Genomic DNA, 81367 nt, shown 5'->3' with positions numbered 1-81367 from the left:
ATGCGATTCCTGCCGTTCCTGGTTTGCCAGGGCGGCCCAGGCAAAAGCCTTACAAGCTGCATGCAGACAAAGGCTATGACTACCGCCGTTGCCGTGAACACCTGAACCGACGCGGAATCTTGGTGCGAATCGCGCGTCGCGGGGTGGAAAGCAGCGAGAGACTAGGTCGCCACCGCTGGGTGGTAGAACGAACCCATTCTTGGCTAGCTGGCTTCGGGAAATTGCGCATCCGCTTCGAACGGCGGCTGGATACGCATTACGCCTTACTCAAGCTGGCTTTCTCATTGATCTGTCTGCGATTTATCGACAGGTTTTGTTAGCGGGTCTAAGCGCATGTACGACTATGCGATAGCCCGGCAACTAGCGGAGACCAACCCTGCCGCAGCTCTGGTGGCCCGCTTTATCGCTGTGGAAGAAAGCCGCGACCGGGTGCTGTCAGGCGAGGAAATCGGCCAAGTACTACGGGCCGTGTACCAATCAGACGTCCGCCGATCTCTACGCCTAGCACTGCACTTGTTAGCAATCACTATGGTTAGAAAGAGCGAGCTGATTCAAGCGACTTGGTCTGAGTTTGATTTTGATGCTGGGATATGGGACATCCCCGCTGAGCGTATGAAGAAAAACAAGCCCCATCGGGTGTACCTATCCCGCCAAGCATTGGAAATGCTGCAAGAACTAAAGATTTTGGCAGGACATTCCAAGTTTCTTTTCCCGAGCAGTCGTAGCCGTGAAGATAGGCCGATTGGCCGGAGCACGCTCAATCAAGCAGTTAACTCACTATCGCTGGATGTGCAGCATTTCGTCCTACATGACTTCCGCCGCACGGCATCCACTCATTTACATGAGATGGGCTATCCGTCCGACGCCATTGAAAAGGCACTAGCTCACAAAATCGTCGGAATTAAAGGGGTTTACAACCGTGCCGAGTATGCTGAGCAGCGGAAAACAGTCTTGCAAGCATGGTCTGATTTTGTCCAGGCGCAGATTGATGCGGCTAAATTAATTACAAACGATAAGAAAAAGTAATATAGCAACACACGTCTGATTAGCTTTTATGCAATAGTTGGCTCGCTCTGGTTGGCCTGCGGTCAATACAACCCATTTGACCCCTCGTAAATCCATTCTTTACCAGTGCCACCCAGCGCGCGCTATCGAAGCCCCGCCTCGCCCCCACGCTTCATGGGCCGCTAATCATGCAGCTGCATGAACCCGTGCCAGGCCCTTGCCGTATGGCCTGGCGCGCCCTTGTCCCCCCGCCCGGATTCATGCGTTTTCATGCACGCTATGCATGCAGTCGCCCTGTTCGCTGACCGTCCCCGTTTCGCGTTGTCCTGCCGTCCCCAGTTTCCTGGCCGCTGAGTGCGTCCTAGCCCGTCCACCGCCGTCCACCGCCGTCCGATGCCGTTCCGTGGCGGGCCATGTTGCGCCTGCGTTCCTGTTTTCCCACCCGTCGTCAAGAGCAAATTCCGCGTTTTTTTGGCATTTCAAATTTTTTTGTTGTGTGGGAGGGCGGCACAACCCAACCCCCAAACCCGGTTTGTCATTTCTGAAATACTGCGTTCGCTGATTGGCGTATCCGATGCCATCCACCGATATCCACCTCCACCAACAAGGACGCTTCATGACCGCTGTTGCCGCTTCGCCCTCTTCTCAACCGCTGCGCTTTCTGCGCTTGCCGGAAGTCATCGCCACCTGCGGCCTGTCCCGCTCGTCGGTGTACGACGCCATCAAGCAGGGCCGTTTCCCGGCTCCGGTGCCGCTGGGCGGCAAGAGCGTGGCCTGGCTGTCCTCTGAAATCGAGAGCTGGATGGCGGCACGCATCGCGGCCCGCCGCGCTTAACCCCACAACTTCCCGGACTCAGACCATGCATATCCAGAACCCCACCACCCAAGAAACCGTCGCTGTCGCCATCGCCGGCCTGACCGAACGCCTGGCCGCTTTCGAACAAGACCTCAACGCCTGGCAGACCCTGGCCGACAACGCCGCGCGCCGCGTCCAAACCGCCGAGGCGCTGCGCAGCGAAGCCGAGCAGGCGCGCAAGGATTGCCGCCAGACGATGCGCTCGACCTTGGGCATTCCCACCAAGGCGGTGCGCGAGTTGAAGCATAAAGAGATGGCCAACCTGGAATTGGCCGAGGAAACCCTCAAGATCGCCGAGGAAGAGAAGATTCAAGCCGAGATCCAGCAGGAGACGCTGTTCGAGCAGCGCGAAGCGCTGGTGCAGGAGCGCCACGCGCTGCGTCGTCAGTATTGGGACGCGGTGCTGGACGACCAGATCACGCAATGGGGGCAACAGCTGCCGGTGCTGGCGCTGCTGCTAGAGCAAGCGCCCAAGGCCTGCATCGAGCGGCTGTTCGGCCGCGCCGAACTGCGCAGAAATCAGGACGAACTCTATGCCGCGCTGCAGCCGGGCGAGCTGCAACAGGCACTGCAATCTGCGCCGCAAGCGGAACCGGACGACTTGCTGGCCTTGCTCAACCGCCCGCTGCCCGCGCTGGCCGCCCCGGCCTCGATGACGCACAGCCCGTTGGCCCGCATGCGCTATCAAGCCCAGCGCGACGCGCAGTACCAAACCCTGATCAACCGCTAACCGAGACGACAATATGCAGAACCCCACCCGCCACGCGCTGAACCAGTTCATCGACCGCTATTTCCACGCGCTGGAGCAGTTCCGCGCCCAGGACAGCCTGTACGCCACCCCCACGCCCCAAGCGGCGCAAGCCCGCTTCAACGCGCTGAAGGCGCGCAGCCGGCTGCTGTCCGCCATCAACCTGCTCGGCGTCTCCGAGATCCGCGGGCAGGCCAAGCACTTCGAACTCGCCGGCACCTTGGCCGCCACCGTCGACACCCAGCGCCATGAACGCCAGCCGGCCGGCAAGACCTGGCGGCCGGCGCAATACCACTGCCAGCAAACCAACTTCGACGCCGCCTTCAGTTACGACACGCTGGACGCCTGGTGGAGCGAGAGCCAGACGCCGGCCGGCTTTGAAGCCCGCGCACGGCAGGCGTTGGAACGCCGCATTCTGCTGGACCGCATCATGATCGGCTTCCACGGTCTGCAGCGCGCGCCGAACTCGAACCGAGAGACCCATCCGCAGTTGGAAGACGTCAATCTCGGCTGGCTGCAGCAGATCCGTGAGCAAGCGCCGCAACACTGGATCGAGGGCGCCCGCATCGGCGAGAGCGAACGCTTCCGCTCGCTGCATCGCCTGGTGCGCTACGCGCTCAAGCAGCGGTTAGCCCCGGCGTGGCGCGATGATCCCGGCCTGGTGGTGCTGGTGGGCGCGGACTTGCTGCCGGATGCGGTCTGCGACGCGAATCCCCAGGACGACCTGGTGTTTCACAAACAGCGCCTGGGCGGGCTGCAAGCGGCGACGGCCGCCTTCTTCCCCGGCGACAGCATCTTGATTACCCGGCTGGACAACCTGTCGCTGTACTTCAATCCACACGCCAGCCGCTACCACTACCATGAGGAGCCATCGCTGAATCGGGTGGAGTTCTATCATTCCAGCCACGACGCCTACGTCGTCGAAAACCTCGCCGCCTGCGTGCTGATTGACGCCGTTGAAATCGTTGACTGAGGAGACTGCATCATGGCCTTCCCTTGCCCCTTGTGCGGCGCGGTGTCGCGGGTGCGGACCAGCCGCATGCTCAGCGCCGCGACCAAGGAGATTTACTACAACTGCAGCAACGATGACTGCTGCCACCAGTACAAGACGCTGGAGGGCGAGCCGATAACCTTGGCCCAGCCCATCCACGGCGGCGCGCGGATTCCGCCGGAGCGGCTGCGCCCCTTGCCGGGCCTGTCGCCCTCGCCTCGGCAAGCGCTGATGGTGACGCCCGGCCGCGTGCGGCATCGCGTCCTGGACTAAGCGCCATGGCTCGCCGGCCGGCGGGCCATGTAGCCCCCTGAAATTGACCTTGAATAGCGTCGGCTGAAATAGATTTAATTCACTTATTTAATATTGATTGGCGGCTTTATTAATATGCCTGGTAAAACCCGCCCCCATTCCCGATGACCCCGCTCCACGCTTTAGAAATATCCACCCCGATGAACTGCGCGAACCCGATTTCCCAAGCTCGAAAGCGAATTGACAAGCTCGCCCGATTGCTGCACCATCTTTACGTCGCATTCAAAACAGCGACCGGGATTGGCGTCCCGATTACGAAGGCGGATGGCCGCCTATTGCGGCATTTTTTACGTCCGTCACACACCCTTGGTGCGTCTTCTTCTATGGCGGGCCTCGGTGGGAGCGTGCATGCACGCGCCGGTTCCTTCGTATCGGTACGCCAATCCCGCCCTGTGCCTGCCACCCCCGATTGGCGTCGGGATGGCAAGCGTAACGCTTACGAAGGAGGCCTCCATGCCTGGCATCACCCTACGCGCTTTCCGCGCCCTATTTCCACGCACCACCCGTCCCGTTTCCACGCTGCCCAACGAAGCCGAAGCCCGCGCGCTCGCCGCCTTGCTGGTCGCCCAGGGCCAGCGCGCCTTGATTCATCGCACCGCCACCGGTTTCGCCGTGGAGGTGCTGGCATGAATGCCCTGATCCTGTCCGCCGTCCATCACCAACTGGCCCAGCTGCAGCAGCTGGCCGACACCCCCGAACATGCCGAGCTGCGCGAGCCGCTGAGCCAACTGGCCAGCCTGTGCCACCGCATCGAACACACCGTCAGCGCCGGCGTCTCGCGCCTGACACGCACCGGCGACGGCCTGCAGGGCTTGGTCGAGCTGCTGGACCACGCCGAGAACCAGCCATTGCCGGCACAACGCCTGGCCGGGCTGCTGGCGCCGCTGCAGCAACAAGTCATCGACGCCAGCGCCGACATCGGCCAACTGCTCTAAGGACAAGACCATGACCGCACGAATCCCTCTCCCGCGTACCGGGCGAGACGCCCCCGGCTTGTCTGGCGTCATCGATGAGGAGGCCCAATCATGAGGCTCGATCTCGCGCAATTGCGCCAGCAGGCCCGCGACCGCTGGCCGGACATCCTGATGGCCTTGGGCATTCCGGCCGAGGTCTTTACCAAGCGCCGCAATCAGCCTTGCCCAGCCTGCGGCGGCAGCGACCGTTTTGAGTGGATCGACAAGGGTAGCGGCCGTTTTGTCTGCCGCGCCCTGGACAGCCTGGGCGGCGACGGCTTCGTGTTGGCGCAACATTGGCTAGGCGGTGACTTCTTCCACGCGGCGCAGGCCGTCGCCCAGGTCTTAAACGGGGCGAAGGGGAAGCTGGCGCGCGTAGCGGCCGCCCCTGCGGCCACGCAGCCGCAACGAGACCAACGCGAGCGCCTGGCGCAGCTGTGGCGCGCGGCGCGGCCAGTGAAGGCTGATGACCCGGTGGGCCGCTATCTGATGCGCCGAGGCTTGAGCCTGACCACTTACCCTAGCGCCCTGCGCTATCACCCGGCCTTGGCCTACTGGATCACACTGCACGGCCGGCCGCAGCGGCTGGGCCACTTCCCGGCGATGCTGGCGCTGGTGACATCGCCGCAGGGCATCAACGTGGGCTTGCATCGCACCTGGCTGACCTTTGACGGCCACAAAGCCGCCTTGCTCCACCCCGTCAGCGGCGAAGCGCTGCCGGCCAAGAAACTGGCCTTGGGCCGTTCCGGCGATCTGTCCGGCGCGGCGGTCCGCTTGTATCCGCCCTCAGACGGCCAGCTGGCGCTGGCCGAGGGCATCGAAACGGCGCTGGCGGTGTGCGAGGGCAGCGGACTGCCGTGCTGGGCGGCGCTGTCGGCCTGGGGGCTGTCGCATGCGGTGTTGCCGGATGAAGTCACCGATTTGTTTGTGATGGCCGACAACGACGCCAACCAGGCCGGCCAGAACGCCGCTCGGCGCTTGGCGCGGCGGATGCAGGACGATGGCCGACAAGTCCATCTGCTGATACCCGAGCAGCCGGACAGCGATTGGCTGGATGTGTTGAACGAACAAGGAGAATCCCATGGGCAGCGCTGACAAGCAGGCTTTGGCGATGGCCGCGAAGGCCCCGGCGCTGGCCATCGGCCCGCGTTATGACGTGAACCGCGACGGCGTGCATTACATCGCCGTCAAACGCGACCGCGATACCGGCGAGCTGTTGGAGCAGCCGCCGGAATGGCTCAGCGACAAGATGGAACTGCTGGGCTGCGGGACGGATGCGGACGGCAACCATCACCGCATCGTCAAATGGCAGCGCCAGGGCAATGGCGAGGTGATGACCACCGCCTTGCCCAGCGCCGACATTGGCGAGCGCGCCGGCTGGGCGTTGCTGCGCAAAGGCGGTCTGACGCTGACCACCGACCGCGGCGGCCAGGCGCGGCTGGCCCACTGGCTGCAGCGCGAAGGCTCCACCGAGTGGCACGACATCATCAATATGTCCGGCTGGCAACATGGCGCGTTTGTGCTGCCGAACGGTGACATCATCGGCCGGCCCAACCGCAAGATGCATTTCAACGGCCGCCCCAAGGACGCCAGCGCCTACCATCCGGCCGGCAGCCTGACAGACTGGCAAGGCACCGTCGGTGCGCTGGCGCTGGGCAACCCCTTGGCGATGACGACCATTGCGTGCGCGCTGGCCGGCCCGCTGCTGGCCTTGTGCGGGGCACGGGACGGCATCGGCCTGCACCTGTACACCAATTCCTCATCGGGCAAGAGTACCTGCGCCGATACCGCCGCCAGCATCTGGGGCGACCCGCAGCGCACCTTGCACACCTGGTCCGGCACCGCGCTAGGGCTGACCAATGAGGCCGAAGCCAGCAACGACATGATGATCTATCTGGATGAAGTCGGTTCCGGCGACGCGCGCAAGATTGGCCCGGCCATCTACAGCATGCTGAACGGCGTGTCCAAGCTGCAAGGCGCGAAGGAAGGCGGCAACCGCGCCGCCCGTTCGTGGAAACTGACCATGATTTCAACTGGCGAAGTGGCGATGAGCCAGTATCTGACCGAAGGCGGCCAGACGCCGCGCGGCGGGCAGGAAATCCGCCTGCTCGATATCCCGGCCGATACGGGCCCCTATCGCGCATTCGACCACATCCACGGCCGCAGCAATGGCGAAGTCTTCGCCGACGAGCTAACCCGCCATGCGCGCAGCCATTACGGCACTGTCGGTCGCGCCTTCGTCGCTTGGCTGCAGGACAACCGGGCGGCGGCGGTGCAGTGGGTGGAAAAATCGCAACAGCGCATGCTGGCGGCCGTACCCGAAGGAGCCGCCCCTACCGTGCGCCGCGCCACGCGCAAATTCGCCATCTTATCGGCGGCGGCCGAAATGGCCAGCCATGCCGGCCTGACTGGCTGGACGGTGGAACAGGCGATTCAAGGCGTGGAAACCACGTGGCAGCGCTGGATGCAGGCTTTCGGCATCGAAGACCGCGACGACGCACGCCTGATCGACCAGGCCGCCGCCGTATTGCAGGCCAGCCAGTACGCCCGCTTCGTGCTGCTGCCGATGAATGACAGCGACCCACTGGTGCCCAATTTGATGGGCTACAAGCGCTACACGCTAGACGGCGAAGCGGTGTTTCTGGTGACGCCGGGCGCGTTCAAGGGTGAAGTCATCGCCGGCTATGAAGTGCGGCATGCCTGCGAAGTTCTGTACCGGGCGGGGATGTTGCAACGGCCAAAAGGTCGCGCCGGCTGGACTGTGCATGGCGGCAAAGGCGTGGGCCAGGTCTACCGCATGCAGTTGCATCCGCACGGCGGCGAAGCGGAAGAGTAAGCGCAAAATCTCTCACGTGAGGCCAAACCCACTGCCAACACTGCCAACTCTGCCAACACCTCTCCAATAGACTGACTTATATAGCTTTTTCTGTTGGCAGTGAGTTGGCAGTGTTGGCAGTCAATTGGCAGTTCCTCCGCCCCATCCCGCCCAGTTGGCAGTTTGCCCCGGCCAGTTGGCAGTGCTTTAGTCGCCACTGCCAACAACTAACATCATACCAATCAGCAACTTACAGACGAGTTGGCAGTGTTGGCAGCGTTGGCAGCGGTTTTTGCTACATATGTGAGAAAAAGTTAAGCAGTTGGAACAGCCATACATCGACATCCTGACTTTCTGGACTTCATCGCTGAGTACAGAGCCGAAAGCTAAACCAGCAACTTTAAGAGTCACAAGAGGTCCTCCTCTCGTTGCAGTAAGTAAAATTTCTGATTGCGTTGTATACTGATCTGTATACAGATTGCTAAGAATTTAAGACTTTCGCCACTAAATCAAATTACTCAACTTACATTGCAAGCACAAATTTATATTAAGCAAATTCAAGATTAGGTTATGAGAAAAACAAAAATAGATAGCAGCACTGCAGACATGGAAATACGTTCGGCATTGCACAAAAAAATAATAAAAAATCATCAAAAAGGAAATGACACCCTAATCATAAACGAATTAGGCCTTGCTCATGGCAGAAACAGAATAGATGTAGCTGTGTTAGATAAACACATACATGGATATGAAATAAAAAGTTCAAAAGATACACTAGCAAGGCTCTCCGGGCAATTAAATGAGTATAAAAAAAGCTTGCAAAAATTAACAATTGTTACGGCGGAAAACCATCTGGCCGAGATATTAAATAACACACCAGTTTGGTGTGGAGTTACTCTAGCTATAAAAGGCCCGCGAGGAGGAATAACATTCAAAACCATCCGCAGGGCATTGTTAAACCCATCTGCAGATGCGTTTTCTATCGCACACTTACTCTGGCGAAACGAAACACTTCAAATTTTAAAAAATAACGGAATAAATGGGCATGACCTTTCTGGAGCAAGAAAGTCACTGTATTTAAAGTTAGTAGATTTACTTACAATTAATGAATTAGTCTCAAATATAAAGTTATATTTTAGAGCACGTGAAGATTGGCGAGTTGATCTACAACCTTTCGAAAATGATGACTAATTCCAACTTGCTTCCAAGTACCAAGGTTTCCATTGTTATCTAAACCGGCTGCGGTTTTATATATTCTGGAGTCACCGTCCGAATACTCATGGCCGGAATAATGACCAGACTTAACAATTTTTTCACAATGCCCCTTCATTTGCGTCTCCCCTCCACGAAACGCCCCACCTTTTGGAATAAGCCAAGAGTCATCTGTAGAATAGATTATTTTTCCTGCTGGATTCAAAAGTCTCATGTCTTGTTCAATAAATTCGGGATACTCAATAGTATAATCGCTATAAGTTGGAATTCTTATTGTAGACATGTACTCTATAAGTTTTTTATAAAAAATCCATTCATGCCTAATTACAAACCCACCAGGCTTTTTAATTGAACTCATATCAAGTGACAAACTTGATACAACAAAGGATCGAAAATCTTTAATGGCAACAACGCGCCGAATGGCTGATACTAGTGCTTTGCAAAATACATCATATGGTTCAAATTTTTCTGGGCGCCTCAGATCTAGTATAAAGTCAACGTTTTTGGGAGTGACATCTAAAAATTTAAGTATTGCATTTATTCTATCGTTAATATTGGCCTGCATAAGATCGTCAAGCTTAATTCTTAGAGCCAGCCCTCTTCGATCCATTTTGATTATTTCACTTATGTCTTCAACAAAATCATAACCGCGATCAAGACTTGCCACGGGAATAATTTCACACTCCTTACTTCTTAAGTCCTGAAATAAATATCCAATGACACTTTGCCCGCTCGCCATCCGTAAATTTTCCAAACTGCTATCAATATCAAGAAGAGCCTTTCTTTTTCCCCATTTTGTAAAAATACGGTTTCCAATAGGCTCTATATGCTCATTTATGTTTTTTTTAGCTCGCTTTTCTTCAAAATCGTAGCCAATAGGAGGGATTACAAATAATGGGAATAGCACATTCTTTACATCAGGCTTCGATCTCATTAGTGCCTGATACTCAGCTTGTTGCCATTTCAAAATAGGAACGTATTGATCTAACTTAATCATCGCTTTTTCTCAAATATTTTCTAACCATGCCATGCCCAACCAGGTTGGATAAAATTATATAATTTGAAGACTCATTTCTAATTCGCCCAGCGATAATGCTTGGGTGGATTTTGAGATTTTCAGCATCTATAACAACAGACTCCTCCGTCATTAAGAACCTAGACAAGCATAAGTCCCACTCCGGCTCAGGGATTAAATGATTTAAAGCAAATTTATCTGCACCCATTTCTAAATCATCACAGCCCCCATCTCCTTCTTCATCAAAGAAATCCATCTGAAGAGAATTATGTAAATGCAAGAAAACATGGCCAAGCTCATGCATTAAAACAAACCAAAAATTATCTAGCCTATCATGTCTAAGTGTAAGAGCTACAATAGGATTGCCACTTTCCAGCAACATGGCAGCCCCATCTAAATATGTTCCGCTCAAATGTTCTTCAATTACAAGAACAATTCCATGCTTTGCTAGGAAGCATTTTACTAGCTCAGGCGCATTTTCTTTAATAGAGAGTCGGACTAAATCATTAATCCATGAGTCATTCAATTCAAACTCGTTGATACCTCCAGCACTTACAAGCGTTCTTGCTTTTTCTAAAACACGGGCCTGCCAAGCCAAAAGCGCATACTCATTTGGTAAACTATTACCATGAAATTTTTTCCTATGTAGAACTGAAGCATATCCAAATCCAGCTGCATGAGAAAAGTAATCCCTCGCAGCATCCGAGAGTGATTGCTTATTTTTTAATTTCAGCCACCCTTTCTTTATCATTTCCCTAATAGGAAACAATTCCCACTTTATATTTCCTTCTTCGGACCATGTATATATTGAATTTCGATGATTATCGTCAACACCAGACCAGTCCTCATTAAATTTAATTTTTAATGCACTGGCAATTTCAACTATTTTCTTTAGACTAACACCCTTGTAATAAGAGCTTTCATATTTCTTAATAGTATTAAGAGGTAGGGAAACTACATTGGCTAGCTCCAGCTGAGATAAGCCAAGAGAGATTCTTGCCTGTATCAATATTCGAGGCAAATCATTTAGATCAGAGCAAGTTGAAATATGCAGCGCACCTTCTTTAAGTTTTATATACTCAGCCATTTGCAGTTCTAGGTCGGATACCTGAGAACTTAGTGCGTCACGTTGAGCGGTGGATATCCAGTTTGCACTATCTACTTCACCCAGTGCCGCAAGTGCATCACATAATTTTTTATACTCAGCGAGTGTTGTAGCATATTCAAGATCGGTGCATATCATTTACCACCTCCCTCGCCTCAGAGAAACTGTTCATTTTGCAAATCGACCGTCAAAATACCCTTTTGTTTTCCGGAATGCTTTTCTCTTTGAAAGAATGTAGAAAATGGCAACCCAGACTGCCCTTCAATTCCCTCAATAAACAGCTCACCTAAGTATTTAGATTTTTGATTTTTACGCCCACACCCGAAATCAAGTAATACAGGATCTAATTTATTTGGGTCAACCCCATCGGGCACCCAACAGCCATCAAAGTCTCCTGGTATTGGTTTCCCTGTTACATAACTACCATCTATGTATAGCTTCTGACATCCTGCATCGGCCAATGCTTTTGCTGCAGCATATAAACCATTAAAAATAGCTCTTCTTTCATTATTAATTGCAAAGAAATTCTCTATTTCTTGTAAGGTCGCTGTGTGGATGCCTGGTGGTAGTACCTTCCATGGTGCATCACTTACCTCAATCAACTGGGGTATCATTTCGCAAGTAATTTTTTACCCAAATGGTATAATTTTGCCACAATTTTGATGGGACACTGGGAAAATTTTCTTAAATAGAAACAACAACCATTATCATACGCAGAAATCAAACAAATCAATCTATAATGGAAATACATAGCAAAAATCTATCAAAAAACATCATTTAACCTATGTATTAGCTAGCTAGACTTGATAGCTTTATCAAGTTAAAACAACATAACCAAGTATGAAGCCGAGTATGTTTTCAATAAATTTCTCATTAGTCGTAAATTTTACAGGCAACTAATAATGATGATTTTAACGTCTCATCGATAAAGAATTTAGAATGGTCTGTAACCCGGCATCACATTCTTGGTAACTATCTCGGGGGCGGAGCCAAAAAGTCACCAGCATTGACAGAGCGGGGGCACTAGCGGGGGCATCTTGAAAAATTGATTTTCAAATTTCATTTGAAAACAAATATTTATGATACATATTATATTCCTGTCGGAGCGATGGATAAGCGACGAAATAAAAAAGCAAATAAATTCAATTCATTAAACCACCAATTCGATTCCGTAAAAAGCTACCTACATTCCAGCCTCCTTGAGTTCAATCAGACTGAGCCTTGTCCAAAAATGTAATGACTAAACTGTCCCTGGACCAATTATTAAGATTGCACTTTTCGGATCATCGGCAGTACATCATCGGGTCGCTTCCGATTGATATGGCATCGTAGTCGCTACGGAAAATGCCGATCATTGGCAGGCACATTAATTTTTAGGTACACGGATAGGTACACGATTTCAGAATTTCAACAGATAATTCATTTATTTTCAATGTGTTAAGTCAATTTAAAACATTCTGTATTGAAACCAGCGCCAACAGCCACCGCTACGCCGCCAATGTCACTCCGGGATGAAAGTCGATAGCCGGCAGTGTTTCATCCAGCACCTGCAAAAAGGTGAAAGCGGCCGGCGATAGCGGCACGCCGCGGCGGGTGAACACGTGGACATCCCGCCGCAACTCGGCCGCCTCAAACAAGCGGTAAGGCAGATCCCGCGCCGACGGGTGGGAGGCCGCCAGCGCCGACAGCACGCAAGCGCCCACCCCGGCGCGGATCAGGCAAAACTGCATGTCCAGATTGGTGACGGTGATCTTGCTGGACACCTGTTGCCAAAACTCAGGCTGGCTGCGCTCCAACGCGGACATGATGCTGGTGTCGCTCTCGTCCTGCAGCAAGGGCCATTGTCGCAAGGATTGGCAGTTGAGCGGTCCCGCCGGGGGCTCGAAGCCCGGCGGAAACATCACCCCCAGCCGGGCGGACAGCAGCTTGCGCTTATCCAGCTTGTCTCCGGCCGCGCCCACATAAGAGCCGATGCCGATGTCCACTTCCCCGGATTCGATGCGGCGCACCACGCCACCGCTGGTATCGTCCAACAAGCGCACATGGATGCACGGGTAGTCTCTTCTCAGCCGTTTGAGCACCTACGGCAGCACGCTGGACGCAAAGGCCATGCCGCTGGCCACGTAGACGCTGCCGCTGCTGCCAGCGGATTTTTCGCGCAGATCGGACAGCAGCAGTTCAAAGTCGTTCAGCAGCCGGCGGGCCACCGGCAGAAAGGCGTTGCCCTGAGTGGTGAGCGCCACTTTGCGGGTGGTGCGCTCAAACAGCGTCAGCCCAATCTCCTGCTCCAGCTCGCGTATGGTCTTGGTCAGCGTGGATTGCGTCAGAAACAACTGGCGGGCGGCGGCGGTGAAGCTTTCGGCTTCGGCAACGGCCGAGAAGGCGCGCAGGTGGCGGAGAGAGATATTCATGAAGGACTGGAATTGATTGTATTTATTAATTCATTTTACACCAATAACTTTCAATGCTTGCGTGCTTAACATCCACGCTCTTCATCATGGGACGGCGGCTACGGCTTTGCCGATAAAACTTGAGCGCAAGCCGCTGACGCAGCATGCCGTTTGGATTACGATGCCGGGTTTTGGCCGCCATCGACTCCCTCATGACCGTCTCCCATCGCAACCCGCTGCATGATCCCGACGCCGTGCTGCAACGGCTGCACGGTCTGCGCCCGATAAGCGCCAAGCAGAAGCAAAGCTCCTTCGAACGCGGCTGCGAGCGCTACGCGCGGCTGGCCTTGATGATATCCGGCGGCTTGTTCGCCGCGCTGCTCGTTCTGGCCCTATGGCACCTTGCTGCGCCCTTGCCCCGCTTTGGCGTCTGGACCGCGCAAATCCTGGCGCTGCTGTGCATGGCGCTATCCTTGCTCTCCATCATCGTCAACAGCCTGCCCGGCCTAGCCTTGATACTCTGTTTTCGCCGCCAGGCTCAGCGCGATTTGTTAAAGGAACTGGAGCATGACTGGCTCCAGGCGGCGCTATTGCGGCCTTACCGGCAGTCCGCGCTGGAACAGGCGGCGCAGGCGCTGCAAGACAAGCAGGAGCAGGCCGGCAGCCGCATTGGCGCCCTTATCGGCAGTCATGAGCAGCTCGCTCTGTTTTCCATCGCCGGCTTCGCCTTGGCTGTGTGGGAAAAACTATCCGATCAAGGCTCGGCCTTGAACCGGCTGTTCCAGTTCTCCATACCGTACAGCCATTGGAATGGGCATGATCTATTGATGCTGGCGTTGGCCGGCGTCGCCGGCTTTCTGCTGGGTGGGGTCCTGCTCAAGGCGGTGCTACACCGGCGCGCTTATCAGTTGGCCTTGCTGCGGCAGGCCATCGCCGACAAAACCCGCCGCCGGGACGCGCGGCGGCGGCGTTTCGGGCCACGTGCCTGAACTGTCGGCCTCAGGCGGCAACCGCCGCCGCCTCCTGCCGGCTCAACTCATGCAGACGATTAGCCAAGGGACAGCTCAGCGCCAGTTCCTGCTGACCGTGTCCGCGCAATAGCAGCGCTTGCCAGCTACCATCCGGACCGGGTACCAGGCCTCCGCAGACGAAGCCCGCCTGTTGCAAGGCAAGCGCCGCGCGCGGAGCGTCCGGCCCCAGCGCCAGCCTGACGTAGACCAAGCGCCCGGCCGGCAGCGCCGCCACTTCCCGCAGCCGGCCGCCGCTGATGTCCTCCAGCACCACTTCCAGCCGCCGGCCGTGGCTGGCGATGCTGAGGCCGCCGGCCGGTGCCTGCGCCGGCGGCGGCGCGCTGCCGAAGGCGCGGCTTAGCGGCGTCAGCCATTCCCGCCACGCCACCGGCCAGTTCAGCGCCGGAATTGGCCGGCTTTGCAGCGGCAGGCAGCCCAACACGATGCTTTCCGGCTGCGGCTGGCCAAACGGCGAGGCCACGTAGTCCAGCAGCAGGCCGGTGGTGTGGAAGCCCAGGGTCTTGGCCAGGCGCTGGCTCTGGCCGTGGGACGACACTTGCTTGATGGTGAGCATGCTCAGGCCCAGGGCCACGCCTTGGGCGCTGAGGAGGCGGCCCAGCGCGGTGGCCAGGCCCTGGCCGCGCGCGTCCGGGTGCACCACGTTGAGCGCTAGCTCGGCGCTGCCCGGGCAATGCGGATCGCGCCACAGCGCGGCGTGGCCCAGCACCCGGCCATCGCGCACGGCCACGGCGGAATGCCAGCGGCCGGCGGCGTTGTGGCGGCGGATCATCGACGGCAGATAGACGTCCGGGTAGACGTAGTGTTCGCCGTAGATGGCGCGGAACAAGGCGCTGACGCCGGCGGCGTCGTCCGCCTGGAAAGCGCGAATGTCTATGCTCATGCCGCCACCTCGTCGTAGCGGCGCTGGTCCACCACCCGCATCAGCTTGCCGGAGCGCGGATGGGTGAGCATGGCCTCCGGCGCGCAATAGGCGGCGTCCAGGCGCAGCAGGCCTTGGCTGCAGAGTTCGGCCAGGGCCGGCTGCGCCGCCAGCAGCCGTTGGCGCAGCGGCTCCGCCGCCGGGGCCGGCGCGTATTCGCTGGCCACCCGCAGGCTGAGGGTGTCGACGCCGTCGCGGCGGCCCACCAGCAACTGCCAGGCCAGCACGCCATCCTGCTCCCGCAGCAGCGGGTCCAGCTCGTCCGGGAACAAGGACAGCGTGCAGACGCGCACGCGGTGGCCGCGGCTGGCGCGCCCTTGCAACGCGAACTTGCGTTCTGGCCGCCCGGCCGGTTCGCGCCAGCAGGCCAGGTCGCCTGTGGGGTAGCGGATCACCGGCATCAGCAGCCGTTGCAGATTGCTGACCACCAGCAGGCCCTTGCGGTCCGGCTCCGTGATCGGCAGGCCGCTGGCTTCGTCGATGATTTCAACCAGGGTGTCCGCGTCGAACACGCGGTGTTCGCCCTGGGCGCAATCCGGCCCGGCGGCGCCGATCAGGCCGGCGTCCACGCTGGCGCAGCCTATGGAGCCGATGCGTGCCTTGGGGAAGACCCGGCTCAGCAGGGCCAGCTGTTCAGCGAACAGGCTTTCGCCGCCGTAGAGCAGGCAGCGCACGCCGGGCAGCGTGCGGCCGGCTTGTTGCAGCCAGTTGGCGAAGCGCACCAGTTGCACCGGCACGCCGGCCAGCACATTGATATCCAGCGCGGCGATGGCGTCGGCCAGCGCGGCGTCCTCGACATTGCAGGTAAAGGGAAACTCCACCACCGGCACCGGCGAGTGCGACAGCGCGCCGTGGATGAACAGCAGGCTGGTGTAGAGATCCCCGGCGAAGAACAGGTTGGCGACGCGGTCGCCGGGCTGCAGTTGCCGGCCCAGGCCCTGGCCGAAGGCGCGCACGAAGGCCTGCCATTCATCGCGGCGGAACACCGACAGCTTGCCCTCGCTGGTGGAGCCGCCGGTCTTGAACACATGGCCGTCCGCCAGCGGGCCGCTCAGCACCGGCCAGTCCGCCAGCGGCTGGCATCGGCTCCAGTAGTCCGCCGGCTCGATCAGCGGCAGATCGCTCAGCGTCCAATCCTCCGGCAGAGCGCGGTACAGCTCAGCGAAAAATGGCGAGTGGGCGCGGGCGTGTTCCACCAGCCGGCGGAGCCTGGCATCGATGGCGGCCTTCATTGCGCCGGCTCCGTGTTGCGGCGCTGGTCCAACACCAGCGGGGTCTTGCCGCTTTGCGGATGACGCTGGAACTGGCTGGCCGGGGCGGCGATGACTTCCAGTTGCAGCAGGCCGCCGCTGACGACCTCGTTCAGCATCGGGTGTTGCAGCAGGCGGGCGCGCACCTGCTCGGCGTCTCCGTCGGCCAGCACCCGAATGCGGTCGCAGCCGTTGGCGGCATGGTCCACCAACCATTGCAAAGCCAGGCCCAGCGGCGCGGACAGCTCGATTGGATTGACGAAGATGGTGCCCGCGCGCAGCAACGCGCCGTGGCGGCCGGTGAGCTGGAAGCGCGGCGACGGCAGGCCGCAGCCGCAGCGGCCGGGCAGCCAGCGGCCCAGATCGCCCAGGTCGTAGCGCCGCACCGGCTGGCCTTCGCGCGCCAGCGAGGTGAAGGCCAGCCGGCCGACGGCGCCGGGCTCGGCCGGGCGGTCGCTGTCCTGTTCCAGGATTTCCAGCCACTGGATGTCGGCCAGAAGGTGGAATTCGCCGTCGCGGCCGTGGCCGCAGGCATGGCCCAGCGGGCCGGCGTCCACCGATCCGTACATCGCGGAGCGGATCAGCTCCACGCCGAAGCCAGTCAGGAACCGGCGTTGGCCTTCGCTGATGTGTTCGCCCCCGCAGAACAGCTTGCGCACGCCGCCGTAGGCGCGCAGCGCGGCTTCCTCGCACTCGAACAAGCGCTGCAAGGTGCCCGGCATCCCCACCAGGGTGTTGACGCCGCGGGACACAATGAAGTGGGCGATCTGGCTGAAGTCGTCGTCCACCGGGCCGCCCATCGGGTATTGCGGCACGCCCAACTTGTCCAGGATGGTAAAGAAACTGAGCATGCCGCCGTAAAGGTTGCCGCCGTAGAGCAGATTCATCACCCGGTCTTGCGCCGGATCCAGACCCGCGGCGAGCAGGCCGTCCGCCGCCGCTTGCATCTGGCGGTGATAGTCGCGGTAGCTGAAGCCGGCCAGCTTGGGCTCGCCGCTGCTGCCGCCGCTGCGGAAGAACAGCTGGGCGGCCGGCCCCATCTCGGCTTGTTGGAAGGCCGCCTTGTCCATCACAGGCAGCGCGTCCAGGCCGGCCGGCGGCGGGGGCAAGGCGTCCAGTGTCGCATGGCCGGGCAGTTGGCCGTCGCTCAGGCTCACGGACACCCGCCGCGTCAGCCGGCTCAGCGCGTAAACGCCATCGTGCGGCTCGCCGGCGTAGCCGTCGTGCATCGCTCCCACCGGGCACAGCCGGCTGACGCCGGCGTCCAGCAGCAGGCGGCTGAGCGCCGGCACTTGCTCCGGCGCGGCGATCAGGCCGCAGCTTTGCAAATGGGTGCGCCAGGGCAGCAGCAGTTCCACTAGTCGCGCGCGCGGCGCCGGCCGCAGTTGCAGGGTGCGGAACAGCGGCGAGGCCGCCAGCTCTTGGCGCTGCGCCCAGGCCACGCGCCAGCCCTCGCCCTGCTCCACCGCGCCGGTCACGCCGGCGAAAGACTGGTCCAGCCGCAGCATGGCCAGCTGGCTGGAGATTTCCGCGGCTTCCTGCACGTCCGGCTGCAGGGCCGGCCAGGCCGGCGCGCGCCGCGTCAACGCGGCGGCCATGGCCTGGGCCGCGCCGCGCAACGCGGCTTCGTCCTCGCTGTCCACCAGCAGGCATTGCGGGCTGGAACAGGCTTGCTGATCAAAACGGCAGACGTCGTCGGCCAGCGCGTCGTAATCGGCCTCCGTCGCCGCGGCCGGGTCCAGGTAGGCGAAGCTGATGCGGTGGCCCCAGGGTATCCAGCGGCAGCCGGCCGGCGCCTGGCGGCGGATCGCCTCCAGCGCGGCGTCGCCGCCCCAGGCGGACACCGCGTCGGCGCGGGCCAGCAGCCCAGCCAGTTGATCAGTGGCCAGCGGCAGCACCGCCACGTGGGCGGACAGAACGCCGGCGGCGTCGTGGCTCAGGAAATCAGCCAGCAGCCGCGCGCTGCGGCCTTGGTCGCTGCCGCTGGGGCGCAGCCAGTTGACGTTGCCGGCCAGCAGGCTTTCCAGCACCGCCATGAAGGGCAGCAGCGGCGCGTTGGCCGGGGTGATGTGGGCCACCAGGCCCAGCGGCCGCCAGCTTTCAAAACGCGGCTGGCGGTAGTCGAAGCGGCGCAGCGAGAAGGCTTGTTCGCCCAGCTCGCGGCGGACCTTGGCTTGCAGCGCCTCGCGCCGGCAAAAGCCTTGCAGCGCGTCGACGGCGGCGGCGTCCAGGCCCAGAGCCTCCGCCCGTTGCGGCAGGGCCGCGGCGAAGCGTTCGGCGCAATCCAGCACCGCGTCCAAGGCCGGGGGCCGGGCCAGCGCTGCGGGCAGCCCCGCTTGCAACTGCGCCAGCGCGGCGGCGGCGTCCACGGCGGCGTTCAGTGTTCCGTTCAATAGATACATATCAGGATTCCTTGATCAATTCGGAGGCGGCCACCGCGCAGCTGCGGCTCTTGCTGGTGCCGGCGCGGCCCAGCAGTTCGAACCAGTCGGTGGCCAGGCCGCAGCCGCAGCTCTCGGCCGGATGCAGCACGGCCAGATCGCCCATCACAATGCTGTGCGCCGGGCTGGAGGTGATGTAGGGCGACAGCAGGTTGAGGAAGCCGGCGGCGCCGTAGGGTTGCGGCCGCAGGCTGGCGGTGTCGCGGATCACGGCGCGGGCGTAGCTGGGCAGGTGGAAGCGGTGGCGTTCGCACTCCACGTAAGGCACCGGGTGCTCCACCGCGCCGTAGCCGTCGCGGCAACGCGCGTCCGGAATGCCCAGTTGCTCGCCCAGCCGCCGGTACAGCTCGGCCTTGGGAATGGCGCGGTCCGCGTGGGTTTTCCAGCCGCCGCCCAGGAACACCAGCGATTCCGGGTGCAGTTGCAACGGCGGCAGGCCCAGTTCCCGCATGCGTTCCAGCGCGAACCACAGGAAGGCGGGGAAGCCCAGCATGCGCACCGGCAGGCCTTGTTCGGCGAAGTCCTGCAAGGCGCGGATCACGCCGAAGGGGTCGAACTCGTTGCCGTGGCCGTTGTGGCGCAAGGCGTAACAGGCCTGGTTCACCGGCGCGTACTTGCACAGGAATTGGTCGGTGTAGGCGGTGCCCAGGGTGATGGCGCCGGCCGGCTCATAGCTGAGCAGCAGGTAGTTGCACGGCTGTTGCGGCGTGTCCCAGCCGTAATGGCGGAAGATGCGGTCCACCATGCTTTGCGCCGCGCCCAGGCTGCGTTCGTCGTAGCGCATGCGGCTTTTCTGGCCGGTGGTGCCGGAGGACGTCAGCTCCAGCGCGTCCTGACCGGTGGCGCTCACCACCAGTTGGCGTTTGAAATAGTTGGCGAACAGCGGCGGCAGCCGCGACCAATCGTCCAGCGTGTCCAGCGCCGCGGCGTCCAGACCGTTGGCCTGCAGCCAATGGCGATAGCCGGGCGTGTGTTCGCAGTGGTAATGGCTGAGTTGGCGCATGGCGGCGTCGAACAGCCGGCCGCAGTCGGCATCGGCGCGATAAGGGTGTTCCAGCGCGCACAGCGCGTCGACGTGGTTCAGCATGGAGGAGCTCCGGGAGTGAGAATGGGGATTCAAGCCGCTTGCAGCGCGTAAGCGCGCTGCTTGAGCAAGCGCCACAGCGGCCAAGCCGCCAGGCCGGCGCCCAAGGCGGCCCAGCCGGCGAAGGCTTGCAGGCCGGCGCCGGCGCCCAGCCAGGCCAGCGCGCTGCAACCCAGGCCGAGCAAGGCGGTGGAAATCATGCCCAGCATCGCCGCCACCGCGCCCTTGCCGCTGTCGCTGGCGTAGAGGGTGAAGCGGTATAGGGTGGCGTGGCCCAGGCCCAGGCCGAAGGCGTACAGCGTCAGGCCCGCCGCCAGAGCCGGCAGCGCGCCGCTGGACCAGGTCAGCGCCAGCATCGCCGCCAGGCCGCCGAACAAGGGCCACAGCGCCAGCCGCAGCACCCGTTCCAGTTCCAGGCTGACCGCCAGCCGGTTCAGGGTCAGGTTGCCGGCAATCAGCCCGCCGAACACCGGCAGCTGCCACAGGCCGTACTCAATGCCGGACAGACCCAGCCCGCGCATCAGCAGCAGCGGCGACAGGCCGATCCACCCCACCAGCGGGATGGACAGCAGGCCCAACGCCACGCTGCCGTGCATGAAGGGGGCGTTGCGCAGCAACGCCCCGTACTGACGCGCGCTGCGGCCCAGGCGCAGCGGGCTCGCCGCCAGCCGGCTGCCGTCGCGCCGCTCCACGCCCAGGGTTTCCGGCATCCAGCGCCACAGGCCAACGGCCACCAAGGCCGCCAGCGCGCCGATCAGCGCGAACAAGCCGCGCCACGGCAACAGGCCCAGCAACAAGCTGCCCAACAAGGGGCCGACCAGCGGCGACAGCAACGCGATATTGGCCAGCAGGGCCATCAGCCGCACCGCGTCTTTTTCCGGAAACGCTTCTTGCAGCGCCGGGTAGCTGACCACCATCACGAAGCCCAGAGACAGGCCCTGGATGAAACGCAGCAGATTGAACAGCTCGATATCGCGGCTGCCGACCGCGGCCAGGCAGGCCAGGGCGAAGCCGACGGCGCCGGCCACCAGCAGCGGCTTGCGGCCGTAACGGTCGGACAATGGACCAATCAGCCATTGCAAGGCCACCCCGCCCAGCAGGTAGGCGTTGAGCGCCGTGGGCACGTGGCGGGCGTCGGCGTTCAAGTCGGCGACGACTTGCAGCATGGCCGGCATCACCATATCGCTGCCGATATAAGTCAGTAGTTCGAAAGCGGCCAGCAATAGGCAAAAGCCCAGCGCGCGGCCTCGGGAAATAGGCAGCAAGGATTGAATTGAGTTTTGACTCATAAAATATCAAGGTAATTGAATGGCAGCCCTATAAAAACCATGGGCAATTTAAAACCGACAATGAAAAGCAACGCGGAGAGATGGACGGCGCGGCATTTGTTTCGGCAACTGAAGAGGTCCGAATCATGACATCGGGCTACTCAGAAGGGGCGAGATTATAGACAGGCTTTTTGTTTGAATTGACTGCCCTATTGGACAGTTATTCTAGAGTAAATATATTAATATCCAAATTTGGCGACGGATATTTATATAAATAAACCACACCATAAAATAATATGCAAATGGCAACACCATTAATGCAAAACAAAACGGTCACAATTAAAACCATTAATTGATTGGGAGATGACTTTTCCATCTAGCACCTAAATTAGCCAGGGGAATAGTAGGCCTAAACTTAAAATGGATTTGTTTTATTGCGCAGCGGCAGGCATGACAATGGATTTTCAAGGTTAGAATGTCATCTTCATCGACATTCCCTCTTCAGGAGTCCATCCCCATGAGATCCATCCTGTCCTTTGCCGCCCTCCTGTCTTTGTTCTGCGCCGCGTCTTCCTGGGCCGGCACGCCCCCGGCCCTGATCGTCACCGGTCAGATCAAGGTATCCAACCAGGCCCGCGCCGGCGAATACCACTTCAGCAAGGCTGAGCTGGAACGCCTGCAACAACGCACCATCCAGACTAAAACCACCTGGACGCCCAAGTCCTCCTTTACCGGCCCCACACTCTCCGCCATCCTGCGCGCCGTGGGCGCGGCCGGGCGGCCGGTGGAAGTGGTGACCGAAGACCAGTACAAGGTGGTGATTCCAGCTGGAGACCAAAGCCGCTATCAACCCATCCTGGCGCTGCGCATCAACGGCCGGCCGCTGGAGGAGATGGGCTTCAGCCAATGGATGATGTATCCGCTCAACGACTTCCGCGAACTGCAAACCGCCGACATCGACGTCAAGCTGGCCTGGCGGGTGAAAGCGCTGGTGGTGCGCTGAGCGCGGCGCGGCGCTGAAAGCCGATTCAAAGCCCGCTGCGCTTCCCGGGGGGCAACGCCTTGTCTCGCCCTTGCTCGCGAGACTTTGAACAGGCTCTAAAAGCCGCTAACAAAACTCTGTTTTACGGCTGAGGCAAGGCGCGCCGACGCAGTCAGTACAATGAGTACGACAAGTCGGCGCAACGCAGCATCAGGGGTTTGTTAGCGGGTCTAAAAATGTCTATGTTCTGAACAAAATCAATCAGTCCAAAGTAAATATTTACCTAAATAAAATAAGAACTTTGGAATAAGAAGCGGACTCCAGTGGGTAGGTCCCCCCACCAAGCCAACGGGGACCAGGGCGCAACCCGCAACTGGACAGACCGTGCCCAGCGCCCACAGCAGTCCGGCATGGTCTGATGGAATAAGAGAAATATGCACGCATCTAAGCTCAGTTCCTGTCTGTGGCTAGGCGCCGCGATGGTCGCCAGTCTGTCCTCTCTGCCCGCCTTCGCGGACGCGCCTCGCCAGTTGACGCTGGAACAACGCGGCGATCCCAGCGAGTGGCTGCTGGCTCACCGCCGCGGTTTTCTCACCCATCCCACCCAGTCCACCGGCTACTGGGCGCGCAAAGGCGAAGCGCTGAGCGTCAATATCGCCTACCAGGGCACGCCGCCCAACCTCCCCCCGGAGCTTTGGCTAGTGCCTATCGCCGGCGCCAACAGCCCGATGCCGTCCAATCAGGTGGTCCCGTTGCGTCCCGGCCTCAACCTGATCACCGCGCAGAACGACGGCGTGATCTATTTCGCGCCGCGCAGCCAGCCCGGCAGCGGCAAGATCGTGGCGACGCTGCAAAGCGGCGGCCGCGAAATACCGCGCTTCGTCCTGGGACAGCACAGCAAGGCGGACTGGAGCGCCATGCTGAGCCGCCTGGCGGCCGAGCCTTACGCGGAGCTGGTGGGCAAACGCATGATCGTGACCATGCCGTTACCTGTTCTGCGCCAGCAGGTGGACGACCCAAGCGCCACCATGACGCTGTGGGACCGCATCGTCACCCTCGCAGAGGAACAATACGGCCTGGCCGCCGGCAACCCTTATCCGCACGCGGCAACGCCGTTCCAGTACCAATTCGTCACCAAGCCGGACAGCAGCGGCGGCTATATGTCGGCCAGCAATTACTGGCTGGGCACCAATGTCAGCGGCGCCGGCTCGGTGGCCAATTCCAAATTGCTGCAGCAAGACGGTTGGGGCCCCTGGCATGAGCTGGGCCATCACTACCAGATGCCGGCGATGACCTGGAACGACCAGACCGAGGTGACGGTGAACCTGACCTCGCTCTATGTGCAACGGGCCTTGGGCCAGCGCTCGCGGCTGGAAACCGACCGAAAATGGGACTTGGTGCGCCAGCACCTGAACCAGGCGCAGCCGTCTTACGACGCGCAAGCGGACTTGTTCGTGCGCGCGGCGATGTTCTGGCAGCTGGACCTGGCCTTTGGCAAGGATTTCTACAGCCGGCTGGGGCAGCGCTACCGCAGCATGCCCTTTGCCGAACTGCCAGCCGGTGACGAGGAAAAACGCCAGCGCTTCATCATCGAAACCAGCCGCGTCGCCGGTCACAACCTGACCCCGTTTTTCGACAAATGGGGCTTGAAGGCCAGCGCGGCCACCCGGCAGACCCTGAGCGGCCTGTCCCTGCCCGCCCTGTCCCAGCCGATCTGGCTGAACCGCGACGAAAGCCTGCTCTATCGCTACCCGCTTGAACAGCAGGGCTTGGCCGGCCGCGTGTCGCTGCCGGCCGCCGTCGACGCCGGCCGCGCCTTCAGCGTGGAAGCGCGGGTCAGCAACGCCGGCGGCAAGACGCTGCGTTACCAGTGGCAGTTGCCGCCGGGTTTCGGCGGCTCCCCCGGCAACAGCGCGACGGCGACGCTGACCGCGCCCGCTCAGGCGCTGCAAGGCGCGTACGCGCCGATTCGCGTCACCGTCAGCGACGGCGTCACCCAGATGACGCTGGGCAGCGCCATCCAGCTGCGCCGCCCCGGCGCGCAAAGCTACGATGCGATGATTCTGGCCGCCTACAACAAGGGATCGCTGCAAAAATGGAGCGAGAGCCGCACGGGCGCGCCGGGAGACGTTTACGTCTACGACAACCCCTACCGCAACACCCGCGACTACTTCCAGCTGAAAACCGCGCGCTACGGCTACTTCCCGACCGACGGCGGCAGCAACGCCGGCTGGCAGTTCCTGGACAGCTACAACGGCGCCCCGCTGTCCGCCACCCAGTCCTACGACCTGGCGATGCTGACCTCGCAACGCAAGAGCCGTTTGAACAGCTGGAGCGAAAGCCGAACCGGCACGGTGGGGGACGTCTATGTCTACGACAATCCCTATCGCTCAACCCGCGACTACTTCGTGCTGAAGAACGCGAACTACGGCTACTTTCCCACCACCGGCGTCAGCAACAGCAATTGGACCTTCATCGGCGCTTATGACGGCAGCCAGTACCTGACCCCGTAAGCCCGGGTTCCGCAACCGGCGCCGGCCTCCTTCGACGAGGCCGGCCCGGTCGCCCTGGTGACGGCATTGGTCGCTCCCGTGCGCTAACATTCGGCGCCGCCCGCCTAGATTGGTTCTTGCGCTCCGGCTCCCTGCAAGTCCGCGGCGTCAACATGGTCACGGCCATGCCTTCCAACCCCGCGGCCCGGCGCTGCCCGTCGGCAACGGAACCGCTTGCGGGAGAAGCTGACATGAAACTCTCCACCCCCTGGCTGGCGCTGCTGTGCGGCGCGCTGGCCGCCCAGGCCTGGGCCGCGGAACCGGAAAGCTGTCGCAAGATCCGCTTCGCCGACATCGGCTGGACCGATATCGCGGCCACCACCGGCCTAGCCTCCGCCGTGCTGCAAGGCTTGGGCTACCAGCCCAGCACCCAGCTCGCCTCGGAGCCCATCGCCTTCACCGGGCTCAAGAACCAGCAGATCGACGTGTATCTGGGCTACTGGGTGCCGTCGCAAACGACGGCCATCACGCCCTTTCTACAGGCCAAGGCGCTGCAAGTATTGCCCGAACCCAATCTGAGCGGCGCCAAATACACGCTGGCGGTGCCCAGCCAGCTTGCGGAGCAGGGCCTGCGCACCTTCGCCGACATCGCGCGCTTTCGCAAACAGCTGGACGCCAAGATCTACGGCATAGAATCCGGCAGCCAGGGCAACGCCATCATCAAGTGAATGATCGCCAACAACGATTTCGGTCTGAAAGGCTTCACCCTGGTGGAGTCCAGCGAAAGCGGCATGCTGGCCGCGGTATCCCGCGCCATCCGGCAAAAACGCATGGTGGTGTTCCTCGCCTGGGAGCCGCATCCGATGAACTACCTGATGCGGCTAAGCTATCTGGCCGGCGGCGACCAGGCCTTCGGCGCCGAATACGGCGGCTCCAAGGTCTATACCGTGGTGGCCAACGGCTTCATGCAACGCTGTCCCAACGCCGGGAAGCTGATCAGCCAGCTGCGCTTCAGCCTGGACATGGAAAACCAGGTGATGAACGCCATCCTCAAGCGGGTTCCGCCCGCGCGCGCCGCGCGCCAATGGCTGCAAGCCAACCCTCAGCCGCTGGAACGCTGGCTGGACGGCGTCTCCTCCTTTGACGGCAAACCCGGCCTGCCCTTGGTCCAGGCCTATCTGCGCCAAGGCGAAGGGAACGGGCCATGAACCGGGACATCGTGCTGAGCTGCGCCGTCACCGGCGCCGGCGACACCGTGGGCAAGCATCCGGCGATACCGGTCACGCCCAAGCAGATTGCCGCCGCCGCGGTGGAGGCGGCCCGCGCCGGCGCCACCGTGGTGCACTGCCATGTGCGCGACCCGCTCACCGGCAAGGGCAGCCGCGAGCCGGCGCTGTACCGGGAGCTGGTGGACCGCATCCGCGCGTCCGGCGTGGACATGATTCTGAACCTGACCGCCGGCATGGGCGGCGACGTGGAGATCGGCCCCGGCGAGCGGCCGCTGCCGCTGGGGCCGGGCACCGATCTGGTCGGCGGCCTGGAGCGCCTGCTGCACGTGGAGGAATTGCGCCCGGAAATCTGCACCCTGGACTGCGGCACGCTCAACTTCGGCGACGGCGACTTCATCTACGTGGCCACCCCCGGGCAGTTGCGCGACGGCGCGCGGCGCATTCAGCAACTCGGCGTCAAGCCGGAGCTGGAAGTGTTCGACACCGGCCACCTGCGCTTCGCCAAACAATTATTGAGCGAGGGTCTGCTGGACGCGCCGCCGCTGTTCCAACTCTGCCTGGGCATCCCCTGGGGCGCGCCGGCCGACACCACCACGATGAAGGCTATGGTGGACAGCCTGCCGCCGGGCGCGCAGTGGGCGGCCTTCGGCATCGGCCGGCTACAAATGCCCATGGTGGCGCAAGCGGCCTTGCTGGGCGGCCATGTCCGGGTGGGGCTGGAAGACAATCTGTATCTGGCCAAAGGGGTGTACGCCAGCAACGGCGCGCTGGTGGAACAGGCGCGGCGATTGCTGGACCTGATGGGCGCACGCGTGCTGACGCCGGTGGAAGGCCGGATCCACCTGGGCCTGCCCCCGCGCCGCGGAAAAGGAGATTGAGATGTACCGTACCGACATCGCCACCTTCGGCGTGCTGGGCGCCGGCGTCATCGGCGGCGGCTGGGCCTGCCGCGCGCTGGCGGCTGGCCGCGACGTGCTGGCCTGGGACCCCGCGCCGCAGGCCGAAGCACGTCTGCGCGCCCAAGTGGAGCGCGCCTGGCCGGCGCTGGAACGCCGCGGCCTGGCCGCCGGCGCCGCGCCCGAGCGGCTGCGCTTCGTTTCCCGGCTGGAAGACTGCGCCGCCGCCGCCGACTTCATCCAGGAAAGCGCGCCGGAAACGCTGGCGCTGAAACAGGAGCTGCATCGCCGCGCCGATGCGGCCGCGCCGGAGACGGTCATCATCGCCTCCTCCACCTCCGGCCTGCTGCCTTCCGAGTTTTACCAGGACGTCCGCCGACCGGCGCGCTGCGTGGTGGGCCACCCCTTCAATCCGGTCTATCTGCTGCCACTGGTCGAGGTGCTGGGCGGACGCGACACCGCGCCGCAGGCGCTGGATGCCGCCGAGCGCGTCTATACGGCGCTGGGCATGCGGCCGCTGCGCGTGCGCCACGAGGTGCCCGGCTTCATCGCCGACCGGCTGCTGGAGGCCCTGTGGCGGGAAGCGCTGCACCTGGTCAACGACGGCGTGGCCACCACCGGCGAAATCGACGACGCCATCCGCTTCGGCGCCGGCCTGCGCTGGGCCTTCATGGGCACCTTCCAGACTTACGCCCTAGCCGGCGGCGAAGCCGGCATGCGCCACTTTCTGAGCCAGTTCGGCCCGGCGCTGCAACTGCCCTGGACCCGGCTACCGGCGCCGGACTTGAGCGAAGCGCTGATAGATCGGGTGGTGGACGGTTGCGCGCGCCAGTTGGGTCAGCGCTCCATCGCCGATCTGGAGCGCTATCGCGACGACTGCCTGATTGGAATCATGGAAGCGGTGGCGGCCGCCAAGCGCAAGCATGGACTGGCCGCGCATGAATAAGCGCCTCGTCCTGCTCCACGCGCAAACGCGGCCGGAATGGCTGGACTACAACGGTCACGTCCGCGACGCCTATTACCTGCTGGTGTTCAGCCACGCGGTGGACGCGCTGATGAAGCGCATCGGCATGGACGCCACGGCGCGTGAGCGCGGCGGCCACACCCTATACACGGCGGAGCTGCATCTGCGCTATCTACGCGAAATCCGCCAACAAGCCGAGCTGCGGGTGGAGGGCCGGCTGCTGGACCACGATGCCAAGCGGCTGCGGCTCTATCTGAGCCTGCATCGCGACGAGGAGGCCGACGCCGCGGCCGGCTGCGAGCTGATGCTGCTCAATGTGGACCCCGAGCGGGGCCGGAGCGCGCCGTTCTCAGCGCCGGTGCAGCACAGCTTGGACGCGCTGGCGCGTCGACAAGCCGGCCTGCCCTGGCCCGAGGACTGCGGCCGCCGCATCGAGATGCGCTGAGAACCTGTTACGTGCCCGCCGCGCTATTGAACAAGCGCTGGAAAGCGGCTCACGCCTCGCGCCGCTCCGTTCCCGGCGCGCAGCCGAAGCGGCGGCGATAGGCGCGCGCGAAGTAACTAGCGGACTCGAAGCCGCACGCCGCGCTGACCTGGGTGACGTTAAGCCCGCTCTGGCGCAGCAAGCGCTGCCCGTGTTCCAGGCGCAGGCCCAGGTAAAAGACATTGGGCGCCGCGCCCAACTGGGCGCGGAACAAGCGTTGCAGCTGACGCGCCGTCACGCCCACCCCGGCCGCCAAGGCCGCGCTGTCCAACGGCGCGTCCATATGTTTTTCCATCAGGGCCAGGGCCTGGATCAATTTGCGGCTGTGCACACCGTAACGCGCGCCCAGCTCCAGCCGTTGATGATCGCTCTGGGCGCGGATGCGCCCCAGCACGAATTGCTCCGAAACCTGCACCGCCAGATCATGGCCATGGCTGCGCGCCATCAAGGCCAGCATCATGTCGATGGAGGCGGTGCCGCCGGCGGAACTGATGCGCCGCGGCCCCAGTTCGTAAAGCTCCTGCGTGGCATTGAGCAAGGGATAGCGCTCGCGGAACGCCGGCAGCGCCTCCCAGTGCAGGGTCAGCCGCTGCTGCCGGAACAGTCCGGCCTCGGCCAGGATGAAACAGCCGGTATCGATGCCGCCCAGCACCCGACCGGCGGCGTCCTGACCGCGCAGCCAGGCCAGCAGGCCGGCGCCGCCGTGGCGCAGCGGATGAAAACCGGCCACCACCAACACCGCGTCGGCCGCTTCCGCCTCGCCCCAGGCGCCGTGCGCCGCCAAGGACATGCCGTTGCTGGCGACCACCGGCCGGCCATCGGCGCTCAACAGCCGCCAGCGATAGGCGCCGCCGTGAAAGCGGTTGGCCACGCGCAAGGGCTCGGTGGCCGCCAGCAAACCCAGCATGGAAAACTCGGGCAGCAGCACAAAGCTGAAATCCCGCATGCTCAGCCCTCCTCCGCGGCGATGATGAAACCCATGGCGCGCCTTCGTTAAACATGTTTACAATCAACAGCCTACCGTTCTTCGATTGAAAACGGCAAGCCGACGCGCGGCGCTCCACGCCGATCCGCGCCGCGCCAGCCAATGGGACAGGTTGCCAATGCGGACATTTCCAATACCATACTGTTTTCATGGTTTTTTTCGGAACGGTGAATTTTCCCGCCCGTGCCGCGCCCAGCCGTCCGATAATGGCTCTCTGGCTACAGTCGGCTGCGTGGGGCCGCCGACGCCCGTTCGCATCTGTGCATCATTGTGAAACTCAAGTCCCTTTTGGCTCTGGCCTGCCTGATGGCAGGCATGCAGTGCGCGGCGGCGGAGCCGGCACTGGTCTTCGCCTACAATCTGTTCCCGCCCTGGAAGACCATGGACGCGCACGGCGCGCCTCAAGGCCCGTACACCGAGCTGATGCGCGAGATGGCCAGGCGCGCCAAGCTGAGGCTGGTCTTCCTCCCCTGCCCGCTGACCCGCTGTCTTCAATACCTGCGCCAGGGCAAGGCGGATGTGGTGATCGGGGTGAAAAGCACCCCGGCCCGCCGCGAATTCATCGACTTCATCGACCCCGCCTTCGCCTCCGGTAGCCGTCTAGCCTTGTATCAGCGCGCCGACGACCCGCGGCCGCTGCGCAGTTATCGTCAGCTCTACCCCTTTCTGATCGGCGTGGAGGAGGGCGTACGCTACCAGGACGAATTCGATAGCGACCTGCGCGTGCGGCGCGAGCCGGCCCCGTCGCTGGACTCCAACTTCCGCAAGCTCAAGGCCGGCCGCATCGACGCCTTGATCGCCGATGAACGCCAAACCGCCGAGCTGGCCGCCAGCTCCGAATTCCGCCAATACGTAAAGCGCGCGCCGCTGCTGCTGTATTCCCCGGAACCGCGCCGCATCGGCCTGTCCCCGCGCTCTCCGCACAAGCGCCGCATCGCCAGGGCGATGCGCTCCATGTTGCAGGACGGCACCGTGGAGCGGTTATTGGCGGAAGCGTCGCGGCCGGCTTTCTAGCCGGCCCTCCGTCGCGCGCGCGCAACAGCCAACGCCGGCCGCCGCGGGCGCTCGCCCTGGCTGGCAACTGGCGCATGGCGCAGCTTTACAAGCCGCGCCATCAACGCTAGTGTCCTGCATAAGCCTTGCCGGCAGCATATGCGCGTCGACCGGCCGTACTTGCCTCCGCGCCTTGTTCCGCCTGCCCGCCCGTGGCTGCTTCGCCGTCTTTCTTCCGCATTTCCGCTCCAACAGCCGTTGACTGGCCTCTGTCTGATTCACGTCACATCGCTGCTGTAGGGTTTTGCTAGCATCCGGCCCTTTATCCGTCGAAATTGTCCGACGGTATACGGTCGGCAATATAAGTGTTGCGCGGAAAAATCCCGCATGCCTTTAATTGAATTCAAACGCTCGTTCTATTTTCGCCGCACGGGCGTTCGCTATCTGGAATCTTTGTTATCTAATCGCAGGAAAGGAAGACCATGCATATCGCTATTCCAGCCGAGAGGCTGGCCGGTGAACACCGCGTGGCCGCAACGCCGGACACGGTGAAGAAACTCGTGGCCGGCGGCCACGCCGTCACGGTGGAAAGCGGCGCAGGCCTCGCGGCCGCGCAGCCGGACGCGGCCTATCAGGACGCCGGAGCCGCCATCGCGGCGGACCGAGCCGCGGCGCTGGCCCAGGCCGACATCGTGCTGACGGTGCGCCCGCTGGACGAGGACGGCATTGCCGCGCTGAAGGACGGCGCGGTGCTGATCGGCCAGCTCAACCCCTATCACAACCACAATCTGCCGGCGCTGGCCGCCAAACGCGTCTCCGCCTTCGCGCTGGAATTGCTGCCGCGCAGCACCCGCGCGCAGAGCATGGATGTGCTCTCCAGCCAGAACAATATCGCCGGCTACCGCGCGGTGCTGCTGGCCACCCAGCACTATCCGCGCTTCATGCCCATGCTGATGACCGCGGCCGGCACGGTGAAGCCGGCCCGGCTGCTGATTCTGGGCGTGGGCGTGGCCGGCCTGCAGGCCATTGCCACCGGCAAGCGCCTGGGCGCGGTGGTGGAGGCCTTCGACGTGCGTCCGGCCACCAAGGAACAGGTGGAGTCGCTGGGCGCCAAGTTCATCGAAGTGCCGATGAGCGAAGAAGAAAAAATGGCCAATAGCGGCGTTTACGCCAAGGAAATGTCCGAGAGCTATCGCCAGCGCCAGGGCGAACTGGTGGCCAAACACGCCAAGGCGGCGGACATCGTGATCACCACCGCGCTGATCCCGGGAAAACCGGCGCCCAAGCTGCTGTCGGCCGAGGTGGTGGAGGCGATGAAGCCGGGTTCGGTCATCGTGGACCTGGCGGCGGAAACCGGCGGAAACTGCGCGCTGACCCGCCCCGGCGAAACCGTGCGCCTGGACAACGGCGTCACCGTGGTCGGCCAGACCAATCTGCCCGGCCTGCTGGCGGCGGACGCCTCCAGCCTGTACGCCAAGAACCTGCTGACCTTCCTCGGCCTGCTGCTGACGCCGGAAGGCCTGAACCTCAATCTGGAAGACGAGCTCCTGTCCGCCACGCTGGTGACCCACGCCGGCCAGGTCCGCTTCCCCGCCGCCGATTAAGGAGAACAAGATGGTAGATCCCTTCATCACCAGCCTCACCGTCTTCGTGCTGGCCGTCTTCGTCGGCTACCACGTGGTCTGGAACGTCACCCCCGCGCTGCACACCCCGCTGATGGCGGTGACCAACGCCATTTCCGGCATCATCATCGTCGGCGCCATGCTGCAGGTGGTGGACATCAACGGTTCCGAAATCACCCTCACGTCAGTGTTGGGCACCATCGGCATCTTCCTCGCCAGCATCAACATCTTCGGGGGCTTCCTGGTCACCCAGAGGATGCTGGACATGTTCAAGAAAAAGAAGAAATAAGGGACCAAGATGGAAAACCTGTCCGCAATTCTTTATCTCATCGCCGCGGTGTTGTTCATCCTGGCGCTCAAGGGGCTGTCCAGTCCGGCCTCCGCCTTGCGCGGCAACCTCTACGGCATGATAGGGATGCTCATCGCCGTGGCCACCACCTTGCTGATCATGGACAAACCGGTGCTGGCGCTGATCGCGTCCGCCATTGTCGCCGGCGGCGCCATCGGCGCGTGGAAGGCCAAGACCGTGCAGATGACCGGCATGCCGGAACTGGTGGCGGCGATGCATTCGCTGGTGGGCCTGTCCGCGGTGCTGATCGCGGTGGCGGCCATCTTCCACAGCGGCGTGGAGCACACCCAGGTGCAAAAGGTGGAGCTGTTCATCGGCGCCTTCATCGGCGCGATCACCTTCACCGCCTCGGTGATCGCCTACGGCAAGCTGTCCGGGCGCTTCGGCTCCAAGGCCGTGAACTTCAAAGGCCAACACCTGCTTAATCTGCTGCTGGCCGTCGCCATGGTTGGCTTTGGCGTGGTGTATTTCCTCAGCGACAGCCAGGCCGCCTTCCTGACCATGCTGGCCATCGCGCTGGCGCTGGGCGTGACACTGATCATTCCGATCGGCGGCGCCGACATGCCGGTAGTGGTGTCCATGCTCAACTCCTACTCCGGCTGGGCGGCCGCCGGCATCGGCTTCACGCTGAACAACCCGGTGCTGATCATCGCCGGCGCTTGCGTCGGCGCTTCCGGCGCTATTCTGTCCTACATCATGTGCAAGGCCATGAACCGCTCCATCATCGCGGTGCTGCTGGGCGGCTTCGGCGCCGAGGCGGCCACGGGGGGCGGTGCCGGCGACAGCGGGCCCAAGAACCACAAATCCGGCTCCCCAGAGGACGCCGCCTTCCTGATGGCCAACGCCGACAGCGTGATCATCGTCCCCGGCTACGGCCTGGCAGTGTCGCGCGCTCAGCACGCCTTGCAGGAGTTTGCCGAAATCCTGCACCAGAAGGGCGTCAACGTGCGCTACGCCATCCACCCTGTGGCGGGCCGGATGCCGGGCCATATGAACGTGCTGCTGGCCGAGGCCGAGGTGCCCTACGAGCAGGTGCAGGAGATGGAGGAGATCAACTCCGATTTCTCCAACACCGACGTGGTGCTGGTGATAGGCGCCAACGATGTGGTCAACCCGGCCGCGCAGAAGGACAAAACCAGCCCGATCTACGGCATGCCCATCCTGGACGCGCACAAATCGCGCAGCGTGATCGTGGTCAAACGCTCGATGAACGCCGGCTACGCCGGTCTGGACAACGAGTTGTTCTATATGGACAAGACCATGATGGTGTTCGGCGACGCCAAGAAAGTGGTGGAGGAGTTGCTCAGGGGAGTGGAGCAGCTATAGCGCATCAACCATGCCCATGGCATTTCAAAACCGTCCAATGTTTTAAGCTTGGGCGGTTTTTTGTTTCCGTCTATTTCGAGCCCCGCTTTTCCGCGCCGCCCTGCTTCACAAGCGGCGGTTATCAGGTGTATTGTAAACAAATATTAGTTTTTGTTTATACATGGAGTATGGCAATGCAAAATACTGGCTTCTCCGCCCGGCGCCTGGCTGCGCTCTGGCTGGGCGCGCTGGCCTTGCCGCTGCCGGCGCTGGCCATGCCCAATCTGCAGGGAACCGAATGGCAGATGGTGGAACCCGCGCCCGCGGGCCAGCCGCCCACCGTGGCCTTCCAACCGGGCAAGATGACCGGCTTCGCCGGCTGCAACCGCTTCATCCGCACCGTTGACGCTCAGGGCAAGGCGCAGGTGGCCACCACCCGCATGGCCTGCCGGCCGCCGCTGATGGAGATGGAGCAACACTTCATCGCCTTCCTCTCCAGCCCCTTCCGCGTGCTGCCGGACGGCCGCGCGCAGAAGCTGGTGCTGAAATCGGAACGCGCCGAGTACCGCTTCGTGCGCTTGACGCCTAACCCCGACCCGACGGCCCAGCCGGCCAAGCTGCAATACCTGTACGTGGCGCCTGAACGCCAGGCCTGCCACAACGGCGAAGCCACGCGCGACTGCCTTCAGGTGCGCGAACGCGCCGAGCAAAACTGGCGGCCGTTGCAAGGCGAAATCGCCGGCTTCCACCCCAAGCCCGGCGTCAGCTACTACATTAAGCTGAAACCGGCGGCGCAGGCCGACGCCGGCTCGCGCTGGACGCTGGAACGCATCGTCTACAGCGAGGAAGTCAGCAAGCTACGCTGAACTCTAGAGAACGGCGGGCGCTCCAAGAGCATCCCGTCCCTGCCCTTAACCACGGAACATCGATAATGAAAAAATCTCTTTTGCTCGCCGCACTGACCGCAGCCGCCCTGAGCGCCTGTGCCACCCCGCAAACCGGAGCCAAAATGGACGCTCAAGCGGATATCAAACTGGACGCGCTGGCCGGCCAATGGAAACAGGCCGCCACCGAGCACCCGATCACCCTGAGCTTCAAGGACGGCAGCGTGTCCGCCCGCGCCGGCTGCAACGGCATGTTCGGCCCGGTGTCGCTGGAAAGCGGCAAGCTGGTCAGCGGCCAACTGGGCAGCACGCTGATGATGTGTCCGCCGGAAGCGATGGAGCGGGACCGCGCGCTGGCCGCCTTCCTGGGCGCCAAGCCCGCGGTGAAGCTGGACGGTGACAAGCTGACGCTGCAAGCCGGCGACAAGACGCTGAGCTTTGACCGCCAGCCCTCGCTGGAAGGCGGCCTCACCCGCTTCGTCTATGTGGCGGCCGAACGCAAGCCCTGCACCGGCGTGGCTCCAATGCAATGCCTGCAGGTCCGCGAAAGCAAGGACCAACCGTGGCAGTTGCACTACGGCGAGATCGAGGGTTTCAAACCGGAGCCGGGCATCGCCTACCGCCTGCGCCTGAAGGAATTCAAAGTGGCGAATCCGCCGGCCGACGCCTCGTCCATCCGCTGGGTGCTGGACATGGTGGTGGAGCAGGAAATCGTCAAGAAATAAAGCCTATTCACGATCTCGCGAGCTAAGGCGGGACAAGGCGAAAACGGCCGAGAAAGCGGAGGGCACACAGGGTGCCTGGGCATTTCGAGGCTGTTTTCAACGCGGTATTGCCGCCCACAACGGATCGTGCGCAGCGGCGAGATCCAAACAAAACGCGAGGCCGAGGCCTCGCGTTTTGTTTGGGCCGGCGTCCGGCTCAGCACTTGCAGTCGTCGGCGTTGACCTGACGGTACAGCTCGATCAACCGCCGGGTGGAGCTGTCGTGTTCGGCGTGCTGGAGCTTGCCGGTCAGCTCGGCGTGTATGGTCTTGGCCAGCTGTTTGCCCAGCTCCACGCCCCACTGGTCGAAGCTGTTGATGTGCCAGATCACGCCCTGCACGAAGATCTTGTGCTCGTACAGCGCAATCAAGGAGCCCAGATTGCGCGGGTTCAAGCGGCTCATCAGCAAGGTGTTGGTGGGCCGGTTGCCGCCGAACACCTTGTGCGGCACCAGCGCTTCCAGCGCCTCGCCCTTGAGGCCCTGCTCCTTCAGCTCTGCGCGCACCTCGTCCGCGGTCTTGCCGCGCATGAAGGCCTCGGCCTGGGCAAACACGTTGGCCAGCAGGATTTCATGGTGACCGGGCAGGCTGGAACAGTTTTGCACCGAGGCAATCAGGTCGATCGGCGAAATATGGGTGCCTTGATGCAAGAGCTGGAAGAAGGCGTGCTGGCCGTTGATGCCGGTCTCGCCCCAGATAATGGGAGCGGTTTCGAAGTTCACCGGCTGGCCGTCCAGCATCACCTGCTTGCCGTTGGACTCCATGTCCAGTTGCTGGATGAAGGCCGGCAGGCGGTGCAGGTATTGATCGTAAGGCGCGATCACATGGCTGCCGCCGCCGTAGAAATTGATGTACCAGACCCCAATCATGGCCAGCAGCACCGGCATGTTCTGTTCGAACGGCGCGTTTCTGAAATGCTGGTCCATGATGTGGGCGCCGTTGAGGAGTTCGGTGAAGTTCTCCTCGCCCAGGTAGAGCATGATGGGCAGGCCGATGGCCGACCACAGGCTGTAGCGGCCGCCCACCCAGTCCCAGAATTCGAACATGTTCGACGGGTCGATGCCGAAATCCGCCACCGCCTTCTGGTTGGTGGACACCGCCACGAAGTGCTTGGCCACCGCGCTTTCATCGCGCGAGCGCTGCAAGAACCAGTCGCGCGCGGTCAGCGCGTTGGTCAGCGTCTCTTGAGTGGTGAAGGTCTTGGACTCCACCACGAACAGCGTGGTCTCGGAATGGACCTTTTTCAGGGTTTCCTTGAGCTGGGCGCCGTCCACATTGGAGACGAAGTGCATGTTCAGCCGCGGATGACCGAAAGGCTTGAGCGCGCTACAGACCATCAACGGGCCCAGATCCGAGCCGCCGATGCCGATGTTGACGATGTCGGTGATGGGCTGGTTGGTATAGCCCAGCCATTCGCCGGAACGCACCGCGTGAGCAAACTTGCCCATGCGCTCCAGCACCGAGTTGACCTTGGGCATCACGTCCTCGCCATCCACATGGATGGGCGAGTTGGTGCGGTTGCGCAGCGCCACGTGCAGCACTGCGCGGTTTTCGGTGCTGTTGAGCTTCTCGCCCTTGAACATGGCCTTGATCTTGGCCGGCAGCCCGGACTCGCGCGCCAGCTGCATCAAGCCCTTCAGGGTCTCATCGGTGATGCGGTTCTTGGAATAATCGAGGAACAGGCCGCCCACCTCCAGCGCATAGCGCTCCGCCCGCTCCGGATCGGCGGCGAACAAATCGCGCATGTGCTGGTGCTTGGCCTCGGCAAAATGGTCCCATAGTGCCTGCCAGGCCGGCAGTTCGGTCAGTTCGCTCATGATGGTCAATCCTCTTCGGTTTTGTTGTCCAGCCTTCGGTTCTTCAGGCTGTGCTTGGTTTTTTCCAGCTGGCTGATCAGGCCCGGCCCGCGCTTGAGCGCCACGCTCACCGCCAGGATGTCGATCTGCACCAGATGCACGATGCGCGAAATCATCGGGCTGTAGGTTTCATTGTCTTCCAATGTGTCGGCGATCAAGGCCACAGTGGCGCGGCGCGCCAGCGGCGAACCGCTGGTGGTCAGCGCCACCACGCTGGCGCCGGCGGACAAGGCCACGTCCACGGCTTCCAGCAACTCCAGCGTGCGGCCGGAGCTGGAAATCGCCACCAGCACATCGCCCGGCCCCAGCACCGACGCCGCCATCATCTGAATGTGGGTGTCGGAATAGGCGACGGTGGGAATGCCGAAGCGGAAGAATTTATGCTGGGCGTCCGCGGCGATGATGCCGGAGTTGCCCAGGCCGTAGAACTCGATGCGGCGCGCGTCGGTCAGCAACCTCACCGCGGATTCTATCGACTGCGGATTGACGTCGTTGCGGCACTTGAGCAGCGCGGACACGGTGTTGTCGAATACCTTGGCGACGATTTCCGAGGTTGGATCTTCAGGGCGCACGCTGGAGTGCACATAGGGCACGCCGGTGACCAGGCTGCCGGCCAGCTTCAGTTTGAAGTCCGGCAGGCCGGAACAGCCCACGGTGCGGCAAAAGCGGATCACGGTGGGCTGGCTGACGCCGGCGTTCTTGGCGATGTCGGCCACCGCCGCCTGGATCACGGTGTAAGGCTGCTCCAGCACCAGCTCGGCCACTTTGCGCTCGGCCGAGGACAGGATCTCCAATTGGCTCCTGATACGTTCAAGCATGTATTTACTCTCCTGCCGCGCCGTCGTCAGGATGCGCCCGGGGTCGGGCGCGGGCGCTCGCCAGTTCGGCCGCCAGATGGGCGGCCACGCCCGGCAAAGCCGGGTAGGAGCTGACGATCAGATAGACCGGAATCGCGGCCAGATAGCCGGACATCCGTCCCTTATCCTCGAAGCGGCGGCGGAATGGTGATTGTTCAAAAAAACCGCGTAGACGCGGCACGATACCACCACCTAGATACACGCCGCCACGGGCGCCGAGATTCAGGGCCAGATTTGCCGCCGCGCCGCCCAGCATGCCGCAGAACACTTCCAGGGTTTCGCGACAGCGCGGACAAGCTCCGGACAGGCCGCGCGCGGTGACCTCGGCCGGGTCCAACACCGCGGCCGTTTCGCCTGCGCGTTCGCACAAGGCTTGGTAAATCAACGGGATACCGGATCCAGACAGCAGCCGTTCGGCGGATACGTGGCCAAAGCGCCGCATCGCGTGCCGCCAGATATCGGCCTCCCGCTCGTCAAACGGAGCGAAACCGACGTGACCGCCCTCGCCGGACAAGGGCGCGTAGCCGCCCGGGTAGGGAATCAGCGCCGACACGCCCAGGCCGGTGCCGGGACCGATCAGCGCCAGCGGCGCGCCGGCCTCCGCCTCGCCGCCGCCGATGCGCAGCAGTTCGCTCGCCGGCAAATGCGGCAAGGCCAGCGCCAGCGCGGTGAAATCGTTGATCACCCGCAGCGTGGTCAGGCCCAGCGCCCGGCGCGTAGCCTCAATGGAAAACGCCCAGTGATGATTGGTCATCTGCACCCAGTCGCCCAACACCGGGTTGGCGATGCCGAAAGCGGCATGGGCGACCGCTCGCGCGCCGGCCAGGTCCAGATAAGCGCGGATCGCGTCCAACAGCGTGGGGTAGCCGGCGCAGGGCAGCACCTCGATGTCCTCGATCACGCCGGGCGCGGTTTCCAGCGCAAAGCGGGCGTTGCTGCCGCCGATATCGGCCAGCAGCCGCGGCCATTGCTCAGGCAGACCAGTAGACATCCAGCTCCACCTTGTTCTGGGCCAGGAAATGGCTGATGGGCAACGCGTCGCTGACGCCCTTGGCGGCGGCGTCCAGCACCTGGCGCTTCTTGTCGCCCTGGATGGACAGAATCAGACAACCGGCGCGCAGCAACGCGGCGTAGCTCATCGAGATCCGGCGGTGCGGCGCGGTCTTGGGCGTCACCGCCAGGAAGGCCGCGGCGGAGGCCGGGTCCAACCCGGCCGCCAGCTCGTCAGCGCCGGGGAATAGCGAGGCGGTGTGGCCGTCCTCGCCCATGCCCAGGATGGCGACGGTGGGCGGCGCAAATCCGGCGTTGGCGCGCGCCACCTCGGCGTCGATGTCCGCGGCATCTTCCACCAGGGGGAGGAAACGCGCCTCCACGGCGCGGTCGCGCAGCAAGTGGGCGCGCACCAGCGCGGCGTTGCTGTCCGGATGGCTGTCCGGCACAAAACGCTCGTCCACCAGGGTGACAGTCACCTTGGACCAGTCTATCGCCATGGTGCTGAGCATGTGGAAAAAGGGAATCGGCGATTTGCCACCGGACACCGCCAACACGGCGGCGCCCTGACTGGCGATGGCGGCGCCCAGCCTGGCGGCCACGCTATTGGCCAGCGCGGTGGACTGTTGCTCGCTATCGGAAAATTCTACGCAGTTCATCAGCGGCGCTCCGCGGGTAAAAAATTAAAATCAAACATCGCAGCGTTCGAGTTCGAAACGCGCTGCAAAACAGTCAGCATGGCGCAGCCATCGTCCATCGTCGCGAGCGCCTCAAGGTCGAAGCGAGTAGTACAGCCGTACAAGTAGTACGGCGAGCACCGCAGCATTCGAGATCGAGACGCGTAGCAGATGGATGCCTCCATGCGGCTTAGCATTCCTCGTGCCAGCCTATCCCATCGCGCGATAACAAAGCACTAGACGCCGCCGGACCCCAGGTGCCGGCGGTGTACTGCTTGGGCGGCAGGTTGCTGCTGCGGCTCCAGGCGTCCATGATGGGCTCCACCCAGCGCCAGGCCTCGATCAGCTCGTCACGGCGCATGAAGAGGGCCAACTTGCCGCGGATCACGTCCAGCAGCAGGCGCTCGTAGGCGTCGGCGCGGCGCACCTTGAAGGCTTTGTAGAAGTCCAGGTCGAGGTAGGCCGGTTGCAGGCGCATGGTGTCGCCGGGTTCCTTGGCAAGGAAGTACAGGCGGATGCTTTCTTCCGGTTGCAAGCGGATCACCAGCCGGTTGGCGGTGTGGCTGCCGCTCATCGGGCCATTGAACAGCTGGTGCGGCACGTCGCGGAAGTTGATGACGATTTCGGCCAGCCGCTCCTGCATCCGTTTGCCGGTGCGCAGGAAGAAGGGCACGCCGGCCCAGCGCCAGTTGTCGATCTCGGCCTTGAGCGCGACGAAGGTTTCGGTCTGGCTGTCTGCGGGGATGCCCTGCTCGCTCAAATAGCCCACCACTGGCTGGCCGCCCACGGCGCCGGCCTTGTACTGGCCGCGCACGGTCTTGGCCGCCACGTCCTGCTCGCTGAACGGGCGCAATGCCTTCAGCACCTTGAGCTTCTCGTCGCGCACCGCGTCGGCTTCCATATTGGCCGGCGGCTCCATAGCCACAATACACAGCAGTTGCAGCAGGTGGTTCTGCACCATGTCGCGCAGCGCGCCGGTGCCGTCGTAGAAGTCGCCGCGGCTGCCCACGCCCAGGTCTTCGGAGATGGTGATCTGCACGTCGTGTATCCATTCGCGCCGCCACAGCGGTTCGAACAGCGCGTTGGCGAAGCGGATCGCCATCAGGTTTTGCACCGATTCCTTGCCCAGGTAATGGTCGATCCGGTACAGCTGCTCTTCCTTGAAGAAGCGCGCCACGTCGTCGTTGATCTCGTTGGAGGAGTCCAGATCCGTGCCCAGCGGCTTTTCCAACACCACGCGCACGTTGCCGCTATTGAGGCCCACCGCCGCCAGGTTCTCGCAGATGCCGGCGAACAGATTGGGCGCGGTGGCCAGATAACAGACCACCACGCGGCCGTCGTCGCCCTTGAGCTTGTCCGCCAGCGCCGGGAAGTCCCGCGGCTGGGAGGCGTCCACTTTCAGGTATTCAATCCGCGCACAGAAGCTGTCCCAGGCGGCGGCGTCGAAATGGGCTTTGACGTGCTGGCGCGAGTTCTTCTCGACAAAGGCCAGGTAGTCGTCGCGGCTCAGTTCCTTGCGGCCCAGCGCCAGGATGCGGCCCTGCTGATTGAGCAGGCCGGCCGCGTGCGCCTGATACAAGGAGGGCAGCAGCTTGCGCATCACTAGATCGCCGGCGCCGCCGAACAACACCATATCGAAGGCCGGGGTTGGCGTAGTACGGGTATCCATCCTGATCTTCCATCTCGAGATGTTTGTAGATGTAGTTATATTACCACCAGCATTTACCTTGTCCATGTCATCCCGCTGACGCAGGCCGCTTTTGCAACACCTTTTGCCTCAAAGCAAACAATTCGCTCAATCGCTGCAACGGCGGGTGTTGCCCAGCGCCGCCGGGCGTATCATGGCGAGACGGCGCTGGAGCGCGTCTTGCATTTTGAGTGTAGTAAAACTACTATCAACCCACTTCAACACGGAACGTCATCATGGCCTTGCATTCCACCCTGTCCGCCGTTACCGAGCGCATCGTCAATCGGAGCCAGGCAACGCGCGCCGCCTACCTGGACCGCTTGCGCGCCGCAGCCCATCAGGGAAGGGTGGAGCGCTCGCAATTATCGTGCACCAACTTGGCCCACGCCTTTGCCGCCATGCCCGACGGCATCAAGATACATCTTAAGGAAGAACACCGCCCCAATCTGGCCATCGTCTCTTCCTACAATGACATGCTGTCCGCCCACCAGCCGCTGGAAACCTATCCGGCGCAGCTGAAGGAAGCGGCGCTGGCGGCTGGCGCCACCGCTCAGTTCGCAGGCGGCGTGCCGGCGATGTGCGACGGCGTAACCCAGGGCCAGCCGGGCATGGAGCTGTCCCTGTTCTCCCGCGACATCATCGCGATGAGCACCGCGGTGGCGCTGTCCCACCAGATGTTCGACGCCGCGCTTTACTTGGGCGTGTGCGACAAGATCGTGCCCGGCCTGTTGATAGGCGCGCTCTCCTTTGGCCACCTGCCCGCGGTATTCGTTCCCGCCGGCCCGATGACCACCGGCATCGCCAACGATGAAAAAGCCAAGGTGCGCCAGCTGTACGCCGAAGGCAAGGTGGGCCGCGACGCGCTGCTGGAATCCGAGTGCCAGTCCTACCACGGCCCCGGCACCTGTACCTTCTACGGCACCGCCAACTCCAATCAGATGCTGATGGAGATCATGGGCCTGCACCTGCCCGGCGCCGCCTTCGTCAATCCGGGCACCCCGCTGCGCGAGGCGCTGACCCGCGCCGCCGCTCAGCAAGCGGCCCGTATCGCCGCCCAAGGCAAGGCCTTCACCCCGGTGGGCGAGATGATAGACGAGAAGTCCATCGTCAACGCCATCGTAGGGCTGCTGGCCACCGGCGGCTCCACCAACCACACCATGCACATCGTCGCCATTGCCCGCGCCGCCGGCATTGCCGTGAACTGGGACGATTTCGACGAACTCTCCGCCGTGGTGCCGCTCTTGGTCCGCGCCTACCCCAACGGCAAGGCCGACGTGAACCACTTCCACGCCGCCGGCGGCATGGGCTTTGTGATCCGCGAGCTGCTGTCCGCCGGCCTGCTGCACGAGGACGTGGGCACCGTGGTGGGCCGCGGCCTGTCGCGCTACGCGCAGGAGCCGTGGCTGGACAACGGCGAGCTCAAATGGCGCGACGCGCCTACCGACAGCGGGGACGATAGCGTGCTGCGCACCGCCGCCGACCCGTTCTCCGCCGACGGCGGCCTCAAGCTGCTGTCCGGCAAACTGGGCCGCGCGGTGATCAAGGTGTCCGCGGTCAAACCGGAACACCGGGTAGTGGAAGCGCCGGCGGTGATTTTCCACGACCAAAACGATATGCTGGCCGCGTTCAAGCGCGGCGAGCTGGAAAAAGACTTCATCGCGGTGATCCGCTTCCAGGGCCCGCGCGCCAACGGCATGCCGGAACTGCACAAGCTGACCCCGGCGCTGAGCATTTTGCAGGAACGCGGCTTCAAGGTGGCCCTGGTCACCGACGGCCGCATGTCCGGCGCTTCCGGCAAAGTGCCGGCCGCCATCCACGTCTCGCCGGAAGCCTTGTCCGGCGGGCCGATCGGCAAAGTGCGCGACGGCGACCTGATACGGCTGGACGCCAATAGCGGCGCGCTGACCGTGCTGGTGGACGACGCCGAATGGGCCGCGCGCGAACAGGCGCAGGCCGACCTGACGCATAATGATTTTGGCATGGGCCGGGACTTGTTCGCGGTGTTCCGCTCGGTGGCAGACCACGCCGAAGCCGGCGCCACCAGCTTCCGCCATCCCGACTTCCACCCCGCTTCTTGGAGAAAATGAATATGGACGCATTGACCCTGCTGCGCCAAGGCCCGGTTGTTCCGGTGATCATCGTCAACGACGCGGCCGTGGCCGTGGAGCTGGCCCAGGCGCTGGTGGCCGGCGGCGTGCGCGTGCTGGAAGTGACGCTGCGCACCAAGGCCGCGCTGGCGGCGATGCGCCGCATGCGCGACGAAGTGCCGGGCGCCATCGTGGGCGCCGGCACGCTGCGCACCCGCGCTCATGTAGAAGCCGCCATCGACGCCGGCGCGCAGTTCGGCGTCAGCCCCGGCTTCACCCCGGAGCTGGGCGCCGCCGCGCGCGCCGCCAATCTGACCCTGATTCCCGGCGTGGCCACCCCGTCCGAGGCCATGCGCGCCCAAGACGAAGGCTTCACCATCCAGAAGCTGTTCCCGGCCGAGGCCGTGGGCGGCATCAAGCTGCTTAAATCGCTGGCCAGCCCGTTCTCCGATCTGCGCTTCTGCCCCACCGGCGGCATCGACATCAAGAAAGCGCCGGAATACCTGGCGCTGCCCAATGTGTTGGCCGTGGGCGGCAGCTGGCTGACGCCGGACGACGCCATCGCGAACCGCGACTGGGACCGCATCACCCAGTTGGCGCTGGAAGCCAGCCAGCTGCACAGGAATTAAACGACGTTGCTTCTTTACAGGGCCTCCCGGCCCTGTTTTTTTTTGGGGCCGCCCCGCCGCTGGCGCGCCTCTGTCCGGTTTTGTCCTTCCTTTCCCCCGCCAATTGCCTAAGCTCAAGGAGCAGGACTTCATCGCCGCCGGCCCACGCCCGCGCCGGCGACGGCACCGTTGGGTTTGTTGACGCCTGTTTTGCCGCTGGAAAACAGACGTCAGCAAACCCTCATATTGGAGACCCATATGCAAGTGGCGGAAATATTTGAAAAAGCGTCGGGCAAGCTGCCCATGGTGCCCAAAGTGGTTCAGGAGCTGGTGGCCAGTTTTCACCGCACCGACGTGAACATCGATGAAATTACCGACAAGGTGGGACATGACCAGGTGTTGACCGCGCGCGTGCTGCGCTTGGCCAATACCGCGCGCTTCGGCGGCAGCCGGCGCGTGGGCTCTCTGGACGACGCCATCATTCTGCTCGGCTTCGACAATCTCAGGGTGCTGGTGATCGCCTCCGGCGTCACCGGCGCCACGCTGGGCATTCAGGGCTTCGACATGAAAGCGTTCTGGCAGCGCAGCTTCGCAATGGCCAACGCCGCCAAACGGCTGGCCAGGCTGGCCAAGCTGGACCCGCAGTTGGGCTATACCTGCGGCCTGCTGTCCAATATCGGCGAACTGGTGCTCTACGTGGCGGTGCCGGAACAGGCGCTGCAGATAGACCGCATCGTTGCCGGCGGCGCCGACCGGGTGGCCACCGAGCGCATGCTCCTGGGCATGGATTTGACCGAGGTGGGCGCCGAGCTGGCGCGGCGCTGGAATTTTCCAGACGAAATCCAGGAGGCCATCTTCAATCAGCACGATCTGCTGAACGAGGAAGTGTCTCCGTTCGCGCTGCTGATTGGTCTGGCGTCCTTCATGACCTCCGGCTTCAATCACGATATGAGCGAGGAAGACATGCTGGCCACCTTGCCGGTCAGCGTGATGGAGCGCGCCGGCCTGCACCGCGAGGCGCTGGCGGAAGCGCTGCCGGAGTTGCGCGAGGCTTGCACCGCGCTGGACGAGATGTTCTAAGAACGTGTTTACGATCTCGCGAGCAAGAACGAGACAAGGCGAAAACGAGCGAAAAAGCGGAATGTACACGTGGTACATGAGCATTTTGAGCTTGTTTTTAACGCCGTATCGCCGCAGCGCAGCAGATCGTGAACAGGTTCTAAGAGCGGCTAACAAAACCCCTGATGCCGCGTTGCGCCAACTTGCCGTACTCAATGTACTGTCTGAGTCGGCGCGCCTTGCCTCAGCCGTAAAACTGAGTTTTGCCAGCCACTCAAAGCACCATCCAGCCGGACGCAAAAAAGGCGGCCTGGGCCGCCTTTTCTCACGTCTCGCATGGCGGACTCAGCCGGCCTGGCCGCCCACCTCGCCGGTTGTCTCCGCTTCGGTCTCTTCATCCTCGGCGGCATCCACATGGCCGAGCACTCCGACGCAGCGCAGCTCGATCTCCTGCATCAACTCGTCGATGCGAATCACGGCCAGCTGGATGCGGTCGCCGCGCGCCAGTTCCGGCAGGCCCGGGATACGCACCCGCATCGGCAAGCCGTCGATGCGCACCAAGTCCTCCTTGATGAAGGTGGCGGTGGGGTCGGACACCCCTTCCTGGCTGAACCAGCGCAGGCACCAGAAATGCTCCATCCGGTCCTGGAAGCCCAGGTAGGCGGAGTAAGTGGTGTCGAAATCGCGCAGGATGGCGAACAACATCGCGTCGCCCTGCTCGAACTGCGGCTTCTCCTCGCGGATCATCGACATCAGCTGGCGCTGGTTGATGAAGTCGGTGGCGCGGCGCAACGGCGACGTGGCCCACGCGTACTGGGCCACGCCCAAGCCGGTGTGCGGCTCCGGCCGCGTGGTCATCCTCACCTTGCCCATGCTCTGCGCGCGGTACATGCCGGGGATGTCGGCCTCGGCCAGCATCCGGCCCCACTCGCTGTTGGCCAGGATCATCAGCTCGGACACCAGCTTGTCCATCGGCGCGCCGCGTTTGCGCAGGGTGATCAACACCTTGCCGTCGACTACGTCGAAGTTGTAGTCCATCTGCACCGGCCGGGTCGGATCGTATTTGCCGCGGCGCTTCTCCAAGGCCTCGGCGAACTGCCAGAACCAGATCAGCTCCTGCTTGAACGGATAGTCCACGCCCGGATCGCAAGCCAGCGTCTCTTCGTTGAAGAACTGCTCCAGCGCGGCGTGGCGCAGGTTGGCGGCGATATGCACCTTTTCGATGCGGTTTTCGTAGGCGACCGGCTCGAACTCCGGCGTCACCTCCACATAGAGGCTCAGCGCCGGGCAATCGTGTCCTTCCTTCAGGGTGAACATCTCCACCAGATCGTCCGGCAACATGGTGATCTTGTCGCCGGGGAAATACACGGTGGACAGGCGGGACAGCACCAGCTTCTCCAGCGGAGAGCCGATCTCTATCCCCAGCGACGGCGCGGCGATGTGGATGCCCACGCGCTTATTGCCGTTAGGCAAGTCCTGCACCGACAGCGCATCGTCGATCTCGGTGGTGTTGGCGTCGTCGATGGAGAAGGCGCGCACCGGCGACAAGGGCAAGTCCTCCGGCAACGCCGGCAGCTCGTACTTGCCGAAACCGCGGCCCTTGGGGAAGAACTCCAGCATGAAACCGGCCATCAGGTAGTCCGGCACCGAAGAGATGCCGCCCACCTTGTCCGCCAGCCGCAGCGGCGGCAGGCTCAGTTCGCGCGCGGCCTGGTCAAAGGCTTTGAACTCCAGCGTGTTCTTGTCGGGTTTCCACAACAACGTCATCAACTGGCTGCGGATCGCCTCCGGCAGTTGGCCGGCTTTCAGCTCCGCCACCCACAGGTCGATCTGCTCCTGTTCGCGCTTTTTGCGTTCCAGCCCGGCCAGCGCTGCCTTCAGCGCGTCTTCCGGCGCCTTCTTGTAGCGGCCCTTGCCCTTTTTGTAGAAATACATCGGCGCGCCGTACAGACGCGACACGATGGCGGCGGCCTCCGCCGCCGACGGCGCGCGGCCCCAGTAATCGGCCGCCAACGCCTCATAGCCGAACTCGTCGTCCGGGCAGCATTCCCACAGGAAATCCAGGTCAATATCCGCGGCAAGTTGCTCTACCATGGGCAGAAAATCGCCCAATGCGGAGCTAAACTCCAGAAAAACATTCGCAGCCTTGATCTTGGCGCGCTTGCCATGCTGGGTATCCACTTGCAGACTAGCGTCATTGCGCGAAACGATGCTGCCGACCTTAAAGCCGCCGCTCTCTTCGTAAAAAACGTTCATTAAAAATTTTTGCCAGGCCGTTGCAATCCAACGGCGAATTATAACAGCGCGCCCAAGGCGCGGCTTCAGAACTTGAATATCGGACAACCGGGTCCACCGGGGAACACTTGACCATGTCGCAACATCAGGCTTTCAAACAACGCGTGCATCTGGCACAGGAAATCGATCGCATCGGCCACCTGCTGGTCACTCGCTGGGAACGACCGCTGGCCGCTCACCTGCTGTCGCTGATCCTGCGGCTGGAAGATATGGTGCGCGAGCAGGACCTCAACGAAATCACGGGAGAAATCCAGACCCTGTCGCGCTTGCTGCAGGGCTGGATCCAGCAACCGCAGACCGCGCCGTCGGAAAGCGAGCGCTACAACCGCCTGCGTCACCACCTGGGCCTGGTCAGCCAACTGGGCATGATGGAACGCAAGGACGGCCTGCCGGAGATCGACTACGACAAGCTGCTGGGCGGCGACTTGGTCACCCTTTATCTATGGCTGCCGCAGGATGTGGACGCCACGCCGTTGATCCAGCAGTTGTCCTGCTACGGCATTCACGCCAAAGTGATCCAGCAGGCGGCCAAACTGGCCCAAGCCTTGCAGGACATGGCGCCGGAAGCCGTGGTGGCCTTCACCGAATTCGCCGCCAACGACCCCATCCTCTTGCTGGCGCCCACCATCAGCAGCATCTGTCCGCTGATCCTGACCTCGCCGCGGCACGATTTCCAGGCGAGGCTGGCGGCGGTGCGGGCCGGCGCCGGCAGCCTGCTGGACTGGCCGCTGCAGGCGCATCAGCTGATAGACCAGCTGAGCTTTGGAGATTTGGGCGAGAAGCGCGAGCCCCTGCGCGTGCTGATCGTGGAAGACATGGAGTCGCTGGCCGGGCTCTACTCCAGCGTGCTCAACGCCCAGGGGGTGGAAACCCGCGAGGAGACGCAGCCGGAACGGGTGCTGGACATGATAGAGCAGTTCCGCCCGGACCTGATCCTGATGGACATGTACATGCCGCAATGCAGCGGCATGGAGCTGGCCAAGGTGATCCGTCAGCAACGGCTGCTGGACGGCATCCCCGTGGTGTTCCTGTCGGTGGAAAAGCGCCAGGCGGTGCAGCTGGACGCGCTGACCCTGGGCATAGACGGCTTCCTGACCAAGCCTGTGGCGCCGGAGGAGCTGATCGTCACCGTGATCAACCGCGCGCGCCGTTACCGCAAGCTGCGCTCCTACATCATCAACGACAGCCTCACCGGCCTGCTCAATCACTCCCATCTGCACGGTCAGCTGGAGTACAGCATCCAGCGCGCGCGCCGCGATCAACGGCCGTTATCGCTGGCCATGCTGGATCTGGACTTCTTCAAAACCATCAACGACAGCCACGGTCACCCGGCCGGCGACGAGCTGCTGATCAATCTGGCGCGCTTTCTCAAGGAGCGGCTGCGCAGCAGCGACCTGGTGGGCCGCTACGGCGGAGAGGAGTTCGCCATCGTGCTGCCAAGCACGAATCAGACGCAGGCGCGTGAACTGATGGACCAATTGCGTCAGGACTTCAGCCAGATCCAGCAACGCGCGCCGGACGGCGATTTCCGTCAAACCTTCAGCGTGGGCATCAGCTCGCTGGATACCGCCGGCAGCAGCACGGAGCTGGTGCAGCAGGCCGACGAAATGCTGTACCGGGCCAAGGCCAACGGCCGCAACCGGGTGGAAACCATGCCGGGCTGAGCCTGGCTCGGGCAATGAAAAAGCCGGGGCGTCAAGGACGCTCCGGCTTTTTTCGCGCACGCTCAGAGCCTGTTCAAGGTCTCGCGAGCAAGAGCGAGATCGTAAACAGGCTCTTACACGCGGGTCATCAGGCCTCGGTCAACACCAGGCGCACGCCCTGCTCTTCCAGCAGCTTGGTTACCGGCTCCGGCGGCAGCGAGTCGGTGAACACGGTGTGGAATTCGCTGATGTGGCCCATGCGCACCAAGGCGTTGCGGCCAAACTTGCTGTGATCCGCAGCCAGATAGCGGTGACGGGCGTTGGACATCATCGCCTGCGCCACCCGCACTTCGCGGTAATCGAAGTCCAGCAACGAGCCGTCCGGTTCAATGCCGGATACGCCGATGATGGCGTAATCCACCTTGAACTGATTGATGAAGTCCAGCGTGGCCACGCCGGTGATGCCGCCGTCGGACGCGCGCACCGTGCCGGAGGTGATCATCACCGTGAAATCCGGATTGGTGGACATGATGGAGGCAACGTGAATGTTGTTGGTGATCACCCGCAAGCCTTTGTGCGTGCTGGTCAGCGCCTGGGCCACCGCCTCTATGGTGGTGCCTATGCTCATGAACAGCGAGGCATGATCGGGAATGCTGCTGGCGATCATGTCCGCGATATGCGCTTTTTCGCTCTGGAATTTTCCTTTGCGCGCGAAATAGTCCTCATTCTCCACACTGCTGCCCAAGGCGGCGCCGCCGTGGTAACGGCGCAACAAATTGGCCTCGCACAGCTGGTTGATATCGCGGCGAATGGTTTGCGGGGTGACATCGAGCAGTCTGGCCAGCTCTTCGATCGGCATGAAGCCGTTTTCGCGGACCAGCTGCAGAATCTTGTCGTGACGGGGTGAGCGGCTCATAACTATTCGGAATCGAAAATCACGTCACTTTAGTAACATATTTTGCGGGTCAGCGGCAAACAGAACCACTATTCCGGCTTGATATCGGCCAATAGTGTTCGTTTATTGCGCATTTTTTACTCAGGGAGCCGCCTGGCCCTCCGCCAAGGACGCACGCCGTCCCCACAGAAAATCGCGCAACTGCTCCAGCGGCATCGGCCGCGCCAGCAGATAGCCCTGCAGGTAATGCACGCCGCTTTGCTGTAGATAGGCGCGTTGTTGTTCGGTTTCCACCCCCTCTGCCACCATGGAGATGCGCAGTTGCTTGGCCAGGTCGATGATCATTTCCAGAATGCGGTTGGCGATGGAGTCACTGCCTATCGCCGCCACGAACACGCGGTCTATCTTCAGATGGTCGGCGTGAATGCGGTTGAGTTCCGCCAAGCTGCTGTGGCCGGTGCCGAAGTCGTCGATGGCGATCTGCACCCGCATCCGCCGCAGCTCGGCCATCACCTGCTGGCTTTGCGGCGTCACCCGGATAGGCTCGCGCTCGGTCACTTCCAGCACCAAGCGCGGCGGCGTCTTCGAGAAGTGTTGCAAAAACGCCTGGCAATCCTCCACCAGCTGCGCATGTTGCAAATGGCTGGGCGACAGATTGAGCGCGACAAAGAAACAGTCGGGCAAGGATAGCGACTCCATGTCCGCGGCCACCCGCCGCATCAGGTAGCGGGTAATCTGGATGATCATGCCGGAAGCTTCCGCCACCGGGATGAACAGATCCGGCGGCGCCAGGCCCTGGCGCGGATGCTGCCAGCGCAGCAACACTTCCACCCCCATGCAGCGATGGCCGCAAGCGTCGAACACCGGCTGGTAGTAAGGCAGGAACTCCTGATTGCGCAAAGCCAGCAGTATCTCCCCGCTGACCGAGCCGCGCTTGCGCAAATAGCCCAGCAGCAGGGCCGCCCCCACCACGCCCACCGGCAGCAACAGCAGCAAGGCGCGCAGCAGGCGCGCCGACGCGCCGCGCCACAGGTACTCGGAGTCCACCCAGCTGTGCACCGCCAGCGGATAGTGCCGAGACGCCGCGATCACGCGCAGCACCGCGCTGCCCGGCACCTCGGCGACGCCCGGCAAGGTGGATTGCACCGCTTCCTTATGGTTCAACACCAGCAGCGAGCCGCTGTGGCCGTCGTCGGCCTGCCAGGGCAGCAAGGGGCTGAAATAGGCCAGCTCCACGCTGGCGACAATGCCCTGCCCCCGCTCCCCCAGCAAAGAACGCATCAGGAAGGGGCGCTTGGGATACAAGGGGCCGGAACCCTGGCGATGGATCAGCTGTTGCGGCGCCGATGGAGTGAAGGGCAGCACCGTGTCCTGCGCGCCCAGCACCGAAGTGCAATACAGGCGGCGCCCGTCCAGCAGCCCCAGCGAGCGGATATAGGGGTCGAAAGCCGCCAGCGACACCAGTTTCCCGCGCGCCTGCGCGCAGGGCAGGCCAGCCAGCGGCGCGGCTTCGCGCAGCGAGCGATCCACCTGACCAAACACCCGGTCCACAGAATTGACCGCGCGCCCCGCGGCGCTTTGCAGCTGCGCCTGCACATCCAGCTGGTAGCGGTTCCAGGTCAAGGGCAGGCCTATTGCCGCCGGCAACACGGCCACCAGCAAGACCAAGGCCCATTCCGCGGCGTTGAGGCTGCCGCGGAACTGATTGCCTCGGCTGATCAGGTGACGGAAGCGATGGCGACAAAACACATTGTTCCCCGGCGTGACTGAGTGACTGAATGACAAGAAGCAGCCCGGCGCCCGGCCATGACGACGCGCGCCAATCCGCGACACGGCTGGCGCTGGCGAGAACAGCATGGATGGACGGGGACTGCCAGGATGAGGGATGAGCGGGCATTGCCGCGCGGCGCGTGCTCGGCCGCCATCGCGATTTTTCGAAGCTCCCGCAAGTCTGGCGCTAAAGATAACGGTTTAGCCGAAGACAGAAAAGCTAATTAGAAAGATTTATTTAATAAAATGTCTTTGATTGACTTATGTTTGATATAAATTGCCACAATCGGGCCGCGTGCCGCCAGGGTGGGCGGGCGCGGCCCGACAGCCATGCGTGGTGTTTAGAAATCTGCTGCGCTTCGTGGAGCGTTGCACGGTGAGTACAAGCTCAAAATGCTCATGCGCCCCTCGCACATTCCGCTTTTTCGCTCGTTTTCGCCTTGTCTCGCCCTTGCTCGCGAGACTTTGAACAGGCTCTATAGAGCCGCTAACAAAACCGCGCAGAGAACCTGAGCCAAGGCGCGCCAACGCAGGCAGTACACGTAAGGCGCGCAGGATCAGGGGTTGTGTTAGCGGGTATTAACGCGGCTGCAAGCGTTGACGATGGCGCTCGATCTGCAAGCGCACCTGGCGCGGCGCGGTGCCGCCCACGTGATCGCGCTGCGCCAGGCTGCCTTCCGGGCTCAGCACGGCGAACACGTCGTCTTCGATCAGCGGCGAGAACTCGCGCAGCTTGGCCAGAGATAGGTCGGCGATGTCAACGCCCTGCTGCTCGGCGTGACGCACCGTCAGCGCCACGACCTCGTGGCTATCGCGGAAGGGCACGCCCTTCTTCACCAGATAGTCGGCCAGATCCGTGGCGGTGGCGAAGCCTTGCAGCACCGCCGCGCGCATCGCCTCCGGCTTGACGGTGACGCCGCGCATCATGTCGGCGTAAATGCGCAAGGTGTCGATCAAGGTGTCCGCGGTGTCGAACAGCGGTTCCTTGTCCTCCTGGTTGTCCTTGTTGTAAGCCAGCGGCTGCGCCTTCATCAGCGTCACCAGCGCAATCAGGTGACCCACCACGCGGCCGGACTTGCCGCGCACCAGCTCCGGCACGTCCGGGTTTTTCTTCTGCGGCATGATGGAGCTGCCGGTGCAGAAGCGGTCGGCGATGTCGATGAAGCCGACGCGCGGGCTCATCCACAGGATCAGCTCCTCGGACAGCCGCGACAGATGCACCATCACCAGGCTGGCGGCGGCGGTGAATTCAATCGCGAAATCGCGGTCGGACACCGCGTCCAGCGAATTGTGGCAAACATCGTCGAAACCCAGCAGTTGGGCGGTGTAATGACGGTCTATCGGGAAAGTGGTGCCGGCCAACGCCGCCGCGCCCAGCGGCAGGCGGTTGACGCGCTTGCGGCAATCGCTCATCCGCTCGGCGTCGCGCGCCAGCATTTCCGCGTAGGCCAGCATGTGGTGGCCAAAGGTCACCGGCTGCGCCACCTGCAAATGGGTGAAGCCCGGCAACACGGTTTCGGCGTGCTGCTCGGCCAGGTCCAGCAGGCTGTGCTGCAGCTCGCCGATCAGGCCGACGATGGCGTCGATCTGCGCACGCAGCCACAGGCGGATATCGGTGGCCACTTGGTCGTTGCGGCTGCGGCCGGTATGCAAGCGCTTGCCGGCGTCGCCGATCTTGTCGGTGAGCCGGCGTTCCACGTTCATGTGCACGTCTTCCAGATCCACGCTCCACTCAAAGCGGCCTGCGCGGATATCGTCCAGCACTTCGCCCATGCCTCGTCGGATCGCTTCCAGGTCTTCGGCGGACAGGACGCCGGCGCGCTGCAACATGGCGGCGTGGGCCAGCGAGCCCTCAATGTCGAATTCGGCCAGTCGTCGGTCGAAATCCACCGAGGCGGTGTATTTCTTGACGAGTTCGGATACCGGCTCCGAGAAACGGCCGGACCAGGCGTGTTGATCTTGCATGGCAATGCTTTCTACGATGGCTGCGGACGAAAAACTTGGCGAAACCCCGGACACGCGCAATGCCGCCGGGAACCTCTTACTATGCCAGCGGCGAGCGCCTTCGGCCAGTGCGGGTTTTCCTTGCTATAAGAGCGGCTAACAAAAGTCAGTTTCACGTCTGAGGCAAGGCGCGCCGACGCAGGCAGTACTTGAGTACGGCAAGTCGGCGCAACGCAGCATCAGGAGTTTTGTTAGCCGCTCTAATGCGGCTATCCTATTTCGCTCCTCCCCGCGCCGCCATGCCGCTACCGTCCCCGCCCGACCTGCCCGACTACCGCAACCTGGGCGTGCTGCTGCGCGCGCTGCTGCTGCTGGGCTTGTTCCTGCTGGGCGGCCTGTTGCTGGACGACGGCGGAGAGCCGCTGCCCTGGCGCTTGCTGCGCCTGTCCAGCCTGCTGGTGCCCGGCGCCTTGCTTAGCCTGGGCCTGCTGGCCCTGCTGGGCCGCCGCCTCCACCACGGACGCCGCGCCGCGCTGGCCGCCGCCGCCATCTGTCTGCTCTCCTTCGCCTTCTGCGGCCGCCTGCTCAACCCGCTGGCGCCCATGCCCTGGGGCCAGGTGCTGCTGGCCGGCGCGGTGGGCGGGCTGATGCAGCACTACCTCAATCTGCGCGCGCGCGCGCTGTCCCCGGCCTTGTCCGAGGCCCGGCTGATCGCGTTGCAGGCCCGCATCCGTCCTCATTTCCTGTTCAACAGCCTCAACGCCGCCATCGCCCTGATCGGCAAACAGCCGGACAAGGCGGAAATGGTGCTGGAAAACCTGGCCGACCTGTTCCGCGCCCAACTGGGCGACCCGGCGCGACAATCCACGCTGGGCCGCGAAATCGAATTGGCGGCCATGTATCTGGCGATCGAGGCCGAGCGGCTGGGCGCGCGCCTGCAAGTGAGCTGGGACGTGCAAGCGCCGCTGGACGCCGCGCTGCCGCCGCTGATCCTGCAACCGCTAGTGGAAAACGCGGTGTTCCACGGTATAGAACGGCTGGCCGACGGCGGCGAGATCCGCATCCAGGCGCGCCGGCATGAACAACTGCTGGAGCTGACGCTGAGCAACCCGGTCAACCCGGAACCCGCCGCGGACACACCCGGACACCATATGGCGCTGGACAACCTGGCCGAACGGCTGGAGCTATATTTCGACGCCGAGGCCTCGCTCAGCGCCCGGCTGGACGGTGATCGTTTCATCACCCGCATCCGCCTGCCTTACCGCCCGGCGCCAACCCAGCAGCCAGGCTGAGAACCTATTTACGATCTGTAAAGCCGTCTATACTCCTCCTATCATCCGATTGAAACAGCTAATAGGGATATAATGGGAAAGAACCGGCTAGAAGCGTTCAGCGACGGCGTGCTCGCCATCATCATCACCATCATGGTGCTGGAGCTGAAAGTGCCGCACGACACCAGTTGGGCGGCGCTGCAAGACCGCTGGCCGGTCTTCCTCAGCTACGTGCTGAGCTTCATCTATGTGGGCCTGTACTGGAACAACCACCACCATTTCTATCACGCCATCCAGCGCGTGGACGGCCGCGTGCTGTGGGCCAATCTGCACCTGCTGTTCTGGCTGTCCCTCATTCCCTTTGTCACGGGCTGGATGGGAGAAAACCACTTCGCCCCGCTGCCGCTGGCCCTGTACGGCGTGGTGCTGCTGATGTGCGCGCTGGCCTGGTGGCTGATGCAACAATCCCTGCTGTGCCTGCCCGGCAACCGCACCCGGCTGTCCGAGGCGCTGGGCAAGGACATCAAGGGCAAGATATCCCCGCTGTGCTACCTGATCGGCATCGCCGCCGCCTTTTACTGGGAATGGCTGTCCGCGGCGATGTACGTGCTGATGGCCCTGATCTGGCTCGTGCCGGACCGGCGCATTGAGCGGCTGTTGGCGGAAAAGTAACGCCGTCGCCGCCCATTAATAAACACTATCAAACAAATTGTAATTTAAGATTTAACAAAACTATTGCCAGTTCCGATAATGGCCACTCCCTTAGTAAATGTTCTAATAATTTATGGGAGTGCCAATGTCTGCTCTGACCTTTTCCGTGAACCGCAAGCTTTTCACCGTGGCGCTAGCTTGTAGCGCCGCTCTGACCCAAGCCGCAGCCCTGACTCAGGACAACGGCGCGCCGGTGGGCGACAACCAGAACAGCCAAACCGCCGGCCCCAACGGCCCCACCCTGCTGCAAGACATTCAACTGCTGCAAAAGCTGCAGCGCTTTGACCGCGAGCGCATCCCGGAACGCGTGGTGCATGCGCGCGGCGTGGGCACCGGCGGCGTTTTTGTCGCCAGCGAGGGACTGCAAGACGTCAGCCGCGCCCAGGTGTTCCGCAAGGGCGAACAAACCCCGGTGTTCGTGCGTTTCTCCACCGTGATAGGCAGCCGCGGCGCGCCGGAAACCGACCGCGACCCGCGCGGCTTCGCTACCAAGTTCTACACCGCGCAAGGCAACTGGGACCTGGTGGGCAACAACCTGCCGGTGTTCTTCATCCGCGACGCGATCAAGTTTCCGGACATGGTGCACTCGCTGAAGCCGGACCCGGTGAGCAATGAGCAAGACCCCAACCGTATCTTCGACTTCTTCTCCCACCAGCCGGAATCCACCCACATGCTGACCCGGGTGTACTCCAACTACGGCACCCCGGCCAATTACCGTGAAATGAACGGCAGCAGCGTGCACGCGCTGAAACTGGTGGCCGCCGACGGCCGCTACCAATACGCCAAGTTCACCTGGAAATCGCGCCAGGGCGAGCGCAATCTGCGCCCGGACGAACTGCCCAAGGTGCAGGGCCAATCGGTTGGCCACGCCACCGCGGACCTGCTGCAAAGCATCGAACAGAAACGCTACCCGTCCTGGGATTTGTACGTGCAGCTGATCCAGCCAGAGGACATGAACCGCTTCGCCTTCAACCCGCTGGACCCCACCAAGGTGTGGACCGGCGTGGCGGAACGCAAGGTGGGCACCATGACGCTGAACCGGATTCCGGCCAACTTCTTCGAAGCCACCGAGCAAGTGGCGATGTCGCCGGCCAACTTGGTGCCGGGCATCGAGGCCTCGGAAGACCGACTGCTGCAAGGCCGGCTGTTCTCCTATCTGGACACCCAGATGCACCGCGTGGGCACCAATTTCCAGGCATTGCCGGTAAACCGCCCGCGGGTTGAGGTGGTGAACAACAATCAGGACGGCGCGCAAAACGCCTCCGGCCGCCAGGGCAGCGTCAATTACGAACCCAGCCGGCTTGCTCCCAAGCCGCAAGACCCGCAGTTCAAGCACAGCCGCCTGCCCTTGCAGGGCAACACCCAACAAGAGGCCATCGCCAAAACGCTAAACTTCCAGCAGGCCGGCGAGTTCTACCGTTCGCTGAGCGCGCAGGACCAGGCGGACCTGATCCGCAATCTGTCCGGCGACCTGGCCAAGGTACGCAATGCCGAGACCCGCGATGTGATGTTGTCGCACTTCTACAAGGCGGACCGCCAGTACGGCGAGCGTCTGGCCAAGGCCTTGAAGGTGGAGGTGAAGGGGATTGAGCGCAGGGCGGCGCTGTTGCAGGAATAAGCGTAGCCGCTTGAATGAAGCGGGGCGGCCCATGGCCACCCCGTTTTTTTTTGCGCCCGCGCCGCGCAGTGGCAAGCGGCGGCAGCGGGGTTTGGTGGGTATCGCCTACGGCTCCACCCACCTGCTTAGGTCAGCGATTGCGCAGGCGGATGCGACGGAAACGCGCCTCCAGCTTGAGCCGTTGTCCCAGCGCCAGATAGAACTGATGTTGGCTATCGACATGGCGGTAGACCCTGACCCGGTCGGCTCCCAGCAGCATCATGATTTCCAGATAGTTGAAGAAACCCATCCACTGGCCGCGTCCGTCGCGGTCGTCAAAATCGATGTCGCGCGCCACGCGGCTGAGCAGGCCTTTGCCGACGTATTCGCGGTTGTCCTTCATCCATTGCAGCAAATGCGCCGCGCATTCGCGGCCGTAGGCGCTGTCGGCGGGGTAATCCTTACGGGGCGTGGGCATTTGCCAGTAATGCGCATAGGTGCGGCCGGGGCAGAAACGAACAAAGGGAAGCAAGACTTCCTGCTGCTCCAGCGAGTGCAGTTTGTAGCGGCGACGACGAGGGAAGTTTTGAGGATGTTGCATGGTGTTTCTCCTGCTGTGACACAAGATAAACCACCTGCCGGGGAAGGCTGAGGTATTAGGCAGGCGCGTGGCAGGATTGGCGTACCGGGTGTGTACCAGACCGGTGAGTGCATGGCACTCTCCCACCACGCGCCTGCCAAACGGCACAGCCATGGTGAAACAGCCCGCGCAGTATGCTGCGTAGGCTGGTGGTACACACGAACGGGACGCCAATCCCGTGTGCCGCATGTGGGCGGCAACGTGGGAATTGTTGCCGAGGGGGCGGTTGGGGTCAAGGTGGGGTGGTTGGTGTGGCTAGGTGTGTGGGTTTTGTATCCGCTGCGCGTATGATGATTTTCATTGCCGGGGCTACCCGGCGAGCAGGGAGAGGATATTTGCTAACGTCAAATCGCTCAAACAGGGTAGCCGCTTAAGACCTCGGACCTGCCACCCAACGACAGGCTTGAAGGGACCCAGGGCGCGTCGGATACGTGGTTTCTTTTGGGAAACAAAACTTACCCACAGGAAAGAATGATGAAGCAAAGTTACCCACAGAACGGCCCAGGCAGCGAATCAACCTCCTCTATCTAGAAAATTGACCACCTCATGTAGCGCCCAGGTGTCCCCTCGGGGCGCGCCGGAGAAAAAGGGGTTTGCAAGGTTTTAAGCGGCTGCTTTGTTTGAGCGATTTGACGCTAGCAAATCGCGAGTTCAGCCGCGCCTTGCAGGCCCCTTTTTCTTCGGGGTTTCGCGTCCTGGGGGACGAGGGGGGATGGAAGGGGGCGGCGGCCCGCCCTCTCCCCGTTCGCCGCGCGGAAAGCGGCACCAAAAACATCATCCGCGCAGCGGATACAACAGAACAGTCTCCACTCAACACAACGTGATCATAAGAGGAAAGGCACCCCGCAAAGCCAATCCCAAATCATCATCCACCCAACAGACTCCCCATAAAAAAGCCCACGCGGGGCTTTCGCCCTACTCCATCACCCCATGCGCCCCGTACGCCAGCCGCGTCTCCACCTCCCCAAACATATGATCCATGATGATGTCCCGCACCGCCGTCGCCGGCACCGCCCCCGACGGCAAACTGTCCGGCAAAGAACTAATCATCAATGGACCATGCTCCGGATTCAGCGTGGGACGTCCATGCGCCCCCCTCACCAAAGACGGATCCAGCGGAATCACCTCCAACAAACTCCGCATCCCCAACTTGCGCTTCAACAACGTCCAGGCAATGTCCAACTTCGGCCAACTTAAAGCCGGGTCCAAAAACAACTCCACCGGGTCATAGCCCGGCTTACGGTGAATATCCACCGTGCGAGCGAAATCCGGCGCGTGCGCATCGTCCAGCCAATAGTAATAACTGAACCAGCGATCCGGCCGGCTCACCGCCACCAGCTCGCCGGAACGCGGATGATCCAGCCCCAGCAAGCGCTTGCCGGCCTGGTCCAACACCATTTCCACCCCCTCCAGCTCCAGCAACAAAGCCTTCACCTCCGGCACCAACGCCGGCTGGCGCACATAGACATGAGCGATCTGATGATCCGCCAGCGCGAAAGCCGCCGACGCGCCGCAGTCCAGCTTGTCCTCGCCCTGCTCCTCCCGCACCTTGAGCCAACCGGCCATGCGCAGAACGCGGTTGATGGCGATGTCGTTGCTGACCGGCGTGACGCCGTACTCGGACAAGACGATCACGCGGCTGCCGTCCCGGTCAGCCTCCTCGATCAACTCCCCGCACAACTGATCCACCGCCGCCACCTCCGCCGCCACGTCCGGATGATCCGGCCCCAAGCGCTGCAGGCAGTAATCCAGATGCGGCAGGTAGACTAGGGTCAGCGTGGGCTGGCGCGAGCGGTACAGATGCAGCGCGCAGTCGGCGATCCAGCGGCTGGAGCGGATATCCGCCGCCGGCCCCCAAAAGTGAAACAAGGGAAAATCGCCCAGCTTTTGACGCAACTCCGCGTGCAGTTCCGGCGGGTTGCAGTAGAAGTCGGGAATCTTGCGGCCGTCGGCCTTGTAGATCGGGCGCGGCGTCACGCTCCAGTCCACGTCGGCATACATGTTGTACCACCAGAACAACTGCGCGCAGCTGAAGCCGGCGTGCAGGCGCCGGGCTTCGTGCCAGAGTTTCTCGCCCTGAATCAAGGCGTTGTTCTGTCTCCAGAACAAGGGCTCGGCCAGCTCTCGCGAATACCAGCCGTTGGCGACGCAACCGTGCGCCTGCGGCAGCTGGCCGGTCAGATAGGTGGCTTGCGCCGGGCAGGTCAGCGCCGGCGTCACCGCCATGAGCGGGCGCTGCGCGCCGCGTTCCGCCAACCGGATCAAGTGCGGCGCGTACCGCAGCAGCTGCGGCGTCAGGCCCACCACGTTCAGAACGAGTGTGCGTTGCATGATGTCACTCCACGATGTCCACCTGCGGATTTTGACCACGCAGCACGGAATTGCCCTGATACAGCCGGCGCTGGTCCACCGCCAGCGGGCTGTTGGCTTCTTCTATGTCCAAGCGGCCGCTCTGGGCGAAGAAGTCCAGCGGATTGCGCCAGACGATGGTTTCGATGTCGCGCTCGGCGATGCCGGCGGCGCGCATCGCCTCTACGGTTTTGGGTACTTTAAGCGGATCGCTGACGCCCCAGTCGGCGGCGCTGTTGATGATGATGCGCTCGCTGCCGTACTGGCGCACCAGCGCCACCATCCGCGGTTCGTCCATCTTGGTGTTGGGGTAGATGGAGTGGCCGGCCCAGCAGCCGGAGTCCAGTACCAGCGGCAGGGTTTCTTCGGTGTTGTGGTCGATCAGCACCCGCTCCGGCGCAATGCCGCTGTCGCGCACCAGCGCCAGGCTGCGCAGAGTGCCGGCCTTTTTGTCTCGATGCGGCGTGTGGACCAGCGCCGGCAGGTCGAACGCTATCGCCAGTTCCAGCTGACGGGCGAAGTAGCGCTCCTCGGCCGGGGTTTCGTCGTCGAAGCCGATTTCCCCCACCGCCACCACGCCGTCCTTGTCCAAGTAGCGCTCCAGCAGCGCCATCACGCCGTCAGCCACGTCCGGGTTGTTGGTTTCCTTGGGGTTGAGGCCCAAGGTACAAAAGTGGCGGATGCCGAATTGCGCGGCGCGGAAGCGCTCCCAGCCCAGCAGCGACAGGAAGTAGTCGTCGAAGCTGCCGACGTGCCGCCGCGGCTGGCCCATCCAGAACGCCGGCTCCACCACCACGCTGATGCCGGCCCGGCTCATCGCCTGGTAGTCGTCGGTGGTGCGGGAAGTCATGTGGATGTGCGGATCAAACATTTTCATGATGCAGTCCTTGCAGTAGGAAAACGACGTCGTCGGACACGCTGCGGCCGGCGGCGCGTCGCTCGCTGGCGTAGGCGGCCACCATGTGTTCCAGCTCTGGGCTCCAGCGCCGTTCCAGGCCGGCGATACGCCGCGCCGGCGCGCCGGTGAACAAGGCCTTGAGCACCAGCTGGTTGAAATTGAGATCGGGAAACTGTTGCGCCGGGTAGGCGTTGTCGCAAGCCAGCGCCTGGAACACGCCGGCCACGTGGCTGCGGCTGGCGTCGGTGGCCAGCGCCAGCCAGTCTTCCGGCTTGGGCAGCAGGATCAGCGCCTTGACCACCGCCTGCTGTTCCAGGCTGTCGCCGCCGCGATACAGATCGAACGCCAGCGCCGGATCCGCGCCGGCGGCCAAGGCCCGCAACAGCAGCAGGGCGCGGCCGGCGTCGCCGGGCGACCAGGCCTCCGCCGCCAGCACGCGTTGGGCTTGCAAGGCCTTGATCGCGGCCTTGGGCAGCAGGGTCAGCGCCGCCAGTTGCCGGTTGGCCACGCTAAACAAGCGGCGACAGGCGGCGGGATCCGGCGCATCGGCGGTCAGCCGACGACAGGCATCCAACCACACCAGCGCCTGGGCGGCGTTGTGGCGGTCCGCCGCGTCCAGCAGGCTGGCGTGCAATTGATCCGCCAGCATGGTTTGCGTTTCCATCGCGCAGATTCTCCGTTCAAGTGCCCGGCACCCGGCGTTGCCATGTCCGGGTCAGCCAGGCGGCCAAAACCGCCAACGCTGCCCACTGCGGCTGGCCCGCGGCGGCGATGAACAAAGCGTCCGCCAGCGCGATGCCGGCGATCAGGCCGCCGACGGCGCGCGGCATGTCGCGGCCGGGTCCGGGCCAGGCCAGCCGCAGGCAATGCGCGCTCCACCCCAGGCTGAGCAGCAAAAAGGGCAGCGCCCAGGGCTGGAACGGTTGGCTGAGCAGGTAGAGCGGCGGCGCGGCCAGGCCCAGCAGCGGCGCCAGCCGCCCCAGCCCGGCGCGGCCTTCCTGCTTGGCCACGTAAGTCAGTGCGATCAGATAAGCCAGCAGCGCCAGCGCCGCCAGCAACAGCGGGCCGGATAAAGCTCCAGCGCCCAGCGCCAGGCCGCTGATCAGATAAACCTGCATCCGGCACAAACCCATCAGCAGCGGGCTGAGCGGATTGTGCTTGTGCCAGAGGTCGTAGAGCACCACGGTGGCGGCCAGGCACAGGCCGGCCAACAAGGCGGAGAGGCCCAGCGCCGCCAACAGGGCGACGCCGACCGCGAGCTGGGCGGCGCCGGCCAGCAACACCAGCCGCGCCGACGCCAGCCCGGCGGGAATCGGCCGTTCCGGCCGTTCGCGCGCGTCGATGTGGCGGTCGCAGACATCGTTCAGATACATGCCGGCCACGTAGATCAAGGACAGCGACAGCAGCAGCAAGGCCAGCGGCCCGCCGGCCACGGCGTGGCCGGACAATACCGCGCCGGCGAGGACGTTGCTCCACACCGTGGGCAGGTTGGATACCCGACCCAGCCGCAGCGCCAGCGACCAGACCCCGGCCACGCGCCGGCGGGTCTGGCGCGCATGCCGCCGCGACAGCCTCCGCCGGGCGCTGGTCTTGGGAATGGGCAGGGCGCGCTGGCCGCTCATCGCAGCTGGCCCTCCGCCCATTGCAGCTCCCGGCAGATGGCTTCGCCCAGGTCGCCCTGACGGTGGGCCGGGGGCAGCACGCCCCAGCTATAGGTTTCCACTTCCAGGTGGCCGCTCAGCGGCCGCTGGCGTTGCAGAGCCAGCAACCGCGACAGAAAGTCCTGGGTGCTGGCGAACGGCGCCAGCGCGGCGTGGCAGATGGGCACGTGGAAGTGGATGCGCCATTCGTCGGCCGGCTGTCGCGGCAGAGCCGCCAGCGCCGCCGGCAGGTCCGGGTAGCGCCACAGATCGTCGCCGCGCCGCGCCACCACTTGGTGCAGATAGGTGTCTTCGGCGAAGGCGCGCAGTGCTTCCGCCGCCATCCGGTCCGGCCGAGTCACGCGCAGGCCGGCGCTGAGCTGCAGCTTGGCGATGGCGATGCCGGCCTGATCCAGCCGCGCCACCGCGTCTTCCGGCTGTTCGTACTCCACCGCGGCGTGGCAGGCGTCCAGGCACACGCCCAGGTGCCGCCGCACGATGGCTTCGGCTTCTTCGCGTTTGACATTGCACCATTTGGCCACTTGGTTGAGCGCGGCCCGGCTCAATAGATGCAGCTCGAAGAAGGCGACCGCGTCTTCGCTGGTGGCCAGCAGGCAATCCGGCTCCGGTTCCAGCGCCAGCACGATGCGGCGGCCGCTGTCCTGCCGCAGCCGATGCAGGAAGGCGGCGTGCTCCAGCAGATGGGTGGCGATCCACAGCGCGCCGCTGCCGTCGCCGCTCAGATGTTGGCGATAGCCGCCGGGCACGGTGCTGACGCTGCCGTATTCCAGTTCCGGCGGCAGCAGCGCGGCCAGCAGCTGAGCCAGCCGGTTGCTGTAGTTCAGCCGCTGCGGGTCCCGCCAGTCCGGCAGGTAAACCGCTTCCTTCACCGCTTGCCGATGGAAGGCGCCAAAGGGGAAGCCGTTGAGGGTGAACACATAGCATTGGTGTTCCGCCAGAAAATCGCGGAATTCCGCCTGCGCCGGCTCCTCCTCCAATTGGCGCGCGGCCAGCGCGGACAACCGCAGCCCAATGCCGAACGGCCGGTCCGGCGCCACGCGCGCCTTGATCCGCGGCAGGTGGAAGCCCAGTTGAGCGCGCATTTCCTGCCAGCTTTCGCCGGGGTGGATATTGGTGCAGTAGCTCATGTGGACCGCGGGCAGAGTGGCGGCGGGCAGACTGTCCGGCCGTTGTTGAGGGTCAAGCAGCAACATGGTCTTCGCTCCTGTCGCGCAGCCAGTCTATGGCCGCGTTCATTCGATCCGCATCGATGGCGTGCACTTCCACCCCCTGCCCCAAACGCTGCAGCAGGGTGATGGTCAGTTCGCCGCCTAGGTGTTCGCGGAACTCATCCAGCCCGGCCAGCACCTGGCGACGCTCGCCGTCGCGCCAGTCCAACGCCGGGTGCCATAACGAAAAGCCCAGCCGCAGCAGTAGCCGGTGCAAACTCAGTTGCGCCGGTTCGCGCAGCAGGCCTGCCAACACCGCGTAGCGGCAGTCCAGCGCCAGCCCTATCGCCACCGCCTCGCCGTGGCGCAAGGCGTAAGCGCTCAGCGCTTCCAGCTTGTGCGCGGCCCAGTGGCCGAAGTCCAACGGACGGGCGCTGCCGAACTCGAAGGGGTCGCCCCCCTGGCCGATGTGGTTCAGATGCAGTTCGGCGCAACGCCGTATCATCCATTGCATCGCTTCGTCGTCTCCGTCGGTGAGCGCTTCGGCGTTGGCGTCCAGCCAGTCGAAGAAGGCGCGGTCGCGTATCGCCGCCACTTTCACCGCCTCGGCGATGCCGGCGATGCGGTCTCGGCGCGGCAGGCTGGCGATGAAGTCGTAGTCGTTGAGCACGGCGAACGGCGGCGCGAAGGCGCCGAGGAAGTTCTTGGCCCCGAAGGCGTTAATCGCGGTTTTGACACCCACGCCGGAATCGTTCTGCGCCAGCACGGTGGTGGGCATGCGCACCACGCGCACGCCGCGGTGGGTAGTGGCCGCGGCGAAGCCGGCCATGTCCAGCAGGGCGCCGCCGCCGACGATGACCAGGCAGCTGTGACGGTCCACATGGCATTGCTGCAACCAGCTTTGCAGCGCGAACAGCTGCTCCGGATCGTTCTTGCAAGCTTCGCCGCCCATGGTCAGCCGCGGCGGCGCGGCCAGCTCCAGCACGTCGCTGTGACGCCGGGCGTAACGCTCGAAGGCGGCGGGCAGCCGCGGGTGGGCGGCGGCCACGTCCTGGTCAATCAGAACCACGAACCGATGACGCCGTTCCGGCTCGCGCCGGCAAATGGCTTGCCGCAACAGCGGGTTGCCAGGGTCGCTCAGCAGGCCGCGGCCGAAATACACCGGGTATTCGAACGGCACGCTGAAGCGCTGCATGGTCATGGCCCCCGCGCTGCGGCCGCTTGCGGCGTCGCCGAGGTCTGGCTTGCTGACTGGCAGTGGCATGGCTCTGCTCCTAAAAAAACCGGCTCTTTCGACCCGCTAACAAAACCCCTGATCCCGCGTTGCGCCTCCTTGTCGTACCACTTTGTACTGCCTGCGTCGGCACGCCTTGGCTCAGGTTCTCTGCGAGGTTTTGTTAGCGGTTCTTAAATCTGCTGCGCGTCGACGGTCCGGCGCTGCGGCCCGCCTAAGCTTGGCTCCGTATCCCGCGGCCAGTGCGCTTGCTCCGATGAGATGGCAAACGCGGTCCGGCATCCGCCGGACCGCTTTGGCCTTGCGCAATGGCGAGCGGCGCTTAATCGCTGGTATCCATCCCCCCCTGCGTGTTGACGTAGCGATAGCTGGGCCCGGCGGTTTTCTCGCTGCCCGGCGCCACCGGCGTTTCCATCAGGCTCACCGCTTGCACTTTGAGGTCGTACATCAGGCCGATGGCGGTATCGATACGCTTGGGCTCGCCGTTAAAGGCCTGGTGCAAGGCGTTGAGCAGGCTGCTGTAGCTGTAGGCGAAGGCCTCCACCCTCACCTTGGCCTGGGTGTTGTCCTGGTAGTCGTAGTCCTGCGGATTGGACACCATCGGATAGACCCCGGCCGGGTCGTAGGGCACTTCGGCGCCGGCATAGGCGTAGCCGCCGTCCGGGGTGCTGACGATGCGGCGGCCATAATAGATTTCACCGAACTTGTAGTAGTGCGCCGGGTTGCCCGGAGATTGGTTCGGGTTGGTGCTGGTGCCCTCGCCTTCAACGATGATGATGTTGATGGCGTGCAGGGCGCTGGCCACGTCGGTGATGGGGAACAAGCGCTCCGGCGAGAACCAGCCCAGCACCTGCTTGGGCACGGTGGCTGGAATGAAGATGCCGTCGCCCAGTTCCTTGATCTTCTTTTTGATCGCGTCGTAGAACTCGCCGATGGTGGCGTAGTCCGGCTCTTCCTCGGCGGCGAGCTTGGGGGTTTCCACCGGCACTGGGTCTTCCGGTTCCTCGATCACCATGAAGGTGTTGAACACCAGCTCCTTGGAGAACGGTTCGATGCCGACGATGAAGTCGTCGCCGCCGATGGACATTGGCAGCGGCCCCGGATATTTGGGGATGAACGGCGGCTTGTTGATCTGCGGATGGCCGCCGATGGCGATCAGGATGTTGCCGGCGATGCACATGTGCAGCATTTCCTGCATCACGATGCTGTGGATCAGCTGGCGGATTTCCACGTTGTAGCCCGGCTTCAGCGAAAACATCGCGGTCAGATAGGGGGGAATGGTGGCGTGCTCCAGCTCCACCGCGTTTTGCAGATAGTAGTGCAGTTCCGCCGCGGTCTTGGCGGCGCGGATGCCGTGGATGATGCTGCGTTGCAAGCGAATCATGGCCTGTTCTCCCTCAATCCTTGGACGACGCGGCTTTGCGTCGCGCCTGGAGTTGCAACACCACCGCGCTCTTGCCGGCGATTTGCAGATCGTCCAATGCCACCGCCACCGCATCGGTGTCCACCTCCCGCGGCGCGGGCACGACGGCGGCCTTGAGCGGCGGCGCTCCCTTGAGCGGTTTGCCCTGGGCATCCGTCTGCTTCAACCATTTGAGGATGATGGCGCGCTTGTCGTCGGACAGGTCGCGAGTCACCGGCATGTGGTTGGGGTCGCTCATCGGCAGGGCGAACGCCAGTTTGAGGATGTCCACATGGCGCACCACGGAGTCGTAATCGCCCAGGTCCACCACGTATTTGCTCATGATGGGATAGAGGTTGCCGTACTGGACGAAGATGGGCCGGATATCGTCGTACCAGGTGGGATGTTCCGGCACCGGCACGCGGTCGAAGGCCAGCACGCTGACGAAATTCCAAGGGTTGTCGATGTAGTCTTGCGGCTGCAGCCGCAACTGGTAGCCAATGCCGTAGAGCTGGCCGTCGATATAGCCGCGCGGATTGCCCGGCCCGGCCGGAATCGCGCTGATCACCGCCCGGCCATGACCGCTGTCGTTGGTGTGGATGGAAGCCGGATACTGCACCGCGTCCACCGGCACGCTGATCCTGGGCGGCAACACCGGTTTGTTGTTGGGCGGCGACGGCGGCAAAGCATTGCCGCCGCCCATTGGGTTCTTGTCCTTGGGCAGCAAGCCTACGTCGACTTCGGCGGACAGCGGCTGGCCGTAGCGGCTGGCGAAGAAGCTGACCGGAAGCTGCTGACCGGCGTTCAGCCGCAGCACATGCTCGTCGGAACGCACGTAGAGACCGTCTATGGATTCTTGCACCAGCACCTGATAGCCGTCGTCGGCCGGGCTCAGCAACAACAGCGGACAGGCTTCCAGCGCCTGCCGGGCGCCGGGGATGGCGGCATAGTCGAAGTCCTGGATCGCCGCGGTCTGGCGAAACCACTCGGACGGCTCGTCGCTGGGCGCCGCGCCCGGCTGCGGCGGGTCGTAGGCCAGTTGGCCCAGCACGATGACCTGGTCCTTAGCCAGCGTGCCGCTGATTGGCGCATGCGCGGGCTGTTTCAACACCGCCATGGTCAACGGCCCCAGATCAACGAAGGCGCCGCTGGCGTCAATGATGGGCAGCGCGTTGCCAAAGTCCGCGGTCAGGGTTTGACGGTCCGGATGATTCTTGCACTGGAAGCTGTAAACCCCTTCAGTCGGCTTCATCATATTGTTGCTGTCCACCTGCGCCGTCATTTGCCGGCCCAAGATGAAATGCTTGGGCTCGCGCTCATGGTAAGGACCGATGGTGCCGACGATGTGGCCCTGGGTGTAGCGTGGAATAGAGGGGTCCCGGCCGTAGCCGAACAGATTGAATTCGATGGCCAGCAGGCCGTGCTGGGTGGCTTTGCGCATTGCCTCCAGCACCGGCGAGTGGCTGTGCCCCTGCCATTGCACGTTTTCCAGGATGGACTGGTAGTTGGCGGCCAGCGTTTGATCGTTGAATGCCTGGGTTTGCTGACGCTTCCATAAATTCATGAAGCCCACCGGCAGCATGTCGCCGATGAACAGCGCGCGCTCGACATTATCGGTCAGCCGCACTTGCAGCGCCCATATCTGGGACACCATTTGCTGTTGCGGGTCCAGGTCCGCCATCTTGCCCGGCGCGCGGCAGTCCGCATTTTCCATCGCCATGCCGATGATGGGGTCCTGCGCGCTGCTGGTGACCGGCTTGCCGTTGAGGCTGGCGCCGGTGACGCTGCAACTGACGAAGCGGAAAATGGCGGTGCCCTGCGGGTTCCAGCCCCCGTCGCCGTACTGCTGATATTGCTCCTTGAAGGCGTCGGAATCGTAATAACAGACATTGTTGTTGACGGTGGATACGTCCGACTGGAAGTAGCCGGAAAAGTGAATGCGGGGAGAGTCGAGATAACTCATGGCGGTTCCTTTACGGCTGCAAAGTGGCCCAGCTCGGGTCGGGTTGGGCGTTGGCCTTGTCGGCCGCCGGCGCGTCCGCCTTGCCCTTGTCCGGGCAATCGGTGGCGAACAGGCAGCACCATTCCGGCTTGGCCGGGCACATCTCGGCCACCTTCATCCAGGTCTGTTTCGGGTCCGGTTTCTGCGCACGGAAGTGGCTGTAGTTCTGGCTGACCATGGGCGCGTCCGGCGGCGAGCCTGGATCGCCGGAGAAGAAGAAGGACTGCGGGTGCCGGTACGGCGCGCCCTTGCCGCCGTCGCGCGTTGGCTGTTTGTAGAAGGCGTAGCCAAACAGGATGCTGCCCGGCTGCACCACGCGCGAGTACGCTTGGACGCTGCCGTTCAAGTGGGTGCTCTGCGCGGCGTTGTACGGCAGATGCTTGATGAAATCTCGACGCGGCGGGTGGTTGTCCAAGGAGAACTGACAGCACTGCGGCGTGCCCTTGGGTCGGTCCGCGTAGCGCAGGAAATAAGCCTTGTTGCCCAGCGATACAAAGGAGCAGCTGTAATGATTGCTGCCGGGGAAGATGGGCAGGCAGCGTTTTTCATAATGCTCCATCATCGCGCCGCGGCCATCGCCGTCCGCCGGCACATAACTGGAGTCGTAATAGCTGGCGCCGTAGGACGTTTCGTAATCCTGGCCCTCGCTCATCCCGGCAGGCGGCGAGGCGTACGGCGGCGGGTATTCCTTGATCGCCGCCTGATTGAAGATGCGATACATGGTCCAGTCGCTGACCCACCATTCAGGAAACAGCGGATCGCTGGGTTCGCCGGGCTTGCGCGGATAGACGCAGCTGCCCGGCAACAGACAGCCGACGGTGTTGTGCACCCCGCCGGTGTAATAGCTGTGACGCCCCGCCGGCGTGCTCTTCAAAACCTTGAGCGCGGCGGCGGCGGAAGCCTCCGGCATGTCCGCGGCCTGGACGCCGGCGGCGGCGCAAGCCAGAACCAGCCACCCCCAGCGCGAGCTGACGGAGACAGACTGTTGCAATGACATCGATTGTGCTCCTTCGTATTGGAACCCCGGTGCCATCCGCCCCCTTGGCGGCCGTTCCCTTCCCGGCTGACTGCGGACGGCGCCGCTTCACAGGCGGCGAACCCGCCCTCTCTGATGCAGCGCACTACGTATAGTCACTTAGTATTAATTCGCACCAACAATCATGCTTTTATCATTACATGCAAGTGTGGTTATAGCTGGCGGCCAGATCAGCCGCAAAGGAAAATGTGAGATGCGAACTAAGCGCGGATTCAAAGGCTCGGGAGCCAGAGCGAGACAAGGCGAAAACGAGCGAAAAAGCGGAATGTACACGTGGTACATGAGCATTTTGAGCTTGTTTTTAACGCCGTATCGCCGCAGCGCAGCAGATCGTGAACAGGTTCTAAGCGGTTTGGGCGCGGCGGCTTTCTCCGGCCTTGACCCCAAGCGCGGCGCTGGACGACAATTCACGACGTGCCGGAGTTCCCCGGCGCCGGGAACGCGGCCCACGCAGGCCGGCAGGCCACCCCGCCATGGACTTGCCCGCTTCCGATCGGTACCGGACAGGCTGCGCCGACATCAATTGGAAATTTTCATCATGGCCCTCCCCCCCACCTCCTCTGCCGCCGAAGGCAAACCCACTCATCAGTTGGGACAGGCCATTGCCCAATTACAGGCGCTACGCCAGCAACACGCGGAGCTGGGCATGCTGGATGCGGTGATAGACGAATTGAGCCGCTGTCATCAATCCATCCGCCAGATCGCCAGCCGCCACCTGATGGAGCTGGATACCGCCAACAACAGCCTCAGCGCGGCCCTGCAGTTGCTGTGGCAAGGCGAGGACGCAGGGGCTTACGGCAGCCATCTCGCCTTCATGCTGGAGCCGCTGCACGCGATGCAGGTGAACGCGGCCAGCGAGTTGAACCGCTTGCTGTAAGAACGTGTTCACGGTCTCATGACCAAGAACGAGGCAAGGCGGAAACGACCGAGAAATCAGCATGCGCGAGCGGCGCACGAGCAAAGTCATAGCAATGCCCGCGGTACTGCGGCTCCCCCGGCGCAGCAGACTGTGCGCCGGTGCGGATTCTCTTGCCCATGAAACAACCCAGCCCCGACGGCTCTCGCCATCGGGGCTGGGCGCTTGACGCTGCGGTTAGACTAAACGCGACGCCTACACTGGTCCGCCGGTCATGCCGCCCGGCGCCGGATGCACGTGGCCGGCCAGGCTCTTGCCGCTGGCCACCACGTCGCCGCCGGCGTTGTTGAAGCTGCCGCCGCTCTGGCTGATATTGCCGGAGAAGCTGGCGCCGCTGCCGCCGGAACCGCTCAAGCCGCCCTGGTAGGTGAGCAGGCCCTTGACCAGCAGGGTGCCGCTGATCTCCGTCGCCGGCGCGTCTATGCTGACCTTGGCACCGGCCTTGAGGACAATTTCCGCCCCCGCTTCCACCACCACTTTTTGCACCCCGCCGCTGACGGTGAGCTGATGGGCCGCGCGATCGTACTCCAGCGTCGCGCCGTCGGCGAAGCGCCGATGCCATTTATCGACACTGGCCACCGGCACCGCATCGGCGGCGGAGAAGATGGCGCCCAACACCACGCCGTCCTCGCCGCGAGCGTCCAACAACACCGCCACTTGTTCGCCAATGTCCGGCAGCCAGTAGTCCTTGTCGCGGCCGCTCTTGCGGCTGAGCACCGGCAGCCAGGCAGTACGCAGCCGCCCCAGTTCCGGCAGCCGCACGCGCACGCGCTGGGTATTGGCATCCACGGCGGAGACGCTGCCGAACTTGAGGGTGGCCAGCGCTTCCGGCAGGGGTACGTCCATCATGGCTTGTTCCTCTCGTTTGCTGTGTTTTGGGCGGCGCCGGCGCTCACCCGTTTCAGTTCCAGTTCGCAGACATAGCCGTCCTGACGGCTGATGCGGTGGCTGGCGCGCTGGATCTGGTAACGGCCGGACAATTTGCCGAACCCGTCCAGATCAATGTTGCTGCCGGCGGCCAACTGCGGCGAGCCGTCCACGGTGATGGACATGCGGGTGCGCTCCAACTGGCGCCGTTCCAGTTCCGCCGCCGCCATCTGCTCCGCCTGGCGCTTGCCGGCCGCCTTGCGGGTGAGCTTGACGATATCCGCGCTGCTGGCCTTGCCGCCCGGCGCCTTGGCGTCGGCGCGCACGCTGGCGGTGCGCAGCGCGCGCTTGGCCGGATCGTGATAGCTGACGTCCACCTGGGCCGGCACCTTGCTAAGCTGGTCCTGCGCCTGCCAGGCCATCAGCTGTGCCGGGGTGTAGCGACGCACGCTGGGGCTCTGCATCAGATCGCTGCGTTTCCAAAACACCAGCTTGCGGTTGTTGTCCATCACCTTGCAGACATAGCCGTGCTGGTCCGCCACCCGCTGCAGGAATTGCAGATCGGTTTCGTGGTACTGGGTCAGCCGGTCGATGTTCACCGTCTCGATCTTGCCCTGCAGCTTCATCCGGTGGCGCTTGGCGACGCGCTGGGCCAGCGCTTGCAAGGTGATCTGTTCATAGGCGCGGCCGTTCTTGGTGCGCAGCGGATGCTGCACGCCGGTGGCCAGCGCACGGATGCGCACGGTGGACGGCGGCGAGCGGTATTCCACTTCGTCGATGTCGAAGCTGCCCGCCGCCACCAGCACCGCGCCGCGATAGCCCAGTTTGAGCGCCAGCGTGGCGCCTTTGTCCGGATACCAGCCGTCCAGCCAGCGCCCGTCCACGTCCTCCAACTCCACGTCCAGTTCGTCGGACTCGCCGCTCAGGTGGTCGGTATAGCTGACGCTGAGCGCGTGGCGGGCGATGTCCGCGGTGATGGATTTGCCGTTGTAGCTGAGTTCGAAGGCCGGAGTCGGCACCTCCTGCGCGCGGCTGTCGCTCATGAGCGTCTCCACGGCGGCAATTGCTCCAGCGCCTCGCTGTCCGCGGCCTCCAGCACCGGGATGGCCAGGGTCAGGCCGGCGGGCAGGGTTTCGCCTATGGGGATGTGGGCGTTGTTGGCGATCAGCTGCGCCATTTGGCCGACATCGCCGTAATAGCGCCAGGCGATCTGGTCCCAGCGTTCGTTTTCTTGGGTCACATGGTTCAGGAACATGGCGTCACCTCAGGATGCGCCGCACCGCGGCCTTGGCGGCCAAGCCGGCCAGCGGCTCGGCCAGTTCGCGCAAGGCCACTTCGGAGCGGCCGTTGATTTCTTCGCAGGCGGCCAGCTTGTCCAGCACCTGGCCGGCCGGGGTGCCTGTCAGCAGCCGGCCCATCGCCGTCATGTTGAGCTTGGCCTGCTGCAGGCTCTGGCCCACGCGCACCGCGTCGCCGGCCAGCTTGCTGTATTGCTCGAACTTGGCCATCTGCTCGACGCTGACTTGCAATCCGGGCGCCGCCGCCTGCACCTCCTTGAGCAGGCCGGGCAGCTTTTCCAAAGCCGCAGCCGGGTCGCGGCCAGCCAGCTGACGCAGCTCTCGCGCGGTGTTGATCACGGTCTTGACCTTGCCCACCACGCTTTTCACTTGAGCCACGGTCTTGGCCAGGCCGGCGATATCGGCCTTGAAGCGCTCCAGCCCGGCTGGCAATTTGAGCTTGCCCGCGGGCAGGCTGGCCGCGGCCTTGGCCAACGCCGGCTTGGGCTTGGGCGGGGCATCCCCACCGTACTCGCGCAGGCTGAGCTGGGCCTCCACCGCCAGCAGGCTGCCGCTGCGGTCGGTCTGACGGCCGGTGCTTTGCAGTTCGGCGATGACGAAGCGGCCTTTGTAGTCGCCGTTGCCCAGCACAAACGCCAAGGCCTGGTGCTGCAGCCTCGCCGCCTGCAGCTTTTGCAACTCCTCGTCCGGCTGGCAGTAGGCGGCGTGCAGCACCAGGTCGATGCGGATTTCGTCCAGCTTGTCGCCGACGAATTGCAGCACCGGCTTGCCGCCGATGCGGCCGTGTTCGGCGAAGTCGCTGCCGCTGCGCTGTTCCAGGCCGTCGAAATAACTGATCAGATCAAACTCGATATTGCCCAGTACCGCGTACATGGGTTGCCCTCCGAATGGGTGGAAAGAGGACCCGGCGCGCGAGCGCGCCAGGCTCCGCGGCTCAAGCGCGGGCGCTATAGCTACGCCGTTGCCTATCCGCCTCGTAGCGCCGCATCAGGCGTTCAAACTCGGCGTAGGACAACTGCACCGCTTGCTGCACCTGCTGCTTCACCGTGGCAGCCGCGCTGGCAGTAACGGTGATGTGCGGCGCAAAGGTGACGTTCATCCCGCCGCCGGCGTTCTTGGCGGGCGCCTTGGCCGCCGCGACGCCTTGTTGCAGGCGTTGCAGCTGCCGTGCGCGCACTTCCGCCTGGGCGGACACCGAGACGCTGGCCGTCACTTCCGCGTTGCCCCCGCCGCGCATGCCGGTCGGCTTGTTGAAGTCCACCTTGGGCGGCCGCGACGGCGGCTGGGTAGCCGCGGGCGGAGGCGCGGCGGGCGGCTGCTTGGCCTTGCCGGGCATGGGCGCGCCGTGGATGGCGTTGCCCACCTTGCCGCCGGCCCATTCCCCAGCGTATTTGCCGGCGAAGTGGCCGATAACCCCCCCCACCAGAGTGCCGACGCCGGGCAGGATCATGCTGCCGATGGCCGCGCCCATCGCCGCGCCGCCTATGGAGCCGCCAGCCTTGCCGCCTATCTTCCAGTACTCCTTGTTCTTCTCTGTCTGGCTGCGGTTGGACTTGCTGACGTTCCAGGCTTCCTGGCCGGCCTCCATCACCGTGATCACCGAGCCGGCGATGCCGGCCTTGAGCAGGCCTCCGGTGCGCTTGAACACTTCCTTGCCGATGCCGAGGCCGGCCTTGGCCACGCCAACCCCCGCCTTCAACAACGGAGCCGCCCGCTGGGCCGCCGCCCTGGCCAGCTTCGCCGCGCCGCTGACACCGCCGCGCGCCAATCCAGGCAGGCGCTTCATCCCGGCGCCGATGCGGCTCGCCGCCGAACCCGCCGCCTTGGCCGCGCTCTGCGCGCCGGCCTTGGCCTTGCCCGGCAAGCTCTTGAGCCAGTCTCCCGTCTTCTGCACGCCGCCGCGCAACATGCCCGGCACTTGCTTCAGCGCATTGCCCAGGCCTTTGACGCCGGCTTTGGCCAAGGCCGCGCCGCGGCGGAACAGGTCGCCGATGCCGCCAGGCAGGCCACGTCCCTTAGGTAAACGCCGCGGACGCGGACTCCTTCTGGGATTCGGCTTCGGACTGGGCTTAGGTCTCGGACTGGGCCTCCGTTTCGGGCTGGGCTTGGGACGCGGCTTGGGTCTGGGTCGCCGCTCCTTGCGGCCCCGCTCCCGCCGATCGTTCTTTTTCTCCTTATCGCGCTTGTCTTCCTTTTTGCGCTCGTCCCGGTCCGGGTCCATGCTGTCGCCGGGCTTGTCGATGTCGCGCGTGACCGGCTGGCAGCAACAGCAGCAGTTCTCGGGCTTGGCCTCCATGCAGTCGCCCGGCTTGTCGGCCTGGCTCTGGGTGGCGCCCGGTTTGTCTTCCTTGAACCATTCGGTGCCGGCGGCCCACAGTTTGCTCAGCAAGCCGCCCTTGGTGTCCTGATAGCGGCGCAGCGATTTGCCCACCTTGTCGCTGATCTCGCCGGCCTTGGTTGCGCCCTCTTCCAGCGCTTTCACCGAACCGAGTATGCTTTCCACGCTGGGCAGCTTGCCGCCCAGCAGCGGATTGAGCTTGCCGTGCACATAGCGCAGCGCCTTGTTGCCCATGCCTTGCGACAAGGTCTTGTGTACCGTGCCGGCCGCCTTCGCCACATCGCGGCTGATGCTGCCCAGCTTATCGTTGAATTCGATCAAGGGCGCGGCGTCCGGCGCCGGCAGGCCTTGCAATAGCCGAATGGCGGAGCGGATCTTGCCGCCGCCGGCCTTGCCCTTGGCGGCCGCGCCGCCCGTCTTGCCCGACGCGGCAGACTTGGCGCCGTCTTCTTTCAACAGCGCCTCGCTGGCTGCGGCGATCTTGGCCAACACACTGCCCGGAGCATCGGCGTAACGACGCAGCGCCCGGCCCACCCTGGCCGCGCCCTTGGCGATGGTGTCGCCGGCGTCGCGGGTGCTTTCCAGCGCCCCGAGCATGCTGTCCACGCTGGGCAGCTTGCCGCCCAGCAGCGGGTTGAGCTTGCCGTGCACATAGCGCAGCGCTTTATTGCCCAGGCCTTTGGATAGGACTTCGTGGGTTTTGCCGGCGGCGTCGGACAGCCAGCGCGAGGACAGCTGAACAGCGTCGGCCACGCCTATCCATCGCTGGATGCCGGGCGTGCGCAGACGCTTGAGAGTGGATTCGAGATCGGGGGGCGCGTCTTTGGCTTTGTCGTCGCCGTCGCCGCGGGGTGTCGGCCGTTTTGGGCAGGTTGGCGGGCGAGGATTGCAGGTGGCGTCTTTTTGCCGCTCCTGGCTTTCCAGCACCCGCTGTTCCACTTCGATCACCGCCTTGACCTTCACCGAGGCCTGCAACTCGACGCGGCACTTGGCCACCAGTTCGCTGACCTGGGACACGCCGGGCAGGGCGAGCTTGACGCCCTGGCCGCGTTTGACGCTGTCCAGCCAGGCGTCGTGCCGCTGACGCAAACGGTCCAGCGTCAGCTCCAGCTTGTGATGGTCGCGCTCCAGCTGCGGCAGATCCAGCGCGGCGAAAGCCTTGCGGGAACGCTCCACGCTGTCGCTCAGCTCTCGCTGGCGGTCACGCAGGCGCAAGCTGGTCTTGCCCAGTTCGTCCAAGGAGGCGCGCGCGGAGCGGAAGGCGTTGTCGAAGACCCCGGACAGCGTCGCTCCCACCTTAAGGCCGATGAAAAACTCGCTTACCATGGTGTTAGCCTGTGAGTATGTGGGGAGGGCCGCCAAACCAGCTCCGGCGGCTCTGGGTGGGGCCGGCGGACGTCCTGACGGATGGGCCGGCCCCGGGCCGCGCGGACGCGCGGCGCAGGAAAAATCAGTCTCGATCCAGCCACTGTTGTTCGCGCTCGTGGCGGCGCTGGACCTCTCGCTCCGCCACCTCGCACCAAAACCAGTAGTCGTCCATCGCCAGCGCGTCGATTTCCGACGGCGGCAGGCCGAGCACGGTCAGCAGCGCTTCGTCGAAATCTTTAAGCGTCGTCGGAGACGCCCACCATGTCGCGAAAGCAGTCCGCCAGCGCGCGGCTGTCGGCGATGTCGAGCTGGTCGATGTCTTCCAGGGTCAGGCCGGTCATGCGCGCGAACAGAAAATCTTCCTGGTCGGCGTCGTCCTGGCTGTGATGGCTGGCGGCCTTGAGGTCTGCGCGCTTCAGGCGGCTGATTTCCAGGCTGTCCAGGCGTTCGCCGGCGGCGTCGGTGAACGGGTATTTGAGTTTGATCTTCATGGGAGCTCCTTGTCGCGGACTGCGTGGTTGATGAGCTTCATTGTCCGGTTTACGGCCCTGCGGGTCTGTTAAAGCCCTTTAGGGAAAGGCTTGAAAGCGCCAGCCGGCTTGCCTGCAAACTGAATCGCCGTGGCTCCGGTGGACCCGGCCAAGCCGGGCCCACCTTCATGGAAACTGGAGCGTGCCGACAAGCCGGCCGGCGGCCGGCCCTTCATCAGCCGCCGATATTGCGGCGGTACAGTTCCAGCATGTCGTTGCCGCCCACCCGGAAGATATTGGCCAGGTAGTCCAGCTCCAGCACATCCTCGCCGTCCACTACCTGCTTGATGTAGGTGGCGGAGAAGGAGGAGCTGAAATCGGCGTTTTCATGCTGTTTGTAAGTGCCCAACGGGTTCTTCTTGAACATCACGGTCAGGAAGGTCACCAGGCTGACCTGCTGCAGGCGACCCTGCGCGCCGTAGGTCTCGATGCTGGAACGGGCCTGCAGCTGCACCGCCTGGAACGGATTGGCGATGATCTTGGCCACGTCCTTGTACAGCGAGTTCCACTTGATCTCGCCCTCCAGCTTGTCAAAACCGGCCGGCAGCTCGATCTTGCCCACCATGCCCAGCGCCTTATGCTCCTGCATGATGGCGGACACGTCCGGCAGCTTGATCTCCTCGGCGCGACCCAGCAGCGAGTTGCCGTTGATATAGATGTTGGCGTTGGTGATGCGGTTGATTTCAATCTTGCCTGCCATGATCAATTGCCTCCCTTCAGGCTCAACAGGTATTCCGAGGTGATCTCGGTTTCAAAGGTCAGACGTTCCAGCGGCGGCGGCACCGTGTACTTGTAGCTGATCAGCAGGTGGCCGGCCGCCAGCTCGGTTTCCGGATTGCGCGCCGTGTCGAACCAGGCTTTGAAGCCCAGCAGCGCGCCGTCGCCAATCAGCTTGCGGCCGTAGCCGTTCACCGATTCCACCAGCGCGTCGATGGTGGCCTGGTTCAGCGGCATATCGATGAACTGCTGGCTGAAATAGCGAATCGACTCATTGATCACGTCGCCGGTGCGGCGCACGTTCTCGAAGTTGCGCATATGGCTGACGGTGGGCCAGGCGGCGGTGCGGTTGCCCCACAGACGGAAGCCGGAGCCAAAGCTGGAGAACACCGTGGTGATGCCCTGCTCGTTCAACAGGTTCACCTCGGACTGAGGATCGTCGATCATCGCGGTCAGCTGACGCTCCACGCCGATGACGCCGGCCAGTTCCTGATTGGAACTGGACCACCAGAAGCCCTTGTCGTTGTCCACCTTGGCGCGCAGGCCGGCGGCGCGGGCCGACAGCGGCTCCAGGCGAGTGTCGTTGGTGGCCGGGTCATATACCTTGACGTGCGGATAGCACAGGCGCACGCGGTCGCTGGACGTGTTGAAGTTGATGCCGCCCGCCGGACCGCGGCCGGCTTGCGCCTGGGCGAAGCTGGTGCCAATCGGCGCGTCAACATAGGCGATGGCGTCCAGCTTGTCTGCCATGGCGGCCATGGCGCTGGCCACCGAGTTCTGGGTGCAGAAGCCCGGAGCGATCAGCAGCTTGGCGAAGAAGCCAAAGCGGTTGTAAGTGTCCTGCAAGGCCTTCAGACCGGTACGGTTGCCGGCGGCGTTGACCGCGCCGATGATGTCGGCGGCGGTGATCTTGCTCGGGTCGGCGTAATCGTAGCTGACCTTCAGCACCGCGCCCGCGGCGATGGCGCCGTCTTTCACACGCGTGATCTTGCCGTTGACAGCATCCAGCAGGTAGTCGGTCCCAAGCGCGTAAGCGGTGGCACCGTCGGCGCTCTTCACCGCCACGTTCAACAGCGCCGCCTTGGCGGTTTTGCCCTGGCCGGTGGCCGCGTCCAGCGTCACCGCCTCGCCGGCCACCGCGGTTTTATGCACGGCCGGGTCCAGCACGTTGATCACCACCACGGTGCCGGCGCCGTGATCGTAGATCGCATTCAACGCTTGCGGAATGGTAAAGCCGGCCAGTTGCGGGCCAAAAGCCGCCGCGTCTTTTTCCGACAGGCACAACACCGGGGTATGGGCTGCCTCCGGCGCCGTCGGCGCGGTGCCGATCAGGCCGATCACCGCCGATTTGACGGTGCGCACCGGGCGCGCGCCGCGTTCGACTTCAATGGTTTCCACGCCATGCAGATAATTGGCTGCCATGCTCAAGCTCCTTGTTCAGCGCTAGGGGACGTCGATGCCGTCGCCGCTTGCGGCAACGGGCTCAGATGCTGCAAGGCCAACAGCATGCGGGTGTAATCGTGCTGTTCCGGCATCTCCACCTCAGCGCCGGGAAACAACATGATTTCCTGGCCGTCGGCCAGAGTGACGCCGCTGATCGGCCCGGAATACAAGTACTTCATGACTGCTCCTCCTTAGTGACTGCGGTTAACACAGGCTCATGCCCCGGGGCCGCCTCCGCCACCTGCAAGGTGTCGGCGGCCAGCGAAATGGCGTAACGGGCGATACCGTCGCTGAAGCCCAAAAAGGTTTCGCTCGATAAGCAGGCGGGTCGGCAATCCGGCGCGGGGAATCCCAGGCAGGCGCTCCGCGCCGCGTCCAGCGCTTCCGTATCGTTGAGTTGCGCGCTGGCGCGCCGCAGCAGCAGCGTCAGCTCCAGCTGCAGCGTGCGCTGCTGGCAAACTCCGGCTACATCGCGCGGCAAGGCGAATTGGCTGCCGCGGTAGCTCAACAAGAGCGCGCCTTGCGGATGTTCAAGCCGGTAATCGGCCGGCGCGGCGCAATGCTCGACGCTCAATGACGGCAAAGCGCCGCGCAAACGCGCCAACAGCGCGTCAACAATTTGGGAAGTGCTGGCCACGGGCGGGCTCCTGGACATCGTGGGAAGAAAGGCGAGATCACTCGCAATGACGGTTGCCGACGGCGCCTGGCCATCGAACGAGGGCAAGGATGCGCCACCAGGGTCCTGGCGGTCTTTTAACGCGCTTTACAGAAAAGCGGCCGCCAACGCGCCCCGGTCGGCGCTGACACGCGTCATCCGGGCCGCGCGCGCGAAGATGACGATAATGTCCTTCATCGACACCGTCGCCAAAGGACAACGCCATGCAAGCGCGCTTTCGCAGCAAAGGACCGGAACTGCTCGTAGATCTGGCACAACACGTGGCCATGACGCTGAGGCAGCTCGCCAACACCGAGCAGCAGCAAGCGGAACAACTGGGCCAGGAAATCGCCGAACGCATGGCCAAGCACTGGGGCGGACAGAACATCTATTTCCCCATCGGCCTGTCCTATAAATCCTCCCAGCGCGACCAGCAGATCTACCGCGAATTCACCGGCGGCAACCACGCCGAACTGGCGCGTCGTTACGGCGTCTCGCTGCAATGGATCTACAAAATCATCAAAACGGAACGCCAGCGAGAGCAGGAACAACGCGCCAGCCAGGCCAACTGAGCGCCTCCCAGTCGCTCGAATGCAAAAAGCCGCTCATCCGAAACCGGAGAGCGGCTTTTGTCACGCAAATTTTAAACAAAATTGGATTAATAAAGGCTTGATTTGTAACTTTTATAGATATTTACTATTAAACACGGTTTTAACATATTAATTTTTTGCTGGAATCAAACTGGATACCGCCTATATCTAGAAGGCCACACCGCCACAACGGCCGCCAGAGTCGTTGGGAACAAGCTTATTCGATCAAACGGGGTATTCATATGAAACAACCAGCGTCGCTTGCCGCCATGGCTTGCCTGCTGCTGTCGTCGGTCGCACTGGCCGACGGCGGCGTCATCATCTTCAACGGCCGCATCGTCGAGGCTCAATGTCCACTCGCGCTCAACGCGCCCAGCGGCCTCAATGGCCCTAGTCGGCTGGAAGTCGGCAAATGCAAAGCTCCGGTCCACATCCAGGCCCTCGCGACCAACGGCGAGAACCTTCTTGTGCGGGCCAACGCCGACGCAAAATCCAGCAGCCAAGCCGCCGCGAACGGCTACGACCTGGGTCGCAGCGATAATCTGCGCAGCTTCAGCATCGCCACGCCCAAAAACAGCCAGCGCGGCCAATTGGTCGTCAGTTACTACTGAGCCCTGCAAACGCGAAAGCCTCCCATGGAGAGGCTTGGCAAGATCTGAACACCAATGCAAAAGCCCAGCTCGTCTGAGCTGGGCTTCGCAATCGGGCGTCTGGCGGTGTCCTACTTTCACATGGCGAATGCCACACTATCATCGGCGCTAAGGCGTTTCACGGTCCTGTTCGGGATGGGAAGGCGTGGGACCACCTCGCTATGGCCACCAGACATAAACTGGTACAAACTAGAAGAAGCCTGGGCTGATCTTTGATCAGCCCACATATATTCGGTATTCAATTGTGTCGCACATCCACACTTCGTCGCTCAGTCTCCCAAGCCACTCAAATGATAGGATCAAGCCTCACGAGCAATTAGTATCGGTTAGCTTAA

Annotated in this window: 75 protein-coding genes, 1 rRNA gene and 1 pseudogene; 34 read left to right on the top strand and 43 right to left on the bottom strand. The window is 63.1% G+C overall.

Annotation, left to right across the window (positions count from 1 at the left end; translation table 11 throughout):
• The 11 genes from BR71_RS23685 to BR71_RS24245 all read left to right on the top strand — a co-directional run.
• Positions 1-320 (top strand): transposase (locus tag BR71_RS23685; protein ID WP_156038941.1); only part of this gene is annotated, 320 nt, incomplete at its 5' end.
• Between the two features lie 13 nt (positions 321-333).
• Complete coding sequence (locus BR71_RS15155) at positions 334-1026, top strand: tyrosine-type recombinase/integrase (RefSeq protein ID WP_052370636.1); 693 nt, start codon at positions 334-336, stop codon at positions 1024-1026.
• Between the two features lie 553 nt (positions 1027-1579).
• Positions 1580-1840: an AlpA family transcriptional regulator gene (locus BR71_RS15150; protein ID WP_244269648.1), complete on the top strand. Its 261-nt coding sequence runs from the start codon at positions 1580-1582 to the stop codon at positions 1838-1840.
• 25 nt (positions 1841-1865) lie between these two features.
• The gene (locus tag BR71_RS15145) at positions 1866-2591 is read left to right on the top strand and encodes a hypothetical protein (RefSeq protein ID WP_043639229.1); all 726 of its coding nucleotides are present in this window, start codon (positions 1866-1868) and stop codon (positions 2589-2591) included.
• A 13-nt stretch (positions 2592-2604) separates the two neighbouring features.
• Positions 2605-3582, top strand: coding sequence for a P2 family phage major capsid protein (locus BR71_RS15140; protein WP_043639226.1), 978 nt, complete (start codon positions 2605-2607; stop codon positions 3580-3582).
• 12 nt (positions 3583-3594) lie between these two features.
• Positions 3595-3873: an Ogr/Delta-like zinc finger protein gene (locus BR71_RS15135; protein ID WP_043639223.1), complete on the top strand. Its 279-nt coding sequence runs from the start codon at positions 3595-3597 to the stop codon at positions 3871-3873.
• Positions 3874-4365: 492 nt separating this feature from the next.
• Positions 4366-4542, top strand: coding sequence for a hypothetical protein (locus BR71_RS24575; RefSeq protein ID WP_167604375.1), 177 nt, complete (start codon positions 4366-4368; stop codon positions 4540-4542).
• Positions 4539-4847 carry a DUF1484 family protein gene (locus BR71_RS15130; RefSeq protein ID WP_043639220.1) on the top strand — a complete coding sequence of 103 codons (309 nt, stop codon included), beginning with the start codon at positions 4539-4541 and terminating at the stop codon, positions 4845-4847. The genes BR71_RS24575 and BR71_RS15130 overlap by 4 nt, the downstream gene beginning before the upstream one ends.
• Positions 4848-4937: 90 nt before the next feature.
• The gene (locus BR71_RS15125) at positions 4938-5960 is read left to right on the top strand and encodes a DUF7146 domain-containing protein (protein WP_043639217.1); all 1023 of its coding nucleotides are present in this window, start codon (positions 4938-4940) and stop codon (positions 5958-5960) included.
• Positions 5947-7701, top strand: coding sequence for a DUF927 domain-containing protein (locus tag BR71_RS15120; RefSeq protein WP_043639214.1), 1755 nt, complete (start codon positions 5947-5949; stop codon positions 7699-7701). Before BR71_RS15125 ends, BR71_RS15120 begins: the two co-directional genes overlap by 14 nt.
• A 549-nt stretch (positions 7702-8250) precedes the next feature.
• The gene (locus BR71_RS24245) at positions 8251-8871 is read left to right on the top strand and encodes a sce7726 family protein (RefSeq protein ID WP_156039001.1); all 621 of its coding nucleotides are present in this window, start codon (positions 8251-8253) and stop codon (positions 8869-8871) included.
• Here BR71_RS24245 and BR71_RS23680 read toward each other — a convergent pair.
• The 6 genes from BR71_RS23680 to BR71_RS24485 all read right to left on the bottom strand — a co-directional run bounded on the left by BR71_RS23680 (position 8816) and on the right by BR71_RS24485 (position 13616).
• Positions 8816-9889, bottom strand: coding sequence for a beta family protein (locus BR71_RS23680; RefSeq protein WP_081862697.1), 1074 nt, complete (start codon positions 9887-9889; stop codon positions 8816-8818). The genes BR71_RS24245 and BR71_RS23680 overlap by 56 nt on opposite strands.
• Positions 9882-11150, bottom strand: coding sequence for an XRE family transcriptional regulator (locus tag BR71_RS23675; RefSeq protein WP_081862696.1), 1269 nt, complete (start codon positions 11148-11150; stop codon positions 9882-9884). The genes BR71_RS23680 and BR71_RS23675 overlap by 8 nt, the downstream gene beginning before the upstream one ends.
• Before the next feature lie 17 nt (positions 11151-11167).
• Positions 11168-11614, bottom strand: coding sequence for a DUF6932 family protein (locus BR71_RS23670; RefSeq protein ID WP_208854891.1), 447 nt, complete (start codon positions 11612-11614; stop codon positions 11168-11170).
• An 885-nt stretch (positions 11615-12499) separates the two neighbouring features.
• Entirely contained in the window at positions 12500-13093 is a 594-nt protein-coding gene (locus tag BR71_RS24655; protein WP_208854890.1) for a LysR substrate-binding domain-containing protein, read from the bottom strand.
• Entirely contained in the window at positions 13094-13423 is a 330-nt protein-coding gene (locus BR71_RS24650; protein ID WP_208854889.1) for a LysR family transcriptional regulator, read from the bottom strand. It abuts the gene before it with no gap.
• A 25-nt stretch (positions 13424-13448) separates the two neighbouring features.
• Positions 13449-13616 (bottom strand): hypothetical protein, encoded by a 168-nt coding sequence (locus tag BR71_RS24485; RefSeq protein ID WP_162179224.1) that lies wholly within the window; start codon positions 13614-13616, stop codon positions 13449-13451.
• On the opposite strand from BR71_RS24485, the gene BR71_RS15110 reads away from it, so the two are divergent.
• Positions 13615-14391, top strand: a complete 777-nt coding sequence (locus tag BR71_RS15110) for a hypothetical protein (RefSeq protein WP_156039000.1) — start codon at positions 13615-13617, stop codon at positions 14389-14391. The genes BR71_RS24485 and BR71_RS15110 overlap by 2 nt on opposite strands.
• A 10-nt stretch (positions 14392-14401) precedes the next feature.
• On the opposite strand, the gene BR71_RS15105 is transcribed toward BR71_RS15110, so the two are convergent.
• Genes BR71_RS15105 through BR71_RS15085 form a run of 5 tightly spaced genes read right to left on the bottom strand, consistent with a single transcriptional unit; the run spans position 14402 to position 21416 of the window.
• Positions 14402-15313: a GNAT family N-acetyltransferase gene (locus BR71_RS15105; RefSeq protein ID WP_043639206.1), complete on the bottom strand. Its 912-nt coding sequence runs from the start codon at positions 15311-15313 to the stop codon at positions 14402-14404.
• The gene (locus BR71_RS15100) at positions 15310-16584 is read right to left on the bottom strand and encodes a phenylacetate--CoA ligase family protein (protein WP_043639202.1); all 1275 of its coding nucleotides are present in this window, start codon (positions 16582-16584) and stop codon (positions 15310-15312) included. The genes BR71_RS15105 and BR71_RS15100 overlap by 4 nt, the downstream gene beginning before the upstream one ends.
• Positions 16581-19004 carry an acyl-CoA reductase gene (locus BR71_RS15095; RefSeq protein WP_043639199.1) on the bottom strand — a complete coding sequence of 808 codons (2424 nt, stop codon included), beginning with the start codon at positions 19002-19004 and terminating at the stop codon, positions 16581-16583. Before BR71_RS15095 ends, BR71_RS15100 begins: the two co-directional genes overlap by 4 nt.
• Position 19005: 1 nt before the next feature.
• Positions 19006-20130 carry a LuxE/PaaK family acyltransferase gene (locus tag BR71_RS15090; RefSeq protein WP_043639197.1) on the bottom strand — a complete coding sequence of 375 codons (1125 nt, stop codon included), beginning with the start codon at positions 20128-20130 and terminating at the stop codon, positions 19006-19008.
• A 29-nt stretch (positions 20131-20159) separates the two neighbouring features.
• Positions 20160-21416 (bottom strand): MFS transporter, encoded by a 1257-nt coding sequence (locus BR71_RS15085; protein ID WP_208854888.1) that lies wholly within the window; start codon positions 21414-21416, stop codon positions 20160-20162.
• Between the two features lie 496 nt (positions 21417-21912).
• Between BR71_RS15085 and BR71_RS15080 the strand changes: the two genes are divergently transcribed.
• The 6 genes and pseudogenes from BR71_RS15080 (at position 21913) to BR71_RS15055 (ending at position 28403) form a co-directional block, all read left to right on the top strand.
• Positions 21913-22398, top strand: a complete 486-nt coding sequence (locus BR71_RS15080) for a putative pterin-binding protein (RefSeq protein ID WP_043639194.1) — start codon at positions 21913-21915, stop codon at positions 22396-22398.
• 413 nt (positions 22399-22811) lie between these two features.
• Positions 22812-24890, top strand: coding sequence for a M60 family metallopeptidase (locus BR71_RS15075; RefSeq protein WP_081862694.1), 2079 nt, complete (start codon positions 22812-22814; stop codon positions 24888-24890).
• 152 nt (positions 24891-25042) lie between these two features.
• Positions 25043-26077: pseudogene (gene choX / locus BR71_RS15070) on the top strand (choline ABC transporter substrate-binding protein).
• On the top strand, positions 26074-26976 hold the full coding sequence (gene cdhC / locus BR71_RS15065) for a 3-dehydrocarnitine:acetyl-CoA trimethylamine transferase CdhC (RefSeq protein WP_043639191.1): 903 nt from the start codon (positions 26074-26076) through the stop codon (positions 26974-26976). The pseudogene choX and the gene cdhC overlap by 4 nt, the downstream one beginning before the upstream one ends.
• A gap of 1 nt (position 26977) precedes the next feature.
• Entirely contained in the window at positions 26978-27940 is a 963-nt protein-coding gene (locus tag BR71_RS15060; RefSeq protein ID WP_043639188.1) for an L-carnitine dehydrogenase, read from the top strand.
• A complete protein-coding gene (locus BR71_RS15055) occupies positions 27933-28403 on the top strand; it encodes a thioesterase family protein (RefSeq protein WP_052370642.1) in 471 nt (156 codons plus the stop codon). The genes BR71_RS15060 and BR71_RS15055 overlap by 8 nt, the downstream gene beginning before the upstream one ends.
• Before the next feature lie 49 nt (positions 28404-28452).
• Here BR71_RS15055 and BR71_RS15050 read toward each other — a convergent pair whose 3' ends face one another.
• The gene (locus BR71_RS15050) at positions 28453-29388 is read right to left on the bottom strand and encodes a GlxA family transcriptional regulator (RefSeq protein WP_052370633.1); all 936 of its coding nucleotides are present in this window, start codon (positions 29386-29388) and stop codon (positions 28453-28455) included.
• 345 nt (positions 29389-29733) lie between these two features.
• Here BR71_RS15050 and BR71_RS15045 point away from each other — a divergent pair, with 345 nt between their 5' ends.
• The 6 genes from BR71_RS15045 to BR71_RS15020 all read left to right on the top strand — a co-directional run bounded on the left by BR71_RS15045 (position 29734) and on the right by BR71_RS15020 (position 35305).
• Complete coding sequence (locus BR71_RS15045) at positions 29734-30441, top strand: substrate-binding periplasmic protein (protein ID WP_143330333.1); 708 nt, start codon at positions 29734-29736, stop codon at positions 30439-30441.
• Between the two features lie 461 nt (positions 30442-30902).
• Positions 30903-32024 (top strand): Re/Si-specific NAD(P)(+) transhydrogenase subunit alpha, encoded by a 1122-nt coding sequence (locus tag BR71_RS15040; protein ID WP_043639177.1) that lies wholly within the window; start codon positions 30903-30905, stop codon positions 32022-32024.
• A gap of 10 nt (positions 32025-32034) precedes the next feature.
• On the top strand, positions 32035-32331 hold the full coding sequence (locus BR71_RS15035; protein WP_019101645.1) for a proton-translocating transhydrogenase family protein: 297 nt from the start codon (positions 32035-32037) through the stop codon (positions 32329-32331).
• A gap of 9 nt (positions 32332-32340) precedes the next feature.
• Positions 32341-33717, top strand: a complete 1377-nt coding sequence (locus BR71_RS15030; RefSeq protein ID WP_043639174.1) for an NAD(P)(+) transhydrogenase (Re/Si-specific) subunit beta — start codon at positions 32341-32343, stop codon at positions 33715-33717.
• Positions 33718-33890: 173 nt separating this feature from the next.
• Positions 33891-34562 carry an META and DUF4377 domain-containing protein gene (locus BR71_RS15025; RefSeq protein ID WP_043639171.1) on the top strand — a complete coding sequence of 224 codons (672 nt, stop codon included), beginning with the start codon at positions 33891-33893 and terminating at the stop codon, positions 34560-34562.
• Positions 34563-34627: 65 nt separating this feature from the next.
• The gene (locus tag BR71_RS15020; protein ID WP_043639168.1) at positions 34628-35305 is read left to right on the top strand and encodes an META and DUF4377 domain-containing protein; all 678 of its coding nucleotides are present in this window, start codon (positions 34628-34630) and stop codon (positions 35303-35305) included.
• Positions 35306-35501: 196 nt separating this feature from the next.
• On the opposite strand, the gene pgi is transcribed toward BR71_RS15020, so the two are convergent.
• From pgi to zwf, 5 genes are all read right to left on the bottom strand, one after another.
• The gene (gene pgi / locus BR71_RS15015; RefSeq protein ID WP_043639165.1) at positions 35502-37160 is read right to left on the bottom strand and encodes a glucose-6-phosphate isomerase; all 1659 of its coding nucleotides are present in this window, start codon (positions 37158-37160) and stop codon (positions 35502-35504) included.
• Between the two features lie 5 nt (positions 37161-37165).
• Positions 37166-38017, bottom strand: coding sequence for a transcriptional regulator HexR (gene hexR / locus BR71_RS15010; RefSeq protein ID WP_019103156.1), 852 nt, complete (start codon positions 38015-38017; stop codon positions 37166-37168).
• Positions 38018-38021: 4 nt separating this feature from the next.
• Positions 38022-39047, bottom strand: a complete 1026-nt coding sequence (locus BR71_RS15005; protein WP_043639162.1) for a glucokinase — start codon at positions 39045-39047, stop codon at positions 38022-38024.
• Positions 39028-39705, bottom strand: coding sequence for a 6-phosphogluconolactonase (gene pgl / locus BR71_RS15000; RefSeq protein ID WP_043639158.1), 678 nt, complete (start codon positions 39703-39705; stop codon positions 39028-39030). The genes BR71_RS15005 and pgl overlap by 20 nt, the downstream gene beginning before the upstream one ends.
• 208 nt (positions 39706-39913) lie before the next feature.
• Entirely contained in the window at positions 39914-41392 is a 1479-nt protein-coding gene (gene zwf, locus BR71_RS14990; protein ID WP_043639153.1) for a glucose-6-phosphate dehydrogenase, read from the bottom strand.
• A gap of 254 nt (positions 41393-41646) precedes the next feature.
• On the opposite strand from zwf, the gene edd reads away from it, so the two are divergent.
• The 3 genes from edd to BR71_RS14975 all read left to right on the top strand — a co-directional run bounded on the left by edd (position 41647) and on the right by BR71_RS14975 (position 45185).
• The gene (gene edd / locus BR71_RS14985) at positions 41647-43497 is read left to right on the top strand and encodes a phosphogluconate dehydratase (RefSeq protein WP_043639151.1); all 1851 of its coding nucleotides are present in this window, start codon (positions 41647-41649) and stop codon (positions 43495-43497) included.
• A 2-nt stretch (positions 43498-43499) separates the two neighbouring features.
• Positions 43500-44126, top strand: a complete 627-nt coding sequence (locus tag BR71_RS14980) for a bifunctional 4-hydroxy-2-oxoglutarate aldolase/2-dehydro-3-deoxy-phosphogluconate aldolase (protein ID WP_043639149.1) — start codon at positions 43500-43502, stop codon at positions 44124-44126.
• Between the two features lie 237 nt (positions 44127-44363).
• The gene (locus BR71_RS14975; protein WP_043639147.1) at positions 44364-45185 is read left to right on the top strand and encodes an HDOD domain-containing protein; all 822 of its coding nucleotides are present in this window, start codon (positions 44364-44366) and stop codon (positions 45183-45185) included.
• A gap of 324 nt (positions 45186-45509) precedes the next feature.
• On the opposite strand, the gene BR71_RS14970 is transcribed toward BR71_RS14975, so the two are convergent.
• Complete coding sequence (locus tag BR71_RS14970) at positions 45510-47420, bottom strand: ribonuclease catalytic domain-containing protein (RefSeq protein ID WP_043639144.1); 1911 nt, start codon at positions 47418-47420, stop codon at positions 45510-45512.
• A 113-nt stretch (positions 47421-47533) separates the two neighbouring features.
• Between BR71_RS14970 and BR71_RS14965 the strand changes: the two genes are divergently transcribed.
• Positions 47534-49123: a GGDEF domain-containing protein gene (locus tag BR71_RS14965; protein ID WP_231138257.1), complete on the top strand. Its 1590-nt coding sequence runs from the start codon at positions 47534-47536 to the stop codon at positions 49121-49123.
• A 127-nt stretch (positions 49124-49250) separates the two neighbouring features.
• On the opposite strand, the gene BR71_RS14960 is transcribed toward BR71_RS14965, so the two are convergent.
• The 3 genes from BR71_RS14960 to argH form a co-directional block, all read right to left on the bottom strand.
• Entirely contained in the window at positions 49251-50018 is a 768-nt protein-coding gene (locus BR71_RS14960; RefSeq protein ID WP_043639141.1) for a DeoR/GlpR family DNA-binding transcription regulator, read from the bottom strand.
• A 120-nt stretch (positions 50019-50138) separates the two neighbouring features.
• Positions 50139-51746: an EAL domain-containing protein gene (locus BR71_RS14955; protein ID WP_043639139.1), complete on the bottom strand. Its 1608-nt coding sequence runs from the start codon at positions 51744-51746 to the stop codon at positions 50139-50141.
• Between the two features lie 600 nt (positions 51747-52346).
• On the bottom strand, positions 52347-53732 hold the full coding sequence (gene argH / locus BR71_RS14950) for an argininosuccinate lyase (protein ID WP_043639136.1): 1386 nt from the start codon (positions 53730-53732) through the stop codon (positions 52347-52349).
• A 278-nt stretch (positions 53733-54010) separates the two neighbouring features.
• Here argH and BR71_RS14945 point away from each other — a divergent pair, with 278 nt between their 5' ends.
• From BR71_RS14945 to BR71_RS14935, 3 genes are all read left to right on the top strand, one after another.
• Positions 54011-55003, top strand: coding sequence for a sensor histidine kinase (locus BR71_RS14945; RefSeq protein WP_043639255.1), 993 nt, complete (start codon positions 54011-54013; stop codon positions 55001-55003).
• A 72-nt stretch (positions 55004-55075) separates the two neighbouring features.
• Complete coding sequence (locus tag BR71_RS14940) at positions 55076-55654, top strand: TMEM175 family protein (RefSeq protein ID WP_043639133.1); 579 nt, start codon at positions 55076-55078, stop codon at positions 55652-55654.
• 124 nt (positions 55655-55778) lie between these two features.
• Positions 55779-57311, top strand: a complete 1533-nt coding sequence (locus tag BR71_RS14935; protein WP_052370628.1) for a catalase — start codon at positions 55779-55781, stop codon at positions 57309-57311.
• Between the two features lie 130 nt (positions 57312-57441).
• Here BR71_RS14935 and BR71_RS14930 read toward each other — a convergent pair whose 3' ends face one another.
• The 10 genes from BR71_RS14930 to BR71_RS14885 all read right to left on the bottom strand — a co-directional run bounded on the left by BR71_RS14930 (position 57442) and on the right by BR71_RS14885 (position 69621).
• On the bottom strand, positions 57442-57891 hold the full coding sequence (locus BR71_RS14930) for a hypothetical protein (RefSeq protein WP_043639130.1): 450 nt from the start codon (positions 57889-57891) through the stop codon (positions 57442-57444).
• A gap of 954 nt (positions 57892-58845) precedes the next feature.
• Positions 58846-60261, bottom strand: a complete 1416-nt coding sequence (locus tag BR71_RS14925; protein ID WP_043639127.1) for an alkaline phosphatase family protein — start codon at positions 60259-60261, stop codon at positions 58846-58848.
• Positions 60262-60265: 4 nt separating this feature from the next.
• Positions 60266-61156, bottom strand: a complete 891-nt coding sequence (locus tag BR71_RS14920; protein ID WP_196783814.1) for a TatD family hydrolase — start codon at positions 61154-61156, stop codon at positions 60266-60268.
• Positions 61143-61841, bottom strand: a complete 699-nt coding sequence (locus BR71_RS23025) for an EboA domain-containing protein (RefSeq protein WP_052370626.1) — start codon at positions 61839-61841, stop codon at positions 61143-61145. Before BR71_RS23025 ends, BR71_RS14920 begins: the two co-directional genes overlap by 14 nt.
• A gap of 16 nt (positions 61842-61857) precedes the next feature.
• Positions 61858-62820, bottom strand: a complete 963-nt coding sequence (locus tag BR71_RS14910) for a UbiA family prenyltransferase (protein ID WP_208854887.1) — start codon at positions 62818-62820, stop codon at positions 61858-61860.
• Positions 62796-64031 carry a metabolite traffic protein EboE gene (gene eboE, locus BR71_RS14905; protein WP_081862692.1) on the bottom strand — a complete coding sequence of 412 codons (1236 nt, stop codon included), beginning with the start codon at positions 64029-64031 and terminating at the stop codon, positions 62796-62798. Before eboE ends, BR71_RS14910 begins: the two co-directional genes overlap by 25 nt.
• On the bottom strand, positions 64018-65250 hold the full coding sequence (locus BR71_RS14900) for a 3-dehydroquinate synthase (RefSeq protein ID WP_208854886.1): 1233 nt from the start codon (positions 65248-65250) through the stop codon (positions 64018-64020). The genes eboE and BR71_RS14900 overlap by 14 nt, the downstream gene beginning before the upstream one ends.
• A gap of 292 nt (positions 65251-65542) precedes the next feature.
• Positions 65543-66604, bottom strand: a complete 1062-nt coding sequence (locus BR71_RS14895; protein WP_043639121.1) for a ferritin-like domain-containing protein — start codon at positions 66602-66604, stop codon at positions 65543-65545.
• Between the two features lie 13 nt (positions 66605-66617).
• Complete coding sequence (locus tag BR71_RS24480) at positions 66618-68585, bottom strand: hypothetical protein (RefSeq protein WP_043639117.1); 1968 nt, start codon at positions 68583-68585, stop codon at positions 66618-66620.
• A 10-nt stretch (positions 68586-68595) separates the two neighbouring features.
• Entirely contained in the window at positions 68596-69621 is a 1026-nt protein-coding gene (locus BR71_RS14885; RefSeq protein WP_052370621.1) for a hypothetical protein, read from the bottom strand.
• Between the two features lie 577 nt (positions 69622-70198).
• On the opposite strand from BR71_RS14885, the gene BR71_RS14880 reads away from it, so the two are divergent.
• Complete coding sequence (locus tag BR71_RS14880; protein WP_043639114.1) at positions 70199-70537, top strand: hypothetical protein; 339 nt, start codon at positions 70199-70201, stop codon at positions 70535-70537.
• A gap of 234 nt (positions 70538-70771) precedes the next feature.
• Here BR71_RS14880 and BR71_RS14875 read toward each other — a convergent pair whose 3' ends face one another.
• The 11 genes from BR71_RS14875 to BR71_RS14830 all read right to left on the bottom strand — a co-directional run bounded on the left by BR71_RS14875 (position 70772) and on the right by BR71_RS14830 (position 79774).
• A complete protein-coding gene (locus BR71_RS14875; RefSeq protein WP_019102546.1) occupies positions 70772-71425 on the bottom strand; it encodes a phage baseplate assembly protein V in 654 nt (217 codons plus the stop codon).
• Positions 71422-72486 carry a phage late control D family protein gene (locus BR71_RS14870; protein WP_244269646.1) on the bottom strand — a complete coding sequence of 355 codons (1065 nt, stop codon included), beginning with the start codon at positions 72484-72486 and terminating at the stop codon, positions 71422-71424. Before BR71_RS14870 ends, BR71_RS14875 begins: the two co-directional genes overlap by 4 nt.
• Positions 72483-72698 (bottom strand): tail protein X, encoded by a 216-nt coding sequence (locus BR71_RS14865; RefSeq protein ID WP_043639107.1) that lies wholly within the window; start codon positions 72696-72698, stop codon positions 72483-72485. Before BR71_RS14865 ends, BR71_RS14870 begins: the two co-directional genes overlap by 4 nt.
• Positions 72699-72702: 4 nt before the next feature.
• Positions 72703-73614 carry a phage tail protein gene (locus BR71_RS14860; RefSeq protein ID WP_043639104.1) on the bottom strand — a complete coding sequence of 304 codons (912 nt, stop codon included), beginning with the start codon at positions 73612-73614 and terminating at the stop codon, positions 72703-72705.
• A 61-nt stretch (positions 73615-73675) separates the two neighbouring features.
• Positions 73676-76405, bottom strand: coding sequence for a hypothetical protein (locus BR71_RS14855; RefSeq protein WP_043639101.1), 2730 nt, complete (start codon positions 76403-76405; stop codon positions 73676-73678).
• 124 nt (positions 76406-76529) lie between these two features.
• Positions 76530-76658 (bottom strand): GpE family phage tail protein, encoded by a 129-nt coding sequence (locus BR71_RS25010; RefSeq protein ID WP_194427266.1) that lies wholly within the window; start codon positions 76656-76658, stop codon positions 76530-76532.
• A 25-nt stretch (positions 76659-76683) separates the two neighbouring features.
• Positions 76684-76938 carry a phage tail assembly protein gene (locus BR71_RS14850; protein WP_043639098.1) on the bottom strand — a complete coding sequence of 85 codons (255 nt, stop codon included), beginning with the start codon at positions 76936-76938 and terminating at the stop codon, positions 76684-76686.
• Positions 76939-77152: 214 nt separating this feature from the next.
• Complete coding sequence (locus BR71_RS14845; RefSeq protein WP_043592621.1) at positions 77153-77677, bottom strand: phage major tail tube protein; 525 nt, start codon at positions 77675-77677, stop codon at positions 77153-77155.
• Positions 77678-77679: 2 nt separating this feature from the next.
• The gene (locus BR71_RS14840; protein WP_043639095.1) at positions 77680-79116 is read right to left on the bottom strand and encodes a phage tail sheath subtilisin-like domain-containing protein; all 1437 of its coding nucleotides are present in this window, start codon (positions 79114-79116) and stop codon (positions 77680-77682) included.
• A 2-nt stretch (positions 79117-79118) separates the two neighbouring features.
• A complete protein-coding gene (locus tag BR71_RS14835) occupies positions 79119-79316 on the bottom strand; it encodes a hypothetical protein (protein WP_043639092.1) in 198 nt (65 codons plus the stop codon).
• Complete coding sequence (locus BR71_RS14830; protein WP_043639089.1) at positions 79313-79774, bottom strand: Gp37 family protein; 462 nt, start codon at positions 79772-79774, stop codon at positions 79313-79315. Before BR71_RS14830 ends, BR71_RS14835 begins: the two co-directional genes overlap by 4 nt.
• Before the next feature lie 242 nt (positions 79775-80016).
• On the opposite strand from BR71_RS14830, the gene BR71_RS14825 reads away from it, so the two are divergent.
• Both BR71_RS14825 and BR71_RS14820 read left to right on the top strand, forming a co-directional pair.
• Complete coding sequence (locus BR71_RS14825; protein ID WP_043639086.1) at positions 80017-80364, top strand: Mor transcription activator family protein; 348 nt, start codon at positions 80017-80019, stop codon at positions 80362-80364.
• A gap of 260 nt (positions 80365-80624) precedes the next feature.
• Positions 80625-80993: a hypothetical protein gene (locus tag BR71_RS14820; protein WP_156038999.1), complete on the top strand. Its 369-nt coding sequence runs from the start codon at positions 80625-80627 to the stop codon at positions 80991-80993.
• A gap of 97 nt (positions 80994-81090) precedes the next feature.
• On the opposite strand, the gene rrf is transcribed toward BR71_RS14820, so the two are convergent.
• Positions 81091-81205: ribosomal RNA gene (gene rrf, locus BR71_RS14815) — 5S ribosomal RNA — on the bottom strand.
• Positions 81206-81367: the final 162 nt, after the last annotated feature.

Origin of the sequence: Chromobacterium haemolyticum DSM 19808, from assembly GCF_000711885.1 — a bacterium.
Taxonomy (GTDB): domain Bacteria; phylum Pseudomonadota; class Gammaproteobacteria; order Burkholderiales; family Chromobacteriaceae; genus Chromobacterium; species Chromobacterium haemolyticum.
This window is presented reverse-complemented; position numbering and strand designations above follow the sequence as displayed.

Excerpts from the sequence above, each read along its gene's own strand:
- BR71_RS15100 (WP_043639202.1), bottom strand. The coding sequence starts at position 16,584 with ATGAAGGCCGCCATCGATGCCAGGCTCCGCCGGCTGGTGGAACACGCC.
- BR71_RS15095 (WP_043639199.1), bottom strand. The coding sequence starts at position 19,004 with ATGTATCTATTGAACGGAACACTGAACGCCGCCGTGGACGCCGCCGCC.
- BR71_RS24575 (WP_167604375.1), top strand. The coding sequence starts at position 4,366 with ATGCCTGGCATCACCCTACGCGCTTTCCGCGCCCTATTTCCACGCACC.
- BR71_RS14980 (WP_043639149.1), top strand. The coding sequence starts at position 43,500 with ATGGACGCATTGACCCTGCTGCGCCAAGGCCCGGTTGTTCCGGTGATC.
- BR71_RS15085 (WP_208854888.1), bottom strand. The coding sequence starts at position 21,416 with ATGAGTCAAAACTCAATTCAATCCTTGCTGCCTATTTCCCGAGGCCGC.
- BR71_RS14960 (WP_043639141.1), bottom strand. The coding sequence starts at position 50,018 with ATGAGCCGCTCACCCCGTCACGACAAGATTCTGCAGCTGGTCCGCGAA.
- BR71_RS15075 (WP_081862694.1), top strand. The coding sequence starts at position 22,812 with ATGCACGCATCTAAGCTCAGTTCCTGTCTGTGGCTAGGCGCCGCGATG.
- BR71_RS15155 (WP_052370636.1), top strand. The coding sequence starts at position 334 with ATGTACGACTATGCGATAGCCCGGCAACTAGCGGAGACCAACCCTGCC.
- BR71_RS14835 (WP_043639092.1), bottom strand. The coding sequence starts at position 79,316 with ATGAAGTACTTGTATTCCGGGCCGATCAGCGGCGTCACTCTGGCCGAC.
- BR71_RS14925 (WP_043639127.1), bottom strand. The coding sequence starts at position 60,261 with ATGCAACGCACACTCGTTCTGAACGTGGTGGGCCTGACGCCGCAGCTG.
- BR71_RS14850 (WP_043639098.1), bottom strand. The coding sequence starts at position 76,938 with ATGAAGATCAAACTCAAATACCCGTTCACCGACGCCGCCGGCGAACGC.
- BR71_RS14865 (WP_043639107.1), bottom strand. The coding sequence starts at position 72,698 with ATGTTCCTGAACCATGTGACCCAAGAAAACGAACGCTGGGACCAGATC.
- BR71_RS15025 (WP_043639171.1), top strand. The coding sequence starts at position 33,891 with ATGCAAAATACTGGCTTCTCCGCCCGGCGCCTGGCTGCGCTCTGGCTG.
- BR71_RS14935 (WP_052370628.1), top strand. The coding sequence starts at position 55,779 with ATGTCTGCTCTGACCTTTTCCGTGAACCGCAAGCTTTTCACCGTGGCG.
- BR71_RS14825 (WP_043639086.1), top strand. The coding sequence starts at position 80,017 with ATGCAAGCGCGCTTTCGCAGCAAAGGACCGGAACTGCTCGTAGATCTG.
- hexR (WP_019103156.1), bottom strand. The coding sequence starts at position 38,017 with ATGCTTGAACGTATCAGGAGCCAATTGGAGATCCTGTCCTCGGCCGAG.
- eboE (WP_081862692.1), bottom strand. The coding sequence starts at position 64,031 with ATGTTGCTGCTTGACCCTCAACAACGGCCGGACAGTCTGCCCGCCGCC.
- pgl (WP_043639158.1), bottom strand. The coding sequence starts at position 39,705 with ATGAACTGCGTAGAATTTTCCGATAGCGAGCAACAGTCCACCGCGCTG.
- BR71_RS15140 (WP_043639226.1), top strand. The coding sequence starts at position 2,605 with ATGCAGAACCCCACCCGCCACGCGCTGAACCAGTTCATCGACCGCTAT.
- BR71_RS15050 (WP_052370633.1), bottom strand. The coding sequence starts at position 29,388 with ATGCGGGATTTCAGCTTTGTGCTGCTGCCCGAGTTTTCCATGCTGGGT.
- BR71_RS15020 (WP_043639168.1), top strand. The coding sequence starts at position 34,628 with ATGAAAAAATCTCTTTTGCTCGCCGCACTGACCGCAGCCGCCCTGAGC.
- BR71_RS14870 (WP_244269646.1), bottom strand. The coding sequence starts at position 72,486 with ATGAGCGACAGCCGCGCGCAGGAGGTGCCGACTCCGGCCTTCGAACTC.
- BR71_RS15090 (WP_043639197.1), bottom strand. The coding sequence starts at position 20,130 with ATGCTGAACCACGTCGACGCGCTGTGCGCGCTGGAACACCCTTATCGC.
- cdhC (WP_043639191.1), top strand. The coding sequence starts at position 26,074 with ATGAACCGGGACATCGTGCTGAGCTGCGCCGTCACCGGCGCCGGCGAC.
- BR71_RS15060 (WP_043639188.1), top strand. The coding sequence starts at position 26,978 with ATGTACCGTACCGACATCGCCACCTTCGGCGTGCTGGGCGCCGGCGTC.
- BR71_RS15080 (WP_043639194.1), top strand. The coding sequence starts at position 21,913 with ATGAGATCCATCCTGTCCTTTGCCGCCCTCCTGTCTTTGTTCTGCGCC.
- BR71_RS15150 (WP_244269648.1), top strand. The coding sequence starts at position 1,580 with ATGCCATCCACCGATATCCACCTCCACCAACAAGGACGCTTCATGACC.
- BR71_RS14975 (WP_043639147.1), top strand. The coding sequence starts at position 44,364 with ATGCAAGTGGCGGAAATATTTGAAAAAGCGTCGGGCAAGCTGCCCATG.
- BR71_RS15130 (WP_043639220.1), top strand. The coding sequence starts at position 4,539 with ATGAATGCCCTGATCCTGTCCGCCGTCCATCACCAACTGGCCCAGCTG.
- BR71_RS24485 (WP_162179224.1), bottom strand. The coding sequence starts at position 13,616 with ATGAGGGAGTCGATGGCGGCCAAAACCCGGCATCGTAATCCAAACGGC.
- BR71_RS15055 (WP_052370642.1), top strand. The coding sequence starts at position 27,933 with ATGAATAAGCGCCTCGTCCTGCTCCACGCGCAAACGCGGCCGGAATGG.
- BR71_RS14910 (WP_208854887.1), bottom strand. The coding sequence starts at position 62,820 with ATGGGCGGAGGGCCAGCTGCGATGAGCGGCCAGCGCGCCCTGCCCATT.
- BR71_RS15105 (WP_043639206.1), bottom strand. The coding sequence starts at position 15,313 with ATGAGCATAGACATTCGCGCTTTCCAGGCGGACGACGCCGCCGGCGTC.
- BR71_RS15120 (WP_043639214.1), top strand. The coding sequence starts at position 5,947 with ATGGGCAGCGCTGACAAGCAGGCTTTGGCGATGGCCGCGAAGGCCCCG.
- BR71_RS14845 (WP_043592621.1), bottom strand. The coding sequence starts at position 77,677 with ATGGCAGGCAAGATTGAAATCAACCGCATCACCAACGCCAACATCTAT.
- BR71_RS15045 (WP_143330333.1), top strand. The coding sequence starts at position 29,734 with ATGGCAGGCATGCAGTGCGCGGCGGCGGAGCCGGCACTGGTCTTCGCC.
- BR71_RS14940 (WP_043639133.1), top strand. The coding sequence starts at position 55,076 with ATGGGAAAGAACCGGCTAGAAGCGTTCAGCGACGGCGTGCTCGCCATC.
- BR71_RS24650 (WP_208854889.1), bottom strand. The coding sequence starts at position 13,423 with ATGAATATCTCTCTCCGCCACCTGCGCGCCTTCTCGGCCGTTGCCGAA.
- BR71_RS14885 (WP_052370621.1), bottom strand. The coding sequence starts at position 69,621 with ATGTCATTGCAACAGTCTGTCTCCGTCAGCTCGCGCTGGGGGTGGCTG.
- BR71_RS15035 (WP_019101645.1), top strand. The coding sequence starts at position 32,035 with ATGGTAGATCCCTTCATCACCAGCCTCACCGTCTTCGTGCTGGCCGTC.
- BR71_RS14860 (WP_043639104.1), bottom strand. The coding sequence starts at position 73,614 with ATGTACGCGGTACTGGGCAATATCGAGTTTGATCTGATCAGTTATTTC.
- BR71_RS24245 (WP_156039001.1), top strand. The coding sequence starts at position 8,251 with ATGAGAAAAACAAAAATAGATAGCAGCACTGCAGACATGGAAATACGT.
- BR71_RS14930 (WP_043639130.1), bottom strand. The coding sequence starts at position 57,891 with ATGCAACATCCTCAAAACTTCCCTCGTCGTCGCCGCTACAAACTGCAC.
- BR71_RS23025 (WP_052370626.1), bottom strand. The coding sequence starts at position 61,841 with ATGGAAACGCAAACCATGCTGGCGGATCAATTGCACGCCAGCCTGCTG.
- BR71_RS23675 (WP_081862696.1), bottom strand. The coding sequence starts at position 11,150 with ATGATATGCACCGATCTTGAATATGCTACAACACTCGCTGAGTATAAA.
- BR71_RS14875 (WP_019102546.1), bottom strand. The coding sequence starts at position 71,425 with ATGATGGACGTACCCCTGCCGGAAGCGCTGGCCACCCTCAAGTTCGGC.
- BR71_RS15005 (WP_043639162.1), bottom strand. The coding sequence starts at position 39,047 with ATGTCTACTGGTCTGCCTGAGCAATGGCCGCGGCTGCTGGCCGATATC.
- argH (WP_043639136.1), bottom strand. The coding sequence starts at position 53,732 with ATGCAAGATCAACACGCCTGGTCCGGCCGTTTCTCGGAGCCGGTATCC.
- BR71_RS15135 (WP_043639223.1), top strand. The coding sequence starts at position 3,595 with ATGGCCTTCCCTTGCCCCTTGTGCGGCGCGGTGTCGCGGGTGCGGACC.
- BR71_RS15110 (WP_156039000.1), top strand. The coding sequence starts at position 13,615 with ATGACCGTCTCCCATCGCAACCCGCTGCATGATCCCGACGCCGTGCTG.
- BR71_RS14820 (WP_156038999.1), top strand. The coding sequence starts at position 80,625 with ATGAAACAACCAGCGTCGCTTGCCGCCATGGCTTGCCTGCTGCTGTCG.
- BR71_RS14920 (WP_196783814.1), bottom strand. The coding sequence starts at position 61,156 with ATGAAAATGTTTGATCCGCACATCCACATGACTTCCCGCACCACCGAC.
- BR71_RS14880 (WP_043639114.1), top strand. The coding sequence starts at position 70,199 with ATGGCCCTCCCCCCCACCTCCTCTGCCGCCGAAGGCAAACCCACTCAT.
- BR71_RS14855 (WP_043639101.1), bottom strand. The coding sequence starts at position 76,405 with ATGGTAAGCGAGTTTTTCATCGGCCTTAAGGTGGGAGCGACGCTGTCC.
- BR71_RS15030 (WP_043639174.1), top strand. The coding sequence starts at position 32,341 with ATGGAAAACCTGTCCGCAATTCTTTATCTCATCGCCGCGGTGTTGTTC.
- BR71_RS15125 (WP_043639217.1), top strand. The coding sequence starts at position 4,938 with ATGAGGCTCGATCTCGCGCAATTGCGCCAGCAGGCCCGCGACCGCTGG.
- BR71_RS15145 (WP_043639229.1), top strand. The coding sequence starts at position 1,866 with ATGCATATCCAGAACCCCACCACCCAAGAAACCGTCGCTGTCGCCATC.
- BR71_RS23680 (WP_081862697.1), bottom strand. The coding sequence starts at position 9,889 with ATGATTAAGTTAGATCAATACGTTCCTATTTTGAAATGGCAACAAGCT.
- BR71_RS14970 (WP_043639144.1), bottom strand. The coding sequence starts at position 47,420 with ATGAACGTTTTTTACGAAGAGAGCGGCGGCTTTAAGGTCGGCAGCATC.
- zwf (WP_043639153.1), bottom strand. The coding sequence starts at position 41,392 with ATGGATACCCGTACTACGCCAACCCCGGCCTTCGATATGGTGTTGTTC.
- BR71_RS14840 (WP_043639095.1), bottom strand. The coding sequence starts at position 79,116 with ATGGCAGCCAATTATCTGCATGGCGTGGAAACCATTGAAGTCGAACGC.
- edd (WP_043639151.1), top strand. The coding sequence starts at position 41,647 with ATGGCCTTGCATTCCACCCTGTCCGCCGTTACCGAGCGCATCGTCAAT.
- BR71_RS24480 (WP_043639117.1), bottom strand. The coding sequence starts at position 68,585 with ATGAGTTATCTCGACTCTCCCCGCATTCACTTTTCCGGCTACTTCCAG.
- BR71_RS14965 (WP_231138257.1), top strand. The coding sequence starts at position 47,534 with ATGTCGCAACATCAGGCTTTCAAACAACGCGTGCATCTGGCACAGGAA.
- BR71_RS14900 (WP_208854886.1), bottom strand. The coding sequence starts at position 65,250 with ATGCCACTGCCAGTCAGCAAGCCAGACCTCGGCGACGCCGCAAGCGGC.
- pgi (WP_043639165.1), bottom strand. The coding sequence starts at position 37,160 with ATGAGCGAACTGACCGAACTGCCGGCCTGGCAGGCACTATGGGACCAT.
- BR71_RS14945 (WP_043639255.1), top strand. The coding sequence starts at position 54,011 with ATGCCGCTACCGTCCCCGCCCGACCTGCCCGACTACCGCAACCTGGGC.
- BR71_RS14895 (WP_043639121.1), bottom strand. The coding sequence starts at position 66,604 with ATGATTCGCTTGCAACGCAGCATCATCCACGGCATCCGCGCCGCCAAG.
- BR71_RS15040 (WP_043639177.1), top strand. The coding sequence starts at position 30,903 with ATGCATATCGCTATTCCAGCCGAGAGGCTGGCCGGTGAACACCGCGTG.